Raw genomic sequence first — 113,283 nt, forward strand, 5'->3', positions numbered from 1 at the left:
TTCTTGTCGGTGAGCTTGAGCGCGTTCTGCAGCGCAGCGAGGACCACGACGGCGGTGCCGTGCTGGTCGTCGTGGAAGACCGGGATGTCGAGGCTGGCCTTCAGGCGTTCCTCTACCTCGAAGCAGATCGGCGCAGCGATGTCCTCGAGGTTGACGCCACCGAAGGTCGGGGCGAGCCGCTCGACGGTCTCGACGATCTCGTCGGCGCTGTGCACGTCGATGCAGATCGGGAAGGCGTCGACGCCGGCGAAGTTCTTGAACAGCAGCGCCTTGCCCTCCATCACCGGCATGGCGGCGGCGGGGCCGATGTCACCGAGGCCGAGCACGGCGGTCCCGTCGGACACGATGGCGACGGTGTTCTTGCGGATCGTCAGGTCGTGACTCAGCTCGGGGTCGTCGTGGATCGACATGCAGACCCGGGCGACACCGGGCGTGTAGGCCATCGAGAGGTCTTCGCGGTCGCGGATCGGCATCCGGGCCAGGACCTCGATCTTGCCGCCCTCGTGCATCTCGTAGGTGCGGTCCTTGCAGTGTGTGATCTCGACACCCTCGAGGCCGCGGATGGCGGCCTGGACCTGCTCTTGGTGCTCCTCGCTCGAGCAGTTGATCACCACGTCCTCGTCGAGGAACTCGCCCCGCACGTCGAAGCCCTCGAGCTGGGTGATGTTCCCGCCGGCATCGCCGATGGCCACGGCCAACCGTCCGAGCGAGCCGGGCGTGTTGTCGAGGCGCACGCGGATGTGCAGGGAGAATGCTGCGGTGGGGGTACCCATGGTGAACGAACCTTACGGGGTCGTCTCGGACACGACAGAACGGGAACGGGCCGGAACGCGAACCGACCGACCCCATCGATGGCCGGTCGGTCGTACGGTTCCCGGGACGCCGCGGCGTCCCCCAGACGAGATCAGATCTCGGACTGTGACATCTCCTCGAGGCACGCCCGGATCTCGGAGGCCTTGAAGCGGCGATGCCCGCCGAGCGTGCGGATGGCGTTGAGCTTTCCGGCGCGAGCCCAGCGGGTGACGGTCTTGGGATTCACCCGGAACAGGGCAGCGACCTCTGACGGCGTCAGGAGTGCTTCCGGGCTGTCGAGGTTCTCGTGTTCTGCCATGGTTGGGTGTCTTTCTCGGAGTCGGTTCGCCGAGCGGAGATCGCTGCGGGTCCCGTCAAAGGTACGAAACCTCCCCCAATCTGGACATAGCACGCGCGGGTCATTTCGCCCCGGTGGGATGACTAGTCCATCTGGGTCACAACGGGCGGTCTCGCCCGTCGTGGTCGCACCACGCATCGCGCACCAACGGGCCGGAATTCCCCGTGCCTCCTGGCGTGTCCGCTTGGCGGTACCGTCGACATCGGAGGTTTCATGACAGACGTTCTGGCACTGCTGCGCGAGGTTGACAGCGACGGGTTCGAACAGGTGGTCTTCGGCCACGACGCGGCCAGCGGCATGCGCGCGATCGTCGCCGTGCACTCGACCGTGCTCGGCCCGGCGCTGGGCGGCACCCGGTTCTGGCCCTATGCGTCGGAGGCCGAGGCCGTGACCGACGTGTGCCGGTTGGCACGCGGGATGACCTACAAGCATGCCGCCGCCGGTCTCGACCAGGGCGGCGGCAAGGCCGTGATCTGGGGTGACCCGCGCACCGACCGGACCGACGACCTCATCACCGCCTATGCCCGCTTCGTCGACCAGCTCGGCGGCCGCTACCTGACGGCGGAGGACGTCGGGACGACGCAGGCCGACATGGACCTCATCCAGCAGACGACGCCGTACGTCACCGGCGTCAGCCCTTCGCTCGGCGGCTCGGGCGACCCGTCGCCGGCGACGGCATGGGGTGTCCTGTGGGCCATCCGCGCCGCCGCAGAGAAGCGGTGGGGTTCACCCGACCTCGCCGGACGGCACGTGGTCGTCACCGGCGTCGGCAAGGTCGGCAGCGCGCTGGTCGGCCACCTGGTCGACGACGGCGCCACGGTGACGGTCGCCGACGTGCGCGACCAGGCCGTCCGTTCGGTCATCGAGGCCCACGGCAGCGATCGCGTGTCCGGGGTCGACGTGGCCGACGCGCACGCGACGGAGTGCGACGTGTTCGCACCATGCGCACTGGGCGCGGTCCTGTCGGAGACGACCGTCCCCGAGCTGCGGTGCGAGATCGTCGCCGGCTCGGCCAACAACCAACTGGCGACCGACGACGACGACAACCGGATCGCGCAGCGCGGGATCCTCTACGTGCCCGACTACGTGGTCAACGCCGGTGGCGTGATCAACATCGCCGAGGAGGCAGGTACGGGAGCCTCCGGCGGCTACGACCACGACCGAGCGTGGAAGCGGATCGAGGGCATCGCCGACACCGTGACGAACATCCTCTCGTTGGCCGAGGACGCCTCGATCACCCCGGCCGAGGCCGCCGACCGCTACGCCGAGGACCGACTCGAGCGAGCCGCGGCCCGCTAGCTGCCGTACTCGAAGCCGAGGTCGGGCGCGGTCACCAGGGCGACGAACGGGAGATCGTGCTCGGCGGCCATGGCCGCGACCGTCCCACCCCGGTCGACGACGGAGAGCAACAGGACCGGTGTGGCCCCGGCCTCGCGGATGACGTCGGCGGCTTCGAGCATCGACACGCCACGGGTCACCGCGTCCTCGACGACGACCACGCGGTCGCCCGGTTCGAGCGCCCCGGCGATGCGACCGCCCCCACCGTGGGGCTTGACCTCCTTGCGCACGCTGAACGAGCGCAGCGGCCGGCCACGGGTCGCGGCGATCGCCGCCACGCCGAAGGCCACGGCGTCGGCCCCCATCGTGAGTCCACCGATCGCGGTGACGTCGTCGGGGATGGCCGCCAGTGCGGCGTCGGCGACCAGGAGCATCCCCTCGGGGCTGCACGTGGTCTGCTTGGCGTCGCAGAACCATGAACTCGCCTGTCCCGACTTGAGGACGAAATCGCCTTCGCGGACCGCATGGGTCCGGATGTGATCGACGAGCGACATGGGACTACCTCCAGAGATGGTCAGAGCGTTTGACGAGCGCGAAGCCCACCGCAGCCACGAGGAGCGCAGCGAGCGTCGCCAATGCGTTCCGGGTCACCCAGCCACGCTGGACCGAGTCGTCGCGGAAGCTGCCGATCTCGACGAACTCGTCGTCGGTGAGCAGGCGTTCGACGTCGTCGGGGCCGATGCGGTCGTCGACCCAGACCAGCCGACCGGCCGCCTCCTGCACCCGCAGCTCGATCGTCTCGTCGTCGACATCGACGAACACCTCCCAGGCGGACACCGGATCGCCGTCCTCAGGCGTGTGGGTGACGCGCTCGGGGTCGCTCGCCACCCGGCCGTCGAAGCCGACATCAGCCAGCGCCTCGATGGCGACCGTGCTCGCGTCGTCGGCGTCGAGGAGGGGCCGAGGCGTGAACCACGATGCCGCGGCGGCACCCACGGCGCCGAAGATCAGCACCCACGAGACCACCCGCACCACAGCACGCACGGCGGCGACCGTACAGCGCACGTGGCCGACCACCGCGAACCGACCCACGTCTGCCTTCGGCCCGGACGGTGCCCGTCGCTACGCTCGGCCATCTCATGACACGCGTCCTCGCGGTGGCGAACCAGAAGGGTGGCGTCGCCAAGACGACCTCGGTGCACACCCTGGGCGCAGCGCTCGCCGAGCAGGGCCTCCGGGTCCTCCTCGTCGACCTCGACCCCCAGGCCTGTCTCACCTACTCGATGGGCGCCGACCCCGACTCGCTCGACCGGTCGCTCCACGACGTCCTCGTCCACGGGGCCGACGCGGCAGACGTCACCGTCGAGGTCGGGGGATGCACGCTGCTCCCCGCGACCATCGACCTCGCCGGCGCCGAGGTGCACCTGCTGTCGCGTACCGGTCGGGAGTATGCGCTGAAGCGGGCGATCGGCGACCTGACGGCGGCCCACGACATCACACTGATCGACTGCCCGCCGTCGCTGGGCATCCTGACGATCAACGGGCTCACCGCGGCCGACGAGGTCGTGATCCCGTTGCAGTGCGAGACGCTGAGTCACCGTGGGGTCGGCCAGTTGCTGGACACGATCGCCGACGTCCGCGACTACACGAACGAGTCGCTGCGGGTGCGGGGCGTCATCGCGACGATGTACGACGGCCGCACCAACCTGGCCCGCGAGGTCGTGGCCTCGATCCGCGAGACCTACGACCTCGAGGTGTTCGACCCGCCGATCCCCAAGTCGGTCCGCGTCGCCGAGGCTCCGGGGCTGAACCGGTCGGTGCTCGATCACGCCAGCCGTTCCAAGGCCGCGGTCGCCTACCGAGCCCTGGCGGCCCAGTTGGCGGCGACGTCGTGACCGAGCCCCGCCGCAACCTCGACCCGAAGGGCAAGCGGGCCCTGTTCGAGACACCGGTGACCGCGGCGGACGACGTCCTCCGCGCCGGCGAGCAGGCCGACGGTCGTGCTGCACTGTTCTCCACCGGGAGACCGAGGCCGGGCACCGCGCTCGTCGAGTGCTCGTCGTGCGCAACACGGACCCGGGTCACGCTCGGCGACATCGCCGTCCGGCTGGCGTCGTTCTCGGTGTATCTCCCGCTGCTGCACCCGCGTCACCCGCACCGGATCCGCTGCCCGCACTGCGCGAAGACGTCGTGGTGCCGGATCGGTTGGGGCGAGTAGCCGAGCCTTCAGCCCGCGTCCGCACCGCCGTCGAGGAGCCACTGGCGGTAGTCGACCCGCTGGGTGGCGTCGAGCGTCGACGCCAACTGCACCAACTCGAGCAACTTCGCCGAGTCGAAGGGCTTGGAGACGAACCCCAACGCGCCAAGCTCGATGGCATTGCGGTAGTGCCCGGCGCGGTCGGAGGCCAGGCCGGAGATGACGATGACCGCCGGCTTCGGCTCGTCGAGTTGTTCGAGGACGCCCCAGCCGTCGAGCTCGGGCATCATCACGTCGAGCAGCACGACGTCGGGCTCGACCACGGGGATGCGGTCCAGGGCTTCCAGACCGTTGTCGGCCGTCACCACGACGTAGCCCTCGGCCTGCAGTTCGAGCCGCAGCAGCAGCTGGATGTCGTGGTCGTCGTCGACGACGAGGACCGTCGTCACGCCGAGGAGCCGGAGGATCCCTCCGACGCCCTTCCGGCGTACCGCACCGTCCCGTCACCGGATTCGACGACGCCGATCTGCATCGCCCGATGCCCTGCGGTACGCAGCATGTCGAGGGTGGTGTGGATCTCGTCCTGGGGCACGACCACGACCATGCCGATGCCCATGTTGAACACCTTGGCCATCTCGTCGTCGCTGACGCTGCCCAGCCGCTGGATCTCGCCGAAGACCCGCGGGGCTTCCCACGTGTCGCGGTCGACGACGGCGTCGAGCTTCGGGGTGAGCACGCGCGGCAGGTTGCCGGGGATGCCCCCACCGGTGATGTGGGCGACGGCACGCACGTCGACCACCCGCAGGAGCGAGGCGATGGCCGGCGAGTAGATGACCGACGGTTCGAGCAGTTCGTCGGCGAGGGTGTGGTGGGCACCGTCCCAGGCGGGTTGGTCGAGCGACATCTCGGCGACGTCGAAGAAGACACGACGGGCGAGCGAGTAGCCGTTGGAGCGCAGGTTGGGCGACGGCAGCCCGATGAGCGCGTCGCCGGCCTGGACCGTCGTGCCGTCGAGGATCCGGTCACGCTCGGCGACGCCGACCGCGAAGCCCACCAGGTCGAACTCGCCGGGCTCCATCGCGCCGGGATGCTCGGCCATCTCGCCACCGATGAGCGCGCAGCCGGCATCGCGACAGCCCTTGGCCACACCCGAGACCAGTTGGTCGATGTGGTCGGGGTCGAGTTGCCCGACGGCGATGTAGTCGAGGAAGAAGAGCGGTTCGGCACCGGCGCAGGCGATGTCGTCGACGCACATGGCGACGAGGTCGATGCCGACCGAGTCGAAGCGACCGGCTGCGTGGGCGACCATGGCCTTGGTGCCGACGCCGTCGGTCGACGAGATCAGGACCGGGTGGTCGAAGCGGTGGGACGGGAACTGGAACAGGCCCCCGAAACCACCGATGTCACCGATGACCTCGGGCCGGAACGTCGAACGGACGTGCTCCTTGATGCGCTCGACGGCGGTCTCGCCGGCAGCGATGTCGACGCCGGCGGATTCGTAGGTCTCGCCCACAGGTTCGGTGCTCCCCATGTCAGGCGTCAAATCGGAGTTGGGCGCTGGCGGCGAATGCGGCGTCGGACCGTTCGGCCACGGTCTCCGCGATGCCGCTCGACGGGGCGGCCTTGCCGGCGACGTCCTCGAGCACACTCTTACCCAGGCTCACCGGGATGTCGACGGGGTAGTTGCCGGTGAAACATGCATCGCAGAATCCACTCTGGGGGGTGCCGGTGGCCGCGACCAACCGATCGAGGCTCAGGTAGGCGATCGAGTCGACCTTGAGATAGTCGCGGATCTCGTCGAGCTCCAGGTTCGCTGCGAGCAGTTCGCTGCGGACGCCGGTGTCGATGCCGTAGAAGCACGACCACATGACCGGCGGGGCCGAGATGCGCAGGTGGACCTCGGTCGCCCCCGCCTCACGCAGCATCTGGGTGAGCGTGCGCTGCGTGGTGCCCCGCACGATCGTGTCGTCGACCACGACGATCCGCTTGCCCACGAGGTTCTCGCGGAGCGGGTTGAGCTTCATGCGGACCGCGGCCTCGCGGGCCTGCTGGTTCGGCGCGATGAAGGTCCGGCCGATGTAGCGGTTCTTGACCAGACCGTGCCCGGACGGGATGCCCGACGCCAGAGCGAAGCCCTCCGCAGCGGGTACGCCCGACTCGGGGACGCCCATCACCATGTCGGCCTCGACCGGCGCCTGCTGAGCGAGTTGTTCGCCCATGCGGACCCGTGCCTGGTGGACGTTCTTGCCGTAGAGCGTGGTGTCGGGCCGTGCGAAGTACACGAACTCGAACAGGCACAGTCGGGGATCGACGTCGACCGAGGGGAACGCCCGCACCGAGCGGTAGCCGGTGGCGTCGATGACGACCATCTCGCCGGGCTCGAGCTCGCGGACGAAGTGGGCGCCGATGAGGTCGAGGGCCGACGACTCCGACGCGAGCACCCAACCGGTCTCGAGGCGGCCGAGGCACAGCGGACGGAAGCCGTGGGGATCGCGCACGCCGACCACGTGGGCCTCGTCCATGCAGACGATCGAGAAGGCGCCCTGCAGGTGCGGGAGCACCTCGAGCAGTGCGTGTTCGAGGTCGCGTTCGTCGCTGCGGTCGACGCCCGTGCGTTCGATCGAGCGCGCGAGCATCTCGACGACGAGGTCGCTGTCGGAGCTGCACTCGTCGGTGCCGGGCAGCATGCCGAGCTCGGCGGCGAGTTCGGCGGTGTTGACGAGGTTGCCGTTGTGGCCGAGCGAGATCTGGTGGCCGCCGGCCTCGCGGGTGACGGGCTGGGCGTTCTTCCACACGCTCGACCCTGTGGTCGAGTACCGCACGTGCCCGATGGCCAGGTGACCGGGGAGGCCGTTGAGGATCCGGTCATCGAACACCGAGGTCACCAGACCCGTGTCCTTGACCGTGATCATCTCGGTGCCGTCGGAGACCGACATGCCGGCCGCTTCCTGCCCACGATGCTGCAGGGCGAAGAGGCCGAGATAGGTGAGGTTGGCGACGGGCTGCCCCGGGGCGTAGATCCCGAAGACCCCGCAGGCCTCCTTGAGCTCGTCGTCGTCCGACGAGGTCGTGTCATCACCGGTGGAGGTCATGTCGTCCGCCACGCTACCGGTCGACGAACGGTGGACCGAACCCTCGCCGGTCCCGTGGTCACTCCCCCAGTTTGCGAGCGACCGCATCGGCGATCATCTCGAGCTGGTCGTCGCTGAAGATCTCGCCCTCGGCACGGAGCCGGATCCGGCGGCGGAGCGCCTTCAACTCGGCACCGAGCGTCTCGACGAGTTCGTCGGAGACGGACCCCACGCTGCGGATCTCCTCGCGGAGCAGGTCGATCACGTCCGGGTCGACCGTCGCGTAGCCGTCGGAGGTCGCTGCGGGCTGGGCCGGAGCGGGCACTGGGACGGTCTCGACGACGGGGCGGTCGAGCAGGTGCACGATGCCGTCCTGGATCTCGTGGAGGGCGTCGAGCACGGGCGACAGATCCACCGGTTCGCCCGGCACGGTCTCGTCCATCGGCTGCTGATCGGCGAGATCGTCGTGGAGCCGGTCGAGCCGCGCAGTCAGCGGCGTGAGATCGACGGACTCGCCGCCGGCGTCGACCACCTGGCGGAGGCGTTCGAACTCGGCGCTGACCTGGTCCCGCAACGTGGCGACCTGGTCGGCGATCTCCGGAGCGATGTCTGCGGGCGGAACGCCGGCGTCGTCGGCCAACACCAGGCCCTCGTCGAGTCGGACGATGATGTCCTCGACCCCGGTGCGCACGGCACGGAGCTCGGCCTCCACCTCGGGCGACATCGGCGCAGGCGTCGGCTCCGATGGCTCCGGTTCTGCGTCGAGTCGACCGATGATGTCCTCGACCCCGGAACGGACGGCACGGAATTCGGCCTCCACCTCGGGCGACATCGGCGCAGGCGTCGGCTCCGATGGCCGGGGCTCCGGGGCCGGGAGATCGACGACGAGCCCGTCGGCGAGCTCCTCGCGGAGCGCGGCGATGTCGGCGGCGAGCGAGGCGAGGTGGACGCCGTCGCCGGAGCCCACGCCTTGGTCGTCGACGACCTCGGCCTGTTCGAGCAGGTCGCGCACCGACGCTGTCAGGCCGGACACCTCGGACTGGAGGGCCTGCACGGCTTCGGGGTCGGTCGTGGTGGCGTCCCGGTCGACGAGCGCCTCGACCGTGGCCCGGACCTGGCGGACCTCGTCCCAGAGGGCTCCGACGACCTCGCCGGAGGCCAGGTCCTGCAGGGTCTCCTTGAGCTGCTCGAGCGTCCCGGTGACCGCACCGCTCTGCGTGGCCGAGGTCTCGAGCATCGCATCGACCTTGGAACGGAGGCCGGCGAGTTCGCCGAACGACTCGGTCGCGACCTTCCCAGCCCCGCCGAGCTCTGCCCGCAAGCCGCTGTCGAGGTCGGCGAGGGCGGAGTGCAGGGTGTCGAACCGGTTGCCGAGGGCGGTCGCGGTGTCGTTGCTGGCCACCACCGCCAGTCGATCCTCGATGCCCGCCAGACGGTCGTCGACCAGCGAAAGGGTCGGGTCCGGCGTCGAACCGACCTGGGAGACCGCGGCCTCGAGGGCTTCGAGCTGCTGGGCTGCCGCCTGCTCCGACGCGGTCAGACGCGAGAGGACCTGGTCGCTGAACTGATCGAGTGACTCGGTCAGGGTGCGGCCGAGGTTCTCCTGGGCCTCCAGGATGCTGCGCACCTCGGCGAGCGCGCGGCGCGACGACTCGTCGTTCGACTCGGTGTCGGTGAGCATGGTGTCGATCCGGGCGCCCACCCGTTCGAGGGTCTCCTCCGACGTCGAGAGACCTCGACGCAGCTCCGTGAGCGTCCGCTCGTTGGCCCGGCGGTACTCCTCGATGTCGGTCGCCTGCGACCGCGTGAGCTTGGTCACCAGGTCGGCGTACTCGTTCAGACGGTCCGTGAGCGCCGAGCGGTAGGTCGTGGTCGACGTCACCAGGGCTTCGATCCGCATGCCCATGGTGGACATCGAGCTGTGGATCATCTCGAGCCGGCTGGCAAGGGCGGGGTCGGACACACCGTCTCCGGCCCCGGCGTTGCGTTCCTCGTCGCTCATGTTTCCTCCGGTGTCGAGCGTCGTACGGCCGATCATCTTGTCGCATCGGCAGTCCACTTCGCGTGACGGCGACTGGTTACGCTCCTCACCGATGGCCCGAGACCGACGCAAGGGGCGAGTCGACGCCCTGCTCGAGCGTCTCCTCGGCGAACGACCCCGACTCCTCAAGTTCGTGAAGTACAGCGCCGCCTCTGCGTCCGGCGTGATCACGGGCCAGTCGACGCTGCTGTTCTGCCTGCTGGTGCTCGACCTCGGCGCCGTGACCTCGAACCTGCTGGCCGTCACGATCGGCTCGGTGCCCAACTATCTGATCAACCGGGCCTGGACCTTCAACAAGCAGGGTGCACACAGCTTCACCCGCGAGGTGTTGCCGTTCTGGTTCATGGCGCTGCTCGGCCTGCTGCTGTCGACGTTCACGGTGGCCTGGGCCGCCGATCGCTGGGACGACAACGTGCTGGCGATCAGCCTGGCCAACACCGCAGCCTTCGGCGTGTTGTGGGTCGCGAAGTACTTCGTCCTCGACAAGGTCCTCTTCGCGCCGATCGCCGCCGCTGTGGAAGCAGCCGAGTAGCTACTGGACCGTGCCGCTCCCCAGCGCATCGGGGAGCGCACGGCGCCAGGCATCGCGGAGGTCGGCGACATCGATGCCGACGACCTGACCGATGCGCAGGTGTGTCCCACCGGCGGCGCCGACGGTGCGACTCGGCACGCCGGCTTCGGACGCGGTCTCGTGGAAGGCGGTGACGTCGTCCGGGCCCACGGCACACAACACCGCCGACGGGGTCTCCGCGAACAACGCGACGTGATCGGGCAACCGGGGGGCGCCGTCGGCGGGCGGCGGGAGTTCGACGGTCGCGCCGACGCCGGACGACGCCGCCATCTCGGCCAGCGCCGGGCCGAAGCCACCGGCGAGATCGTGGACCGAGAGCAGTCGCCCGGCCCGCACCATGGCCCGGACGAAGTCGGCGACCTTCCGGTGGGCGTCGAGATCGAGCGCCGGCGGCGTTCCTCGCTTGTGACCCTGCGACCATGCCCAGGCACTGCCCGAGAGGCTGGTCGCCGGCAGACCGAGGAGCACCAACGTCGTGCTGGCGTGCAGCCCGATGCCGGGGGGACGCTGTTCGAGTGAGTCGATGAGACCGACCGTGCCCACGACCGGCGACGGGTCGATGTTGGTGCCGTTCGACTCGTTGTAGAGCGAGACGTTGCCGCCGATGACGGGCACCGACAGCGCGTTGCAGGCCTCGGCCATGCCGTCGATGGCCTCGGACAGCTGCCACATGACCTCGGGGTGTTCCGGGTTCCCGAAGTTGAGGCAGTTGACGAGACCGAGGGGTTCGGCACCGACGCAGGCGAGGTTCATGACCGACTCGGCGACGACGGCCGCGGTGCCGGCGCGTGGATCGAGCGCACACCACCGGTGGTTGCCGTCGGTCGTCAGACCGAGGCCTCGGCCCGTGGGTTCGCCGGTTCGGGGGTCCTTGAGTCGCAGCACGGTCGCATCGCCGCCGGGGCCCTCGACGGTGTTGAGGAACAGCTGGTGGTCGTACTGCGACCAGACCCACGACGTGTCGGCGACGAGCGCCTGGAGGCCGGCGGTGTGGTCGGCCGGCGCCGGCAGGGCGTCGGCCGAGTCGGCCAGCGCTTCGGCATGGTCGGTGGGCTCGGCCAGGGGCCGGTGGTAGACGGGCGCCGCGTCATCGAGCGAGTTGGCCGGGATGTCGGCGAGGACGTCGCCCTCGGGGCGGTCGAGGATGCGGAAGCGGCCGGTGCCGGTCACGACACCGATCACCGAGGCGGTGATCTCCCACTTGGCGCAGATGGCGACGAGTTCGTCGAGCTTCGCCGGTTCGACGATGGCGAGCATGCGCTCCTGGCTCTCGGAGATCATGATCTCGAACGGCTCCATGCCGTCCTCGCGCACGTGGACCTCGGACAGGTGCAGATCCATGCCCACACCGCCCTTCGACGAGGTCTCGCTCGCTGCCCCGGTGATGCCGGCGGCACCGAGGTCCTGGATCCCCACGACGAGCCCGGCCTCGAGGATCTCGAGACACGCCTCGATCAGGCGCTTCTCCTCGAACGGGTCACCGACCTGGACACTCGGACGCTTGTCGCCGTCGTCGGCCTCGTCGTCGAAGCTGGCCGACGCGAGGACGCTCGCGCCACCGATGCCGTCGCGGCCGGTCGAGGAGCCGAAGAGGACGGTGAGGTTGCCCGTGCCCGAGGCGCGGGCGAGTGCGAGGCGATCCTGCGGGAGGACACCGAGACAGAAGACGTTGACCAACGGGTTGCCCTGATAGGTCTCGTCGAAGACCGTCTCACCGCCGACCGTGGGGACACCGACCGAGTTGCCGTAGCCCGACACGCCGGAGACGACGCCTTCGGCGATCCACCGGCTGCGGGGGTCCGAGAGGGGACCGAAGCGCAGCGGATCCATCAGCGCGATCGGACGAGCTCCCATCGAGAAGACATCGCGCAGGATGCCGCCGACTCCCGTCGCCGCACCCTCGTAGGGCTCGATCGCCGAGGGATGGTTGTGGCTCTCGATGCGGAACGCGGCTGCGATGCCGCCACCCACGTCGACCACGCCGGCGCCCTCCCCCGGTCCGACCAGCACGTGCGGGGCCTCGGATGGCAGCCGCTTGAGGTGCACTCGTGACGACTTGTACGAGCAGTGTTCCGACCACATGACCGAGTACATGGCGAGCTCGAGCTGGTTGCCCGGCCGCCCGAGGATGCGAGCGATCTCGTCGGCTTCGTCGTCGGTCAGACCGAGCGCACGATGGACGGACGGATCGAGAGGGACTTCAGCTGCGGGGGGCGGAGCCATGGACCCGCACGCTAGGCGGGCGACAGGGGGAGTCCCCGCGTCGATCGCGCAGCAGTTCCACCGAGGCCACAAAGGAAACCTCCGGAATGAGATCTATCACGCACGCCGACATTGCCAGCGATGCAGGGGTGTGCTTTCCTTGAATTCGATGTCACCGAAACGGGAAATGACCGACGCTCACAAAGCCGCATTGGCCGAAGGGCGCCAGCAGGGGAAGGCCGTCCGCCTCTACCTCGACGCGCTCGACCAGCACCGTCCCAAGCGTGGCCGCAAGCGGACGCCGGACTCGATCCGCACCCAACTCGCCAAGATCAACGCCACCCTCGACGACGCCTCACCGGTGAAGCGACTGCAGTTGATCCAGGACCGGATGGACCTCGAGACCGAACTCGAGGCCATGGAGAACAAGCCCGACCTGAGCGGCCTCGAGGACGCGTTCGTGGCGGCAGCCAAGGCCTACAGCGAGCGGAAGTCGATCTCCTACGCCGCCTGGCGCGAGCTCGGTGTCGACGCTGCGGTGCTCAAGCGGGCCGGGATCGGCCGCGGCAACTGACCGGCGCTCAGGCGGGGACGCGGGCCGAGTCGAGCAGCGACTGCAACATCGGGATCCCGTCGGTCGACCCCAGCAGCTCGTGACTCGCTCGCTCGGGATGCGGCATCAGACCGACCACGTTGCGACCCTCGTTGCACACACCGGCGATGTCGTCGACGGAACCGTTCGGATTGTCGACATAGCGGACCACCACACGGTCCTCTGACCGGAGCATCGCGAGCGTCTCGGCATCGCAGGTGTAGTTGCCCTCGAAGTGGTTGATCGGGATCCGGAGTTCGTCCCCGACCGTGGTCGCCGACGTCAGCACCGATTTCGTGGTCTCGACCCGCAATGTCGTGGTCGTGCACAGGAACTTGAGGCCGGCGTTCTTCTGGAGCGCCCCCGGGAGGAGCCCTGCCTCGGTCAGGACCTGGAAGCCGTTGCAGATGCCCACGACCGGGCCACCGTCGGCGGCGAAGGAGCGCACGGCTTCCATGACCGGGGAGAACCGGGCGATCGCGCCGGGACGCAGGTAGTCGCCGTGCGCGAATCCACCGGGGACGATGACCGCGTCGACGTCCGACAACGAGTCGTCGCCGTGCCACAGCATCTCGGCGTCGCCGCCGAGGGCGTCGATGGCCTCGATCGCGTCCTGTTCGCAGTTCGATCCCGGGAACAGGATCACGCCGACCTTGGTCATGTCGTCGCTGCAGCGGCGATGGTGATGGCCGAGTCCTCGATCACGGGGTTGGTGAGGAAACGGCTGCAGACGTCATCGACCAGCGCGTGGGCGGCGGCATCGTCGGCGGCCTCGACGCTGAACCGGAACGACTTGCCGACCCGGACCCCCTCGATGCCCTCGAAACCCAGGGCGGGGAGCGATCGTTCGATGGTGGAACCCTCGGGGTCGGCGATGCCGGCTCGGGGGCTGGTCTCCACCTGGACGTCGAAGCGCATGACGGCCAATCTACGCGGCGCTCACGCGCCCCCGGGCCACTCGGCCAGGGTCTTTCCGGTGATCCGCTCGTAGCCCTCGCGGTAGCGAGCCGAGGTGGCGGCGATCACGTCGTCGGGAAGCGTGGGCGGCGGCGGGGTCTTGTCCCAGCCGTCGATCGCCGACAGCCAGTCACGCAGCGGCTGCTTGTCGAAGCTGGGCGGCGTGGCGCCCGGTTCCCAGTCGGCGGCCGGCCAGAAGCGAGACGAGTCGGGCGTGAGCACCTCGTCACAGATCGCCAGTTCGCCGTCGATCCAACCGAGCTCGAACTTGGTGTCGGCGATGATGATCCCCCGCTCGCGCGCCCAGTCGGCACCCTTCTGGTACGCAGCGAGCGCGATGTCGCGGGCCTTCTCAGCCACGTCCTTGCCCACCAGGTCGATGGCGGCGGCGAAGTCGATGTTCTCGTCGTGGTCGCCGATCTCGGCCTTGGTCGACGGCGTGAACACGGGCTCGGGCAGCTTGTCGCTCTCCCGGAGATCCGCAGGCATCTCGGCACCGTGCATGGTGCCGTCGGCCTTGTACTCCTTCCACGCAGACCCGGTGATGTAGCCACGCACGATGCACTCGATCGGCAACATGTCGGCCTTGTGGGTGAGCATCGAGCGGCCGACGAGATCGTCGTCGCGTGCGCCCTCGGGGAAGTCGGCCACGTCGGTCGAGATGAGGTGGTTGGGCGCCACGTCGGTCAACAGGTCGAACCAGTGCGCCGACATGGCGGTCAGGACGCGACCTTTGTCGGGGATCGTCTGGTCCATCACGACATCGAACGCCGAGATCCGGTCGGACGTGACCATCAGCAGCTTGTCGTCGCCGGCGTCGTAGATGCCGCGGACCTTGCCGGTGTTGAGGAGGGGGAGGTCGATGCTCATCGCCTTGAATTCTTGCGCGTCGCGCGCCGTCCACCGAACCCGAACCCCGATTCTCGACGTCATGGTCGTCGGGGGCCGACGCCCTCGACGTCGAGTTCGGTGATGCCTAGAGGATGTCGCCGGGGGTGTAGGCCGCGGCGTCGGGGAATCGTTCGGCGACGGCGGCGACCTGCTCGGCGAACGACGCGACCTGCGCCACGGCACGGCCGGCGACGGCCATGGGGTCGGCAATCGCCGCGGCCAGCGCCTCGCGGTCGATGGGCAGACGGTCGTCGGCGCCCAGACGGTCGACCAGGTCGTTGGTGGCCTGACCCTCTTCGCGCATGGCGAGCGCCACGGCGACGGCGTGTTCCTTGATGGCCTCGTGCGCCTCCTCGCGTCCGGCCCCGGCGCGCACCGACGCCATGAGGACCTTGGAGGTGGCGAGGAACGGCAGGTAGCGGTCGAGTTCGGCCTGGATGACCGCCGGGTAGGCACCGAAGCCCTGCAGCACCGTGAGGAATGTCTCGAACAGGCCGTCCATCGCCAGGAACGCATCAGGCAGCGCGACGCGGCGGACGACGGAGCACGACACGTCGCCCTCGTTCCACTGGTCGCCGGCCAACGACGTGACCATCGCCTGATGACCGGCGAGCACGTGCTTGAGGCCACAGACCCGCTCGCAGCTGCGCGAGTTCATCTTGTGGGGCATGGCCGACGAGCCGACCTGGCCCGGGAGGAAGCCCTCGGTCGCCAGCTCCTGGCCGGCCATCAGCCGGATCGTGGTGGCGAGCGACGACGGCCCGGAGGCGAGCTGCACGAGCGCACCGACGACCTCGAGGTCGAGCGAGCGCGGGTACACCTGCCCGACGTTGGTGAAGGTCCGCTCGAACCCCAGGTGCGCTGCGACGGCGGCCTCGACGGCGTCGACTGCGTCGCCCGAGCCGAGGAGGTCGAGCTGATCGGTCTGGGTCCCGACCGGGCCCTTGATCCCCCGCAACGGGTAGCGCCCCAGCAGCGAGTCGAGCCGGTCGAAGGCAACCAGGAGCTCCTCGCCGGCGACAGCGAACCGCTTGCCGAGCGTGGTCACCTGCGCCGCGACGTTGTGGCTGCGGGCGGCCATCGGCTGGTCGGCGTACTCGGTCGCCAGTCGGGCCAGGGCCGAGAGCGTGGCCACGGTCCGGTCGCGGGTCAGCTCCATGGCCGCCCGGATCTGGAGCTGCTCGACGTTCTCGGTCAGGTCGCGCGAGGTCATCCCGGCGTGGATCAGCTCGTGGCCGGCGAGCGCCGAGAACTCCTCGATGCGGGCCTTGACATCGTGCTTGGTGACGCGTTCGCGCGCTTCGATCGACGCCAAGTCGACCTTGTCGACCGCGGCCTCGTAGTCGGCGATCGCCTCCTCGGGCACGTCGAGGCCGGCGGCGACCTGCGCCTCGAGCACGGCGATCCAGAGTCGACGCTCGAGCACGACCTTGTGCTCCGGCGACCAGATCCGGACCATGTCCGCGCTGGCGTACCTGCTGGCCAGGACGTTGGGGACGACGTTGGCAGCCTGATCGGACACGTCGACAGTCTGGCAAGGCGGGGGGTCCGGCGGACATTTCTCTCAAGCGATCTCGTGATCGTGCCGAAGCAAGAGATCACGGGAGGACCGATGATTCCGAACTGCCAACGCCACCGATGGGACCAGTCAGAGGACGAGTGCCGCCAATGCGGTGACGCGTTCTGCGAGAACTGCCTCGTCTACGTGAACGGAGCCAACGCCCGGCCGCTGTGCATCAACTGCGCGCTGAAGCGATCCGGCGTCCGTGGCTCGAAGAAGGTGCGGCCCAGCCGGCGGGAACGCCGCGCCACCGCGAAGGCCACGAAGATGCACGAGCGAGCCCGAGCGGACGCAACCGCCGCAGCGGAGGCCGTCGCAGCCCAGGAGGCCGCGGCGACCGCCGTCGACCTCACCGAGGCGGGCCAGCGGGCCTGGGTGTCACTCAACGCCTCCCGTTGGGACGTCGGCGCGATCTGACCGGACTACTGAGCGGCGGCTCGAGCGTCGCGGTCTTCGACGATCTTGGCCGCGAGGTCGGCGTCGTCGATGCCCAGCATCTGGACCACCAGCAGCGCCGCGTTCAGCGAGCCGTTGACGGCCACGGTCGCGACCGGGATGCCCTTGGGCATCTGGACGGTGGCGAGCAACGCGTCGAGGCCGTCGGAGATCCCGCCCGAGAGCGGCACGCCCACGACCGGGAGCGTCGTGTGCGCCGCGACCACACCGGCGAGGTGTGCCGCCATGCCCGCACCACAGATGAACGCCGAGTAGCCCTCGTCGCGGGCGTTCGTCGCCAGCGCGGTGACCTCGGCCGGGTTGCGATGCGCCGAGAGCACTCGGACGTCGGCCTCGATGCCGAAGGCCTCGAGCGTGTCCTTCGCTGGCGTCATCTTGTCCATGTCACGGGGCGAGCCCATGAGGACGGCGACCTTGCGGGTGGTGGAAGGGGCCACGGTGTGTCTCCTGTGATTCGTTGGTTCGAAGGGATGATCGAAGGATGTGTCAGGTCGGGTCGGCGGCGATGTCGCTGCGATGGTGCATGCCGTCCCAGGTGATGCGCTCCACACCCTCGTAGGCCTTGGCCCGTGCGGCCTCGATGGTGGGAGCGGTACCGGTCACGTAGAGCACCCGGCCGCCGGAGGTGACGAGGTCGTCGCCCTCGGCTCGCACGCCGGCGAAGAACACCTGGACGCCGTCGAGGTCGCCGGCTGCGACATGGCCCCGGATCACGTCCCCGACCCGTGGGGTCGCGGGATACAGGGCCGACGCGCAGGCCACGGTCACGCAGGCATCGTCCGTGAAGGTCGGTTCGTGCTCGATCGACCCCGCAGCGGCCTCGGCCAACAGGCGGGCGAGATCACTGGTGATCCGGGGCAGGACGACCTGCGACTCGGGATCACCGAAGCGAGCGTTGTACTCGATCAGCTTGGGGCCGTCGTCGGTGAGCATGAGCCCGGCGTACAAGGTGCCGCGGTAGTCGATTCCCCGGCGTCGGAGTTCGGCGAGGGTCGGGGCCACGAAGTCGTCGAGCACGGCCTGCACCATGTCGTCGTCGACACTCGGCACCGGCGAATACGCACCCATGCCACCGGTGTTGGGGCCGGTGTCGTCGTCGCCGACGCGCTTGAAGTCCTGCGCCGGGGCGAGCGCGACGGCCTTGTGACCGTCACACACCGCGAGGATGCTCAGTTCGGGCCCGTCGAGGAACTCCTCGATGACGACGGTGTGCCCGGCCGAACCGAACGCATCGCCGGCGAGCTTGGCCCGCACGTCGTCCTCGGCCTCGACCAGGTCTGCGGTGACGAGCACACCCTTGCCGGCGGCGAGGCCGTCGGTCTTGACGACATAGGGACCGGGGAGGCTCCGGAGGAAGTCGAGCGCAGGTTCGACCTGGTCGAATGCGCCGTAGCGGGCCGTGGGGACGCCGGCCGCCGCGACGACCTCCTTCATCCACGCCTTCGAGCCCTCCATCTGGGCGCCGTCGGCTCCCGGACCGAAGACCGACTTGCCCTGGGCCCGGAGTCGATCGGCCAGACCGTCGACCAGCGGGGCCTCGGGTCCGATCACGAACAGGTCGGCATCGAGTTCTTCGGGCGGCGTGTCGACCGAGCCGGGGATCCCCGGACTTCCCGGCGTGATGACGACCTCGGCCGTTCGGCTCAGCACCGACACCAGGGCGTGCTCACGCCCACCCGATCCGACCACGACGACCTTCATCGGCCCGACCCTACGAAAATCTCGTCGCAGACTCCCACCCCGTGTGAGCGAGGAACGGGATTTCTCAGCTAGCGAGTTGGACGTACTGGTCGCGACTGGGTCCGACCCCGAGGAGGGAGATCGGGACGCCACACTGCGCCTCGAGGAACTCGACGTAGCGCTTCGCGTTGTCCGGTAGATGGTGGGGCTCGGTCGACGCGGTCACGTCGGTGTTCCAGCCCGGCAGCTCTTCGTAGATGGGCGTGCACTTGTGGATGATCGACTGGTTGTCGGGCATCCGGTCGATGCGCTTGCCGTCGAGCTCGTAGGCGACGCACACCTTGATGGTGTCGAAGGTGTCGAGCACGTCGAGTTTGGTGATGGCCAACTCGGACAGCGAGTTGAGGCGCACCGCGTGGCGCATCATCACCGCGTCGAACCAACCGGGACGACGACGACGCTTGGTGTTGACGCCGTACTCGTGGCCGATGTCGACGATCTTGTCGCCGACCTCGCCGAAGAGCTCGGTCGGGAAGGGACCGGAGCCGACACGGGTGAGGTACGCCTTGGCGACGCCGACCACGCGGTCGACGTGGCGCGGACCGATACCGGCGCCGACGGTGGCGCCGCCGGCGATCGGGTTCGACGAGGTCACGTACGGATAGGTGCCGTGGTCGAGGTCGAGGAAGGTGGCCTGCGCACCCTCGAAGAGGATGTGTTCGCCCCGCTCGAGACCCTCGTGGACGAGGTTGACGGTGTCGGCGACGTAGGGCTCGATCGCGTCGCGGAAGGTCCCGAGGTACGTCTCGGCGATCTCCTCCTCGTCGACGGGGAGCTGGTTGTAGACCTTGGCGAGCACGGGGTTCGTCTCGCGCAGGACCACGCGCAGCTTCTCGCGGAAGATCTTCTCGTCGTAGAGGTCCTGCACCCGGATGCCGACGCGCGACGCCTTGTCGGCGTACGCAGGCCCGATGCCCCGCTTGGTCGTGCCGAGCTTGTTGCGGCCGAGCCAGCGCTCGGTCATCCGGTCGAGGAGCTGGTGGTACGGGAAGATCAGATGGGCGTTGCCCGACAGTCGCAGCTTGTCGCAGTTGACGCCGCGGGACTCGAGCATCGCGATCTCGGCGAGCATGACCTTGGGATCGACGACGACACCGTTGCCGATGACCGGCGTGATGTGGTCGTAGAGCACGCCCGACGGGATGAGCTGGAGGGCGAACGACTCGCCGTCGACCACGATGGTGTGGCCGGCGTTGTGGCCGCCCTGGTAGCGCACCACCATCGACATCTCCTTGGCGAAGAGGTCGACGAAGCGCCCCTTGCCCTCATCACCCCATTGGGTGCCCACGACGATGGTGGCCGGCATCTGCGGCGCTCCTTGCTGGCTGCGATCTGAACGGCTCGACGGCCCGAGAACGTCGGGCCAGCTCCCCCTCGGAGAGCCGTTGTCACACGGTAGGCGAGACGCGGCCCGCACCACGACATCGAACGCGTGGAGTCAGACGAAGTACAGGTGCTGGGTGAAGATCACGACGCCCAACATCGACAGGCATCCCATGACCGGGAACAGGCGTTCGCGCCATCCCGGCCGGTCGGCGAGGTCGGCGATCACGAACAGGAAGGGGAACAGCGAGAGCGAGAGCCGGGGGACGCTGAGGTAGAACTCGGAGAACATCACGCTCGCCAACGTCGATCCCACGTAGGCGGCGTACCCCCACTCGCGCCGTAGTCCCAGCCACACCAGGACTCCGAGGCCGAGACCCACGAAGAGGACCTCGAGCTGCTGGGCGACGAGATAGCTCGCCGGGACGCCGGTGCGATCCCAGTCGGCCGTGGTCAAGAACGCGTCGACCGGGTTGGCGAACCCGCGACTCGAGATCCGCTCCTGGGCCTCGAAGTACGAGAAGTACGTACCGGTCCGTTCGCGCAGGTAGATCCCGTGCGCGGCGAGCGGGGCGACGGCGGCCACACCCATGGCGACGAGCACCGCCAGGCGGGAGCGCAGGCCCGCCAGTGACCAGCGACCCTGCATCACCTGCACCATGACGCCGAACGCGAGGAACGGGCCGACCGGGCGGAGCAGGCAGGCCGCGAACACCAGCGGGACGGCGTACCAGGGACGCTGTGTGCGGGCGAAGTAGAAGGCGGGGATGGCGACGGCGAGGAACAGCGCCTCGCTGTAGGGGGCGACGAGGAACACCGCCGACGGGAACAGGAGCATGGCCAGGACGGCCCGGTCGCCGGAGTGCCCGTCGTGCTCGGCCAGCTTGTGGAGGAAGAACGCTGCGGCGATCGTGCCGACGAAGGCGAGGGCCATCGCGGCCACCAGGGCTCCGACGCCGGGGATCCAGGCCACGACACGGATCGCGATCGGGTAGCCGGGGAGGAATCCGGGGCCGTTGCCCTGGGCGACGAAGTCGGCGTAGCCCCACTGCGCGATCGCGGTGTAGTGGATGGCATCCCAGCGATGCCAGAGGTCGAGATCGAAGTCGGGGCGGACGTTGTCGGGGACGAGCATCCAGACCGACAACCAGCCCATCGCCAGGAACACGACCCGGAACAGGGTCACGTCACGGACGACCTGGCGCAGCCGACGACGGTCCTCCACCGACACCTTGCGGACGGCCGGTTCGCTCGGACGCTCCGCGGTGGTCACGGGCCGGATCGTACCGACCATCGCCGCAGGTGGGCCCGAACGCGAAGATCCGGCCGCAACGGCGGCCGGATCTTCAGCAGTTCACGTCATCGCCGGCTCGTGCCGGCGAGGAGTCGACTTGCTCAGCCGTCGGCGAGCTGCCGGCGGCTGCCGCCGACGATGATCGCACCGAGGACCATGAAGGCGATGCCGACACCGGCCAGGTTGCGGGGCTCGCTGCCGGTCTTCGCCAGCGCCTGCGACCGGTTGACGGTGTTGTCGAGGACAACGGGTCCGGTGGTCGTGGTGGCGTCGGCGACCGTGGTGGTCGTGACGTTGTCGCTGATGACCTCGTCTTCAGGGGTCGTGGTCGACGGAGTCGTGGTCGACGGAGTCGTGGTCGACGGAGTCGTCGTGGACGGAGTCGTCGTGGACGGAGTCGTCGTGGACGGCGTCGTCGTGGACGGCGTCGTCGTGGACGGAGTCGTCGTGGACGGAGTCGTCGTGGACGGCGTCGTCGTGGACGGCGTCGTCGTGGACGGCGTCGTCGTGGACGGCGTCGTGGTCGACGAAGTCGTCTCGGTCGGCGTGCAGACGTGACTCAGGTTGAAGTCCGGGTCCGTGCCCGAGATGTTGGCGACGGCGTCGACGAGCGTGGCATCACCGGTCGTCTCGACGTACGCGTGCTGGGCATTGGGGTGAGCGATGAAGCCCGCACCCGGCGTCAGCGGACCGCGAGGGTCAACCTCGGTGTCGAACTGCACCCAGAGCTCCTCGAACTCGGCATCGCCCTGGAGGACGAAGTGCCAGCTGGTCGTGCCGTCGCCGTCCACCCAGTCGGCGCAGTCCTTCTCCTGGTTGCCGTACGTCGAGGCCAACGCGCCGTGATGTGAGTCCTTGAGGTGCGAGTCGAACAGCGTCTCGTCGAACTGTGGATCGGCACCGGCGCCCGGTGCGAACACCAGGAATGCGCCGAGGAGGATGCTGAGGCCGCCGACCCCGGCAACCAACTTCTGCCTGAGATGTCTGTTCATCGGTACTACCCGCTCCGCTCGTACTCCGCCGTGTGCTGTCTCGGCGCGCCTGATGGTCACTTCTCGACCCAACCGTACGTTCATCCCGCGAGAAACGGCACTTCGAACATTGCGCGCGCTGCCGACTCTTCGGGTTCACGATCGCAGATCTCGGCGCGTCGGGTGATCGAGCGCCGAAGCTGACACGTTCCGTGCGGCAACCCCCACGGAACGTGTTCAACGATTCATGAAGGCATGGCCACCAGCGGCCATGGCCGCGCACGTTCGACGGCCAGTGCGACGTCGAAGAGCAGGGCGTCTTCGTGATGACGACCGAGCACCTGCATGCCGACCGGGAGTCCGTCGACGGTACCGGCCGGGATCGACACCGCCGGGTTCCCGTAGATGTTGGAGATGATCGTCAGCGCACCCATCCCGATGAGGTCGGGGAACTGCTTGGACGCGAAGTCGAGCAGGCGACTCGGCGCGCTCGGGGCAAGACCCGCGGCGGTCCGGACCGTGCCGAGCAAGCCGCGGTAGACCCACTTGGCTGCCGTGTTCGACTGCGCCCACTCGATGAAGCTGTCGGTGGGGCTCGATGTGGTCCAGTCGGCGGGAAAGGCCGGGCCGGGGTTGGTGGCGGCGATGATGAAGTCGACGTCGTCGAACACCCGCGCCATCTCTTCGTTGGCCGCCACCCGCATCTTCTCGGCCGCTGCCGCAGTGTGCAGGTTGTAGACGCCGGTGGCCAGGCGCAACCCCATGGCGACCTCTTCGGTCATCTCGTCAGCACACGCGGGCCAGCGGTCGCCGAGATCCGCGAGCAGCGTGGCCAGGTTGCCCATCGCCCACTGCGCCGTCAGGTTCGGTGGCTCGACGGCGCGGTCGACGAGCACCATGCCCGTGTCGGCGATCAGGGCCTCCGCCTGCGAGCGGATCTGCGCCTCGACACCGGGCTCCAGCGTCACGCCGCCGAGCGCCGGGACGATGGTCACCCGCTTGCCCTTCAGGTCGTGGCTTCCCAGACCGGCCTCGAAGCTGGTGTGCTTCGGCAGGGTGGTCGGGTCGGCGCCGTCGGGTCCGGTGATCACGTCGTAGAACCGAGCGGCGTCACGGACCGAGCGGGCCAGGTTCCCCAGCACGACCGTATGCGGGCGCATGTAGGCGCCGGGGCTGCGCGGTGTCCGACCGAACGTGCCCTTCATCCCGAGCAGACCGGTGTAGCCGGCGGGGATCCGGATGGAGCCGCCGCCGTCGCCACCACTGGCGAGGCTGACGAGTCCGCCCGCCACCGCAGCGGCGGAGCCTCCCGACGATCCGCCCACGGTGCGACCGTGACGCCACGGGTTGTGCGCGACCCCGTTGAGCTTGGTGACGCTGACGTTGAGGCCACCGAACTCACTGGCCGTGGTGAGACCGACCGGTACGGCACCGCCTTCGTCGAGCAGTCGCTCGGTGGCGACGCTGGTGTGGGTCGCCACCCGGTCCTTGAAGACGAGCGAGGCCTCGGTGTGGGGCCAGCCGGCCACCGCCTCGAGTTCCTTGATCCCCGTCGGGACGCCGCCGAAGGGCCGGCTCACGTCGGCCGCCTCGGCTGCGGCGCGCGCACGCTCAGGATCGACGAACGAGAAGCAGTTGAGGTCGCTGGCCTCGATGGCCGCCAGCGTGGCGTCGAGCTCCTCGGCCGGGCTGCGCTCCCCCGAGCGGAAGGCGTCGACGAGCGAACATGCGTCGCCGGTCCAGGTGTCGTTCACGGATTCGGACATGCCGGGCATCTTGCCACCCGGCTCCGACGGGTCAGCCGATCGCCCTCAGTCGATGGCGCGCCGGGCGGCTCCGGGGCGGCCGGCGATGATGCCGTCGATGTCCATCGCCACCAGGGTCCGGTAGAAGTCCTCGTTCTCCTGCTCGGACGGCGTGTCCATCCAGACCCAGATCGCCAGCCCGTCGGCATGGGCACGAGCGATGCTCTCCTCGGTGAGGACCTCGACGCCGCTGTACACCGGCGGCACCTGGACCACCCGATGGTGCGCGGCCAGCGGCTCACCCTCGAGCAACCACGCCGTCATCTCGGCCACGCCGGGGCTGGTCGCGACGTCTGGGGCGGCCTCGTGGAACGCGGCGATCACGGCAGAGTCGAAGGAGACGACCACCGTCGAGTCGGTGCGACCCAGGTCATCGAGCGCTGCGGCGAGCGCCTCGGCATTGCGCACCCCGATGTCGCCTTCGCCCTTGATCTCGATGTCGAAGGGGATCTCGGGGAACCGCTCGCTCAGTTCCTCGAGCGTGACCAGCCGGAAGTCGTCCGGGGTGTAGCCCTCGGGCGGCGCGACGTCGCCGGTACGGATGCCGCGGAAGACGTACTCCTCCTCCGGGCGGTCCTGGCACGGCCAGCACTCGGGGCTGAACCAGTAGGCCTTGTCGAGTTCCTGCAACGTGGCGAGGTCGGTCTCGGCCACCACCAGCGACTCCGGCGTCGTCTTCGCCGTGTCGGCGTCGTGATGCACGACCACCACGTCGTCGGCCGTGGTCCAGATGTCGAACTCGAGCACGTCGGCACCGGCAGCCACCGACTCGGCGAAGGCGTACATGGTCGAGTGGGGGAAGTCCTGGTCGCCGCCGGCGTGGGGGATGTCGAGCACGCGGTCGCCCGCCAACAACTCGTCGACCGTCGGCGGAGCCAGCGGTACTGACGTCGTCGTGGCGTCTGCCGCGGTGGTGGACGTCGAGTCGGGAGCAGCGTCGTCGTCACCGGCACAACCGGCGAGGACGACGAGACCGACGACGAGGGAGACGAGGAGGCGGCGCATCGGCGCGAGCTTGCCCCACGGGGGTGTAGGGATTCCTGTCGTCGCGACGATGGAGGGGACAGTGAGCGACCGTTCCGCACCAGCCCACGACGACCAGCGCCGACGACTCGTCGAGTTGTTCGACTCGTCGATGCCCGACGTCTACGGCTACCTGGCGTCGCGCTGCGGGTCGGCCGCCGTGGCCGAAGACCTCACGTCGGAGACGTTCCTGGCCGCGACCGACGCGGTGCAGCGCGGCACCGTCACCGACCTGAGCGTCGCGTGGCTCATCGGCGTCGCCCGTCACAAGCTCGTCGACCACTGGCGGCGCCGAGAACGCGACGACCGGTTGCTCGCCGCCGTCGAGTCGGAGCCGACACCGGACGACGACCCGTGGGACGCCCGGATCGACCTCCTCGTCGCCCATCGCGTGCTCGACCGTCTCGGGGCGCACCACCGCAGCGCGCTCACCCTCCGCTACCTCGACGAACTCCCCGTGCGACAGGTCGCCGAGTGCCTCGGCAGGACCGAGGGAGCTACCGAGGTCCTGCTGGTCCGAGCCCGCAAGGCCTTCCGATCCATCCACGACGACCTGACTGGAGGGGAACGATGACGACGAACGACCCCTTCGAGGACCTCGCCTCACCGCCCGAGCGACAGGACCCCCGCCCACGCTTCGCCCGCGAACTGCGGGATCGACTCGTCGCGGCCCTCGATCTCGACCCCGATCCGCCACCCGTCGACCTTCCCGAGAGGAAGCACACCATGACCACCTCGACCTCGACCATCGCCTCGGCCGTCACCCCCTACCTGACCGCCCACGACGCTGCAGCGGCGCTCGACTGGTACTCCCGTGCCTTCGGTGCGGTCGAGCAGATGCGGGTCGTGACCGACGACGGCATCGTCGGACACGCCGAGTTCCACATCGGCGACGCCGTCTTCTACCTGTCCGACGAGCACCCGGCGATGGGTGTCGTCTCCCCACAGTCGCTCGGCGGGACGCCGTTCGCGATGCACCTGCAGGTCGGGGCGGTGGACGAACTCTTCGCCCGTGCCGTCGATTCCGGTGCCACTCCACTCGCCGAGCCCGAGGACCAGCCGCACGGTGCCCGTCACGGCACACTCGTCGACCCGTTCGGCCATCGGTGGATGCTCTCGCAACAAATCGAGACGGTGACCCTCGACGAATACGCCGCCCGCTCCGAGGGCACGGGCTACGAGGTCGTCGGCACCCAGCCCGGCGACACGGTCGTGGCTGCCGACGCTCCGGGCACTGGTGGGGGGATCTGGGCCGGGGTCTTCTACGCCGATGCCCTCGCCGGCATCCGGTTCCTGGTCGGCACCTTCGGCTTCGAGGAACAGATCGTGGTGACCGGTCCCGACGACACGACCGTGGTCCACAGCCAGCTGCGTTGGCCCGAGGGCGGGATCGTCCAGGCCGGCACCTACGACGCCGACAACGTCTTCACCCACCCGCCCGGAGACCAGTCGCTCTACGTCGTCACCGCCGATCCCCAGTCGGTGTGGGAGCGGTGCCAGGCGGCCGGGCTCACCGTCATCCGCCCCCCGGAGGCCCCGGACCACGACCCCGACGGCATGGGGTTCTCGGTGCGGGACCCCGAGGGGAACATCTGGAGCTTCGGGACCTATGGGCTTGGCGGCGACGGCTGAGCCGGACAACGGACGGCAGGATCAGCGGGAGCCGCAGACCTGCTCGGACGGGTTGTAGACGATCCACTTGTAGCCCGTCTGGACGGATGGCTTGCCCTGGCTGAGCGACTTCGACCGGACGTGCTCTGCGTCCTTCCAGGCGCACTCGATCTCGGTGTCGAGCGCCCCGATGGTGGGGTCGTAATCGGGGACGGGGTGGTCCCAGCGGCCGTTGCGGCCCGTCGAGCAGCTCGTGTTGGTGCCGCCGGGCGCATCGGGGTTGTAGTACGGGTTGCCACCCTTGGCGAGGCACTGTTCGATGGGATCGCCGCTGCCGCGGTGGACCGGCACCCGGTACGTCGCCTTGTGCTCCAGTCCGGGAGACCAGTACGGGTTGCCGGAGTAGTCGGCTTCGGGCTCCGGCTCGGGATCCACGACGTCGTCGGCGGAGCCGGCGGGGTCGGCGGAGTCGGCTGGGTCGAGCGCGTCACCGGAGTCGTCTGACGAACCGGCTTCGGGCTGTTCGGCGTCGGACGACCCCGAACCCGACTGGTTCGAGTCCGGCTGGCCGGTGTCGGTGCCCGACTGCGTGGACGACCTGTCGGACTGGTCCGAGTCCCCTCCGTCGGCGTTCGCTCCGTCGGACCCGGGCGTGGCGGTCGCACCCGTGGCGTCGACGTCGGTCACTGCCACGGTCGTGGTGGCGCCGTCCGCCGACACCTGGTCGTCGTCGCCTGCCGAACCGCAGGCAGCGAGGCCCACGAGGGCGGCGGCCAGGGTCAGGGTGCGGAGGGTGGTGGTTCGCATGTCTCGTACTCCTCGATTCACGACCCGCTGGGCCGAGTGGACGTTGTCGAGGGGTAGAGGTGGCCGACCCGGGAGACCGAACACTTTTCTCGGGAGATTTCTCTCACTCTCGGCAGCCCGTTCTGGGCTGCGATTCCGCGCGCTGGTGCGTGGAATCGCAACCCGGAGTGACGAACCCGCATCGCATCACTGCCGACAGCAGCGGGTGGGGCATGCGACGGCCGCCCCACAGATCGACGCCGCCGAGCGACCAACTCAGCAGGCGTTGACCAGCACGTAGTGCCCCGAGTCCTGCGTCTGGTTCGGGCCGCCCGCACCGGGAGGGTGGTCGACGGCGGTGACACGGATGTCGGCCGACACGGCGTTGTTGTCGCCGGTCACCGATCCCGAGTCGAACGGTCCGAACGAGCCGGTCCAGGTCGATCCGTTCCAGGTGAGCTGTCGAGTCCGCACGACCTCGCCCTGCACGTGCATCGTCGCCGTGACCGTCATCGGCGACGCGTCGGTCACCACTGCGGTCACCGTCACCACCTCGGGACCGCAGCCGCCCGACTCGTGGATCGTGTCGGGTGTGACCGTGACGGACCCGAACACCGGCACGTCGTTGTCCGGCGGCGGTGGCGGGGCCGAAGTGGTGGTGGTCGTCGTCTCGCTCGGCGCCGGCGGGACAGGGGCTGGACCCGGGCTCACGGTCTGGCTCGGCACGGACGACGCCGCGCCGATCGCCAGGCCATCGGGTTCGGATTCGGGTGTGGTCTCCGCAGGTTCCTCCGTGGTCGTCGTCGAGACACCCGTCGTGGCCGGATCGCGCTCGGGACGATCGGTCGTCGACGTCGTGGCGCCGGGTGTCGGGGCCGCGGCGACCTGGCGTCGTTCCTCCTGGCCGCCGGCGAAGACCAGCACGGTGATCACCAGTGCGATGACCGCCGCCACCGCCGCCCCGAGCAGAGGTCGGCGCGCACGCCGCTCGGTCGGGAACCCGTCGGGGTCGTGGCCGAACGCTCCGGCACCGGGAGCCGGAGCATCGCCGATCGAGGAGATGACTCGGGAGCGCAGGGCCGCCGGCGCCGGAGCGAGGGGGAGCGCGAGGCCGAGGACCAGAGGGTTGGCGCTCCTCCCCCGCTCGTCGCACACGCCGCACGCTCGGAGGTGACGCGCCACCCGCTTGCGCACGACGGACGAGAACGCGCCGTCCCACGAACCCAACAGTTCGGCGAGCGTCGCGCAGTCCGTCCGGCCGGTCCTCGCGACATGGAGCGCGGTGATGGCCGAACCCAGGTGCTCGCGCATCCGCGCCAGCACGACGTGGAGCTGCGAGTGGTCGACGCCCGCCGCGCTGGCGAGATCCCTCCCCTCGATCTGCTGCACCAGGCTGAGCTCGAGGAGCGCCTTGTCACGCGAGTTGAGGCTCGCGGCCGCGTCCCAGACGACGCGCGAGAGCGCGTCGCTGTCGGCACCCGCGTCGGGTTCGGCATCGGTGGAGGCAACGTCGGTCATGGTCTCGACCGGTCTCGCTCGAGCACGGCGCTTCCCCCGACGGATCGACTCGTGCCGAGCGATCGCCAGCAGCCACGGTCCGACGCGGTCCGGGTCCCGCAGCTGGTCGAGTCGGTCCCACGCGACCAGGAACGTGTCGTGAAGGGCGTCGCCCGCCTCGTGCGCGTCGCCGTCGAGGACCCGCGTGCACAGGCTGTGCACGCGATCCGACCAGCGGTCGTACAGGTCGGCGAACGCACTGTCATCACCGCTCCTGGCCCGCTCGACCAGAACCGCGTCTGTTGTCCCTGTCTCCACCCTGATCTCCCGCCGACGATCGGCGGCGACTGTACCCGGGGCGCGCGCGGCCGCCCGTGCCATCGGGTTCGGACTCGCGCACCATCCTCATCAGTGGTCAGAGGCGGCCGCGGTCCGCGACCGAACACTTTTCGCGGCGGGCAGCCGCCGGGGTCAGATCGGCGTGACCGCCATGTCGTTCGTCGTCCCACCCGCCGTCGGCGTGCAGGCGTACTGGCCCGCCGGAAGCGCGGCGAGCAGTCCGAGACACCGGCCGGCAGCGCGCTGACCGAACGCGTTGGGGTGCAGCGACTCCTGGGCATCGCCCTGGCTGTATCCGGTGTTCAGCCACCGGACCCACTCGTGCTGGGCCTCGTTCGGCGACGTCGTCACATGACTGCGCTGGGTCGAGCAGACCTCACGGCCCTGCATCGCATCCTGCATGTCGAGGAACTCGACGCCCTCGGCCGCAGCGACGGCGCGGAGGTTGTCGCTGATCTGGGGGACGAGCGAGTCGCGGGCCCAGTTCGCGTCGCTGTTCCAGAACGGACAGCCGCCGTCGTCCCAGCGACTCCAGCCGGACTCCGGGTAGCGGTTCTCCGACGCACGCGGGATCGGCGACGGGTACGAACGGAGCACGAGCCGGTAGGTCCCCGGCGCCTGCCCAGCTGCGCTCAGGGCGGAACGGATGTCGTCGATCGATTCGGACACGCCGGCCATCGCCGCGGGCATCCTCGCATCGACGTTGGGCTGCTCGTCCCCGGCGCAGGTGTTCTTCCACCACCACGGGCTCGTGAACCAGTCGGTCGTGCAGCTGATGATGATGTCGGAGAAGCCGAGGTCGTTGCCCCCGATCGACAGGACGACCATCTCGACGTCGTGGGTCGCAGCGACCGCCGCGAGTTGGTCGGCCTGCGGGGCATACCCGTTCTGCGACGTGCCACCGGCGCGGACGTTGGCGGTCACCGCACCGGAGCATGCGAGGTTGATCGAGGCGTCGACCGCGATGCCGGTGGTGTGGATGTCGGCGACGTCCGAGCGATGACAGCCGTTGGCGTCGGTCCCGTCGACGTAGACGCTGCCCACGTCGTACCCGGAGCCGGTCCACGCCCGATCGGTGCCACTGCGACTGCCGTCGTTGTTCGGGCTGTTGCCGTCCCAACGTCCGGCTTCACCGGAGATGTACGAGTCGCCCAGCGACACGATCGCCGTCGGCAACTCGACCGGCGGCGGGTTCTTCGGGGGTCGCTTCCGACCCTTCGCTGCGGTGGCCGGACCGGCCGTCGAGACGACGAGCGCCGCGACCGCGACCGTGGCGAGCAGGACCTTGCGCATGAAATCCCCCTGGAGTGGCTGCACTCGGAGTGAACCACATCCAGGGGGTGTCGGGGTCAGACCATCTGTGTGGTCTCGAGCACCAACCCGTCGTCGACGACGTCGAGTGCGGCGACGTCGCCGTCGGCCAACCGACCGTCGAGGATGGCGCCGGCAATGCGGTCGGCGACCTCGGTCTGGATGACCCGCTTGAGCGGCCGGGCTCCGTACGCCGGGTCGTAGCCCATCGCCGCGAGCTTCACCTTGGCGGCGTCGGAGACGTCGAGGGTGATGCGCTTGGCCGTGAGACGGCTGCGGATCGAGTCCAGCTGGATGTCGACGATCGGCGCCAGGTCGGCCTCGGTGAGTTCACGGAAGCGAACGATGTCGTCGATGCGGTTCACGAACTCGGGACGCAGGTGGTCACGCGGATCGCCCACCATGTTCGAGGTCATGATCAGCACGGTGTTCGAGAAGTCGACGGTGCGACCCTGGCCGTCGGTGAGGCGGCCGTCGTCGAGCACCTGCAACAAGATGTTGAACACGTCGTTGTGGGCCTTCTCGAGTTCGTCGAGGAGGACGACCGAGTACGGACGACGACGGACGGCCTCGGTGAGCTGGCCGCCCTCGTCGTAGCCGACGTATCCCGGAGGGGCACCGACCAGGCGCGACACGGAGTGCTTCTCCATGTACTCCGACATGTCGATGCGGACCATGGCCCGTTCGTCGTCGAAGAGGAAGTCGGCGAGCGTGCGGGCCAGTTCGGTCTTGCCAACGCCGGTGGGGCCGAGGAACAGGAACGAACCGATCGGACGGTTGGGGTCGGACAGGCCGGCGCGGCTGCGACGGATGGCGTTGGCGACCGCGGTGACGGCCTCGTCCTGGCCGATCACGCGTTGGTGCAACACGTCCTCCATCCGGACGAGCTTGGCCATCTCGCCCTCCATGAGGCGGGCGACGGGCACTCCCGTCCAGCGGCTGACGATCTCGGCGATGTCCTCCTCGTCGACCTCCTCCTTCAGCATCCGGGACTCCGACTGCAGCTCGGCCAAGGCCGCAGTGGCCTCGTCGATCTGGCGCTGCAGTTCGGGGATCCGCCCGTAGCGGATCTCGGCCGCCTTCTCGAGGTCGGCTTCGCGTTCGAGGCCCTCCTCGAGGGTCTGGAGTTCTTCCTTGAGGCCACGGATGGTGCCGATGGCCTGCTTCTCGCGGTCCCAGTGGACGAGCATCCCGTCGCGTTCCTCACGCAGGTTCGCGAGCTCCTCGTCGAGATCGTCGAGGCGGGCGACCGACTGGGTGTCGACCGACCCCTCGCCGGCGTCGCGAGCGAGCGCGACCCGCTCGATCTCGAGCTGACGGATACGTCGTTCGACCACGTCGATCTCGGTGGGCAGCGAGTCGATCTCGATGCGCAGCTTCGACGCGGCCTCGTCCATGAGGTCGATCGCCTTGTCGGGGAGGAAGCGCCCGGTGAGGTAACGATCGGAGAGCTGGGCTGCGGCGACGAGGGCAGCATCCTGGATGCGCACGCCGTGGTGGACCTCGTATCGCTCCTTGAGACCGCGGAGGATGGCGACGGAGTCCTCGACCGAGGGCTCGCCGACCATCACCTGCTGGAAGCGACGTTCGAGTGCGGGGTCCTTCTCGACATACTTGCGGTACTCGTCGAGCGTCGTGGCGCCGATCATGCGCAGCTCACCGCGAGCGAGCATCGGCTTGAGCATGTCGCCGGCGCCGGTCGAACCCTCGGAGGCACCGGCACCCACGACCGTGTGCATCTCGTCGATGAAGGTGATGACCTGGCCGTCGGAGTCGGTGATCTCCTTGAGCACGGCCTTGAGGCGCTCCTCGAACTCGCCGCGGTACTTGGCGCCGGCGACCATCGCGCTGACGTCGAGGCTGACGACGCGCTTGTCCTGGAGCGAGGTGGGGACGTCGCCGTCGGCGATCCTGCGGGCGAGTCCTTCGACGGCGGCCGTCTTGCCGACACCCGGCTCACCGATGAGGACCGGGTTGTTCTTGGTGCGGCGACTGAGGACCTGGATGACGCGACGGATCTCCTCGTCGCGACCGATGACCGGATCGAGCTTGCCGGCGCGTGCGGCGGCCGTGAGGTCGCGCCCGTAGCGCTCGAGCGCCTGGTACTGGTCCTCGGGGTTCTGGCTGGTGACCCGGTGGCTGCCCCGGACCTCGCGCAGAGCGTGCAGGAGGTCCTCCTTGGTCGAGCCCACGGCCTCGGCGAGGGCGAGGAGGAGGTGCTCGACCGACAGGTACTCGTCGCCGAGTTCGGTCCGGGCCTCGTCGGCCGCCGTCATCACCGACTGGAGGTCGCGTGACAGCCGTGCCTCGGATCCCCCGTAGGCCTTGGGGAGCTTGGCCACCGCCTCGTCGGCGTTGTTCTGCACGCTGCGCGAGTCGATGCCCACCTTCTCGAGGATGGGCAGCGTGATGCCCCCGTCGGTCTGGCGGACCAGGGACGCGAGGAGGTGATCGGGCGTGACCTCGGGGTTGTTGAGCGACTTGGCCTGCTCGACCGCAGCCGAGAACGCCTCTTGGGTCTTCAGAGTCCACTTGTTCGGGTCCAGAGCCATGACGACAGCCTATCCCCACTCAGGAAACTTGACTACAGGACACTCAACTTTGTCTGCCGAACGAACCGCTCGCCGGGCGCGGGACGGACGCCGACACTCACCACGGGTGTCGGCGTCCTCCGGCATCGGAGCAGCGCATCGCACGACGCCTCCCTGAGTCGTCGCTGACACTGCTCCTCTTCGGCGCTGGATCGACCCCCTGTCCGAGTCGACCGCAGTTCCAAACACCACGATAAGGAGTCGTCTCACCACTGTCAGTAGGCCATTCGGCTTCTCTTCTCCTCCGGTGGCTCGCCTGAGGTGGCTCGCTTCAGGTGAAGGCGCGGCGGAGCGTCTCGACATAGTCGTCGGCGACCGACCGGACCCTGGTGTCGTCGAGACGGGTGAAGGCGATCGCCGGATCGCCGTTGGGGTCGAACGGTGCCGAGTCGAGATGACGGAGCACCAGGGTGACGAGGGAGATGACGATGTCGGGATCGACGTCGGCCCGGAACTCACCGCGTTCGGCGGCGAGGTCCACGAGCGGGCGGAGCACCTGTTCGAAGTGCGCGTTGGCGACGCCGCGGACGGCGGCACGAGCGGCGTCGTCGATCTCGTTCGCCACGGCGAACGCCATCCGCCGCTCACGGGGGTGGTCGCGGAAGTAGTCGATCCACCGGTGCACGATCCGACCCATGAGGTCGAAGAACGGCATCCCCGCATCGAGGTCGGCGACGATCGCTCGTTCGATGCGGGTCGACCCCTCGTCGCAGACCATCGCGAACAGGTCGAGCTTGTCGTCGAAGTACTGGAACAACGAGCCCTTCGCGACGCCGGCGTCGCGGGCGATCACGTTGAGGCTCCCGGCCGAGAACCCGCGGCTGCCGAACTCGGTCATGGCGGCGTCGACGATCCGCTCCCGCTTGTCGTCGGGGAGGTTCGTCCACGTCGGCTTCGGCACGGGTGACGCCGGCTCTACCGCTCGGGGAGGTCGACCCGGCCGAACACGGTGACCTCCTGCCGGAGGGGGACCAGGTCTCGGCGGTACTGGCGGTGCGTCGACTCGACCGCGCGGTCGGCGGCGATGCGTGCCTCGGCGAGCTCGGCCTGCAGGCGTTCGACCTCGGCCTCGAGCGCCATCACCCGCTTGACGCCGGCGAGGTTCAATCCGTCGTCGGTGAGCTCGGAGACCCGGCGCAACATCTCGATGTCGGCATCGGAGTAGCGGCGGCTGCCGCCACTGGTCCGGGCCGGGTCGACGAGGCCCTTGCGTTCGTAGATGCGCAACGTCTGGGGGTGCACACCGGCCAGCTCGGCCGCGACCGAGATGACGTACACGGCTCGCTTCTCGGATCTCGACATTTACATCACACCCCCAGGTGGCTGCGCGGCGACTCCTCGGAGAGGTCGGCGAGCGCCTCGATCGCCTTGCGCTCGTCCTTGGACAGCTTGGCAGGAACCGCCACCTCGATGGTGACGAGGAGCGAACCCTTCGAGCCCTTCCGTTCGACGCCCCGTCCCGAGAGCCGGAAGACCTTGCCCGAGCGGGTGCCGGCCGGGACCTTGATCTTCACCGGTTCGCCGCCGAGCGTGGGAACCAGGATCTCGGCGCCGAGCGCGGCCTCGGGGAACGTCACGGGAACCGTGACGGTGAGGTCGTCGCCCGACCGACCGAAGATCGGGTGGGTGCCGACGTCGACAGTGACCTCGAGGTCGCCGGGCGGGCCGCCGTTGCGACCGGGGCCGCCCCGACCCTTGAGCCGGATCTTCTGGCCCGAGCGCACTCCGGCCGGGATGCGGACCTTGATCTCGCGGGGCCGGTGCTCGACACCGCTGCCCCGGCAGTTCGTGCAGGGATCGGTGATGGTCACACCACGTCCCTGACAGGTGGGGCAGGGCTGCGAGAACGAGAAGAAGCCCTGGTTGTCGTCGCGTACGCCCCGACCCCCGCAGTCGGTACAGACCAGCGGAGTCGAGCCCGGCTCGGAACCGTTGCCGGCGCAGCGGCTGCATGCCGCCTCCGACGTGAGGTGCACAGCCGTGGTCAGGCCGTTGACCGCGTCCTCGAAGCCGAGATGCAGCGATGCGGCGAGGTCGGCGCCCCGCTGCGGGCCGGCGCCGCGACTGCCCCGACCGCCACGACTGCCCTGGCCGCGGTTGAACAGCCCGCCGAAGATGTCGCCGAGGTCGCCCACGTCGCCGGTGTCGAATCGGAAACCGCCGGGGCCGCCCGCGCCGCCCATGCCACTCACCGGGTTGCGCCGGACCTCGTCGTACTCCTTGCGCTTGGCCTCGTCGCCGAGCACGTCGTACGCCGCCGACGCCTCCTTGAAGCGGTCCTCGGCGGCGTCGTCGCCAGGGTGCTTGTCGGGATGGTTCTCGCGCGCCAGCTTGCGGTACGCCTTGGTGATCTCGGCCTTGGTGGCGGACTCCGAGACGCCGAGCGTCTTGTAGTAGTCCTTCTCGAACCATTCACGTTGCGGTGCCATCGGTGTCCTTCACCTCCTCCTCCGAACAGAAAATCTCGTTCCTGGCTCACACCAGGTGTGATCCGGCGACGGGATTTTGGTGTCAGCCGGCGACCTTGACCATGGCCGGACGGATCACGCGGCCGTTCCACTGGTAGCCGGTCCGGAGGACCTCGGTGACGACGGGCTGGTCCCGTTCGTCGTCGGGGTCGCCCGGCTCGTGCACCACGGCTTCTGCGACGTTGGGATCGAACTCGGCGCCGACCGGGTCGACCCGCTCGAGGCCTTCCTTCTCGAGGAAGCCGTAGAGCTGCGCGGCCACGGCCTCCACATCAGCACGGTCGTGTTCATGTCCCTGGGCTCGGGCGGCGTCGATCGCGTCGAGCACCGGGAGCAGACGTTCGACGAAGCTGCCCTGGGTGCGGGCGACCTCGTCGGCGATCCGCTTCTGCGAGAGCTTGCGGAAGTTGTCGAAGTCGGCCGCGGCGCGTTGGTAGGCGTCGAGGAACTGGTCGCGCTCGGCGACCAGTGCGTCGAGTTGCCCGACCGTGATCTCGGCCGGGGCCTCGAGGTCGACCTCGATGTCGGGGAAGTCGACCTCTTCGGCCTCGGCGGCGGGCTCTGCAGAACCATCGTCGGACGGTTCTTCGGTGGGTTCGTCAGTGGGTTCGTCGCTCATCGGAGCCGGATCACTCGTCCTCGTCGACGATCTCGGCGTCGACGACCTCGTCGTCGTCGGCCGAGGTGGCGCCCGCACCTGCACCCGAACCCGGGTACTCGGCGTCGGACTGCGCCGCCGACTCGTAGAGCTTCTGGGTGAAGTCCTGCGAGCTGGTCATGAGGTTCTCGGTGGCCTGCTTGATCTCGGCCACGTCCTCACCCGACAGCGCGGTCTTGAGCGCCGCGAGGGTGTCCTCGACCTTGGTCTTGTCGTCGCCCTCGAGCTTGTCGCCCTGGTCCTTGAGCAACTTCTCGGTCTGGTACACGAGGTTCTCGCCCTGGTTGCGGGCCTCGGCCTCGTCGCGACGCTTGGTGTCCTCCTCGGCATGTGCCTCGGCGTCCTTGACCATGCGCTCGATGTCGTCCTTGGCGAGCGAGCTCTGACCGGTGATGGTCATCGACTGCTCCTTGTCGGTCGCCCGGTCCTTGGCCGACACGTGGACGATGCCGTTGGCGTCGATGTCGAAGGTGACCTCGATCTGGGGCACGCCACGGGGGGCCGGGGGCAGGTCGACGAGCTGGAACTTGCCGAGCGTCTTGTTGAACTGGCTCATCTCGCGCTCGCCCTGGAGGACGTGGATCTCGACCGACGGCTGCATGTCCTCGGCGGTCGTGAACACCTCGGTCCGCTTGGTGGGGATCGTGGTGTTGCGCTCGATGAGGCGGGTCATGACGCCACCCTTGGTCTCGATGCCGAGGGACAGCGGCGTGACGTCGAGCAGGAGGACGTCCTTGACGTCGCCCTTGAGCACGCCGGCCTGGACGGCGGCGCCGATGGCGACGACCTCGTCGGGGTTGACGCCCTTGTGGGGCTCGTTGCCGGTGAACTCGGTGACCATCTCGGTCACGGCGGGCATGCGTGTCGAGCCGCCCACGAGGATCACGTGGTCGAGGTCGCCCTTGTTCATGCCGGCGTCCTTGAGCGCCTGCTCGAACGGCTCCTTGCAACGCTCGAGGAGATCGGCGGTGAGCTCCTGGAACTTGGCTCGGGTGAGCTGCTCGTCGAGGTGGAGCGGACCGTCCTGCGTCGCGGTGATGAACGGCAGGTTGATCTGGGTCGACTGGACCTGGCTCAGCTCGATCTTGGCCTTCTCGGCCGCTTCCTTGAGGCGCTGGTTGGCCATGTTGTCCTTGGACAGGTCGACCGAGTGGGCCGCCTTGAACTGATCGACCAACCAGTCCATGACCCGCTGGTCCCAGTCGTCGCCACCGAGGTTGGTGTCGCCGTGGGTCGACTTGACCTCGAACACGCCGTCGCCGATCTCGAGGACCGACACGTCGAAGGTGCCGCCGCCCAGGTCGAACACGAGGATCGTCTGGTCGCCTTCACCCTCCTTGTCGAGGCCGTAGGCGAGCGCCGCGGCAGTGGGCTCGTTGATGATGCGGAGCACCTCGAGGCCGGCGATGGCGCCGGCTTCCTTGGTGGCGGTGCGCTGCGCGTCGTCGAAGTACGCGGGGACGGTGATGACCGCCTGGGTCACGGTGTCGCCCAGGTAGCTCTCGGCGTCTCGCTTCAGCTTCTGGAGCGTCCGGGCCGAGATCTCCTGCGGCGTGTAGTCCTTGCCGTCGATGTCGACGGTCCAGTCGCTGCCGACGTGGCGCTTGACCGAACGGATGGTGCGGTCCGGGTTGGTGATCGCCTGGCGCTTCGCGACCTCACCGACGAGGACCTCACCGCCCTTGGAGAAGGCGACGACGGACGGCGTGGTGCGTGCGCCCTCGCTGTTGGGGATGACGACAGGGTCGCCGGCCTCGAGGACCGCGACGACTGAGTTGGTGGTACCGAGGTCGATTCCGACGGCCTTGGGCATGGTTGTTGCCTCCAGTAGGAGCGGTGTGCAGATCGGGGGAAGAGTCCGAGACTGCCACGTCCACCCGGAGGTTTCCTGGCGCCTCGACAGAGGCCAGCATAAAACCTGAGTGTGTCATTGACAACTTTGGTCGCCGGGTTTCTTCCTGAGCGACGCCGGGTTTCTTCCCGAGCGACATCGCCCCGTCAACCGCCTGCGGCCACCGCCACGGTCGGGTCGGCACCCGGCTGCGGCTCGATCCGCAGCACCGCGATCACACGGTGGTCGTCGCGGCCGCTCACACGACGTGACGGGTCCGTGCCGTCGTCGAGCAACAGTTCGATGCCACCCTCGGCCAGTCCGTCGACCAACTCGGTGTAGCCGATGGTCCAACGGGCCGACCCCCGATGCTCGAGGCTGTCGATCGCCCAGCCCGCTCCCTGTTGGAGTGGCGTCGGGCAGAGGTTCCCGCGCCACCGCGGCCGCCAGGTCTCGAGGTCGATGCCTGCCGTGGCACCGAAGGACTGACCGATCCGCAGTGTGGTGTCGCTCTCCCTGCTGAAGAACGCCCCGTCGGCACAGTCGAGGCCGTAGTGGGCCGTGGCCCCGACGGGTTGCTGGTACGCCGGGAACAGGTCCTCGTTGGCGACGCTCGCCGAGAAGTGTCGTGGGATGAGACCGACCTTCTCCCACGGGAGGCCGAAGAACCCGGTGTAGCGATCGACCACCTCGAACTCGATGTGCACGGGCACCTCGAACGGCTCGGTCCGGGCGTCGCCGATCCCCCCGATCGGGTACACCGGCCACGAAGGCCTCGACGCGACGCGATCAGAGAACGCGTTCGACTGGCCGTCCTCGTCGGTGAGGACGATGTAGGCGTCGTACTGCGTGGCCGGACACAGGTCCCGGACCGCCAGCGCGAGGTGGGTCGGATCGGCCTCGTCCGGTGTGAGCGGTGCTGGGTTCAGCATCCCGCCTCGACACGGGGGGAGACCGCTGCCACCCGTGGACGTCGTGCTCGTGATGCGTTGACGCAGGTGGACGGTCCCACTGACCGGCCGATCGGCACGGACGTCGACCACGATGCTGCGTGCAGGATCGTCGGGGTTCGGTTCGACGCTCGACCGGCTGATCACGAGGGCGGGTCCGGCGTCGGCCGCCGACACGTCGGCGGCGGACTGCGGTCCGATGTCCCACGACGCCGTCCCTGCCGATGCTCGGCGGACTCGGAAGAGCCGGGTGCCCGTCGGCGCGCTGCCGTCCGGGCCGGCGTAGAACGCCATGAGCAACGCGTCGCACGGTTCCGTCGGACTCGGGCACCGGTCCTCGTCGAACACCTGCCGCGAGGTGAGGGGGGCACCGAGTTCGCCGTCGTACTCCCCACGGACGCCGAGGTCGAACGAGGCCAGCGGCTGGCGCACGGTGCAGATGTCGACGAACGCCTCGCGATCGCCGCCGACCGGCGGGACGCCGATCGCAGCGCCCGAACACCCGAGGTTCTGTCCTCCGGGCCCGGCGATCCACATGGACATCTCGTCGGGGACGACGGCATCGACACCGGGGAAGATCGGGCCGGCCGAGATCTCGTAGACCGTCGGATCCGGGACGACGACCGGGTACTCGTAGTGCGCGACCGCCGTCGGAGGGGTGGCGTCGGTCTCGACGTCGATGCACAGGTCGGCCGATGTGCCGTAGGGCGTCTCGTACCGCTGGACCGTGAGGTCGAAGTAACCGGTGAAGGGCTGCTGCATCCACGAGCGACCGACGCGCGGTCCGTGGGCGCGTTCCCATGCCTGCGGCGCCTCGTCACAACGCGAGACCTCCGGCATCGCCGGATCGCGAGGGATGAGCTTCGCCGACGCTCGCTCGTTCGACCGCACGTCGACCTGGATGCCGATTCGCTCCTGATCGATCTCGGAGACGAAGACGCCCCGCTCCGGGGAGTCCAATGCGTCGAGCAGGTCCACCAGGTCCGACGCCGACAGACGGAGGAGCGGAGCATCGGTACCTCCCTCCCCCTCGAGGGTCGCGATCGGCAGCGGGATCTCGTCCTGGACGCTGCGGGGGGTGGCGCCGTCCGCGATCACGAGGGCCTGGACGTCGATCGATGCCGCGAAGTCGTCGAGTCGGTCGAGCGCCGCACACGTCGGGTAGTAGGAGACCGGTCGAGCGCCGGCGGCGCCGAGCAGCGACGGAGGGATCGTGACCGGATCGCCCTCCGGCGCGAGTCCACGGAAGGGAACGGGGTCGCCGACGGGCGCTCCCGTCGGGTCGATCGCCTGTGCTGTCCCCCGTACCGAGGCCGGGAGCGAGGTGCCGAAGAGCAGCGACCGCTGACCGTCCTCGAGGTCGGGGGAATCGCCACACAGGACGTGGTGATCGTCGAAGACGAACGGACCGATGACGTCGACCGACGAACCGTCGTCGAGCGTCACCGTCGCCGGCTCGCCCTGGCACGGGTCGATCGAGGCCAGAGGCTCCTCGTCCTCGGGCGGGCCGTCGAACGACGGGATGTCGGACGGGGTCTCGTCGGCCGGATCGCCGTCAGTCGCTCCGGTGTCGACGCAGGGATCGACGAACGCCGAACGCTCGTCGGTCGACAGCTCGGGGATCTCGGCGAGGCGATCGGTCATCTGCTCGAGCCGGTCGGCCAGATCCGCCCGACACTGGTCGGGGTCCTCCGCAAGCGCGCAGGGATCGCCACCGGTGTCGTCGTCCTCGTCGACGACGATCTCGCCGTCGGACTGTCCGCCGATGCGCTCCAGCAGTGCTTCCAACAGTTCGTCGTCCACGCCAGGGGCGACACGATCGAGTTCGTCTCGACGCTCGCCCACCGCAGCGCGGCAGTCGTCGTCGCCGCAGGTGTCGACGGGGTCGGGGAGGCCGTCCGGCGCCGGCGGGACCTGCCGCGTCCCCTGGCCGACGACGACCGGCGCGAACGGCAAGCCGCTCGGTGGGGGTTCCTCGACGCCGTCGGGTGGCGGCTCGAGACCGTCCGGGCCAGGGTCGGCCGAGCCGGTCATCCCGGCGATGACCGACGCGTCGACCGGCGGACCGACGTAGACCGGATCGACGATCACCACGTCCTCGAGGTCGACCATGGGCGGAGGCACGACGCTCGTCGTGGTCGCCTCCGGTCCCGGCGACGGCGTCGCCGACTCGTCGTCGTCACCGAACACGGCGCCGGCAGCGACGCCGAGGACGACGGTGAGGACGAAGCCGGCGACTCCGACGAGGATGGTCTTGCGGTTCATCGTCCCGGCGCTCATCCGAAGAACCCGCAGTTGTGCAGCGTCACCGTCGTGTTCTTCGTGGTCGTCCCGCCGGGTCCGGTGGCTCGGACGGTCACGTTGATCGTCGCCGTGCCCGAACTGATCGTCGATTGACCGAACGATCCGAGGACGACCTGCCAGAAGTCGGACGACGTCTCGGACATGTTCTTCTGACCTTCGTTGCCCGCGACCGACCACGACATGGTCACCGAGTCGGCGTTGGTCGTCGTCGCCCGCACCAGCGAGGTCTTGGCGGTCGGTCCACCCTCGGCGCAGGCGTTGCCGTCGCCGCGGAGTTCGCTGATCGCCGAGGGACTCGGGGCCAGGAGGCTGAGCGCCGGCGCCGGCACCGTGGTGGTGGTCGTCGTCGTGGTGCTCTTCGGCTTGGTCGTCGTCGTGGCGTTCGGCTTGGTCGTCGCGGTGGTAGACGGCTTCGACGTCTGCGTCGTCTCCGACGTCGGTCGGGTGGTGGTCGTCTCGTCCGGTGCGGCGACCTCGGTGGTGTCGGGGTCGTCCTCGATCTCGTCGGGACCGGCGATCTGGAGGGCCTCGCCCTCGGCACACGGCATCGCCGGCAGGTCGCCGGTCTCGCCGTCGGGGACGACCTGCTCGGCCGCGATCCACACCGTCTCGCTCGGTTCGAGCGGCTTGCGCAGGGCCAGCCAACCATCGGCCGTGTCGTGGATGCCCACGGTCAAGATCCGGTCCCCGTCGTGGAGCTCGCCGAGCGCCTCGCCTCCGGGGCAGTCGAAGTAGATGGCCGAGGGGGTGATCCGCTCGTCGTCGGAGATGACGCCGTCGCCGTCGAGGTCGACGCCCGCGGGAGCGCCGACGGTGCCACCGACAGCATCGTCGGCGAACACGTTCTGTTGCACGGTCCAACCGACGCCGACCCCGACGGCGCCGAGGGCCACCGCCCCGGCGATCGCTGCGTTGCGGATCATGACCATTCTCCTTCCACCAGCGAGCACTCGCTGGTAGACGTCGTCTCTCGGTGAGGGTGCGGGCCATTCAGGCATCGACGGTCTTCCCCTCGGTCTCGTGCTCTGCCCATCGGTCGGCGTCGGGTCCGAGCTGCACGCGCATGGCGTCCAACCCTCGTGACCCGTGCGTCTTCACGGACCCGGGCGAGATCCGCAACGCTGCAGCCACGTCCTTCTCGGGGAAGCCCTCGAGGTAGCGCAACACGACGACCTCGCGCTGCCGCTTCGACAGCGCTCGGAGCGCGGTCGTCAGCGCCATACGTTCGGCGACGTCGGGTTCCACCCATGCCGCCTCGTCCCCTTCGCGATGCTCGATCCGCTTGTCCTTGCGGATGGCGTCGAGCGCGAGGTTCGACGCGACCCGCACGACCCAGCCCTCGCGCCAGTCGGCCGACCCGATCCTGCGCCAGTGCAGGTAGGCCCGCATCATCGCCTCGGCGGCGACGTCCTCCGATGCCGCCGCACTCGGGAGGAGTCGCCGCGCCGAGGCGAACGCCCGCGCGAAGAGGACGTCGAACGACTCCTCGAAGCCGGGGGGAGCACCAGTGCGAGATCGGGCCATCGGTCGTCATCACCCCCCAAACGGATCGGAGACCGGATCGGTTGACGTGGACGACGAGATCGCCGACCGGGTGCTGCGGCGCCGCAGACCGAGGATCATCGGCCCCACCGCGAGGGCCATCCCGACGAGCACGACGGCGCCTCGTTCGCCGGGTTCGGGGGCGCGGAGGGAAGCCATGGTCACGGATCACACCCCACCGCGACCCTCGGGGTATTGAGCACCTGTTGCTCAATTCGGGTCGGATGTCCCTTCGAGTCGCACGATCACGCCGGCCCGGGGATCACGGCTGTCGGGCGGGAGTTGTACCGTCGACCTCGTGACATCGGTGCTGGTTGGGCGGACCGCGGAGTCGGCGTGGCTCCGATCCACGTTGTCCGCGCCCGCATCGGCAGTGGTGATCACCGGGCCCGCAGGGGTGGGGAAGTCACGACTCGCCCGCGAGGTCTGCGACGACCTCGAGGCCGGGCACACCGTGCTCCGGGTGTTCGCGAGCGAGGCGGCCGGCGACGTGCCCTTCGGGGCGTTCGCCCACGTCGTACCGCCGCCCGAGTTCGGCTCGCCGGACCCCACGGCGATGCTCCGCACGGCGACCGAGCGCGTGCTCGAGCACTACGACGGCGACCCCGGTGTCCTCCTGGTCGACGATGCGCATCTCCTCGACCCGTCGTCGGTCGCGCTGCTCCATCACCTCGTGCACTCCTCGGCGCTGACCGTCGTGCTGACCGTCCGCTCCGGCGATCCCGCCCCACCCGATGTCGCCCGCCTGTGGGCCGACGATCGGGTCGACCTCCTCGAACTCGCCGACCTCGACGAGGCCGACACCGGGGCGCTGGTCACCGATCTCTGCGCTGGACCGGTCGACTCGACCACGGCGGACGAGATCTGGCGGGCGACACGGGGCAATCCGCTGTTCGTCCGGGAGTTGGTGACCGCGGCGCTGGCCGATCGACGCCTCCGTCTCGACGAAGGCCTCATCCGGCTCCAGGGCGAGCTGCGAGCACCGGACCGGCTGACCGAACTGGTCCACGCACAGCTGCTGGCCAATCACGCCGACGACTTCGACGCGCTCGAGTTCCTGGCCGTCACCGGACCGGTCGACCTCGATGCCTGCGCCGACGAGGTCGGCACCGACGCCGTCGACCGACTCGAGCGGGCCGGGGTCATCGCCGTGACGTTCTCCGGACCTGATGGCGGACAACCCGAACTCCGACTCGGCCATCCGCTGTACGAGGAGGCGTTGATCGAGACGATGTCGATCACCCGGCTCCGCTCGCTGCAGCGCCGCGCCGCCGAGTTGCTGAGCGGGTCGACCGGGCCGGCGTTCCGGTACCGCGAAGCCATGTTGCGGATCGAGTGCGGACTGCACGTCGACGGATCCGTCATCGAGCACGCCGCACACTACGCACTCGCCTGCTTCGACCGCGGGGCAGCCGAGCGGCTCGTCCGGTCGGCCGTCGAGACCGAGACCGATCCGTCGACCAGCATCGAGCTCGACCGCATCCTCGCCAAGCTGCTCCGCTGGACCGGACGTCACGACGAGGCCGAGGAGATCTTCCGGCGGACCGACGTGGCGACAGTCGACGACTCGCATGTCTTCGCCGAGCACCTGATCGCCCGATCGGAGAACCTGTTCCGGGGTCTTCTCGACGCCGACGCCGCCCATGCGCTCCTCGAGACCGCACAGGACGTTGCGCTCGAGGACGCCGACGCCGAGCGACTCGAGGCGTTCGATGCATCGCTCCTGCTGCTCGAGGCGCGGGTCACCGAGGCCGCTGCCGCAGCCGAGACGCTGATCGGTCGTGGGTCCGACCCCGCGGCGGCCGCGATGGCCGCGGTGGTGCTCGCCTACGCGCAGGGGCGAGCCGGGAAGTTCGCGCGAGCCGAGGACGCTGCCGACCTGGCCGAGGCGCTGGCGAAACGTCATCCCGGGGTGCTCGCCGACGACCCCACCGCTCCCTGGAGCGCTCGCTGTCTCGCGTTGGCCGACTCCGGCGCACTCGACCGCTGCGACGTCGGTCTCCGAGTCGGGCCGGCCGGCGGCGACTCGCTCGACCGCGTCCACTGGCAGGCCTGGCGGGAGTTGATCACCGCACGGGTCCAAGCCGCGCGCGGTCGAGTGTCGACGGCGGTGCTGCACGCCCGGAGCGCGGCGCTGAGCTTCCGGGATCACGAGGACCGAGCCCTCGAACGAGTGGCGTGGGCCGGTGTCGCCCGGATCGAGGGCCAGCGTGGCGTCGTCGCGACCGAGGCCATCGAGCGCGCCCACTCGATCGATCCCGGACCGTTCCGCCTCCTCGACTGCGAGATCGGGTGGTCGCACGCATGGGTCGCGATCGCGGAAGGTCGGATCACCGACGGCGTCGACCTCCTCCGCACGGCCGCCGGCGATGCCGAATCCACCGGCCAGTTCTCGATCGCGCTGGCGGTGACCCACGACATGCTCCGCGTCGAACCCGACGCCGACATCGCGACCGCCGTCGAGGCGTTGGCCGAGGTCGTCGGGGGTGACCTCGCGACGGCGCGCTCCGCCCACGCTCGGGCGGTGATCGACGGCGACATCCCCGCCTTCGAGCGTGCTGCCGAGGACTTCTCGACGGCCGGCGCGGCGTTGGTCGCAGCCGAGGTGTTGGCACAGGGTGCGGCGGTCGCACGCGCCGGCGGCGACCCGCGACGAGCGCGACTCCTGGCGACGCGGGCCATGGAGCATCACCGCCGATGTGAGGACGCCGCCACGCCAGCCCTCCGCTCGCTCCGCGAACCGATCGCGCTCACCCGGCGGGAGCGCGAGGTCGCCACCCAGGCGGCCAACGGGCTGACCGGCCCCGAGATCGCCGAGCGTCTCTTCCTCTCGGTGCGCACGGTCAACAACCATCTGCAGCGCGCCTACCAGAAGCTCGGCATCGAATCCCGCGCCGACCTGGCCGACGCGTTGCAGTTGGCGAAACGCCCGACGTGATCTCCCGTTGCGGCGATGCCGTGCAATGAGAGACTGCATCTCGATGGCACCGTTGGTCGAGATCCACGACCTCACCAAGACCTACTCCGGACGCAATGGCGAGGTGCGCGCGCTCGACGCGCTCACCGTCACCGTCGAGCCCGGACTGATCGGCCTGGTCGGCGCCAACGGTGCCGGGAAGTCGACGCTGTTCCGCATCCTGCTCGGGCTGAGCCGTCCCGACTCCGGAACGGTCCACGTCGCCGGGATCGACGTCGGCGCCGACCCGATCGGGGTCCGGTCCCGTCTGGGGTTCATGCCCGAGCACGACTGCCTCCCCACCGACCAGACCGCAGCCGACGTGGTGGCGACCCTCGGCGAACTCGCGGGACTGCCCGCACACGACGCCCGCCAGCGAGCCTCCGACGTGCTCGACCTGGTCGGTCTCGACGAGGCCCGGTTCCGTCCGATCGAGGGGTTCTCGACCGGCATGCGCCAGCGAGCCAAGCTCGCCCAGGCGCTGGTCGCCGATCCCGCGCTCGTCCTGCTCGACGAGCCGACGGCCGGCCTCGACCCGGCCGGCCGCCACGAGATGCTCGAGCTCGTCGCCCGTCTCGGACGCTTCGGCATCTCCGTGCTCATGGCCACGCACCTGCTCGACGACGTGCAGTCGACCTGCGACCAGGTGGTGATGATCGACGGCGGTCGACTCGTCGGCGCCGGCCGCACCGAGGATCTGCTGGAGACCAGCGGCGTCGTCCGCGTCGACGTCGGTGGCCACGGCGAGCGTCTCGTCGCTGCGCTCGGTGCCGGCGCCGTGCTGCTCCCGGACGGCTCGGTCGAAGTGCCCGTGACCGACGACTCGACGCTCGACGAGGTCGTCGCCGTCGTCGCCGAGGCCGGGCTGCCGCTCCACGCATTGTCGAGTCGGCGGGCGTCGCTCGACGGACTCTTCCTCGGGGACGACGGTCGATGAGCACCGTTCCCGGGCCGGCCTCCACGGGAGCGGTCTACGACCGCGGCTACCGGCCCTACGCCGGCGAACTCGGTGGACGCTCGGCGGCGCGCTTCGCGCTCTACCGGGCGTCGATGCGTCGCGCCGTCGGGCTCCGACGGTCGTGGAGACAGAAGTTCTTCCCCTGGCTCCTGCTCGCCGTTGCCTCGGTCCCGGCCATCGTGTGGGTCGGCGTCGCCTACATCACCCGCGACACGCCGGCCCAGGCCGTCGAGATCATCACCTACCGCGAATACCTCGGCGTCTCGACGGCGCTGTTGGTCTTCGTCGGTCTCGCCGCCCCCGACGTGTTGTGCCCCGATCGACGCAACCGGGCGCTCCCGCTGATCTTCTCGAGACCGCTGACCGGGACCGACTACGTGATCGCCAAGGTCGGCGCGATCGGCACCGTCGTCTTCCTCTTCAGCTTCCTCCCACAGGTCGTGCTCTACGTCGGGCAGATGCTCGTCAGCGACAGCGCGCTCGACTACGTGCGCGACAACCTCGACGTGCTCTGGCAGGTCCCGGTGGGCACCGTGGCCTTCGCGCTGTACTTCTCGTCGCTCTCGTGCGCCATCGCCTCGCTCACCACCCGGCGTCTCATCGCTGCGGCATCACTCCTGATCCTCCTGCTCGCCTCCTCCGCAGTCGCGGCCGGGCTGTCGGAGTCGACCGGGGCGCCCGACACCTCGAGCGGCTTCCAGATCGAGGACATCGAGTTCGGCGACGGCGCGGTGGGACCCGACATCGGCGGCGTCGACTTCGTTCCACGACAGACCGAGACCGGCGACTACTACGTCGTCGTCGAGAACCCCGACGGCAGCACGAGTCGCGCCGCGATCAGCTTCTTCGGAGAACCGAGTTCGCCGTGGGGTGCGGTCAACCTGCTCGCCGTTCCGCTGCACGTGCGCGACCTCATCTTCGAGGGCCAGGTCAGCGAGCCGTACCTCGCCGGTGTCGAGGGCAGCGGTCCGCTGGCGCTGGGGGTCTACGCGCTGGTGGTCGTCGGATCGCTCGGCCTGCTCGTGTGGCGCTACCGATGGCTCGAAGCATGAGCACGACGGAGACACCGGCCACGGCAGTCGACGGCGACCCGGCGTTCGTCGACGATCCGACCGTCGTCGTCGACGATGTCTCGGTCTGGTTCGGACAGAAGGTGGCACTGTCGGAGCTCTCGTGTTCCTTCGGCGCCGGCGTCACCGGTCTGCTGGGCCCCAACGGCGCAGGCAAGACGACCCTGATGCGAGCGGTCTGTGGCCTCATCGCCACCCGACAGGGAACGGTCGAGGTGCTCGGGGTCGATCCACGACGCGACCGCGACGTGCACGCTCGCGTCGCCATGGTCCCCGAAGAGGACGCGGTCCCCGGCGCCCTCAGCGCACGGGCGTTGGTCGAGTACCAGGCCCGGCTCTGTGGCGTGACCGACCGGTCGGCCATCGATGCCGCTCTGGCCACCGTCGACCTCGCCGACGTGGCCGATCGCTCGCTCGGCGGCTTCTCGAAAGGCATGCGCCAGCGAGGCAAGATCGCCGCCGCGCTCGTCACCGACCCTGCCGTGCTGGTCCTCGACGAACCCCTCAACGGCGCCGACCCCGTCCAGCGTGTCGCGCTCATCGAACTGTTCCACCGCCTCGGCGACGAGGGCCGGACCGTGATCGTGTCGAGCCACGTGCTCCACGAGGTCGAGCGCATGGCAACCCGTGTCGTGGTCGTCGTGCGCGGACGTCTCGCCGCCGCCGGTGACCGCCGGGCGATCCGCGACGCCATGGCCGACGTGCCGCGCCGGGTCCTGGTTCGCAGCGACGACGACCGCCGTCTGGCCGCCGACCTGATCGGGCTCGGCCCGGTGGTGTCGGTGACCGTGCAGCCCGCCACGTCCGGTGGCCCGGCTCCCGGCCTCACCGTGTCGACCACCAATGCCGGCGCGCTCGCCGTCGCGCTCCCGACGACGGCACGGGCACTCGGCATCCGTCTGCGCGAGGTCCTTCCGCTCGACGACTCGCTCGAGGCCATGTTCGAGGAGCTGACCCGATGACCGCCGCACCGTCGGTCCACGCAGGCGCCTGGACCCGCCGCTTGCCTGCCCTCGTCGCCTACGTCTTCCGCGCGTGCATGCCGCGCAAGCGACTGGCCGTCCTGCTCCTCCCCGCCTTCGTGATCGTGATGACGGGCGTGCTCAGCCAGACCGTGTCCGACGTCGCGGCCACCGAGTCGTTCGCTCGCATCGCCGACCAGATGATCTTCGGGCTCGCGCTGCCGCTGGGCGCGCTGGTCATCGGCGATGCCGTGCTCGGCGCCGAGGTGCGCAACGGGACCCTGGCGTTCTCGTGGCTCACCCCCACACGGTTCTGGGAACTCGCGTTCGCCCGTTGGCTCGGCGGGTGGATGCTGGCGCTGGTGACGCTCGTCCCGGCCGCGGCGCTGGCGACGGTCATCGCCGGGGTCACCGACCAGGCGGGTCCCATCGCTGTCGCTGCCGCCGCCGGCACCGCCGCCCACGTGGCCCTGTTCGTCTTCGTCGGCTGTGTGACCCGGCGGGCGGCGGTCTGGTCGCTCGCGATCGTGCTGCTCGGCGAACGCCTGCTCGGTGCGGCGCTCACCGGCATCGCGCAGCTGTCACCGACGTGGGAGGCCCGGGCCGTCTACGTCGCGTTGGCCGACGTCCCCGACGACCTGGTCCGCAGCGGAATTCCGTCGGGCTGGGGTGCCGTGGTGCGGCTCGCCGTCATCGCCGTCGTCCTCCTGGCGGGAACGACCTGGGGTCTCCGGCACCTCGAACTGACCGGCACGCGCGATTAGCGCCACCCGATCCCGACGGCAACGGCGACGATCGCCACCAACACGACGATCACCAGCAGGACCCACGGGTTGGGGCGTCCGTCGAGATCAGCCTGCACGGCGGGATCGAGCGCCGGTTCCGGCGCGGCCGTGGCGCCCATGCCGGAACCCGGTCCTGTCTCCGGCTCTGTCTCCGGCTCTGGCTCCGGCTCGGGCGGGACCTCGAGGGGAAACCCTCCGAGCGGCGTGAGCGGCGCTCGCTCGTAGGGAATCGGCGCAACGGGCAGACCCATGGCGCGTTGCGCGTCCTGGAGTTCCTGTCCGAGCGCGACCGCTGTCGCATACGGCGGGAGCAGCGCGTTGATGAACTCCGGTGGCGGGTCGGCGACCAGGTCGCGGACCGCGTCAGCGAGGGCGGCGATGTCCTCCCACACGGCGCTGGTCGCGTTCGGATCGGGCCCGGGGAGCGTCGGCTGATCGAAGCGAGATCGTGCGATCGTCGCGGCAGAGATGCAGCCGACGACGATCTCCTGCTCCTCGTGGATCCGCGCGAGTTGCCCACTCAGTTCGATGCCCCACTCCATCGCCTGGTTGACGGTCGCGCGGAGACCGTCCCAACTGCGCTCCGGCAAGGGCGCGACGAACTCGGGCTCCTCCCGATCGTCGCTCAACCGATGGCGGGATTGCTCGTGAGGTTCCAGATGATGGTGTCGAGGATCCGCTCTCGCATCTGGTCGTCGGCACCGACGAAGCGGAGCCCGTACTGCCGCAACGTCGCACCGCCTGGGGTCCGCCCGTAGAGCGACGACGTCTGCACGGTGGCCGCCTGCTCGATCGGCACGATGTGGTCGGGACCGGGGAGGTCGCACCGCACGACGACCTCGTCGCCGAGCGCCAGTTCCTGGGCGCAGATCAAGCCCACACCACCGGCCGACAGGTCGACGACCTTGCCCGCGACCGACCGCTGCTCTCCGCTGTCGAACGACGCGTCGAGCACGAGCGCCAAGCGGGTGTCGGTCCGGCGCGGCCGCCGATTGATGGTCACGGGCATCGCGAGTCCGAACGGTGCGTGGTCGTCGTCGCGCCGATCCGACACCACCGAGTCGAAGAAGTAGACGGCATCGTCAGGCCGGTCGAAGCGAGCAGTGACCAACTGGCCGACCGACAACGACAACATGCCGTCACGCCGAATCGGCAGGTCGATCCACAACGTCCGGCCGTCGACCTCGGTGAGATGGCACGTGTACCCACCCAACGAGTCGGTGAGATCCGAGACGCTCAGCGTCAGCCCTGGCTCCAGATACCGGTGACGAGCGGCGGTCTCCGACCGGCCCGCGCTCGGATCCTTGCCCGTGTCGACCTCCAACATCAGCCCTCCTCGGCGCCATGGTAGGACGACCAGCAGGCGTGTGCTCGCGCGCTGTCCAACTACGGTCGGTGCCGTGACGCACACCCTCGTCCTCCTCCGCCACGGCCAATCGGTGTGGAACCTCGAGAACCTCTTCACGGGCTGGTACGACGCCGGCCTCACCGAGGTCGGTGAGCGCGAGGCCCGAGCCGGCGGCGCGCTCCTCACCGACAAGGGCGTCCTGCCCGATGTCGTCCACACCTCGCTGCAGACCCGAGCCATCCGCACCGCCGAGCTGTCGCTCGCCGCCTGCGACCGTTCGTGGATCCCGGTCCGTCGTCACTGGCGGCTCAACGAGCGGCACTACGGCGACCTCACCGGCAAGAACAAGGCCGAGACCACCGCCGAGTTCGGCGAGGAACAGGTCCTCGTGTGGCGACGCAGCTACGACACGCCGCCGCCACCCATCGCCGCCGACAACGCGAGCAACCCCAACGACGATCCTCGCTACGCCGGCATCCCGGCCGAGCTGCGGCCCGACGCCGAATGCCTGAAGGACGTCGTCGACCGGATGCTCCCCTACTGGTTCGACGCGATCGTCCCCGACCTGGCCGTCGGTCAGACCGTGCTCGTCGCCGCCCACGGGAACTCGCTACGAGCCCTGGTCAAGCACCTCGACGGCATCAGCGACGACGACATCACCGGCCTCAACATCCCGACCGGCCAACCGCTCGTCTACGAGTTGGGCGACGACTTCCGTCCCATCGAGGCCAAGCCCATCGACGACCGCTACCTGGCCGACCCGGCCGAGATCGCCGCAGCGGCCGAAGCCGTCGCCAACCAAGCCAAAGGCTGACCCACCCCCGCCCTCCACCCACCCCCGTCCCACCCTCCACCCACCCCGTCCCGCCCTCCACTCCGGTTCTGGTAGGCAAACGACACCACCAGGTGACGCATGTGTTCACCAGAACGGGGGTTCGGGAGGGGATCGACATGGGTATCGAGGACGAGGCACGGACGGCGTACACCGCCTACTGCGAGACCCGGACGAAGATCGTGGCCGGCGATCTGCCGTGGTCGGCGCTCGAGGACCACTTCACCGACGACGCGGTCTTCATCGATCCGGCGTGGGGACGTGTCGAGGGCATCGACGCCCTGCGCGAGTTCTGGGTCGAGTCGATGATGGGCCTCGAAGGCTGGCGCTTCCCCGAGGCCTGGACCATGGTCGAAGGCAACCGCGTGGTCTCGATGTGGTGGCAGGAGATGGGCGACGACGCCGACGGGAAGCCGGTCAAGTGCCCCGGGATCTCGATCCTCTACTACGCGGGTGACGGCCGGTTCGCCTACGAGCACGACCTCATGAACATGGCCCACGTCATGGAGGGCGTCACCGCCTCCGGGTGGACGCCGACGGGTGAGTTCAACATGCCGCCGACGGACCCGAACCGCGACGTGTCTCTCCCCGACCATCTCGCACACCTCACGAAGGACCTCCTTTGACCGAGTACACCGTCACCCCCGTGGGCCACGTCGCCGGCGGTCGAACCGACCCCATCGACGACGACTGGGGGCCCGTCGAGGCGACGATCGCCCTCGACGCAGCACGGTTCACTCCCGACGTCGTCGCCGGCCTCGACGACTTCTCCCACATCGACGTCGTGTACCTCTTCCACCGGGTCGACGAAGCCAAGATCAACCTCGGCTCCCGTCATCCGCGCAACCGCGAGGACTGGCCGCTCGTCGGGATCTTCGCCCAGCGAGCCAAGGCCCGGCCCAATCGCATCGGGGTGTCGACCTGCGAACTGGTGGCGGTCGACGGTCTCGACGTCCATGTCCGAGGCCTCGATGCCATCGACGGCACACCGGTGCTCGACATCAAGCCGCACGTCGCCGAGTTCGGACCGCGCACACCGACCCGCCAGCCCGAGTGGATCGGCGAGTTGATGCAGGGCTACTGGTAGCCGCACCACCCGTTGGACGCGACGCACCCCCGGCCTGGTGGCCGGGGGTGCGTCGCTTTCGGGGGTTCGGGCGCCGTGTACCCATGGGGAGTTGGGGCGCCCGTGGACTAGACGGCGTCGACGCCCATCTCGCCGGTACGGATCCGGGTGAGACGGTCGACGGCGGTCATCCAGATCTTGCCGTCACCGATCTTGCCGGTCTGGGCGGCCGAGGCGATCGCCTCTGCCACCTTCTCGGCCTCGTCGGTACCGACCACGACCTCCACCTTCACCTTGGGGACGAAGTCGATCGTGTACTCGGCGCCTCGGTAGGTCTCGGTGTGGCCGCCCTGGCGGCCGAACCCCTTGACCTCGGAGACGGTGAGTCCCTGGACGCCGACGCCCTTGAGCGCCTCCTTCACGTCGTCGAGCTTGTGCGGTTTGATCACCGCGGTAACGAGATGCAACACGTTGGTTCTCCTTCAAGTACTTCGTGGGAGCGTGATCAGACCGGCACGGAGGTGCTGGACGAGGTGGACAGACCGGCAGACGAGCTGTTGCCGGAGTCGGGGGCGTAGCCCATGTGGCCGTGCTCCTCGACGTCGAGGCCGGCGATCTCTTCTTCCTCGGTGACCCGGAGGCCGACGGTGCCCTTGATGGCCTGGAAGAGGAGGAACGCTGCGCCGAAGACGAACACGAAGTGCACGCCGACGAACAGGGCCTGGGTGCTGAGCTGGTCGATGCCGCCGCCGTACAGGATGCCGGCGTCCTCACGACCGAGGAAGGCATCGTCGTACTTGGCGAACAGGGCGATCGAGAGGGTCCCCCAGGTGCCACAGACACCGTGGACCGAGATCGCACCGACCGGATCGTCGACGCCCATCTTGTCGAAGAAGGCGACCGAGAAGACCACGATCAGACCACCGACGGCGCCGATGACGATGGCGGCCCAGGTCTCGACCGTGCCAACCGGCGCCGTGATGGCGACGAGGCCAGCGAGCATGCCGTTCGCCGCCATGGTGACGTCGGGCTTGCCGTCCTTGAGCCAGTTCACGATCATCGCGATGACCGCACCCGCGCATGCGGCGAGCAGCGTCTTGACGGCGATCTGGGGGACCAGGTTGTCGGCGCCGAGCTCAGAGCCGGGGTTGAAGCCGAACCAGCCGATGAAGAGGATCATGGCGCCGACGACCACGAACGGGACGTTGTGGCCGGGGATGGCCCGGGCCTTGCCGTCCGGTCCGTACTTGCCGATGCGAGGTCCGAGGACCAGGGCACCGGCGAGGGCAGCCCAGCCGCCGGTGGCGTGCACGATCGTCGAGCCGGCGAAGTCCGAGAACGGGATGTCGAGCTGGGCCAACCAGCCACCACCCCAGGTCCAGCGCAGCACGGTCGGATAGATGACCGCCGTGATGACCAGGCTGTAGATGAAGTAGCTCTTGAACTTCGTCCGCTCCGCCATGGCGCCGGACACGATGGTCGCGGCGGCAGCGGCGAAGGCGGCCTGGAAGAAGAAGAACGTGGCGGGCGACAGGTTGAGGGCGGCCATGGCGGCCGGGTCCTCGATGCTGTCGATGCCGAAGCCGAAGCCGAACCAGCCGCCGAGCAGCTCGTCGCCGCCGAAGCCGATGCCATAGCCGACGAGGGCGAAGGCGAGGACGCCTGCCATGCCGTCCATGAGGTTCTTCATGAAGATGTTGGAGACGTTCTTCGAACGGGTGAGTCCGGCTTCGACGAGGGCGAAACCGGCCTGCATGAAGAAGACCAGGATCCCGCACACGAACACGAAGATGTTGTCGAACACCACCTGTGTCGCGGGGGCGTCGGCCTCCTGTGCGGCGGCGGGGTTGGCGAGGAGGAACACTGCTGCTCCGACCAGGCCCGCTCCGATGAGCAACTTGCGCTTCACGTGCTGACTCCTTCAGTTGACGGGGAATGACGAGTTGTCGGGGGATGACGGGTGCGGATGACGCACTTCTGACTCGGAACTGACGGTAAACACCGCCCGTTGCGACGCTGTTCGCTCGGCGTGACAGCAGCGGCAACGCTGTGTGACGCGAATGTTTCGCGATTCAGGCCGAGACGGCGGAGGGTTCGAGCAGGTAGCCGCGTGAGCGGACGGTTCGGATGGTGAGGCGCACCGGACGGAGTCGACGGCGCAGGCGGAGGACGTGGACGTCGAGCGCGTTGCGACCGGGGGCACCGTCGGGCCAGCCGGCCGCCGACAACGCGTCGCGACTCACCACGGCTCCGAAACGGCTGACCAGCGCACTGGTGAGACGGGCCTCGACGGGCGGAAGCGGGGCCCAACGCTCGCCGAAGCGGATCACCCCGTCCTCGTCGAGTTCGGGGACGAGTTCGAGTGTCTGCTCGAGTCGGAGCCGGAGGCCCTCGAGCCGCGCACGGACGTCGAGGTCGCCGGCGGAGACACGGACCCAGTCCTCGAGCGGATCGGCGGCGACGGGCGGGGCCGACTCCACGTCGACGAGGAGCAGTCGTGCACGACCGAGGCGTGCGAGCTCCTCGCGCTCGCGGCGCTCATCAGGCCACCGCAGCATCGTGACGTCGTCCATCGAAGGCGAACGGTAGGGATGCAACGTTTCCCGGCTGTTTCGCGACCGTGCCCATCAGTTTTCTTCTCGATCGCGTCCGATGACACTTTCCCCGACGCAGCGCGTGTCCCTTTCGTACACTCTGCCCATGGCTCGTACGAACGCATCTGCCCATCTCGCCAAGGTCCCGCTCTTCGCGGCCTGCTCCAAGAAGGAGTTGGCGCTCATCGCCAAGGCGACCGACGTGGTGAGCCTGCCCGACGGGCACGCCCTCACCACCCAGGACGAGACGTCACGCGAGGCGTTCGTGATCACGGCCGGCAAGGCCGTCGTCCGTCGCAACAAGCGCAAGGTCGCCGAGCTCGGTGCCGGCGCGGTCATCGGCGAGCTCGGGCTCCTCGACCGTGGACCTCGTACCGCGACGGTCGTCGCCGACGGACCGATCGAGGTGCTCGTCATCGGCCCTCGTGAGTTCTCGGCCCTGCTCGACGAGGTGCCGACGATCAACCACAAGCTCCTCAAGTCGCTCGCCGGCAAGGTCCGCGAGCTCGACAAGGCCGCCTTCGGTTGACATCCGTCAGCCGCTGAGCGGCTGACCCACACCTCCGGTCCCGGCGTTCAGGACCGGAGGCGAGCTGCGTTCTTGCCCAGGACGACCCAGAGGGCGACGCACGCCATCGCCGCGCCCGCAGCCAGCGGCACGGGCACCGAACCGTCGTCGTCGGCGTGCACCGCGAGATCGCCGGCAGCCATCTCGGCGGTCGTCGGGACCGGCGGCGCCGTGGTCGTCGTCGGTGCCGTGGTCGTGGTCGTCGACGGATCGACCGGCGGTGCCGTGGTCGTCGACGACGCCCGTTGCCGCGTGGTCGAGGGTGCGGTCGTCGCGGGAACCGTCGTCGGCGGCGGCGGCGTGACGGTCGTCGGGGGCGTGGTCGTCACCGAGGTCTTGGGGCCCAGCCCGGCAGCGGCGGCACCGAGGTCCAACAGTCCGGACCCGTACGTGCGCTTCGGCGACTTCGGCCGCGCGGTGGCGAGCAGGCGATCGACGGCCTGCTTCGGGGAGAGTCCGCGGGCCCGCAGGATCGCCAGCGCTCCGGAGACGTGTGGAGCGGCCATCGACGTACCGGCGAGGAGCCCGCAGTTGTTGCCCTTGTACGCCGACACCACGTCGTCAGCCGCCTTGCCGTTGCCCGCACCACCGGGGGCGGCGATCCCCCACTTGGCCGAGCCCACGTCGGTCGCGTAGCTCGCGATCGAGCCCCGGCGGTCGACTGCGGTCACGACCACGGCGTCGATGTCGCCGTAGCCCGAACCGAAGATGCCTCCGACGAGGCCGCCGTTGCCGGCCGCCAACACCGGGATCGACCCCTTGCCCCATGCGTACTCGATGGCGTCGACGAGATCGCCGCTGGCACCGGTCAGTCCGTTGAGATCGGTCCCCAGCGACAGGTTGATGACGTGGGCACCTCGGTCAGCTGCGGCACGGATCCCCTCCGCCACCCCGCTGATGGTCCCTTCGCCCTCTTCGTCGAGGACGCGGACCGGCAGGATCTTGGCGCCGGGTGCGACACCGACGGCCGCCGTCGCTCCTCCGGTCATCTCGCCGCAGTTGATCGAGGCCCCGGCGGCGGTGCCGGCGACGTGGGTGCCGTGTCCGTTGGGGTCACCCTTCGCGTCGCCGATGACGTCGATCTGTGGGAGGACACGCGAGCCGAACGCCGGGTGCGACGCATCGACGCCGGTGTCGACGACCGCGATGACCACGCCGGAGTCGGTGAGCGGCGCGCCGATCGACGCGATGTTCCACACCGCCCCGGCCGCCGAGGCAGCGGACACGACGCCGACCACGAGCGCGACGACCGCGCCGAACACTGCCAATCGCCGCGTTCGCGACGAACTCCCCGTACCGACCACGGCACCATGGTGCCCGTTCCGCACGACCGGCGCCACGCAGGGGCACCGCTACCGTCGTGCCATGCCGGACCCGCTGCCGCCGAACGCGACCGATCCGAGCGAGCCACGGATCCCCGCAGCGCTCCGCGTCGAACCTGACGACGGCCTCGATCCGCAGTTCCCGGACCTCGACGGCCTCGATCTCGACCACCGCGATCTGTCGTACCCCGATGCGCGGACCGTGACCGTGCTCCGCAGTCGGATGCGGGCGGGCTCGCTCGACGTCGGCGACGCGACCATCGACGCACAGGACGCGCAGTTCGTCGACATCGATCTCCGCGGCCGACGATTCGAAGGACTCACACGGGTCTCGTTCGTGCGCTGCCGCCTGACCGGTGCCGACTTCGGCGATGCTCGGCTGCGCGACGTCCGCTTCTCGGACTGCGCCCTCGACGTCGCCTCGATGCGGTCGGCGACCCTCGAGCGGGTCGCGTTCGTCGGCGGCCGCATCGACGAACTCGACCTGAGTGCGGCACGCGTGACCGACACAACCATCACCCAGGTCGGTCTGGCGAACGTGACCCTGGCCGGCGCTCGGCTCGAGCGAGTCGACGTCACCGGGGCCGATCTCGCGGCGGTCGCCGACCTCCGCGAGCTGCGCGGCACGATCATCAGTCCGACCCAGGCCGTGGCCCTGTCCGCTCGCCTGGCGCAGGTCGCCGGGATGCACGTGGCGGCCGACGACGACTGAGCGCCGGCTCCTTTCCCATCGATCCGGCGGCGGAAGTACCCTTCGAGCCGCCATGGACACGTCTGAAGCAAACACGGTCGACACCTCCACATCCGCCGCCGGCAAGCGAGGACGACTCAAGCCGCATCAGCTCGCGCTCGGGCTCGGCGGGCTCGTCGCCGGCGTCACCGTCGTCTCGGGGATCGCCGCCACGGTCTTCCAGTTCCACGACGACTCGGAGACGACGCGCGAGGTGTTCGAGAACATCCCGTCGGCGATGAAGCTCGCGTTCTACACCGTGCTGCCCATCGTCATCATGTACGGGGCGGTGCTGTTCAGCCAGCGCATGAAGAACTGGGAGCGCGGCGGCCCCGAGGCGCGCAAGACCACGAAGAAGAACTTCGCCCAGCGGATGAAGGACTTCCGAGCCGGCGTGTACATGCAGACCCTGCTGCGCGACCCCGCAGCCGGCGTCATGCACAGCCTCATGTACTTCCCGTTCCTGATCCTCCTGGCGGTCACGACGGTCCTCGAGATCAACCACCAGCTCCCCGAGTCGGCCAAGTTCCTCCACGGCGACATCTACAAGGCGTACACGTTCGTCGGCGACGCCGCCGGTGTCCTCTTCCTCATCGGCGTGTTCTGGGCGATCGGTCGCCGCTACATCCAGCAGCCCTACCGGATCCGGGTGAAGACCAAGGCCGAGCACGGCGCCGCGCTCTTCATCCTCGCCGCCATCGGCGTCACCGGCTTCCTCGCCGAGATGTTCCGCATCGGCATCGAGGGCCAGCCCGACTACGAGAAGTGGAGCTTCGTCGGCTACCCGCTCGGCGGGCTCGTCGAGAACCTCGACGCCATCCACGGCTGGCACCAGGCCATGTGGATCGCCCACGTCGTGGCCTTCCTCGCGTTCCTGGTGATGCTGCCCATCACCATGCTGCGCCACATGTTCACCAGCCCGCTGAACATGTACTACAAGGATCGCGACCGCCCGAAGGGCGCCATGAAGGCGATGCCCAACCTCATGGAGAGCGAGCTCGAGAGCTTCGGCGCCTCGACCGTCGAGGACTTCACGTGGAAGCAGCTCCTCGACCTCGACTCCTGCACCATGTGCGGACGTTGCACCTCGGTCTGCCCGGCCAACGCCACCGGCAAGCCGCTCGACCCCCGCGAGATCATCCTGAAGTCGGGCGAGGTCATGGCAGCCACCGGCACCCCGCAGGTCAGCCCGCCCATCGGCACCGTCCCGGAGATCACGATCCCGGCGAACAACTTCTTCGACCGCATCACCCCCGAGGAGATCTGGAGCTGCACCAGCTGCAAGGCGTGCGACGAGATCTGCCCGGTCAACATCGAGATCCTCGACAAGATCCTCGACATGCGTCGCTACCTGTCGCTCATGGAGTCGAACTTCCCGACCGAGTTGGGCAACGCCTACCAAGGCATGGAGAACAACTACAACCCATGGGGCATCTCCAACCAGACCCGCGGTGACTGGGCGGCGAAGGTCCCCGGCCTCGAGATCGTCGACCCCGGCGACACGTTCGACCACGAGTACCTCTACTGGGTCGGCTGCGCCGGTTCGTTCGACGACAAGAACCAGAAGGTCTCCGAGGCCATGGCCAAGCTGATGACCCGCGCCGGTCTCGACTTCGCCATCCTCGGCCCCAACGAAGCCTGCACCGGCGACTCGGCTCGTCGCTCCGGCAACGAGTACATCTTCCAGATGCTGGCGATGCAGAACATCGAGATGCTCAACACCATGGGCGTCAAGAAGATCGTCACCCAGTGCCCCCACTGCTTCAACACGCTGGGCAACGAGTACCCGCAGCTCGACGGCCACTACGAGGTCATCCACCACACACAGCTGCTCGAGAACCTCATCGACGAGGGCAAGCTCGACATGAGCCGAGCCCGCCTCGACGAGCGGGTCGTCTACCACGACTCGTGCTACCTGGGTCGCCACAACGACATCTACATGAGCCCGCGCAAGGTGATCGGAAGCCTCGGCGGCGTCGAGATCGTCGAAGCGCCCCGCAACGGCACCAAGGGCATGTGCTGTGGCGCCGGTGGCGCCCGCATGTGGATGGAGGAGTCGATCGGCACCAAGGTCAACGACGAGCGCTCTCGCGAGCTCATCGAGACCGGCGCGACACGCGTCGCCACCGCCTGCCCCTTCTGTTACGTCATGATGGACGACGGCGTGAAGGCCGCAGGCAAGGAAGAGGACGAGGTGAAGGTGGCCGACCTGGCCATGCACGTCCTCGAGGCGATCGAGGCCGGCGAAGCCGACGCCGACGCTCCGCTCACGATGACCGACTGAGAACAGCCCCCGGGGGCACCATGGCGAAACGCAAGAAGGACCGGTGGGACGGCACCGAACGCCGTGCTCCAGCCATGGTCCTCATCGTCGGTGAGGACAGCGGCGCCAACGAACTGCTGGTCCGGGTCCTGGGTTCCCACGGGTACCGGACCGTCGTGGCCACCTCGATCGACACCGCCACCGCCCGGGCGACCGACCAGCTCCCCCGTGTCGCGGTCATCGACCTCTCGAGCGGCGGGATCAGCGCGAGCCTCCAACTGCTCGACTGGTTCCGTAGCAACGACGACCCCCGGATCAGCCGGACGCGTGTGATCGTCGTCGCCCGGTCGGCATCCAACCGGAACTTCTCGTTCCAGTCCGGCGCGGACGACTACCTGCAACGCCCCTTCCACGCCGACGACCTGGTGGCCTCGATCGAGGGAGCCCTCGCGGTTCCCCACGCCGATCTCCCGGTGCGGCGCCGACGCCTCATGGACGGCACCGCCCCTCAGGCCTGAAGGACTACTGGAAATTCTTCCAGTACTGGCTGGGGGTCGGGCCGTTCTGGCCGTGGTACTTCGAACCGAGCTTGCCCGAGCCGTAGGGGTTCTCGGCCGGTGTCGTCATCCGCAGGAAGCTGATCTGGCCGATCTTCATGTGCGGGTACAGCGTGATCGGCAGGCTGGCCACGTTCGACAACTCGAGCGTGATCTGGCCGTCGAAGCCGGCATCGACGTAGCCGGCGGTCGAGTGGATCAAGAGCCCCAGGCGGCCGAGGCTCGACTTGCCCTCGAGTCGAGCAACGAGGTCGTCGGGTACGGCGATGCGCTCGAAGGTGGCGCCGAGCACGAACTCGCCCGGATGGAGGATGAACGGCGTGTCGTCGGGGACCTCGACCATCTCGGTGAGGTCGCTCAGGTCCTGCTTGACGTCGATGATCCCACGGGTGTGGTTCAAGAAGACCCGGAACCGCGGGTCGAGCGTGAGGTCGATCGACGAGGGCTGGATGAACGAGTCGTCCAGCGGGTCGACGACGATGCGCCCGGCAGCCAACTCTTCGCGGATCGTGCGGTCGGAGAGGATCACGGACGGCCAATGTACGCGCCCGCGGCGCGGCTATCCGTCGTCGGTGGAGGCGTAGCGGTACTTCTGGTGTGCGGCCTGTGTCGACACCCCGAGGGTCTCGCCGATCTCGGCCCACGTCGCGCCGCGTTCGCGCGCGTCGAGGACCAACTCGGTGACCAGGGCGTCGGCAGCGCGACGGAGGCGATTGGCTGCCTCGAGCGAGCGCTCGGCGTCGCCGTGGATCAACTCGCCGACACCCGACCTGGCAACCGCATCAGCAGCCAGATCGATCTCGACATCGGCCCGTTGTGCACGCGCGCCCTGGGGCGTCCCCGACGCGCGGCTCACGATGTGGAGCTCCCGTTCACATCAATGAGTGTGCCAGCACCGCCGCCATTTGTCTGGGACCGTCATCGCGCGGCGAGTTGGCCCAACGCATCGTCGGACAGCACGAACGAGTCCGATGCCAGGCCCGCCCCGGGCTCGACGAGCTCGGGATAGCTCACTCCGGTGAGCTGCACGTCGTAGATCTCGTGGACGTCGCCCTCGAAACGCAGGAACCCGACCACGGTGCCGGCTTCGATGTCGACCACCCAGACCCCACACACCCGTTCGCTGAAGTGCTCGGTGAGCGGGAGCCCGCCGAAGAGGTGCTCGCGCACCTGGGAGAGGCCCACGAACGCGTACTTCCCCGCGAACGCGATGCCGCGGGTGAAGCCCGGGAGGTGCGCGATGGTCTCGCGGTCGCCCGTCTCGGGATCGATCGTCGCGATCGAGCCGTGTCCCGACTCGAGGATCCAGAGCTTGCCCCGGTACCAGCGAGGTGAGTGGGGCATCGAGAGCCCGGCGCTGATGATCTCGCCGGTCGGGACGTCGATGACCACGCCGCCGTCAGCTTTGTGCTCGCGCCACCCGCCGGCGGTGTCGGTCGTCCCGAGCGCGGAGACGAACCGCACCTCGCCGTCGACGAGCGCCAGGCCGTTGAGGTGGCAGCGGTCCTCGGCCGCGAGTCCGGTGATGAACCCCGGCCGCCACCGGGGCACGAAGCTGTGCACGCCGTCGATGGTCGAGAGGCACGAGAAGCGGGTGTTCACGAACCACAACTCGCCGTTGCTGAACGCGAGATCGTGGACGCGGATGTCGCCGGTGATGTGGTGTGTGCGCGGCATGAAACACGCGTCGTGGCGCCCCGGCGGCTCCAGTCGGGGAACGACCGACGGCTGGTTCTGGTACACCCAGATCCCCTGCTTGGTCCCGAAGGCCAGCAGGTTGCGGTCGACCGCGATGCCCATCGGGCTCGGAAACGACCGGAAGTGGGTGTTCAGCCCTTCGCCGTCGTTGCGCACGACGATGATGTGCCCGGACTGGTAGGTCGAGACCAAGAGCGACGCTCCGAGCTGGCCGAGCAGTTCGGGAACCGTCTGGGTGTGGACGCTGCGTTGCGACCTGGCCGACGCGGACCGGCGATCGGAGGCGGCGCCCGGCGTGGCCGAGGCCGACGACGCCGGCGGTTCCACCGGCTTGATCCGCGGCGGGTCGGCGAACACCTCGTGCGCCCGGAGGGCGACCTCGCGCACCGGCTCCCACGCCGACTCGAGTTCCTCGGCGTTGCGGCGCCACTTGTCCGGATGCGGCGACTCGAGCGTGTGACGCGAGTCGGGAAGTTCACCTGACAGGTCGACGTCCCAATCGAGCCCGAGGTACTCGCACAGCTGCGCGATCTCGGCAGTCGGGTCGCTCACCAGTCGGTCGTAGCGGGACACACACCAGCGGCCGGGCTCGAGCGCCTCGAGGTCGTCGAGGATGGTCGTGGTCGTGGTCACCCACTGGTCGACGACGATCTCCGGAAGCGTGCGGCCGGCGAGGTCGCGCCACCCCGGCGTGAGCAACAGCGACCACGGGGGGCCGTCCCACTCCGGCAGGTCGGGATAGGTGACGAAGCGGCCCGACCGCCAGGCGTCGAGCATCGAGCTGATGGTCTCGCGCGGGTCGCGGTACAGGTAGACGAAGGTGGCGTCGGGGAACAGGTCGGCCAGGAAGGGGATCCGCAGGGCGTTCTTCGGGGTCTTCTCGAGCAGCCGGACCGGACGACCGTCGCGTGGGGCGGGCTGGCCCTTGCGGTCCTTCATGTTGTTGAGGAAGTTGCGGTGCAGATGGACGTAGGCCTCGGTGGTCGCGTCCTCGACCCGGAGGCGGTTGGACGACCAACCGCGCTCTGCCGGACGCAGCTCCGGCAACGACTCGATGATCTGGTGGCTCTCCCCACCGACGGTGAACAGCTTCGGAGCGCGGGCCAGGGTCTCGAAGAGGAGCGTGCTCCCCGATCGGGGCGAGGACACGACGATGATCGGGCGGTCGATCGGCGTGGTCGGACGCGTACCCGACGATCGGGTGCCGCGGACGGGGCGTGCGGTCGGCGCATCCGGCCGGCGAGCCGCCGGCGCCAGAGCACGACGGACCACGAGCTGTCGCACCATCTCGGCGAGATCGACACCGTTGTCGAGTCGGTGGCGGTCCTCGTCGCCGAGCAGCGCTCGGTCGAGGTCGTCGCGGAGCCGCTCGTAGACCGACTCGGCGTTCACGTCGTCGCCGTGCGCGGCCCACGCCGATCGCCAGCCGCGACGGAACCGGTCGAGCGACCGCTCCAGGTTGCCGACACGGAGCCCGATCCGGTCGGCTTCGTCCAGCAGTTCGTCGAGCTTGCGGTCGACCTCCCACGGGCTCATGACCGGCGCGGCGTTGACGGCCTCGTAGGTCACCCGCAGGTCGGCCCCGAGACGGTTCGGGACCAGACGCGGCGCGGGCGGCGCCTCCCCCATGGCGGCGTCGACCATCTCCCAGAAGCCGGGCGAACCGACGGTGTCGACCACGAGGTGGACGCGGGGGTGGTCGGCCGGGTTGACGACGCGGTGGGTCCGCCACGTGTCGAAGATCCAGGTCTGCCCCGCCGCGAGGTGGTTGACGGCATCGCCGCACTCGAATCGAACCGAGGGGTCGGTGACGATCGGGACGTGGATGCGGGTGCGGTCCCACCAATAGGCGTTGGTGTCGACGTGGGGCGTGACCTCGGCCTCGCGGTCGATGCGCATGAGCCGGGTCCGGCCCACGACGGTGCCGAGTCCGGCCAGGACCTGCCGGACGTAGGGAAGCGTCGCCAGATGGGACGTCGGCTGCATCGGACCGACCGTCGAGTCGTCGTCGGGATCGCCGTGTGCGGCCACCAACGGCAAGGCCGTGTTCCCTGGCGTCCCTTGCGGATGGGGCTGCCAACGAGCCGGATCGATCTGGTCGATCTCGGCCTGCAGTGCCGCCGCATCGAAGTCGAGCGGCAGGCGGATGAACGGCTGTGCGAGTCGCACGGATCTCCTGGGCCGGGGGGGGGTGGAGGCGGGATCGTACCCAGCCCATGACACCGGGTCGGAGCCGGGGTACTGTTCCCTCCGATCGACGGACGACAGACACAGACGAGAGCGGAACGATGACCAAGAAGCCCAGCGCCACGCGTACCCAGCGACGAGCAGCCGAGCGGACGCAGCGCCACAGCGCGCCGACCCGCGCAGCCATGGGCGGCGGTGCGGTCCTGGCCCTCGGTGCCGGACTCGTCACCGGCGCGGCCCCGGCCGGTGCGGCGACCTTCACCGTCGACACCAACAGCGACACCGTCGCCGCCGACGGCCTCACGTCGCTACGCGAGGCCATCGACGGCGCGTCGGACGGCGACACGATCACCTTCGACCCCTCGGTCACCGGCACCATCACGCTGTCGCTCGGTCAGATCACGATCGACGACGCCATCACCGTCGACGGCCCCGGCGAGGACACGCTCTCGATCAGTGGCAACGGCGCCAGCCGGATCTTCTACATCAACGCCGGCGGCACGGTGACGATCGACGGTCTCACCCTCGAAGACGGCCGGGAGGGCGGCAGCAGCGGTGGCGCCGTCCGTTCGGAGGAGACCGACCTCACCATCACCGACAGTCGTTTCGAGGACAACTACGCCAACGGCAGCGGTGGCGCCGTGTTCATCGACGGCGCCGACCTCACGGTGAGCGGATCGACGTTCTACGACAACGCAGCCGGACAGGGCGGCGGCGTCGCGGTCGTCAATGACGGCGGGACCTCGGTCACCGACACCATGTTCGACGACAACTTCGCCAACGGGAACGGCGGCGGCATGTACGTCGACGAGAGCACCGGCGCGACCTTCACCAACGTCACGTTCGTCGACAACTTCGGCGGTAGCGACGGTGGCGGGCTCTTCACCGGCGACAACAGCGCCGAGGTCCTCATCACCGGCTCCGAGTTCACCGACAACTTCGCCGGGAGCGACGGCGGCGGTGCCACGTTCGAGGACATGGGCGCCGACATCACCATCGAGAACACGACCGTCTCGGGCAACGCTGCGCCGGACGACCAGGCCGGCGGCCTGTTCTTCTACTACGCCGACGAAGACATCACGATCACCGTGCGCAACAGCACGATCACCGACAACGTCGCGAACACGGGCGGTGGCATCAACTTCTACTCGGACGACGGCGCCAACGGAGTCGGGACCCTGCGGATCATCGACACGACCGTGGACGGCAACGAGGCCTACTCCGACGGCGGCGGGGTGCGGCTCTACGCGGCCGGCGATCTCGAGATCATCGGGTCGACGATCTCGAACAACTCCGCGGACACCTCGGGCGGCGGCATCAACGTCGAGGACACGGACGGCGAGACGACCATCGTGAACTCGACCATCTCCGGGAACCAGGCCACCTACTACGGCGGCGGACTCAACCTCTCGTCCAGCGGCGACCTCTCGCTCCTGCACAGCACGATCACCGACAACTACTCCGGCGGCGACGGTGGCGGCGAGGGTGGCGGCTTGTACCTCCGTTTCACGGACGCGGTCATCGACCACACGATCATCTCGGGCAACGACACCGACCGGGACGGACCCGACATCGACATCAACGGCGACATCGACGTGTCGGTCTCCCACAGCATCATCGGCGAGGTGTCGGATCCGAACGGGCACCTCGATGACGTCACCAACAACGCGCTCGGCGTGACCGACCCCGGCCTGGCTCCCCTCGCCGACAACGGCGGCCCCACGTTCACCCACGCCATCCTCGATGGCTCCCCGGCTCTCGACACCGGCGACCCGGCCTTCGCTGCACCGCCGGCCACCGACCAGCGTGGCGAATCACGGGTGAGCGGTGACGGCATCGACAAGGGTGCTTACGAGCGCCAGGTCGCTCCTCCGGCCACCACGTCGACCACCTCGACGACCGAGCCCGACGACGGTGTCGGTGGCGTCGGCCAGAGCCCGCCGGCGACGCCCACGGTGGCGAACCCCACGTTCACGGGCTGAACCATTCCGCGCCCCGGCGCTACAGTCGGCGGCCCTTCGCGGGTGTAGTTCAATGGCAGAACATGAGCTTCCCAAGCTCACAACGCGGGTTCGATTCCCGTCACCCGCTCGCTGAAGACCCCCAATCGACCCGTGGAATCACGGGAGAGATGGGGGGTATGGGTCTCGCCATCTCGCTGACCCACCTGGGCCGCCCTCGGCCCCGATGCAACGGAACGATCGACGCGTTGGTGTACACCGGCGGGTCGTACGCGCCGATCGGCGCGTACGGGCACGGGCCCAGGGTGGCGGGTGCTCGGGGGTACCGTGCGGCGCCCGGGTCGATGGCGGGCCGACCACGGCCCGGCCGTCATTGCACGAGTTTGATGGCGACCAGTTCGCTCGGGTCGGCGACCTCGAGGGTGCCTTGTCCGCCGGTGGCGACGCCGCCGGGAATCAGACGGCCGCACACGACCTTCTTGTTCACCGACACGCAGGAACCTTCGTCGTCGCCGTCGCCGACGTAGGTGATCTCGAACACCGCGAGCCGAACGCAGTTGAGACGGACGTTCGTGCCGCTGCCGACGGTCTCGACGCACAGCGGCAGGGCCAACCGGCAACCGGCGGCGGCGTCGATGTCGGCGTCGGTGGCCCAGTCGCAGGAGTCATCGCCAGCCAGCAGTCGCTCGATGTGCCCCACTCGGGAGCCGGTGTCGACGTCCCACCAGCCGTCGTCGTCATCGGGATCTGACGGGATCTGGTACACGTTGTCCGAGTTCACCAGACCGTGCCACGGACTCACGCCACAGTTGCGGTCGCCGAACCCGTTGCCGTTGCTCCACAGCAGGAACTCGACGTTGAAGGCGTCGGTGTTGACCCGGTAGGGCGGATCGAGTGTGGCGTCGGGCACGAGGAGGTCGACGCCGTGGTCGGGGGCATCGGCGCAGAGCATGAACGGAGCACTGAATCCCCCGCGCAGCGGCTGGACCGTCGCTGCGGCGACGGCGTCCGCGGTGATCTCCTCCTGGTCGATCACGCCGCCGAAGGGGACATCGCTCGTGTCGGCGAGCTGGACGCGCACGCCGGAGGCGTTGACCGACGTCTCGTTGGTGCCGTCGCACGGTCCGATCACGTCGCTCTCGGCACGGGTGACCGCGTAGAACCGGTTGACGACATCGCAGACGACGCTCCCGCCATCGGCACCGTTGTCCTCCGCCACCGAGACCGCGACCGCCAGCACTTCCGCCGGAAGCGCGTTCCCCTGGCCGACGTCGCGCAGCGTCGACGTCGCCGCCAACGCGGCAGCGTCAGCCGCGTTCTGGCCGTTCCGGACCGACGTGTAGCCGGTGCTGGCACCGAGGACGAGCGAGGCAACGGCCAAGATGCCGGTGACGCTGATGGCGAAGAACACCGCCGTCATGCCACGGTCCCCTCGATCCGCGAGAGACCGCCGCTGCGCGTGCCTGTGGGCTGATCGCATGAGGGTGCTCCTAACCGGTCACGTTGAACGTGGCCGAGACATCGATGAACTCGTTGAAGATGCGGACGGTGGCAAGACCCCGGGGCTTCCAGTCCTTGGCAACGCTCGAGTAGTCCCAGTCGTGGTGGGAGTCGCTCAGCTCACAGTCGTCGCAGATCGCTGACACGACGGTGCCACCAGGGGTGACGAGGTGGACCGCGAGGGCATTGCACCGATCGACCTGGTTGATGTCGTAGTGGATCCGGATGTCGCTCTTGAGTTGACCGTTGTCCTTCGAACGGACTGGGTCGGGCGTGACCTGGATGTTGGTGATCGCGCACTCGGTCGCTGCTGTCGTCGGCGGCGTGGACGGTGGCGTCGTCGGTGGACCGGACGTCGGCGTGCTGACCGGAGGCGTGCCGGCAACCGGTACGCCGATGATCGCCATCGTGGCCACGCCCGAAGCCCGGCCTTCCTGGACGCCGATGAGATCGGCGATCGGCGTGATGAGTGACCAGGTCCAATCGACGGCGACCTCGATCCGGTCGACGTCGACGCGGGCCGAGACGCACTTGCCCGGGAGTTCGGTGCCGGACGGATCGACGCAGCGGACGTCGATGTCCTGGAGGCGGATCTGGCGGCTGGGGAGGTGCGACTCGATCTTCTCGACGATCGCGTCGTGATCCGCGCTTCCCGGTACGTCGGCGTAGAGATAGTCGATCACCCCGGTACGGGCGCCGTCTCGAGCGGCGTTCGTCGCCTGGTTGTCGTTGAGCGTCCACATGCCCAGATCGATGATCGCCATCATGAACATGAACAGGATGGGCAACGCGAACGCTGCCTCGACCACGGTCACGCCGTCATCTCTGCTGGAGCGCCTCACTTCTGCACCACGACCTCGTTCGATCCGGTCAGCGAGATCGACTCACCGACGACGCGCTCGACCAGCGGAGTGACCACGTCGAAGGTCGCGGACACGTCGACGCGTACCCGATCGCCCGCCGACACCGTGGTTCCGCCGCACCCGGTGACGGGCACGACGAGGTCGCCACTGCCGTTCTCGGTCAGCACCACGACCGAGAAGTCGGTCAGCGAAGCGAGTTCGGGATCCTCGTTGGTGACAGCGCCGACGATGTCGTCGTTGCCCGCACAGTCGACGTCGTTCGGAGAGATCCGCGCGTAGGCGGCGCCTTGCCCCGCCCCGTTCTCGAGCTGGATCTGCATGCGATACCCGCGTGACAGGTCCAGGGTCCCCATGACGATCAACATCATCGCCGGGGCGAGCAGGGCCAACTCGACGAGCGACGCGCCGCGGTCAGCGCGCCGAGCGCTGGCGACTCGTCGTCGCCGTCGCTGCGTGCGCGCCCATCTGCCCATGGGCGATCTATCGGCAGCAGAATGCCAGTTCTTTACGAGAAATGCCGGTCGGCATGCCGGAAACGCCGCGATCGCTGGCATTCCTGTCCAGGGGCACCGGATAGCCTGCCGGCGTGCACGCGTCCGATGCCCTCGACCGATCGATCGAGCGCACCGGATCGATCGCCTGCGTCGGCCTGGACCCTCGCCCCTCGCTGCTCCCGGCGTCGTTGCGACACTCCGTCACTGCATCCCACGGACCCGGGGCCGAGGGCGTCGCCGAGGCGTTCCGCATCTCCAACGAGGCGATCATCGACGCTGTTGCCGGTCACTGCGCCGTGATCAAGCCGCAAGCGGCCTGCTACGAGGCCTACGGCGTCCCAGGATGGCGGGCACTGGAGGCCACCGTCGCCCACGCCGAAGCCGCCGGCGTCCCGGTGATCCTCGACGCGAAGCGTGGCGACATCGGCTCGACGGCGGCCCACTACGGACAGATGGCCTTCGGCGGCGCCCCCGGCCTCGACGACGAACCGATCAGCGGCATGGACGCCACCTGGTTGACCGTGAATCCCTATCTGGGCGTCGACGGCATCGAACCCGTGCTCGGGGACTCGAACGCCGGACTGTTCGTGATCACCAAGACCTCGAATCCGTCGAGCGGCGAACTGCAGGACACGCCGAGCGGCGCCGGGACCGTGGCCGACACGGTCGCCGACCTCGTCCACGGCTGGGGCGCCACGCGCCTCGGCGACTGCGGCTTGTCCGACATCGGCGCGGTCGTCGGGGCCACGTACCCCGACCACGCCCGGGCCCTCCGCGAGCGCATGCCCGACACGTTCTTCCTCGTCCCCGGCTACGGCGCCCAGGGAGGCGACGCCGCCGGCGCAGTGGCCGGTCTGCGGAGCGACGGCCGGGGCATCGTCGTGTCGTCGAGCCGGGGCATCACCGGCGCGTGGCAGGCCACCGGCACCGATGACTGGGCTGGGGCCGCTCGTGCCGCGCTCGACGACATGAACCGAGCGCTCGACGCCGTTCGTCGATGACCGACCTGGCCGTACACTCCTCGCCATGACTCCCCCTGACGGCCCGTCTCCGGCCTGGGCCGTCGAGCCTTCCGGACCCTTGCGTGGCGAGGTCCGCGTCTCCGGCTCGAAGAACGCCGTCACCAAGCACATGGTCGCTGCGGTCATGGGCTCGTCGCCCTCGCTGATCCGCAACGTGCCCGACATCGGCGACGTCGAGATCACGACCGAGGTGCTGCGTTCCCTCGGTGTCGGGGTCGAGGTCGACGGCGACTCCATCTCGATCTCGCCCACCGAGGAGATCCGCTCCGACGTCCCGGTCCGCTACTCGGGCCTGAACCGGATCCCGATCCTGCTGCTGGGCCCGCTGCTCCACCTCCACCAGGAGGCGTTCGTGCCCGTGGCCGGTGGCGACAAGATCGGCGCCCGCCCGGTCGACTTCCACGTCGAGGCCCTCCGGGCCTTCGGCGCCGAGGTCATCGAGGACGACGAGGGCATCCACGCCACCGTCGTCGGACGGCTCCAGGGCACCAAGATCACCCTGCCGTACCCGTCGGTCGGCGCCACCGAGTCGATCCTGCTCACCGCGGCCATGGCCGAGGGGCGAACCGTCCTGCGCAACGCCGCGACCGAGCCCGAGATCATCGAGTTGGCGCTGTTCCTCCAACGCATGGGCGCCCGCCTCGAACTCCACCCGGGACGGCGCTTCGTCATCGAGGGAGTCGAACGCCTCCACGGCGCGACCACCACGTTGGCCGGCGACCGTCTCGAAGCGTTCTCGTACCTGGTGGCCGGTCTCGTGACCGGCGGCGAGGTCCGGGTCGCGGGCTGCCCCCAGGACCGCATGGTCACGGCGATCTCGACCCTCCAGCGCATGGGCGCCGAGTTCGAGATCAACGATCATTGGATCAGCGCCTCGAGCAACGGCCTGCGAGCCGTCGCCATCCACACCGACACCCACCCGGGGTTCATGACCGACTGGCAGTCACCGCTGTTCGTGCTCATGACCCAGGCCGTGGGCATGTCGGTCCTGCACGAGACGGTGTTCGAGGATCGGGTCCGGTACCCGGCATCCGTCGTCGCCGCGATGGGCGGCGAGATCGAACTCTTCGACACCTGCCTGGGCGGACCCGACTGCCGGTTCCACGACACCAACGCCGTGCACTCGGCCGTCGTCCGCGGGGTGTCCAAGCTCCGCGGGGCCGAGGTCGAGATCCCCGACGTGCGCGCCGGATTCTCGGGTGTCATCGCCGCCGCAGCGGCGGAGGGTTCGTCGGTGATCGGCGGGGTGCACCACCTCGAGCGCGGCTACAACCGCCCGTTCGAGACGTTCCAGTCGCTCGGCCTGAAGCTCGAGCGCGTCAACCGCTGAGGCGAACCCTCCGGGTTCGGAGCGAACGCTCCGCGTTCGCCCACTTCACGAGCTCAGCAGGCTGGCCAGCGCCCAGATCGCGCCGATGGCACCGACGACGGCGAATGCGATGCTCCGGCCGACGGGGGCAGCGTCGAGGTCGCCCTCGCGCACCTGCTCCGGTGGACGGACGACGGCCATGATCGAGCCGACGGTCATCGCTCCACCGATGGCGAGCACGAGGTAGGCGAGGAGATCCTCTCCGAGAAACACGACACGAGCGTACCGATCACGGCTCCAGGTCGGCATCGCTCACGTCGGCGGAGATCTCGTCGTAGACCGTGGTCTCCACGATGTCGCCGTGATCGATCCGGATGCTGGCCATCGCCCCCGTCGCCGGGTCGAAGCACAGCTCGGCCGACTCGCCGTACCCGCTGCGGGGATCGTTCCTCGTCCGTTCCATCCGCCAGCAGCCCTCGTCCTCGCCGAAGTCGACCAGGTACAGCGGGTCGTCGCCGGCGACGAGCGCCTCGAAGGTCGCGACCTCGTCGAGAACCACCTGAGCGAAGTCGGGGCCGGGTTGCCCGAGGGTGCAGGCCATCGGGCTGGCGTCGAGGGGCGCAGGGCAGGCGAGCACGCGGTCGTCGCGACGACCGCTCACCTCGTCGAAGCCGCGGACGAGCCGGTCCGGGGGTCGCTGCACGATCTCGGTCGGCGCGGCGAGTCTGGTCCCGTCGCCGGCGACGCGTTCGAAGGTCCCCGTCGATCGATGGGTCGCGGTGCGCGAGGTGCGCCACGCATCGACGAGTGCCGCGGTCGGATCGGGCGGCGACGGATGGTGCCGCTCGGTCGAGACCACCGCCACGACGAGCAACGCGACGAACGCTGCCGTGACCCCCGCAGCGGTGCGAGCGAGACGGTCCACGGGGCAAGTGTGGAACAATCCGCGTATGGGATTCCATCACCTCGCGTTCGCCGCCAAGGACATGGCCGCCACCCATGCGTTCTACGCCGACGTGCTCGGCTTCGAACTCGTGAAGGCCATCGCCGCCCCCACCGACAAGCCCGGCGGCTGGGCCAAGCACGTCTTCTACCGGACCGGCGACGGTGAGGGCGATGCGGGGATGATCGCGTTCTGGGAGATCCACGACGACCGGATGTCCGGCAACGACACCGCGATCTCCACCGGGCTGGGCTTCGAGCCGTGGGTCAACCATCTCGCGTTCGCCGCCAGCGACCTCGACGACATCGACTTCCGCAAGCGCCAGTGGCTCGGTGCGGGGATCGACGTGATGGAGATCGACCACGGGTTCTGCGTGAGCATCTACACCATGGACCCCAACGGGATCCTGGTCGAGTTCTGCACCGACACCGCTCCCTACACCCAGGCCGACCGCGACGCCGCGCTGGCGATCCTGCGCGACGAGGCTCCCGAGCTGGAGGAGCCGCCGATGCCCACGTTCCACTCGGCCGCCGAGTTCGCCGCCGCGCCGGCCTGAGCCCGCGTTGCCCGCGACCGACGGCGCCACCGAACCGACCGTCATCGGCTGGCGGGAGTGGGTCCGACTGCCCGACCTGGCACCCGACGACGCCATCAAGGCCAAGATCGACACCGGCGCCCGCACGTCGGCGATCCATGCGTGGGACATCGCCCACTTCCAACGCGATGGCGAGGCCTGGGTGCGGTTCTCGCTCCATCCCCGTCAGCGGGACGACGAGCACGTCGTGACCGCCGAGGCGCGCCTGGTCGAGCAGCGCGAGGTGCGGTCGTCGAACGGTGAGGTCGAGAACCGCTGTGTGGTCTCGACGACCCTCGTGCTCGGCGACGAGCAGTGGCCGATCGAGTTGACGCTCACGAAACGCGACCAGATGGGCTTCCGGATGCTGCTGGGCAGGACGGCGATGGCCGGACGCCTCCGGGTCGACCCCGGGGTGTCCTACCGGGGCGGCGGCAACCGGCACGGGCCTGCGCGTTAGGTTCCCGACCGATGCGCATCGCCCTGCTCTCCCGGAATTCCAACCTGTACTCCACGACGCGCCTGAAGGAAGCCGCCGAGGAACGAGGCCACGAGGTGCGGGTCATCGACTACCTGCGCTGCGTCATGGACATCACGTCGCACCGGCCCAACATCCGCTACGCCGGCTCGCCGCTCGAGGGCTTCGACGCCATCATCCCCCGCATCGGCGCGACCCACACGTTCTACGGCACCGCCGTCGTCCGCCAGTTCGAGATGATGAACGTGTTCCCCACCAACGAGAGCCAGGGCATCTCCCGTTCGCGCGACAAGCTCCGATCGCTCCAGCTGCTGTCCCGCAACGGCATCGGCCTGCCGGTCACGGGCTTCGCCCACTCGACCAAGGACATCGACGGCCTGATCGAGTTGGTGGGTGGCGCGCCGCTCATCGTGAAGCTGATCGAGGGGACCCAGGGCGTGGGCGTCGTGCTCGCCGAGACGAAGAAGGCGGCCGAGTCGGTCATCGCCGCGTTCCGTCAGCTCGACGCCAACATCCTCGTGCAGGAGTTCATCAAGGAGGCCGGGGGCGCCGACATCCGTGCGTTCGTGATCGGCGGACGGGTCGTCGCGTCGATGCGTCGCCAGGGTGCTCCGGGCGAGTTCCGGTCGAACCTGCACCAGGGCGGCACCGCCGACAAGATCAAGCTGACACCCGAGGAGCGGTCGACTGCGGTCCGGGCTGCGAAGACCATGGGCCTCAACGTCTGCGGCGTCGACATGCTGCGGTCGAACCACGGTCCCGTCGTGATGGAGGTCAACTCGTCACCGGGGCTCGAGGGCATCGAGGAGACCACCGGCGTCGACGTCGGCGCCAAGGTCATCGAGTTCATCGAGAAGAACGCCCGGCCCGGCCGGACCAAGACCACCGCCCGGGGCTGACCAGACCTCGGGCCTGACGGGCTCCCCGGTCAGGTCGCGTGCGGCTCACCCATCAGGCGCTCGGCCAGGAGCATCGGCAGGACCTCGGTCGCCGGCACCGGCGAGCCGAAGAGGTTCCCCTGCCCCAACCGGCATCCGAGCCGGCGCAGGGCGGCGAGCTCGTCAGGGTGTTCGATCCCCTCGGCGACGGCGGACGCGCCCAGCGTCGCGGCGAGGTCGACGATGCTGCGCGCGACCACGCTCTCGTGCTCGCGTAGGAGTGACACGAAGCTGCGGTCGATCTTGAGTTGGTCGACGGGCAGGGTCTGCAGCGTGCGCAGTGACGACTGCCCGGTGCCGAAGTCGTCGAGGGCGACGCCGATGCCGAGCGCGGCGAGCGAGCGGAGCCGGTCCTGTGCCATCTGCTCCCCCACGGTGAGCACGTCCTCGGTGATCTCCAGGTGGAGCAGCGTCGGTTCGGCCGAGTGGCGAGCGAGCGCGTCGCGCACGACGTCCTCGAAGTCGTCGTGGAGGAACTGTCGGGCCGAGACGTTGACCGAAAGGCCGAACCCGCCGACGCCGAGGTCGTGCCAGGACGCCAGATCGCGGAGGGCGACGTCGAGCACCTGTGCTCCCAGCGGCACGATCAGGCCGGTCTCCTCGGCGATGTCGAGGAAGTCACCAGGACCGAGCGGCCCGCGGGTCGGGTGCGACCAACGGACGAAGGCCTCGACGGCGACGATCCGTTCGGTGACGAGATCGATGATCGGCTGGTAGTGGACCTCGAGCTCTCGCTCACGGATGGCCGTGTCGAGATCGGCAGAGAGCCGCAGGCGGTCATGGACCACGTCGTGCATCGCTGACTCGTACTGCACGACCTGCTGCACACCAGCCTTGGCCCGGTACATGGCCATGTCGGCACGACGCAGGAGGTCGTCGGAGGAGGCCACCTCGCCCGCACACGTCGCGATGCCGGCGGAGGCGGCGATGCGGACGACCGTGTCGGTCCCGATCGTCATCGGCGCAGCGACGGCGTCGACGACGCGCTGCACCAGTTCGACGAGCGCTCGGTCGTCGGGGATGTCCTCGAGCAGGACCGCGAACTCGTCGCCACCGAGGCGGGCCGCGGTGTCGCCACCGCGCAGGCAGCCGGTGATCCGCTCCGCGACACTCCGCAGGGCCTGGTCGCCGGCGGCATGGCCGAAGTTGTCGTTGAGGGCCTTGAATCCGTCGAGGTCGAGATAGACGACCGCGGGCGCGTTGTCGGTCGGGTCGCGGCGGACGCGCATGGCTCGGTCGAGACGATCGCGGAACAGCGCCCGGTTCGCGAGTCCGGTCAACCCGTCGTGGAACGCCTGGTGACGGAGTTGCTGTTCGAGTTCGACCCGGCTCGAGATGTCGCGGACGGTCACGACGATGCCGCGTACGTCGCTGCTGTCGAGGAGGTTGGCACCGGTCATCTCGCCGTCGATCTCGGTCCCGTCCCCGCGGACGAAGCGGAGGGCAGCCGATGCCGCGTTGCGGGCGTCGAGGGACTGGACGTTGGCGAGGAACGTCGACACGTCGTCGGCCTGCTCCGGGACCACGAGGTCCCGCAGCGCCACGCCGACGACGTCCACCGACCATCGGCCGAGCACGGAGGTCACCGACGGGGCGGCGTACCGGATGGTGCCGGCGGCGTCGACGATGAAGATGGCATCGGAGGAGAACTGCACCAGCGTCTCGAAACGGGCCGACTCCCGTCGTTCGGTGATCTCGGCGTCGAGCGCGACCTGCCTGGCTGCCGCACCCGAGATCGCCGCCAACTCGCCGATGGCGGCCACCGCGTCCTCGGAGATCCACTGCGGCGATGCGACGACGAGCACGAGGCCGGAGTCGACACCGCACGTGAGCGCGACCGCTTCGCCCCGCGCCAGCTCGAGCGAACGCGGGCGCAGATCCGAGAGGTCGACGGCAGCGAGGATCCGGTGCAGGTCCGTCAACGCGCTCCCGGACAGCCCCACCGGATCGTGTGCGGGGACGACCGGGACCAACGCGCACCACGACAACGAGAACTCGGACCACGACTCGAGTTCGGCGCGGACCCTGGCCTCGATCGCCGGAACCGACCGGGCAGCGAGGATGTCATCGGCGACGGCGGTGGCGCTACGGCGAGGGCCGACGGATCGGGCGCGGACCCGGGTGACAACGACCGCGAGGGCTCCGAGGATCGAGGTGGCGGCCGTCGCGGCCGGCGGCATGCCGGCGAGGGCGCTGATCGCGGCGACGAGACAGGCGAGCACGGCGACCCATCGCCCCATGGAGTCGAACACGTGGACGGGAGCGCCGTCCTCCCCCGCGCGCGCGTCACGGTTGCTGGCAAGCTCACCCACCATGAGCCTGCGAGTCGAATCCGATGGACCCACCACAGTTGTGACGATAACACGACTCTCCGTGCGGAACGCCGTCGACTTTGCCACGGCGAGTGAGCTTTTTGCCGCGTTTCGTGCAATCGACGAGGACGACGACTGCCGAGTTGCCATCCTGACCGGCGAGGGCGGGACATTCTGCGCGGGCGCCGACCTGGGGGCCGTGGCCACCAGCAACGGCAACCGCGTCGACGTCATGGCGCCGGAAGCCACCGGCGAGCACGTGGTCGGACCGATGGGTCCGACGCGGATGCAGCTGTCGAAGCCGGTGATCGCCGCCGTCGAGGGCTACGCCGTCGCCGGCGGTCTCGAGCTCGCCCTGTGGTGCGACCTGCGGGTGGCGGCTCGCGACGCCACCTTCGGCGTGTTCTGCCGTCGATGGGGCGTTCCCCTGGTCGACGGGGGCACCGTGCGCCTGCCGAGGATCGTCGGTCAGGGCCGGGCGATGGACATGATCCTCACCGGTCGGCCCGTCGGCGCACCCGAAGCGCTCGACTGGGGTCTGGTCAACCGGATCAGCGAGCCCGGTGCAGCACTCGACGACGCCCTCGTCCTCGCCGAACAGATCGCGGCATTCCCCCAGGTCTGCGCCCGGTCGGACCGGCGATCGTCACTCGAGCAGTGGGCGTTGCCCGAACACGAGGCGCTCGCTCGGGAGACCGTGCTCGGCCTCGAGACCATCGCCTCCGGTGAGACGCTCGAAGGTGCGGCCCGGTTCGCCTCCGGCGAGGGTCGTCACGGGAGCTTCTGACCTCAGCCGCCGTTGGTCGACCAGTGCCAGGGCTCGCTCGGGAGGTTGAACAGCCCGTAGCTCGAGGCATTGGCGGCCAGCCACTGGAACCCGGAGCTCGATCGTGACGTGATCGTGCTCCCGTTCTGGGTGAAGTCGATGGCTCGACCCTGCTCGTGCAGCGATCGTCCGGGCACCGCGGTGGGAGGGCTGCAGCTGCTCGCCGGCCGGATCCAGATGTCGTAGTAGGTCGGACCGCAGTTGGCCCGACGCAGTTCGATCTGTCGTTCGGTGCTGCGGTATCCCCAGCCCGACAGGGCGATGCCGTCGGCCTTGGCCGCCGTGAGCAGCGCGTCGACGTCGTCGGCGATGTCGGCATGGACCGTGATGCCCTGCACCGTCCGCAGCGGCGGCGTGTTCCCCGACGGCGGTGGTGGCGGCGTGGTGGTCGGAGGCGAGGTGGTCGTCGGCGAGCCGGGCGGGGTCGTGGTCGTGGTTCCCGGCGTCTGGGCCGGTGGCGTCGAGCTGGTGGCCACGATCGGGTCGGGTTCGGGCGGCGGTGGGATCCGCTCGATGAGCGCCGCCTGCTCGGCGGCGATCTTGTCGGCCAACTCGGCATCGAGGTCGGCGAGGACCGCCGCCTCGGCCAGTCGGGAGTCGATGCGGTCCTGGAGGTCGGCGGCGAAGGAGCGCTGCCGTGCCTGTTCGTCGCGCAGCGAGACCAACGCCTCCTCGGCAGCGGCGACCGCGGCCTCGGCCTCCTCGGCAGCGACGGCGACCTCGGCGGCGCGCCGTTCGGCTTCTGCCTCTGCGGTCGACAGCAGGTCGAGGAGACGCCCGTCGCGCTTGGCGCGGGCGTCGAGATACGCCTTCTGGAGGATCGCGTCGGAGAGCGACGCCGCGCTCAGGCTCTCGACCAGATCGACGCTCGGCGGATGGATGAACGAGGCGACCGCCATCTCGCGGATGGCGTCCTCGAGGATCGCGACGTCTCGCCGGGCTGTGCGCAGGTCGGCCTCGGCCTCACGAACGGCGGCAGCGGCAGCGGCCGATGCGGCTTCGGCCTCGGCCACCAGGCCCTCCTGGGTGGCGAGTTGCGCGTCGATGCCGTCGAGCACCGCGCCGATCTCCGCGTCCGTGGCGCTCAGCACGTCGATCTCGTCGGCGACCTCACTCCGGCGCTCCTGCACCTCGCCCCGCTCGGCTTCGGTGTCGGACTGCGCGCCCGCGGCGACCGGGACCCACGAGGCCAGGCCGACGACGGCGATGGCGGCGATGGTTCGGGGGGTCAGCATGGTGGGCGCGGAACTCCAACAGTCGGGTCGCCGCCCACGACGTCGTCACCGTACCGCAACACTGCCACCATGGGTAGGGGAATCGACCGTTTGCGTGGCTGACTTGAGTCAGGACCGCCGGGTGATGTCACGATGGCCCGGTGACGAGCGCCGACCACAGCGACGCCGCGTGGGCCGACGCCAGGATCCGGACGTTCCACGGTCGACACGGTCGGGTGACTCCACGGATCCAGGGCATCCTCGCCGACCTCGGCCCCCGCCACGGCCTCGACACCCGCCAGGACCGGTCACGGCCGCTGGTGCTCGAGGTGGGTTCGGGCGACGGTGGCGCTGCGCTGGCGTTCTGCGCCGCGTTCCCCGACGTCGACCTCGTCGCCATCGACGTGCACACCCCCGGTGTCGTGCGACTGCTCGAGGCCTGTGCCGCCGGCGAGGCCCCGAACCTGTTCGTCGAGCGCGGTGACGGTCTCGACCTGCTCGACCACCGCATCGAGTCCGACGCTCTCGCGGGGATCCACCTGTTCTTCCCCGACCCCTGGCCCAAGGCGCGGCATCACAAGCGGCGTTTCGTCCGGCCCGATGTCCTCGACCTCGTGGCCGACCGCCTCGAACCCGGCGCTCCGTTCCTGCTCGCGACCGACGTCGCCGACTACGTCGAGTGGACGATCGAACACCTCGACGCGCACCCGTCGTTCGCCGGCGGCGTGGCCGACCGACCGACGTGGCGCCCGGTCACCCGCTATGAACGAGCCGGCCTCGACGCTGGACGCCACAGCGTCGACCTCCACTATCGAGCGCTCTGACGACCGCTTCTGGGCTGCGATTCCCCTCACCGGCGCGCGGATCCGCAACCCAGAATCGAGTTGGGCACGGCACGGCACCTCCCTCGATTCAGACCTGCGCCTCGATTCAGAGCTGCGCGCCTCGATTCAGAGCTGGGCCATGTTGTCGAAGCGGGTGAGGTGGTTGCGGAAGGCCAGGTTGACCTTGCCGACAGGGCCGTTGCGGTGCTTGGCGATGATGACCTCGGCCATGCCCCGGTCGGGCGAGTCGGTGTTGTACACCTCGTCGCGGTAGAGGAACATCACGACGTCGGCGTCCTGCTCGATCGACCCCGACTCACGCAGATCGGCCAGCATCGGCCGCTTGTCGGTGCGTGATTCGAGGGTTCGAGACAGCTGCGACAGGGCGACGACGGGGCATTCGAGCTCACGGGCGAGGATCTTGAGGCCACGAGACATTTCCGACACCTCGACCTGGCGGGACTCGGCCCGACTGCGGCCCTGCATGAGCTGCATGTAGTCGATGACCACCATGCCGAGATCGCCGAGCTGCGACTTGAGCCGCCGCGCCTTGGCCCGGATCTCCATGACCGTGGTGTTCGGGTTGTCGTCGAGGTACAGGCGAGCGTCGGCCAGCCGGCTCACCGCGAGGGCGATGCGGTCCCACTCGGCGTCCTGGAGGCGACCGTCGCGGACCTTGGTCGAGTCGATCTGGGCCTCGGCGCACAGCAGACGCTGGGTCAGCTCGATGTTGCCCATCTCCAGGCTGAAGAAGACGACGGGGCGCCGTGACTGGAACGCGGCGTTGGCGGTCAGGTTGAGGGCGAACGACGTCTTGCCCATGGCGGGGCGAGCGCCGATGACGTTGAGCGTCGACGGCTGGAGGCCCGACAGGATCCGGTCGAGGTCGACGAAGCCCGTCGGCAGACCGGTGATGGCGTCACCCCGCTCGACGAGCGCCTCGAGGCGGTCGAGCGTGTCGGACAGCAGGCCTTCGATCGGCACCAGCGTGTCGGTCACCCGACGCTGGCCGAGGTCGTAGACGAGGGATTCGGCCTGGTCGACGGCCTTGTCGACGTCGTCGGGCAGGTCGTAGCCGATCTCGGAGATCTCGCCGCCGATCCCGATCAACCGGCGCAGCAGGGCGTGGTCGGCGATGATCTTGGCGTATCGGGTGGCGTTGTTGACGGCCGGGGCCGTGGTGACGATGTCGGCGAGCAGCGACCGGCCGCCGATCGACTCGAGGACCCCGGCTCGGCCGAGTTCGTCGGCCACGGTCACCGGGTCGGCGGGCTCGCCGGCCGAGTCGAGGCTGAGGATCGCGTCGAAGACGTGGGCGTGGGCCGGCTTGTAGAAGTCGTCCGGACGCAGCATCGGCGCGGTGGCCGAGATGGCCTCCTTCGACAGCATCATGGCGCCGAGCAGGTTCTGCTCCGCGATCAGGTCGCTCGGAGGAACCCGCCCGCCGCCCCCGGAGGGGCGGTTCGGGCGCGTTGCATCAGAGTCGAAGGCAGGACTGGACATCGAGCGGGCCTCTAGGGATGGACTGGCGTGAACAGGAGTTGTGGATGTTCACCCTCGCGCCACCAGCCTGTGGGGCGCTAGGGGCGCAGTCTGGGGATACGCCTGTGGAAACTGTGGAGAACTGTGGGCAATTTGTCGTATTTCAACATCCGTTGGCGGCGAACCGATGACGGGACGGTGAATTCCGTCACAAAGTGACGGCTGGACCCACGATTCGCTACTCGTCGCCTTCGGCGATGACCTCGATGGTGATCGGGAACTGCACCTCGTGATGGACCTTGGCCATCACGTAGTGGGTGCCCGCGGCCTTGATCGGCTCGTCGATGGTGATGATCTTGCGATCGAGCTCGATGTCGGTCTGCGCCTTGACGGCGTTCACGATGTCGGACTCGGACACGGCACCGAAGAGTGCACCGCCGTCGTGGCCCTTGGCCGTGACGGTGATGGTCTTGGGCACGATCGCCGTGGCGATCTCCTGCGCGGCCTCGACGGCCTTGGTGTCGCGGGATTCCGCGGCCTGGCGCATGTGGGAGGCCTGGGCCTCGGCCGACGGGGTCGCACGCATCGCCAGACCCTTGGGGATCAGGTGGTTGCGGGCATGCCCGTCACTGACGTCGACGAGGTCGCCGCGCTTGCCGACCTGGTCGACATCGCTTCGGAGGATGACCTTCATGCGTCCACCTCTTCGGTCGTGGATTCGGTGACGTCGGACTGCGTGTCGTCACCAGACTCCACGGCATCCGTCGTCTCGTCGATCTCGTCCACCGGAGCGTCGTCGCGGTCGTCGCGACGATCGTCGTCGCGGCCACGACGGTCACCGTCACGGCCACGGCCGCCACCACGCTGCTGCGTGACGCGGTTGGTGTACGGGAGCAGCGCCATCTCGCGGGCGTTCTTGATCGCCATGGCGACCTCGGACTGCTGCTGGGTGCTGTTGCCGGTCACGCGACGGGCACGGATCTTGGCCCGGTCGGACTGGAAACGACGGAGGAGGTTGACGTCCTTGTAGTCGACGTAGGTGACCTTCTCCTGGGTCAGGATGCTGATCCGCTTCTTGGAGCGGCGAGCATTGTCCTTGTTCTTGTTCTGGCGGGGGCGGGCGGCCATCAGAAGGGCTCCTCGGCGTCGTCGTAGGCAGGGGGTTCGTTGCGGGCCGGAGGTGCGCCGGCGTTGCCGCCACCGCCACCAGCGGGTCCGTCGCGGCGGATCTTGGAGACCTGGGCGGTCGCCCAGCGGAGTGAGGGTGCGACCTCGTCGGCCACGATCTCGACCTTGGAGCGCTTCTCGCCCTCCTGGGTCTCCCACGAGCGCTGCTCGAGCTTGCCGTAGACGATCACGCGATCGCCCTTGGAGAGCGACTCGGCGACGTTGTCGGCCAGGTCGCGCCAGCAGGTGACATCGAAGAACGAGGTGTCCTCGACCTGCTCGCCGTTGCGGTCCTTGTAGCGGTTGTTCCACGCGATGCCGAAGCTCGCGAGGGCGGTGCCGCTGTTGAGGTACCGGAGTTCGGGGTCACGGGTGACGTTGCCGATCACCGTGACGGTGTTGTCGAATGCCATGGGTCTCTCCTCTACTCAGCCGCGGCCGAACCGATGAGCCCGCGCTTGGCGGCCTCGTGGTCCGGGAGGCGGATGACCTTGTGGCGGACGATCTCGTCCGCGAGTCGCAGCGTGCGCTCGACCTCGTCGAGCGCTCCGGGATCAGCCAGGACCTCGAAGACCACGTAGGAGCCCTCGGTCTTGTGGTTGATCTCGTAGGCGAACGTGCGGCGGCCCCAGAAGTCGGTGGAACCGACCGTGCCGACCTCGTTCAGACGCCCTTCGATCTGCGTGACCTGAGCGGTGGCGGCGGACTCGTCGAGTTCGCCGTCGATGATGACCATGAGTTCATAGGCGCGCATGCCTATCAACACCTTCCTTCGGATCCGGCGGGTGCCGGAGCCCCTGGACGGGGCAGGACGGATAGAAGTCGGTCAGCGTATCGGTGCAGTCCTGGCGGATTCACATCGAGCGCAATGGTGGGGCCGATGGGCATGGACACCAGTGTGCTCAGGGGGTCTGACAAGAACTCCCGGGACGGACCTCGATCGTCGAACCTTCGCCCAGTTCCGGGCGCTCGCCCTGGAACACCTCGATGGCATAGCGGTACGGGCCGGCGGCGGGGAATCGGGTACAGGCGTTGGCGTCGGGCTCGGTGCACGGGGTCATGTCGGTCCCCGAAACGAACGACCCGTCGGCGGCCCACCACGAGATCGACAGCGGCGTGACCGTGTCGACCATCACGAAGTTGGACTGCACGTCCTCGTCGAAGGAGAACAGCATCCCGTCGTGACCCTCGAGGTCGGTGACCCCCTTGAGACCCTGGGTGCGCTCGGCCGGTTCGTCGGCGTGGAGGAGGCACAGCTCGACCACGTCGCCCGTCGAGGTCACCAGGTCGACGACGATCGTGCCGAAGTCGGCGGCCAGGCCACTGACCCCACCCGCACCCTCGAGCACCGGGTCGGCCGGCGAGTCGGCGCTCTGGACGACACAGGCCGCGAACCCGGCGGCGAACACGCCGCCCACGATCCAGCGGAACCACCGCATGGCCCGCACGTCGTCGACGGCGGGCAACCACGAGGGCGCCCAGGTCGGACGGTCGAGCAGCGGATCGGACACGGCCATGCAGTCTGACAGCCACCGCCGACGACCACGCTCCTCACCCTTGGGATACCGTGATGTCGTCCGTCACTCGGCGTCGGGACCGCCCTTCCGCCCGAATGCCGGGAGAACGACGTGGCCACGACCGAACACGAACGCCTCGAGCTCTACGAGCTCGCCAAACACGAGGTCGGCGATCGCTTCGCCGAGTTGATGATGAAGTCCCTCCCGCAGGATCCCGACGAACTGGTGCGCACGGCAGGCCTCGCCGCCGTCGAACAACGCCTCGACAACAGCATCGTCGCAGTCAGGGCCGACCTCGCCACCGTCGAACAACGCCTCGACAACAGCATCGTCGCAGTCAGGGCCGACCTCGCCACCGTCGAACAACGCCTCGACGCGCGGATCTCCGTGCTCGGTTCGGATCTCCGGGTGGAGATGCGCGATCTGACGTCGGCGCAGACCCGCACCATGACGCTCGGACTCGTCGGTTCGGTGACGGCACTGGCCATCACGCAGATCGTCGCGAGCCTCATCACCCGCTGAGCGGGCGACGGCGACTCAGCTCAATCGCCGATCGACCCGTAGAGGCCGAGGGTCTCGGCCGTGTCGGTCGAGAGGTGGTAGCTCTCGGAGTCGTTCGGGAAGGCCCGGGTCCGGACGTCGGCGGCATAGGCCGACAACGCCTCGACTGATGCCGTCTTCACGTCGGCGTAGCGGCGCACGAACTTCGGGGTGATGCGGTCCTCGATGCCGAGGACGTCGTGGTAGACGAGCACCTGACCGTCGGTGCCGTTGCCGGCGCCGATGCCGATGGTGGGGACGTCCACCGACTTGGTGACCATGTTCGCGACCTTGTCGGGCACGCCCTCGAGCACGATGGCGAAGCAGCCGGCGGCGGCGAGCGCCTTGGCGTCGGCCACCAGTTCGAGCGCGGCGTCGTGCTCCTTGCCCTGGACCTTGAAACCGCCCATGGCGTGGACCGACTGCGGCGTGAGGCCGAGATGGCCCATGACCGGGATCTCGGCGTCGAGGATCGGTTCGATCATCGAGAGTCGCTTGCGTCCGCCCTCGAGCTTGACCGAATGGGCGCCGGCACGGATGAGGTCGGCAGCGTTGCGGACGGCCTCGTGCGGATCGGTGTGATACGCCATCCACGGCAGGTCGGCGACGATCATCGGCTTGGTGTTCTCGTGGTCGCTGGACTTGAGACCACGGGCGACAGCGCCGGTGTGGTGGGCGATGTCGGCCGTCGTCACCTGGAGGGTGTCGTCGTAGCCGAGCACGACCATGGCGAGGGAGTCGCCGACCAGGATCAGGTCGACGCCGGCCTCGTGGGCCATCCGGGCGCCCGGGGCGTCGTAGGCCGTCACCATCACGAGCGGGCTGGCCTTCTCCGCGTGCTTCTGAGCAGCGATGGCAGGCGCGTTCCAAGAGGTCGGGCGGGACTTGGACATGGATGTCTCCTTTGGCTCCGTCCAGCGGTGGGATACCTGCCGGCGGCACCTCCGAGCATAGGGGAATCGCGGCGCGATGCCCAGCCCTGTCGTCCGGACTACCCCCGCGCCACGCGACCCTTCAGGGCCCGGAAACACAGGGTCATGCTGATGGTGGCGACGCCGAGGACGGCGCCGACGGCCTTCAACAGCGCCTCGCCGTCCCATCCCTCGCTGAGGAGCGAGCGCAGCCCGTCGAGCAGATAGGTGACGGGGTTGTAGCCGGCCACCGTGTCGAGCCACGACGTCAACGCCTCGCGAGGCAGGAAGGCGGTAGTGAGGAAGGCGAAGGGGAAGAAGAGGATGAAGCTCGAGTTCACCGCCGCCGGGTTCCCGGTCTTGAGGGCGATGGCGTAGGGGAAGCCGGTGAAGGCCAGCCCCCACGAACCGGCGAGCAGCACGAAGACGACCATGCCGATGATCCCGGTGCCGAAGCTGACGCCGACCAGGAGCCCGAGGGCGAGCACCGGGATCGACAGGGCGCACACCAGGGTGAAGTCGGCGACCATCAGGCCGAGCAGCAGCGCCGGTCGGCTGATCGGCGTCAGCAGCAGGCGGTCGAAGTAGCCGTCCTGGATGTCGGTGACGAGTGCGGCGGCACGCGAGATGCCCGTGACGGCGAAGACGATCGCCACCGGGAGCTGGAACGCCTTGACGTCGAGACCCGGGATCGCACGCTCACCGAGCTCCTGGAGCGACCCGATGTTCACGACGAAGAAGAACAACGGGACCATGAGCGCCGGGATGATGGCCTCGGGCTCGCGGGGCAGCGCTCGGATGGCGCGGCCGGCGACACTGACGACGTCGCGGGCGAAGCCGGCTCGGCTGGCGCGGATCGTGCTCGCCGGCGCGACGGCGGCTCGAGAGGTGGCAGGAGCGGTCATGAGGCCTCCTCGGCCGGGTCGGTCGACGAGTCCTGGTCGACCTCGATGCGGTTGCCGGTCAGCTCGAGGAACACGTCGTCGAGAGTCGGCGTGCGCAGGGTGAGCTCCCGGACGTCGACCGCGCAGCCGCTGAGGGCCACGGCCACCGGGCTGATGACCGCGGCGCCGTCGTTCGCCGAGACGGTCAGTTCGTCGCCGTGCACCTCGACGCCGACCACCCCGTCGAGGTCAGCCAGGACTGTCCGGGCAGCGCTGGGGTCGCCGTCGACGCGCACGATGATCACGTCGTTGCCCACCGCCCGCTTGAGCGCGTCGGGCGCGTCCTCGGCGACGAGCTTCCCCTCGCTGATGATCCCGACGCGGTCGGCCAACTCGTCGGCCTCCTCGAGGTACTGGGTCGTGAGGAAGATGGTCATCCCCAGGTCGGTGTTGAGGCGACGGATCTCCTCCCAGACCGTTGCCCGGCTCACCGGGTCGAGGCCGGTGGTCGGCTCGTCGAGGAACAGGATGCGCGGGTTGTGGACCAACGCCGCGGCCAGGTCGAGGCGACGCTTCATGCCGCCGGAGTACTCCTTGATGCGCCGGTCGAGGGCGTCGCCGAGGTCGATGATCGAACCCAGTTCCTCGAAGCGCGTCTGGGCGTCCTTCTTGTCGAGGCCGTAGAGGCGGGCCTGGAGTCGCAACAGCTCCGAACCGGTCTGGGAGGGATCGAGCGCCGCCTCCTGGAGGGCCACGCCGATCTGGAGGCGGACCTCGCCCGGCTGGGTCGCCACGTCGTAGCCGGCCACCGTCGCCGATCCGCCCGTGGGCGCCAGCAGCGTGCACAGCACCCGGACCATGGTCGACTTGCCGGCGCCATTCGGGCCGAGGAAGCCATAGATCTCCCCGGAGGGGATGTCGAGGTCGACGCCGTCGACAGCCTTCGTGTCGCCGAAGTGACGCTCGATTCCCCTGGCGACGATCGCTGCGTCCATCGGGCCACGATACGGAACCGTCGGGGCACCGCGCCGGGAGTTCGGCGGTAGCGTCCGGCCATGGCCACGACCGGAACGTGTGAGAGCTGCGGCAGCGAGGAGGAGGTGACCACCGTCCGGCGGGTCTACGTCACCCCCGAAGCGTGGGACACCGAGGGCAAGGCCGAAGCCGAGCCCGGCACCGAGCAGTGGTGCTACGCCTGCCGCTCGCACTACCCCCACCAGGACGTCGCCAGCGCGTGACCCGTCTGGGCTAGTTGCCGCCGAGGAACTCGGTCGTCGTCGGCGCCACCGTCGTCGTCGTGTCGGGTTTGGTGGTCGACGTGGTCGAGGACGTGGACGACGTGGAGGTGGAGCCGGGAGCGCCCGTGGTCGTGGTCTCCTCCGACGCTTCGGTGGTGGTGGTCGAAGGCTTCCGACACGGTTCGGTGGTACCCGTCGACTCGGCGTCGGGATCGACGGGCTCGCACACGGGCAGCGTCGTCGTGGTCGTGGTCAGGTCGGCGTTCAGCACCGTGCCGCCGAACGGCGGCGGATCGGCGAAGCTGCCGTCGCCGTCGCTGGCCCGCTGCATGAAGAGCTTCCAGATGGTGGCGGGGAACGAACCACCGGTCACCTTGCGGCCTCGTACGTCGGTCATGAAGCGCGTGTTGCCGTCGGCGTCGAGGTCGGGATAGCCCATCCAGACCGCGGTCGTGAGGCGGGGCGAGTACCCGACGAACCAGGCGTCGCGGTAGTCGCCGCTGGTCCCGGTCTTGCCGGCCACCGGGTACCCGGGGTTGGCACCCGAACCGGTGCCGCCGAGGACGACCTGGCGCAGAATCCAGTTGAGTTGGTCGGCGTCGCCACGCCGCATGACCTGCTCGCCCTTGCCGCTGGCCTGGAAGAGCGTCTTGACCTCGCCGTCTCGGACCTGTTCGACCTTGGTGATGAAGACAGGCTCGACCGCCTCACCCCGACGGGCGAAGGTCGAGTACGCGTTGGCCATGTCGAGCACCGACACGTCGCCCGAGCCGAGCACCAGTGAGTTGACCGCCGGGAGCGGCGTCTTGACGCCGAGTCGCTCGGCCAGCGCCACCACGTTGGCCGGGCCGACCTCCAACATCAGCTGGGCGTAGACGGTGTTGGACGAGACCTTCGTGGCATCGACCAGGTCGACCAGGCTCTCGGTCCCGTCGGCGTAGTTGCCGACCTCCCAGTCCTCGCCGTTGTTGGCTCGGGGGAGGACGATGTCGTTCTCGTTGATGAACTTGGACCGGGCGGAGATGTCTTGCCCCAAGGCCTCGGCCAACACGATCGGCTTGAACGACGATCCGGGAGGACGGCCCGAACCGCCGGCGAGGGCGCCGAGTGCGAGGTTGACCTCCGAGGCGTCGAAGTCCTTGCCACCGACGAGCGCGACCACGCGCCCAACGTCGTCGACGCTGACGAGGGCGCCGGCCGGGTCGTCCTCCTGGTCGAGCACGTCGCGGTAGACCGATTCGTACGCCGCCTGCTGGAGGCCCATGTCGAGCGAGGTGTACACCCGCAGACCGCCACCGTTGACGACGTCGGCCCCGTACTCGTCGTAGAGGAGACGGCGGATGTACTCGACGTAGTACTCGCTGCCGAACTCGGAACCGACGACGTCGCCCAGCCCCTCGCGCACCGAGCGCTCGCGGACCTCGCTGCTGAGTTCCTTCGCCTTGGCGGCGTCGTATTCGTCGCGGGTGATCCAGCCCTGCTCGAGCATGCCGTCGAGCACCGAGTTGCGCCGGAAGACCGCTGTCTCGGGGTTCCGGGCCACGTCGGTCGACTCGGGCGAGCGGATGAGCGCCGCCAGGTAGGCGGCCTGCGAGAGGTCGACGTTGCGGATGGACACCCCGAAGTAGATGCGCGCCGCTGCCTCGGCCCCGTAGGCCCCGCGCCCGAAGTAGACGGTGTTCAGGTAGCGCTGGAGGATCTCGTTCTTCGAGAACTCGCGCTCCAACTTCACGGCGAGCACGGCTTCCTTCAGCTTGCGCGTGATGGTGCGCTCGGAGCTCAGGAAGGCGTTCTTGGCGTACTGCTGGGTGATGGTCGAGCCGCCCTGCTGGGCCGAGCTGCCCCGGACCTCCTGGTAGACGGCGCGAGCGATGCCGACGGGGTCGATGCCGGCGTGGGTGAAGAACTTGCGGTCCTCGGCGGCCAGGACGGCGTCGATGAAGGTCTGGGGGATCTCCTCGAGCGGGAGCGAGACCCGGTCCTCCTCGCCGGCCAGCTTGGCGATGGCGTTGTCGGGACCGCATCCCTGGGTGACGTCGTTGGCGCAGACGAAGGTCGACTGCAACAGCGGGTCCTCGTCAGGGAGTTCGACCTGGCCCAGGACGAATCCGGCCCCGGAGAGCAGTGCCACGAACACGAGCGCGACCAGGAACAGGCTGCGGCGGAAGCGCCACAGGATGCTGCGTCGTGCCTGCGGCTTCCGCCCCGCCTTCGTCGACGCCTTCTTCTTGGCCGTCGACTTCTTCGACGCCGTCTTCTTCGACGGTGCCTTCTTCTTGGGGCGGGACTTCGCTGCCGGCTTCGTGGATCGTGATGCCATGAGAGGGTGCGACCGCGGTGGTGCGGCGGCGGGGGATCCTACCGGTGACCGGAGAGGATCTCCGGGGCGGGATCCAGGAAAGCGCCACGACCACAGGGAGCGCGAAGGCGACCGCGACGGCGACACCGACGGCGTGGTCGGACAGCTCGACCCCGGACCAACCCCAGAGTGGGAGCACGCCGAAGGCCACGGCCCCACCGAGCAGGCAGCGGTGCATCACGTCGTCGGGGAGTTGCGGCATCGCCGGCGCCCGGGCCGTCCCCGCCAGCAGCAGGGCGATGATCGCTCCACCGGCGGCAGCGTGCACGGCCTCGCTGGCGGAACCGAAGACGACCAGCGCGCCCGTCAGGCCCGGGAGCGCGGCGACCAGGCCGAGCGGATGGCCGGCGGCGAGCGCCGCCACCCCGCCGGCGGCCAGGAGGAGCCCGGCCCCACGCGCATCGGGGAGGTCCTGGGCCAGGACGACCACGCCGGCACCGACGACCGCGAGCGGCAGTCGCCCCAGAACGCCGTCGACTCGCCGCACCGACGCGAGGGCGAGCGCAGCGACCACGCCGACCGCTGCGCCGGCGAGTCCGACCCGATCGGTCTCGTCGACCACGCGGGGCGCGTTGTCCACCGTCGCTCCGACGGCGAGGAGCAGGGCGGGCAGCACGACGACGGCCCCGGAGGGTCGCGGGTCGGCGCTCCACAGCGCCGCCGCCAGGGCGATTCCGACACCCGCCAACGAGACGAGCGCTGCGTTCTGGGGGTCGTCGACGACCACGCCGGCGGCAACAGCGACCGCAGCGACCGCTCCCACCGATGTCACGAGTCGCCCGTGACCGTCGCGGAGGCGCCCGACGGCGACGAGCAGCGCCAGCGCCACGATCGACCCGGCCAACCAGCGGTCGGGCAACTCGATGCCACGCATGCTGGCGGCGACACCGAAGGCGGAGAGACCGGTGATGGCGGTCGAGCGCCCGACCATGCGACGGGGCGACGACGCCACCACGAGGACGGCGACACCGACAGCGGCGACGGACACCGGTTGCGTCGCGACCAGGCGGCCCCACGTCGCCGGTTCGGATGCCGCGGCGAGCAGACCCCAGCCGACCGCGGTTGCGCCGGCCACGGTCGGGACCGACCCGGCAGCGACCCGACGCGCCAGGTCGCTCGACGCTCGAGACAGCACGACCAGGACCACCGCGCAGACCACCGGCCCGACGAGCACGACAGCGAGGAGCGCGGTCACGACGGCCACCCGGCGAGCACGACGGCCGCGATGCCCACGACGACGGCCACGATTCGCCGCACCGCGGCGAGGCGGGGTCGGTCGTCGGTGGTCAAGAGGGCGAAGGCAGCGACCGAGGCGAGTGCCGTCGCCGCGACCCGGTCGGCCAGCGCGCCACCCGGGCCCGCCCCCACGGCGATGGCCGCGGCCATCGCTCCGCCGGCCAGGGACACCACACAACGCTGGAGGTTCGAACGCTCGAGGTCGACCCGCGTCGCCACGATGACCGCCGCCGCTGCGCACCATGCCGAGGCGGCTGCCGCCGCCGGCCCGACGATGCCGGCACTGCCCAGGACGCTCTGGATGCCGGCGAGATCGTCGAAGGTCACGGTCGAGAAGCGGATGCCCACCGCAGCAGTGGCGAGCAGGAGTGTTGCGGCGCTCCACCGGCTCCGGGTCGCGATGCCGAGCAGCACGGCGGCCACCACCATCGACCCGGTCGAGGTGAGCGCGAGTCCGGCGGCACCGGCGGCTGCGCCGGTCTCGATGGCACCCGCCGACACGCCCGCCGCCCGGCTGGCAGCGGGGGCGGTCATCGGCCCCGTTGTCCTCGGACGGGGAAGGTCTGCACCATGTGGTTCCACCCACAGTCGGCGCAGACCTCGATCACGTAACAGGTGCATTCGGTGGTGGTGCGACGCACCTTGTCCATGTCTTCGCGGTCCTCGACCGCGTAGCCGGACTTCGGCAGGTGGGGGCCGAACGCATAGGTGACGAGGACCAGCAGGCAGTCCTCACAGATCGGACAGACCTCCGAGGTCTTGCGGGCGATGTGCTCGGCGGCTCGTCGGAGCTCGGGGTGGGCATCGCAGACCTCGTGCTGAGCGATGCGGCCCTTCTTGAACTCGTTGACCAAGGCCAGCCGGGCCATGCGGTAGTCGACGGCGCCCATGCTGGGGTCGGCGTCGGCACCACGGATCGAGGCGCCCGGTTCGAAGGACATCGCGCCCGAGGGTAGCGACTCCCCCGACGGGCCAGACGCGGCGTCCGTACCCCGGTGGGGAGCGGCAGGCAGACTGGGACCATGGCTTGGACCCCGTTCACCGTGGCCGCCCCGACGGGCGCCGCGCTCTCCGACGACGCCGTCACCTACGGACCCTGCATCCCCCGCGAGGACACCTTGCGGCTGTTGGGCGATGTGGCCGGCAAGCGGGTGCTCGACCTCGGTTGTGGCGCCGGCACCAATGCGGTCGCGCTCGCTCGGGCCGGGGCGAGGACCATCGCCGTCGACGAGTCGGCTGAACAGATCGGACACGCCCGAGCCGCGGTCGACGCCGCCGATCTGCGCGTCGAACTCCACCATGCATCGCTCGCCGAGCTCGCCTTCCTCCGTGCCGACACCATCGACGCCGCGATCAGCGTCGGCTCACTGGCCCACGTGGCCGACATGGGTCGGGTCTTTCGCCAGATCCACCGGGTGCTGCGGACCGAGCACACGTTCGTGCTCGCCCTCCCCCATCCGGCGTTCACCCAGCTCGATCCCGGCCAGGACGAGGGCCTCGCGGTCCGTCACTCGGCCTTCGACCTGCAGCCGTTCCCCGAGGACGACCCCCGGGCGGGCACCTTCAACCGCTCGACCAGCACGATCTTCGTCGAGCTCGGCCGGGCCGGGTTCCGCGTCGACACGCTGCTCGAGCCGGCCCCGACCGATCAGGGTGGGCCCCACTGGTCACCGGCCATGGCCAAGGTGCCGGCGACCCTCATCCTCCGAGCCCGCAAAGAGGGCATCTGAACCCGAACTCGACGCTCTGAGCGTCGGCCCCCGACGCTGACGACGTCGAGTTCGTGGGGTTCGTGGGGTCAGGCGTTGCGTTCGGCCCACCAGGCGAGGAGCCGGCGTTCGGCCTCCTCCGTGCCGAGGGGGCCCTCCTCCATCCGGGCCTCGAGCAGGAAGTTCATCGCCTCACCGACCGTGCGTGACGGCTCGATGCCCAACAGCTCCATGACCCGGGCACCGTCGACGTCGGGGCGGATCGAGTCCAGCTCCTCCTGCTCGCGGAGCCGTTCGATCCGCTCCTCGAGCCGGTCCATGCGGCGCGACAACATGTCGGCCTTGCGCTTGTTGCGGGTGGTGCAGTCGCAGCGCGTCAGCTCGTTGAGTCGGGGCAGCAGATCGCCGGCGTCGCGGACGTAGCGCCGGACGGCGGCGTCGCTCCAGGCGTCCTCGCCGTAGCCGTGGAAGCGGAGGTGGAGGAACACCAGCTTCGACACGTCGTCGATCATCTCGTTGGAGAACTTCAGCGCCTTCATGCGCTTGCGGGTCATGCGGGCGCCGACCACCTCGTGGTGGTGGAAGCTCACACCGTTGTCGCCGAACGCCCGCGTGGCCGGCTTGCCGACATCGTGGAAGAGCGCCGAGAGCCGCAGCACCAGTTCGGGCGAGGTGTTGTTGACGACGGCGATCGTGTGGGCGAGCACGTCCTTGTGGCGATGGATCGGATCCTGCTCGACCCGCATCTCGGGCAACTCGGGGAAGAACTGCTGCGCCAGACCGGTGTCGCACAGGAACCACAGCCCGGCCGAGCAGTCGGGGAGGACGATCAGGCGGCACAGCTCGTCGCGAATCCGCTCGGCCGACACGATCGACAGCCGCTCGGCCATCTGCTCGACCGCGGTCAACAGCTCGGGCTCCGGGGTCAGCTCGTAGCGGTTGAGGAAGCGAGCGGCGCGCAACATCCGCAACGGGTCGTCGCCGAAGGACTCCTCGGGCGACAACGGCGTCCGCAGCACCTTGTGGACGAGCAGGTCGGTCATGCCGTCGAAGGGGTCGACGAGCGTGGCGTCGGGGAGCGACAGCGCCATGGCGTTGACGGTGAAGTCCCGGCGCGAGAGGTCGGCGTCGATCTCGGTCGCGAACACGACCTCGGGCTTGCGCGAGTCGGGCGAGTAGGCCTCGGCCCGGTGGGTCGTGATCTCGTGGTCGACCCCGTCGATCCGGCAGCCGATGGTCCCGAACCGCTTCCCCTGGGTCCAGACCGCCTCGACACCGTCGAGCTTCTTGATGAGCGCCTCGATGGCGTCGGGCTCGGCGTCGGTGGTGAAGTCGAGATCGGTGGGGGTGATGGCTTCGCCCGACGGACCGGTGAGGAACAGGTCGCGGACGACACCGCCGACCAGGTAGAGCCGGTGGCCGGCGTCGGCGAAGGCTTCGGCGAGCGGGCGGATTCCGTCGAGGACGGGTTCGAACCGGTCGGGGATCACCGCAGCGACGCTACGGGGCTAGGACCCGCTGGACGAACCCGAGAAGTGCGCTGCGACCTCGACGTGGAAGCGGTCGAGTGTCTCGCGCCGCTGCTCGCCGGTCCCCAGCGTGAAGTCGGGAATGATGAGTTCGTCGACGCCGGCGTCGCGGTAGGCCGCCACGATCTCGACCAACTGCTCGGGGTTCCCGACCATCGTCCGCATGCCGATGTCGCGGCTGCGCATCTTGGCGATGAACGCCTCGTCGTCGGACAGGAACAGCAGCGCCTGCGTGGAGCGTCGGATCGTCGCGGGGTCGCGGTCGACCTCGGCACAGCGTTCGTCGAGCACGCCCGACTTCTGCGCGAAGAGCTCGGGATCGGACCAGACGTTCCACTCGTCGGCGTGGCGAGCCGCGATGCGCAACGTCCGCTGCTCACCTCCGCCCCCGATGAGGAGCGGGAGCGACCCGATCGGCTTGGGTTCCATCGGTGCGCCGGCCAGTTGGTAGTACTCACCGGCGAAGTCGAACCGCTGCTCGTCGCGGAGGCCGCGCACGACGGCGCACGCCTCCTCGAAGCGATCCATCCGGGCCTTGAGCGACCCCATGTCGATGCCGTATCGCTGGTGTTCGTTGACCTGCCAGCCCGCACCGAGCCCGAGGATCACGCGGCCGCCGCTGATCACGTCGGCGGTGGCGGCCTGGTTGGCCAACACGGCGGGGTGGCGATAGGTGTTGCCACACACCAGCGTGCCGATGCCGATGCGCGGGACCGCTGCGGCGAGCGCGGCGACGACGCTCCAGCACTCCAGCATCGGGCCATCGACGACGGCGTCGTCGTCGGGGTCGCCGTTGGGCATGAAGTGGTCGGCCACGTACACCCGATCCCAGCCCGAGAGCTCCGCGTGACGCGCCACCTCCACGATGCCGTCCCAGGCTTGGTTGGTACCGGGCCACACCGCGAATTCCATGGGTGTGATGCTAATGACGGGAACGCCCGTCCGGACCTCGCTACCGGAGGAGGTCGATGCGGAGCTCTTCCGGCTCCTCGGCGGCGGCGAGGGCGACGTCGTTGTCGATCACACCCGACCGCACCAGCCGCGACAGCGCCTGGTCCATCGTCTGCATGCCGTGATAGTCGCCGTCGGCGAGCAGCGCCCGCAGTTCGGCGTCGGCGCCGTCGGCGATGCAGTGCTCGATCTTGGCCGTGTGGACCATCGACTCGACGACTGCGACCTGTTCCCCGTCGACCGTCGGCAGCAGCCGCTGGGCCAGGGCGCCGGCGAGCGAACGTGCAAGCGCGGCCCGCATGATCGGGCGCTCGTCGACGGTGAAGAGTTCGAGGAAGGTGTTGACCGCGCTCTGGATCGATCGGCCGCCGATGGCCGCGAAGACCACTCGGCCGCGGGCGACGGCATCGATCACGGCCAGCGCGGTGTCGCGGTCGACGATGTCCGAGACGGCGACGACGTCGGCGTCCAACTTCGACGCCGTACGGACGCCGTCGGCGATCGAACGCACGTCGGCGCCGACCTCGAGTTGGCTCACGAGCCCGACCCCGTCGCGGTGGAGGACCTCGATCGGGTCCTCGACGGTGACGAGGTGACTCGCTCGGGTCTGGTTGGCATGGTCGACCAGGGCGGTGAGGGTGGTCGTCGCACCGTTGCCCACCGGACTCGCGACCAGCACCAGACCGCGTTCGGCACCGGCGAGCGACACGGCGGCATCAGGCAAGCCGAGGTCCTCGATGGTGCGGATCTCGTCCGGGACGGCGTGGAGGACCAAGGCCACCGAACCCCGCTGACGGAATGCGGCGAAGCGGAACCGACCGACACCGGCTTCGGAGTGCGCGCCCACGACCGACCCCAGGCGGATCAGTTCGTCCTGCTGGTTCGAGTCGAGCATCGCCTGGGCGAACATGGCGACGTCCTCCGTGGTGAGGGCCTCGTCGCCGTGGCGTTCGAGTTTCCCGCCGACGCGCAACACCGGGGTGCTCCCGGGCTTGCAGTGCAGGTCGGAGGCGCCGGCACCGACCATGGCGCGAAGGAGTTCCAGATGGTCCACGGACTCGTGATCGGCCGATTCGGGTGAATTCTTGAGGCCGGCCTGCCGGTGGTCAGAGGTGGTGGATCTGGCGGACCCGGTCGATGACCGAGGCGCCCGGGCCGGCGCTGGTCACGCCCTCGGGTCGGATCGTGACGCCCGACAGCGCTCCCAGGGTGGCGGCCGTCGACGACGTCACGGCGTCGAGGTCGTAGCCACCCTCGAGGAAGACGATGGAGCGCGAGGCGGGCACGAGCGTCAGCAGCCGAGCCGTGAGGTCGTGGTAGTCGCCCGACGTCAGGCCGAGGCCGGTCAACGGGTCGTTGCGGTGGGCGTCGAAGCCGGTCGAGACGAGCAGCCAGGTGGGGGCGTGGCGCTCGGCGATGGGCACCACGATCTGGTCGATGGCCCGGCGATAGGTGTCGCCCGCCGCTCCCTCGGGGACGGGGATGTTCACGGTCGTTCCCGGGGCGTCGGGCCCGCCGGTGTCGCCCGCCGGGCCGGTGCCGGGATACATGGGGTACTCGTGGATCGACACGTAGGTGACCCGCGGGTCGTTCCAGAACGCGTCCTGGGTGCCGTTGCCGTGGTGCGCGTCGATGTCGACGATGAGGACCCGCTCCCCTGCCTCGGCCAGGGCCGCCGCGGTCACCGCCACGTTGTTGACCAGACAGAACCCCATGGCGCGGGTGGGGGTGGCGTGGTGCCCGGGAGGGCGCACGGCCAGGAATGCCCCGTCGGCTTCGCCCGACCGCAGTCGGTCGACCGCATCGAGTCCGGCGCCTGCGGCCAGGCAGGCGACGTCCCACGACTTGCGGCTGGCGACGGTGTCCGGGTCGAGGCGTCCGCCGCCGGCGACGCAGAACTGCCGGAGCGCCTCGAGGAAGTCGCGGTCGTGGACCCTGGCCAGTTCGTCGACGGTGGCGGCTCGGGGCTCGACGATCACCAGGTCCTCGGCGACGGTCGAGGCGGTGACGCCGCGGTCCACTGCTCCCATGCGCTCGGGGCGCTCGGGATGCCCGGCCGACGTGTCGTGGTCGACGAACCGGTGGTCGGTGTACAGCAGCGTGGCCATCACACCCCAGTGTGCCGCCCAGAAACCGGACACGTAACGTTGGCCGTGCATGGCCGTCCCCACTCCCGCTCGCGCAGCGTGACCGCGACCGACGCCGTCTCTGCCAACGGCGTGCGCATCCGGGTCCGGGCCTGGCGCGGTCGCGACGACGTCGCCGAATGTCTGGCCGCACCGATCGGGGCGATCGTCCCTCCGGATCTCGTCCGCGACGCCGTGGAACGGGCGACCGAGTCCGGCTACACACGCGCCGTGACCCCGGCCCTCCCGCCGTACGAGTGGCGGCCGTACCTGGACGCCGGCTTCGACATCCGTGAGCGCCTCCACCTCCTGGGCCACCTCATGCTCGACCTGCCGGAGCGGCCCGACATCCGACTGCGCCGGGTCGGACGACGGGACATGGACCAGGTCCTGGCCATCGACCACGCGTCGTTCGAGCCGTTCTGGCGTCTCGATCCCGCCGGACTCGACGAGGCCGCCCACGCCACCCCCTCGTCGCGTTTCCGGTTGGTCCGCGACGGATCGGGCTATGCGCTCTTCGGGCGGGCCGGCATCCGGGGCTACGTGCAACGTCTGGCCGTGTCTCCGGACGCGCAGGGACAGGGCCGGGGCGCAGCACTGGTGATCGACGGGCTGCACTGGCTTCGCCGGTGGCGTACCACCGAAGCCCTGGTGAACACCCAGGTGACCAACGAACGAGCCGTCGAGCTCTACGAACGACTCGGCTTCCGGAAACGGCCCGGCGGACTGGCCGTGCTCGAGATCGACCTCACCGGCCCATGACTCCCCGGCTCATGACACGACACACGGCACGCATCCTCCTGGTCGTCGGCATCGTGGCGTCGCTCGCCGCGCCTGCCGGCGCTCGCCAGGTCGACGACGAGCCGGTGGCCGGCATCGAACTGACGGCGCGCACACCCTGGGTCAGCGAGACAGAACCGCTCGCGCTCGAGATCGCGACCACCGGCGACACCGCAGGCACGACGATGCGCATCCGCATCCACCCGCCGTTGGCCGACACCGCCGAGCTCGAACAGTCGCTGTCCGGCGACGTCGGCGGCATCACCCGCAGCGTCGACCTCGGACCCACCGACGAGATCACCGTGTCCGGCGACGGGACCCGGACGGTAACCCTCACGACCGAGGAGATCCGTGCACCCGGCGTGCACCCGGTCGTCGTCGAGTTGCGCTCCCCCGAGGGTGGCGTGATCGACCTGATCCGCACGCCGGTCATCCGTCTCGGCACCGAGGACGAGCCCCTCGTCGCTCCTCGGCTCTCCGTCGTCGTCGATGCTCTGCTGGAGCCGACCATCGACCCCGACGGTCGCCGTGCCGTCTCGGCGACCGAGCTCGACCGACTGGGCCGCCTCACCGCCTTCCTCGACGAGGTCGCGACGCTCGACCCCGCCCCCGCAGTCCGCTTGCTCGTCCTCCCCGACACGCTCGACGCGCTGGCGTTGACCACCGATCCCCGGGCACCGGAGCTGGTCGACCGCCTGCTCGCCGCGGCCACCGAGGACCCCGGGGTCATGCCGTACGTCGCGGTGTCGGCCGCAGCCCTCGAGACCGCGGGGCTCGGCGACGTGCTCGAGACCGTGATCGCCGCCGGGAGCTTCGCCCTCACCGATCGGGTCGGCGACGACGCCGACCCGACCCTGTGGGCCGACGACGAAGTCACGCCCGAAGCGGCGCGACGACTCGCGGACCTCGGCGTCGAGACGGTGCTGACATCGGCGGCCGCGGTCGGCGAACACGACGCCGGCTCGGAGGACGACCGACTGGTGGTCCCCGCCGGGCCTCGCCCTGTGCCGGCCCTGACCGACTCGGGTCTCACCGCCGTCGTGGCCGACGGGGCGACCGCCGCGCTCCTCGTGGGACCGGCGCTCGACCGGGTCGACGCCGGTCCGATCGCCGTCGCCGACCTGCTGCTCCGCGACGCCGGCCGCGGCTCGGACGTCGTCGTCCACCTCGACGACATCCCCGAGGCATCGACGCTGCAGACCCTGATGCCGCTGTTGGCCGACGACGCCTCGCCCGTGCCGATCGTGGCGGTGCCGGTCGGTGAGCCGACAACGGTCGGCGACGGCGCGGAACCGGAGGCGGTGACCCTGCCCGAGGCATCCGACGACCTCCGACCGATCGCCGACCGCTATCGCGCCGTCGACCGCGAGGTGGCCACCTTCGACGGGTTCGTCGACATCGCTGCGTCGCTCACGGCCGACCTCGGCCTCCAACAACTCACGAGCGTCGCTCGCGGGCTCGACGACGACGAACGTCTGGCGCTGCTCGCCGCCGCCGAGGCTGTCGTGGCCCAGGGCTTCGACGGGGTCACGCTCACCGGACAGACCGACCTGAACCTGACCTCTCGGAGAGGCACCCTCCCCGTCGCCATCGCGAACACGAACGACTACCCCGTCCGGTTGATGGTGCGGATCCGCAGCGACCGCCTCCGCTTCCCCGACGGCGAGGAGTTCGAGATCGTCGCCGAGCCCGACGTGACCCGCATCGACGTCCCGGTCGAGGCCCTCGCCACCGGGTCGGTCCCCACCTTCGTCGAGGTCCGCACGCCCGACGGCACGCTCCTCCTCGACGACCGCCAACTCAACGTGCGGTCGACGGCGGTGTCCGGCGTGGGGCTCGCACTCTCGCTCGGCGCCCTCGCCGTGCTGGCCGTCTGGTGGGTGCGAACCTGGCGCAAGAGCCGCGTTTCGGACGAGGACCCCCAAACCGCCTGAGACTGGCGTCATCAATGGGCCGTGTGTCCCTTGTAGCCCCTCCAGGGGTTCCGTACGCTGGGAAGATGGCGTGGAAGGGGAGAAACCGGAGGGATCGCCGCGACCGTGGCGTCGCTCTGGTCGAGTACGCCTTGGTTCTTGCGATCCTCGTGGTTGGCTCACTCGGCGCAATCCAGACGCTCGAAGGCAACGCTGCTGCAGAGGTGGACAACCAAGCCAACTGCCTGTCGACCCGTCCGCCGCCGAGTTCGTGTGCGCGAGCGCCGCTGCAGCCGACGACGACGACGATGGTCGGCCAGCCGACGACCACGACGCCACCAGCACCAACCGCCGACGTCACCGCGTTCTCGGCCGAGACCTACACGCCAGATGGCGATGCGTATTCGATCCATCTCGAGCTCGTCGTCCGCGACGACATGGACGTTGCGCTCACCGGCGAGACGGTCACCATCCAGTGGACGATCACCGCCGCATCACCCTCGAATCGTGTCGGCCAGTTCTTCTACGCCTCCTGCACGGTCGACGGCAGCGGACTGTGCGTCATTGACTTCAGCACCGTGTACCCAGAGATCACCGAGATCTCCGCCCAGGTGGTCTCGGTAGGGTCGCAGACCAGCTACATCCCGGATCCGTGCGGGGCATGCGCCGCAGAGATGTACACGCTTCCGTGACTTCGTCGGCGAGGCACCGGAGCGAGGCCGGCGCAACGCTGGTCGAGATGGCCATCGTCGCGATCCTGTTCTTCGTGGTGGTCTTCGCCATGACCGAGTACGGGCTCCTCTTCCGAGACAACCTCACGGCGACCGATGCAGTGGCCGATGCCGCTCGCATCGGCGGCGTGGTGGGCCCCGCTGTCTCCGAGCTCGGCGGGAACGCCGACTTCGAGATCGTCAAGGCCGTCCGAGACGGCCTGGCGTCGATGAACGACGAGGACATCGACTACGTGGTCGTGTTCCGCGCGAACGGAAGTAGCAATCCGGCCGAAGACCAGCTCCCCCTGTCGTGCAAGAACGGGAACCCCGTCAACGGCATCTGCAACGTCTACCCGACCGCATCGGCGTTCCGCGCGGCACAACAGGGCACGGCAAGCTACTTCGACTGTCCTCCCAGCAACGTCGGACCGTCGTGTGCATGGGACCCGGCGACCCGCAGCGACGGGTCGGACGGACGCCCCATCGACAACCTCGGTGTCTACGTGCGCATCGATCGAGACGGCTACACGGGCCTTTTCGGCAACGACTGGACGATCACACGAGCACAGACGACCCGTCTCGAACCAGGGACCCGCGGATGAGGCCCCACCGACGAGCCCGAGACAGCCGTGGTGTCGCGCTCCTTGAGGCTGCCCTGGTCCTGCCATTGCTCTTGTTCCTCGCGATCGGGATGATCGAGTCCGGCTTCGCGTGGCGCGACGCCAACGGCCTCGCACGGGCGACACAGTCCGCTGCTCGGATCGACGCCCGTGTCGCGGATGCGCGCAGCGCGGACTACGACGCCCTCCGCTCGCTCCAGTCCGGATTGTCCTCGATCTCGGCGTCCTCGATCGTCAAGGTGATCATCTACGACGCTTCGACGACGGCAAACCGGCCGCCGCAGGATTGTCTCGACCAGAACCGTCCCGACGACACCACGGTTCGTGGAGTCATGGGCCTGTGCAACGTGTACTCGGCCACGCAGGTGTCCACGGACGATCCCACGAAGTTCGCGACCATCAACTGTGCCGGCCAGTCGTGGGATCGGAACTGGTGCCCGTCGGATCGTGACCGGGACGGCGACGACGCTGATCGCGTCGGTGTCTGGGTCGAACTCCGCTACGACAAGGTGACGAAGGTGCTCCCCGTCGACCTCGCACTGACCCATGGAGCCGTGTTCCAACTCGAACCGTGCATCGCGGGAGATCCCTCATGCTGACGACCCGCTACCGACTCGCCGAGACGTCCCCCGAGCACGATGATCGCGGCCTCGCGCTCGTCTTCATGGCCCTGCTCCTCACCGCGCTGCTGGCAATCGCCGCTCTGGTCGTCGACCTCGGGTCGTGGCAGGTCGAAGCCAGCCAGATTCAACAGGCCGCCGATGCCGCTGCACTCGCCGGAGTCGTTCGACTGCCCGACGGAGACTCGGCCGCGATCAGTCGGGCTCGCGACATCGCTGCCGACAACGGCTTCGCCCACGACCCGGGTGGCACCGGTGTCACGGTCGAGGTCGAGGCGCTCGCCAACGAATCCCTGCGGGTGACCATCACCGACCCACGGGTACAACAGTTCTTCTCACAGGTCGTGCGCGGCCCCACGACGATCTCACGCACGAGCACATCGCAATATGTGCAGCCGGTGCCCCTCGGCAGTCCCCGCAACTACCTGGGGACGGGCACCCTCCTCGGTCTTCCGTGGACCGAGAACTTCGTGCTCGCCGTCTCCAACGACTGCACCCGGCGGGAGTTCGGCGACCGGATCGCAGCGCGCTACATGGCCTGGACGACGCAGACGACCTGCGCCGCCACCGACCGATTGACGAATCCGGAGTTCGTCCCCGACGGCTATCTGTTCGGCGTGACCGTCCCCGAGGAGATGGACGGCACCAGCGTTCACATCGAGATGTTCGACGCCCCTACCTGCATCGGCGGCCTTCTCGGCGAAGAGAACTTCGCGCCGTTCGACACCAACATCACGGTCCGTCGGGCCGATGACCTCGACCCATACCTCGGCACTCCGGTGGCGAGCCACACTGTCGAGGGCGGCGTAGGAACCGACGGCAACTGCGGAAGCGATCTCAGCCTCGACTGCCTCGACACTGCGCTGACCGACGGCGACGACCTCCGCGACTGCTGGGCCATCCTGGCCACCGTCACCGAGGCTGGCACGTACTACGTCCAGATCGATCCGGTCGCCCTCGCCGACGCCGACACCCGACACAACCACTTCGCACTGCGCGCTCGCTCCGGCGCCGTGTTCACGCCGTGCAATGGCGACCCCACCAATGTCAACTATGTGGTCGGCGTTCCCTGTCCCAACGTCTTCGGGTACGACCACCTGCCGGTCATCGCCCGGCTAGGTGGCGCTCAGTCCACGTTCTACCTCGCTGACATCGACGCCAAGCACAACAACAAGGTCATGCAGGTCTCGCTGTACGACGCCGCCGAGGGTGCGGAGAAAGTCGAGATCCTCGATCCGAACGGGGACCCGGCGTCGTTCTCCTGGGAGGTGTTGTGTGCGGACGGCACCGAGAACATCGGAGGCACGTGCCCGCAGGGCGACAACCCGCCCACCGGCGGGTGGGCGAGCGTCGCCAATACCACCGAACTCAACGTGAGCGGAGCGGGCACCCTGACGTTTCCGGGGAATACACAGGACGGGAAGTACTCCGACCGCATCATCCGGCTGTCGATCCAGTTGCCCGAGTCCATCCCCGCCGCCTACCCCGACGGCGCCAACTACCGCACATGGTGGAGCATCCGGTACACAAGGGGTGGCACCACCGGTACCGACCGGTCGACGTGGAGCGTCAAGCTCATCGGCAACCCGGTGCGGCTTTTGCCGAACGCCCCCACCACGACCGTCGCCGGCCCCTGAGACGTAACCCGACCCCGCCTCGGCAGGTCGGCTAGACACAGCGTGTCCAGACGGGCGCGCCCGTCCCGCGACCCTCAGGGGAGACAGTTCTCATGGCCGTCCGCATCGTCACCGACTCGTCCTGCGACCTCGACGCCGCCGATTGCGAGCGGCTGGGCATCGAAGTCGTCCCGCTGTCGATCCGCTTCGGCAGCGACGAGTTCGAGGATCGCAGCGAGCTCTCGGTCGAGGGCTTCTACGGGCTCATGGCCGAACGCGACGAGCTCCCCGAGACCGCCGCACCCTCGCCCGGCACGTTCGAGGCGGCGTTCCGGCGTCAGCACGAGGCCGGTGGCGGCGCTGTCGTCTGCATCAACCTGTCGTCGGACCTGTCGGCCACGATGGCCGCCGCCGAGCAGGCCGCGCGCCTCATCGGCGACGACTTCCCGATCCACGTCGTCGACTCGAAGTCGATCACGGCCGGCCTGGGGACCCAGGTGCTCCTCGCCGCCGAGGCCGCCGAAGGTGGCGCCTCAGCCGAAGACGTGGTGGCGCTGGTCGAGGAACTGCGGACCCGCACACGGGTCGTCGGCTGCCTCGACACCCTCGAGAACCTCAAGAAGGGCGGCCGCATCGGCGGTGCCCAGGCCATGCTCGGCTCGCTGTTGTCGATCAAGCCGATGATCGACATCTCGACCGGCGTCGTCGAGGAGGCCGGCAAGCACCGGACCCGCAAGAAGTCGCTCCAGGCGATGCGCGACATGATCGGCGACGCCGACAAGGTCGAGCACCTGGCGATCATGCACGGCATGGCCCCCGACATCGACGCGATGACCGACCTGGTCGACGGCATCGAGTACCGCCTCGGTCACATCGGGGCCGTGATCGGCACCCACGGCGGTCCCCGGGTCATCGGCGCCTGCTGGCTCGAGAAGGCCTGAGCGTCCCCGTGCCGCGTCCCGGACGCGGCGCTGCGCCGGAGTACCGTCGGGAGTCGTGTCGGAGCACCCCACCCGACCGACGCCGGTGACCCCAGAGCACGCGTCCGACGACCCGGCACCGGCGTCGGCCCCCAACGAACCGCGCCAGACGCGGCCCGAGCCCGTCGCGCCCGCCGACGCATCGCCAGCACCGGAGCGACCGGCCGGCGACCTGGGCGAGGGTTCACTGATCGCCGGTCGCTATCGCCTGGGGACCTCGGTTGCCCGGGGCGGCATGGCCACCGTGTGGCGCGCCGTCGACGAGGTGCTCGCCCGACCGGTCGCGGTCAAGATCCTCCACGCCCACCTGGCCGCCGATCCTGACTTCGTCGCCCGGTTCCGGCGCGAGGCCGTGGCCGCCGCGCGCGTCGGGCATCCGTCGATCGTGGCCATCTACGACACCTGCGGGGACCCCGAGGCCATCGTGATGGAGCTGGTCGACGGCCGGACCCTCCGCGACGAACTCAACACCCGGCGCTTCCTGCCACCGAGCGAGGCCGTCGAGATCGCCTCGGGGATCGCGCAGGCGCTCGAGGTCGCCCACAAGGCCGGTCTCGTCCACCGCGACGTGAAGCCGGCCAACGTGTTGCTGTCGAGCGACGGTCGCCTCAAGGTCGCCGACTTCGGCATCGCGAAGGCGGCGCGACCCGACGAGCACCCCGATCTCGCCGACCTCACGAGCGTGGGTTCGATGGTGGGCACGGCGAAGTACCTCGCCCCGGAGCAGGTGTCGGGCGGCGACGTCGACGCTCGCACCGACGTCTACGCCCTCGGCGCCGTCCTCTACGAGATGGTGTGTGGCCGCCCGCCCTTCCAGGGCGACAACGACCTCGCGACCGCCACCGCACGCCTGCACGGGCCCCCGGACCGGCCCCGCGCGGTCCTGCGCACCGTGCCCGAGCGCCTCGACGCCATCATCATGCGGGCGTTGTCGACACGGCCGGACGAGCGATACGAGTCCGCCGCCGCCATGTGGGCCGACCTCCAGGCCGCTCCGCTCGACGCCGACACCGCGTCCACCGGGCCCGTCGCCACGGCCGACGCCACCGCCGTCGTGGCCGCCAACACCACCTCGTTCGCCAAGACCGAGCGCTCGTGGCTGGTACCCGCTGCGCTCGTGAGCGTGATCGCCATCGCGCTCGGGCTCGCCTGGGCGCTGATCGGCGGCACCGAAGCGCGCCGCGACCTCTTCGACCTGGTCGATCGCGTCGCCCCTGGCGGCGGCGGGTCGGCCGAACCGCTCGACATCGTCGAAGCCCGGGACTTCGACCCCGTCGACCCGGACACGGGCTTCGGTGGCGACGGGGAGAACGGCGACGTCGCCGCCCGGGCGATCGACGACGACGAGACGACGTTCTGGAGCACGGAGAACTACGACACCCGTTCGCTCGGCGGACTCAAGGCCGGTGTGGGCATCACCTTCGACCTCGGTGAGTCCTTCGACCTCGACGAACTCCGCATCACGTCGCCCGACGCCAACTGGTCGGGCACCGTCCACGTGTCGGATTCACCCCACGACACCTTCGCTGCCTGGGGCGATCCGGTGGCCACGATCGAATCGGCCGAGTCGGGCACGACGACGGTCTCCCTCGACGACTCCCAGGGCTCCTACGTCTTGTTGTGGATCACCGACCTCGGCGATGGTCCTCCCCGGGTGTCCTTCGACCTCCAGGAACTCGTGGTCACCGGACGGTGATCGCCCGTCGGCGTGGGAGCCGGTCGGTACGCTCGGGCCATCGCTGGCGAACCGACTGACGAGGCTCTGGTCACCGCGGCGCAGGGCGGCGATCGCGAGGCGATGGACACCCTGCTCCGTCGGCACCAGGACCGGCTCTGGGCGGTCTGTCGACGTCTGGCCGGCAACGACGCCGACGCCGCCGACGCCCTCCAGGAAGCCATGGTCCTCATCGTGCGGCGCCTCGACACCTTCGACGGGCGGGCCCGCTTCACCACCTGGGCCCACCGCGTCGCCACCAATGCCTGTCTCGACGAACTGCGACGACGGGGCCGACGGCCGGTGCTCGGACTCCCCGACGACGACCCGGACCTCGGCGACGGCGCCATGATCGTCGACCGGGCCGCGCCCGTCGACCACGAGATCGCCGAGCGACTCAGCGTCGACGATGCGCTCGCCCAACTCCCCGACGAGTTCCGCCTCCCCGTCGTGCTCCGCGACCTCGGCGGCCACGACTACGCGGAGATCGCCGCCATCCTCGACATCCCGGCGGGCACCGTCCGCTCGCGCATCGCACGGGCCCGAGGCCGGCTGGCGCAGCTGCTCGACCTCGGTGACGAGCCCGGGGAAGCCGAGAGCGATCCGGGGAACCAGCCGCCGTCCGATCGACGTCCAAGTAGCCAGCCATGACCGACCCGACCCCCGAACTGCGCCCCGAGGAGACCGAAGCGCTCCGCGAGCGCCTCGCCGCTCCCCCTCCCCCGTCCGGCGTGCTCGACGCCGCTCGGGCGGCGGCGATGGACGCGTTCGACGAGATCCACGAGGGCGAAGCACCGACCGGCGTCCGCGACATCCGGTCCGCCCGCTCGACGTCCTGGTACCAGCGGATCCCCCTCGGCGCCGCAGCGGCGGTTCTCGCGTTGGTCGCCGTGGTCGGGGTCGCCACCCAGATCGATCTCGGCGGCGACGACGACATGGCGGCCTCGAGTGCCGACGAGACCTCGATGGAGGACTCCGGCGGCCTCGACGACGAGGCCAGTCGAGACGCCGCCGGTGCGCTCGAGAGCGACTCTGCGCCCCTGGCGCCGGAGTCCGACCTGGCGACCGCCTCCTACGACGACATCGACACCCTGATCGAGTCGTACCGTGGTCGCTTCGGGACCAACGCTGCGGAGGACGGCGTCGAGCCCACAGCGTCGACGACGACTCGCGCCAGTTCCGGTGCAACGGCCGACGACGACGAGTCGTTCGCGACCTGTGACGCCGCCAACGGCGTCGGTGTGTCGCCGTTGGACGTCGTGACCTTCGAGTACGTGAACGTGCAGATCGCCGGCGACGACACCGCAGTGATCGTCGTCCTCTACGAGTCGGAAGAGACCCGGGTCCGGATCGCCGTGCTCGACGAGGCGTCCTGCACCTTGCTCGACGACCGGGTCCTGTAGTCCGCACGCCAGGCATTGCCCCGTGCGCCGGCGGCGAGCGCGGCGAGCGCGGCCGACACGTAGGCGCCGGTCTTGATCGACTCGACCCCGTTCGTGTCGAGGTGGCCGGCCAACAGCACGGCGACAGCACCCCAGGTGGCGAGGATCGCTGCCATGGTCCGCGATCGGTGGCGGCCGATCGACACCACGATCTCGGCGACGATGAACGCCAGCAACGGACCAGCCGCGATGGGGAGCGCCTCGTCGAACTCGTACTCACCGAGGAACAGCGCTCCGACCGAAGCGACGAGCGCGCCGACGGTCATCGCAACGAGGACACGGAGATTGACCACGGACACACGCTACGTGCCGCGCCGCCGCGGGCCGCAGCGGCTCAGCGTCTGGCCCGGCGGCGGTCCTGGGTAGGGTGACGGACCATGGCCAAGACGTCGCCCGCCACGCCCGCACCGGCGAATCCCGCCGATGCCGAACCGGACGCGAACAAGGACTGGCCGGCGCAGGCCACCGACGCGATCGTCACCCAGGTCGGCAACATCCGCGACAAGACCACCGGGCCCGTGCTCAAGGCGGCCCGCTATGCGATCTTCGCGGCGTTTGCGATCTCCCTGGGAACGGTGGCGCTGATCATCCTGGTGATCGGCCTCGTCCGCCTGCTCGACAACTACCTGCCGAACTCCGTGTTCGGCGAGACCCACACCTGGGCTGCGCACTCGATCCTCGGCGCCGTGTTGTTCGTGATCGGGTTCGTGTTGTTCATGTTGAAGGCACGGGCGAAGCCCAAGGCCTGAGGCCCGTTTCCTCCCCTCGATCCTGGGAATGATTCTCGCTCCGTCCGGGTTGTACGGACGGACCATCGAACGAAGAAAGCAGTCGACAACGCCATGACCGCCATCCACGACGTGATCATCGTCGGATCGGGCCCTGCAGGGCTGACCGCCGCGATCTACACCGCTCGGGCGAGCCTGGATCCGCTGGTGATCGAGGGCGAGCCCTCGTCGACCACCGACCAGCCCGGCGGCCAGCTGATGCTGACGACCGAGGTCGAGAACTTCCCCGGCTTCCCGACCGGCGTCATGGGTCCCGACCTCATGGTCGGCATGCGCGAGCAGGCCCTGCGATTCGGTGCCGACATCCGGACCGAGAAGGTCTCGAAGGTCGACTTCTCGGCGCGGCCCTTCGGTGTCTGGGTCGGCGATCCCGACGCTCCCGAGCCGACCTACCGCGGCCGCACCGTGATCGTGTCGACCGGCGCGCAGTCCCTGATGCTGAACCTCCCCCGCGAGAACGAGCTCATCGGACACGGCGTGTCGACCTGCGCGACCTGCGACGGGTTCTTCTTCCGCGATCAGCACATCGCCGTGATCGGCGGCGGCGACTCGGCCGTCGAGGAAGCCACGTTCCTCACGAAGTTCGCCTCGAAGGTGACCATCATCCACCGCCGGGGCGAGCTGCGAGCGTCGAAGATCATGGCGGACCGCGCCGAGAAGAACCCGAAGATCTCGTTCCTGTGGAACACGGTCGTCGAGGAGTACCTGGGCGACACCAAACTCGACGGGATCAAGGTCCGCAACGTCGAGACCGACGAGGTCTCGGTCATGGACGACGTGACCGGCCTGTTCATCGCCATCGGACACCGCCCGAACACCGACCTGTTCAAGGGGCAGTTGGCCATGGAGGACAACGGCTACCTGATCACCGGCGCCCAGGGTCGCGAGAAGATGTCCTACACCGACGTCGAGGGCGTGTTCGCCTGCGGCGACGTCCAGGACCACACCTATCGCCAGGCCATCACGGCCGCCGGCTCCGGTTGTCAGGCCGCCATCGACGCCGAACGCTGGCTCGAGGACCAGGGCGACATCGACGAACAGCGCACCGAGACGAATTGGTGAAGCTGGCTCCGTTGTCGCCAGCTTGCGTACGACGCAGACGCGTTGCGCTGCTCGTCCCCCGCCTCGCTGGCGCTTCGGCTCAGCGGCTCTCGGAAATACTCCACCCCTCAGCCCGGTTATAGAAGTCGTATCCCCAATCCGAAGGAACTGATCACATGGCTGCAACCGCCGTCACCGACGCCACGTTCGACGAGACCATCGGCTCGGCCGAAGAGGCCGTCATCGTCGACTTCTGGGCCGAGTGGTGTGGCCCGTGCAAGCAGATCGCGCCGATCCTCGACGAGATCGCGACCGAGCAGGCCGGCAAGGTCAAGGTCGTCAAGCTCAACGTCGACGAGAACCAGGACACCGCCCGCCGCTTCGACGTCATGTCGATCCCGACGCTCATCGTCTTCAAGGACGGCCAGCCGGCCAAGAAGATGATCGGCGCCAAGGGCAAGGGTGCGCTGCTCGAGGACCTCGCCGAGTTCCTGTAGCCCGTCTCGGCGTCGTTCTCGACGCCCGCACATCCGCTCGGATCGGCCCGGTGGCACCAGCCACCGGGCCGTTTCGCGTCCCGGCCCCCATCCGTTCCGCGACTGGGGGCAGGCGCGCCGAAGATCCACCCTCGCAGGAGGGTGGATCTTCGAACGTCTCGTTCCGAGCGGGGAACGATTGGATTGACGCGTCGTTGGCCGGTGTCCCGACCAGCGCTCCGTCAGATCAGGCGTCGGCGAGTTCCTTGCCGGCCAGGGTGAGACCGAAGCCGAGGAGCAGGAGCATGAGGGCTCCGGCTGCCACGGTCATCGAGCTCGCACCGGTGAAGGCGAGGGTGCCGGTCGACGTCGGCTGTGCCGCCGGCGTCACGATGACGTTGTCGAGCACCTCGGGGCACTCGTCGGCAACGCCGTCGCCGTCCGTGTCGGTGGCCTTGGAGCCATCGTCACAGACCTCGTCGGCGTCGACCTCTTCACAGTCGTCACCGAGCGGGCCGATGTCGTCGCAAGGATCGCAGTCCTCGCCCAGTTCGCCGATGTCGTCGCAAGGATCGCAGTCCTCGCCGAGCGGGCCGATGTCGTCACAGGGCTCGCACTCTTCGCCGAGCGGGCCGATGTCGTCACAGGGCTCGCACTCTTCGCCGAGCGGGCCGATGTCGTCACAGGGCTCGCAGTCCTCGCCGAGCGGGCCGATGTCATCACAGGGCTCGCAGTCCTCGCCGAGCGGACCGATGTCATCACAGGGCTCGCACTCTTCACCGAGCGGACCGATGTCATCACAGGGCTCGCAGTCCTCGCCCAGCGGACCGAAGTCGTCGCACGGCTCACAGTCATCAGCGGGATCGCCGATGTCATCACACGGCAAGCACTCCTCGCCCAGCGGGCCGTACTCGTCGCACGGCTCACAGTCATCGGCCGGAATGCCGATGTCATCACAGGGCAAGCAGTCGGCATCGACCTCGCCGATGTCATCACACGGGTCACAGTCGGCACCGAGGGGGCCGATGTCATCACACGGCTCACACTCCGCACCGAAGTCACCGATGTCGTCGCAGGGCTCGCAGTCCTCGCCGAGCGGACCGATGTCATCACACGGCTCACACTCTTCACCGAGCGGACCGATGTCATCACACGGCTCGCAGTCCTCACCGAGCGGACCGATGTCATCACACGGCTCACACTCTTCACCGAGCGGGCCGATGTCATCACACGGCTCACACTCTTCACCGAGCGGACCGATGTCATCACACGGCTCACAGTCCTCACCGAGCGGGCCGATGTCATCACACGGCTCACACTCTTCACCGAGCGGGCCGATGTCATCACACGGCTCGCAGTCCTCACCGAGCGGGCCGATGTCATCACACGGCTCGCACTCCTCGCCCAGCGGGCCGTACTCGTCGCACGGCTCACAGTCATCGGCGGGGTAGCCGATGTCGTCACAGGGCAAGCACTCCTCACCGAGCGGACCGATGTCGTCGCAGGGGGCGCAGTCCTCACCGAGCGGGCCGACGGCGTCGCAGGGCTCACAGTCTTCGCCGAAGTCACCGATGTCGTCGCAGGGCTCGCAGTCCGGGCCGAGGTCACCGATGCCGTCGCAGGGATCGCAGTCGAGGTCGGGCTCGTCGATGACGATCGTCTGTTCGGCATTGCTGCCGCCGGTACCGCCGTTGTTCTTCCAGCGACCCATGTCGTCGACATTGAGGGTGACGGGGAAGTCGGCGGCGGTCACCGCGAACGTCCCCGACTCCATGCCGGCGTTGGTCGGCGTGAACTCGATCTCGGGATCCACGACGCTCGGAGCGCCGCCGTCGAGCGTCTTCGTCAGGACGATGTAGCCGAAGGCCTCGGTGCCGTCGGGGTTCGGCGTGGTGCTGGTGCCGATGAACTTGGGGGCACCGTCGATGTGGTTGGGCGAGATGTACTGGCCCCAACCGCTGTTGGTCCAGGTCCTCGCCGTCCAGTTGATGCTCAGCTGGCCGTCGACGCACGTGGCCTCGCCGGTGATGACCGGGTGATGCGCGCCAGCCGGTGCGGCCGACATCACGATCAGGCCGAAGAGCAGGATGCCGATGGCACCCAGGGTGGCGGCGGCCTTGCGGCCGACACCGGTCGCTGTACACCACAGCGACGAGGCGCTGCTCGAGGCATCGATGCCTCGGATGCGCATGTTCGATTGGTTCTTCACTTCGATCTCCGCTCGGAATCGTCCGGGCCCAGCCCGGTGACAGGAACGGATCGGTCTCGCCACTCGCTCCCCGGGGTGTCAGGCGACCGTCTCGTCCATGCTCGGACAGACATCCCGGATCATCACGTTCCGCGACGACATCTCGTGCCGTCTCCGACGAGTGTTCCCCACGTCCGGCCGCCGGACCTAGGCCCAACGACCCAGATTTGTGTCCGATGGCACGGCACATTGCCGGATTCTCGCCTTTTGCCGAGGTTTCTCGGCCCCTTCCTCACGTAGCGTGGTGGCCAATCGACGCTTCGCGGTCGTTGGTCGGTCGTTTTCCTGCGTTGCGTAGCGGATCGGCTCGAAGGATCACGTTCCGTGATGAATCGCCCCGGAATGACGGATCGAGCCCTGTCCGTTTCGTACGGATCGCGCCGATACGCGGAGATCGGCGCCGCTACGCCGGCCGTCGGTCGGCGGCATGCTCATCAGTTGTCCACAGCCAATCCCCAGCTGTGGACACTCGATGTGGACTACACCCTGTTCGTGCACTTCAGGCTGACGCCTCGAGG

General features: G+C 69.2%; 111 protein-coding genes, 1 tRNA gene and 1 pseudogene (1 of these 113 only partly in view). 45 read left to right on the forward strand and 68 right to left on the reverse strand.

Annotated elements, in window-relative coordinates:
* Positions 1-773, reverse strand: the 5' portion of a protein-coding gene (locus tag AB8619_RS17695) for an NAD-dependent malic enzyme (RefSeq protein ID WP_436793947.1). Its footprint begins 634 nt before the window's first position; 773 of the gene's 1,407 nt are visible here — the first part of the coding sequence; its start codon is at positions 771-773; the stop codon falls past the left edge of the window.
* 131 nt (positions 774-904) lie between these two features.
* On the reverse strand, positions 905-1,111 hold the full coding sequence (locus AB8619_RS17700; RefSeq protein ID WP_436793948.1) for a BldC family transcriptional regulator: 207 nt from the start codon (positions 1,109-1,111) through the stop codon (positions 905-907).
* Between the two features lie 252 nt (positions 1,112-1,363).
* Here AB8619_RS17700 and AB8619_RS17705 point away from each other — a divergent pair, with 252 nt between their 5' ends.
* Complete coding sequence (locus AB8619_RS17705) at positions 1,364-2,449, forward strand: Glu/Leu/Phe/Val dehydrogenase dimerization domain-containing protein (RefSeq protein WP_436793949.1); 1,086 nt, start codon at positions 1,364-1,366, stop codon at positions 2,447-2,449.
* Here AB8619_RS17705 and pyrE read toward each other — a convergent pair.
* On the reverse strand, positions 2,446-2,982 hold the full coding sequence (gene pyrE, locus AB8619_RS17710; protein ID WP_436793950.1) for an orotate phosphoribosyltransferase: 537 nt from the start codon (positions 2,980-2,982) through the stop codon (positions 2,446-2,448). The two genes, AB8619_RS17705 and pyrE, sit on opposite strands and share 4 nt — an antisense overlap.
* Before the next feature lie 4 nt (positions 2,983-2,986).
* Positions 2,987-3,472 carry a hypothetical protein gene (locus tag AB8619_RS17715; protein ID WP_436793951.1) on the reverse strand — a complete coding sequence of 162 codons (486 nt, stop codon included), beginning with the start codon at positions 3,470-3,472 and terminating at the stop codon, positions 2,987-2,989.
* Positions 3,473-3,567: 95 nt separating this feature from the next.
* Between AB8619_RS17715 and AB8619_RS17720 the strand changes: the two genes are divergently transcribed.
* Both AB8619_RS17720 and AB8619_RS17725 read left to right on the forward strand, forming a co-directional pair.
* On the forward strand, positions 3,568-4,323 hold the full coding sequence (locus AB8619_RS17720) for a ParA family protein (protein ID WP_436793952.1): 756 nt from the start codon (positions 3,568-3,570) through the stop codon (positions 4,321-4,323).
* Positions 4,320-4,646 carry a hypothetical protein gene (locus AB8619_RS17725; RefSeq protein ID WP_436793953.1) on the forward strand — a complete coding sequence of 109 codons (327 nt, stop codon included), beginning with the start codon at positions 4,320-4,322 and terminating at the stop codon, positions 4,644-4,646. The genes AB8619_RS17720 and AB8619_RS17725 overlap by 4 nt, the downstream gene beginning before the upstream one ends.
* Positions 4,647-4,654: 8 nt before the next feature.
* Here AB8619_RS17725 and AB8619_RS17730 read toward each other — a convergent pair whose 3' ends face one another.
* From AB8619_RS17730 to AB8619_RS17745, 4 genes are read right to left on the reverse strand one after another with little or no spacing between them, the layout of a single operon-like run.
* On the reverse strand, positions 4,655-5,074 hold the full coding sequence (locus AB8619_RS17730; RefSeq protein WP_436793954.1) for a response regulator: 420 nt from the start codon (positions 5,072-5,074) through the stop codon (positions 4,655-4,657).
* Entirely contained in the window at positions 5,071-6,138 is a 1,068-nt protein-coding gene (gene purM / locus AB8619_RS17735; RefSeq protein ID WP_436796407.1) for a phosphoribosylformylglycinamidine cyclo-ligase, read from the reverse strand. The genes AB8619_RS17730 and purM overlap by 4 nt, the downstream gene beginning before the upstream one ends.
* Positions 6,139-6,157: 19 nt before the next feature.
* Positions 6,158-7,717, reverse strand: coding sequence for an amidophosphoribosyltransferase (gene purF, locus AB8619_RS17740; protein WP_436793955.1), 1,560 nt, complete (start codon positions 7,715-7,717; stop codon positions 6,158-6,160).
* A gap of 58 nt (positions 7,718-7,775) precedes the next feature.
* On the reverse strand, positions 7,776-9,734 hold the full coding sequence (locus AB8619_RS17745; protein WP_436793956.1) for a hypothetical protein: 1,959 nt from the start codon (positions 9,732-9,734) through the stop codon (positions 7,776-7,778).
* A 55-nt stretch (positions 9,735-9,789) separates the two neighbouring features.
* On the opposite strand from AB8619_RS17745, the gene AB8619_RS17750 reads away from it, so the two are divergent.
* Entirely contained in the window at positions 9,790-10,269 is a 480-nt protein-coding gene (locus tag AB8619_RS17750) for a GtrA family protein (RefSeq protein ID WP_436793957.1), read from the forward strand.
* Here the strand turns inward: AB8619_RS17750 and purL are convergent, their stop codons facing one another.
* Complete coding sequence (purL, locus tag AB8619_RS17755; RefSeq protein ID WP_436793958.1) at positions 10,270-12,531, reverse strand: phosphoribosylformylglycinamidine synthase subunit PurL; 2,262 nt, start codon at positions 12,529-12,531, stop codon at positions 10,270-10,272. It lies immediately after the preceding gene.
* A gap of 166 nt (positions 12,532-12,697) precedes the next feature.
* Here purL and AB8619_RS17760 point away from each other — a divergent pair, with 166 nt between their 5' ends.
* Complete coding sequence (locus tag AB8619_RS17760; protein WP_436793959.1) at positions 12,698-13,084, forward strand: hypothetical protein; 387 nt, start codon at positions 12,698-12,700, stop codon at positions 13,082-13,084.
* A 7-nt stretch (positions 13,085-13,091) separates the two neighbouring features.
* Here the strand turns inward: AB8619_RS17760 and purQ are convergent, their stop codons facing one another.
* The 4 genes from purQ to purB all read right to left on the reverse strand — a co-directional run bounded on the left by purQ (position 13,092) and on the right by purB (position 16,409).
* Positions 13,092-13,763 (reverse strand): phosphoribosylformylglycinamidine synthase subunit PurQ, encoded by a 672-nt coding sequence (gene purQ, locus AB8619_RS17765; RefSeq protein WP_436793960.1) that lies wholly within the window; start codon positions 13,761-13,763, stop codon positions 13,092-13,094.
* Positions 13,760-14,020: a phosphoribosylformylglycinamidine synthase subunit PurS gene (gene purS / locus AB8619_RS17770; RefSeq protein WP_436793961.1), complete on the reverse strand. Its 261-nt coding sequence runs from the start codon at positions 14,018-14,020 to the stop codon at positions 13,760-13,762. Before purS ends, purQ begins: the two co-directional genes overlap by 4 nt.
* 21 nt (positions 14,021-14,041) lie before the next feature.
* Positions 14,042-14,929 carry a phosphoribosylaminoimidazolesuccinocarboxamide synthase gene (locus AB8619_RS17775; RefSeq protein ID WP_436793962.1) on the reverse strand — a complete coding sequence of 296 codons (888 nt, stop codon included), beginning with the start codon at positions 14,927-14,929 and terminating at the stop codon, positions 14,042-14,044.
* Positions 14,930-15,035: 106 nt separating this feature from the next.
* A complete protein-coding gene (gene purB, locus AB8619_RS17780; RefSeq protein WP_436796408.1) occupies positions 15,036-16,409 on the reverse strand; it encodes an adenylosuccinate lyase in 1,374 nt (457 codons plus the stop codon).
* Between the two features lie 246 nt (positions 16,410-16,655).
* Here purB and AB8619_RS17785 point away from each other — a divergent pair, with 246 nt between their 5' ends.
* On the forward strand, positions 16,656-16,928 hold the full coding sequence (locus AB8619_RS17785) for a hypothetical protein (RefSeq protein WP_436793963.1): 273 nt from the start codon (positions 16,656-16,658) through the stop codon (positions 16,926-16,928).
* 5 nt (positions 16,929-16,933) lie between these two features.
* On the opposite strand, the gene purE is transcribed toward AB8619_RS17785, so the two are convergent.
* From purE to AB8619_RS17820, 7 genes are all read right to left on the reverse strand, one after another.
* Complete coding sequence (gene purE, locus AB8619_RS17790) at positions 16,934-17,404, reverse strand: 5-(carboxyamino)imidazole ribonucleotide mutase (RefSeq protein WP_436793964.1); 471 nt, start codon at positions 17,402-17,404, stop codon at positions 16,934-16,936.
* A gap of 49 nt (positions 17,405-17,453) precedes the next feature.
* Positions 17,454-18,668, reverse strand: coding sequence for a phosphoribosylamine--glycine ligase (purD, locus tag AB8619_RS17795; RefSeq protein ID WP_436793965.1), 1,215 nt, complete (start codon positions 18,666-18,668; stop codon positions 17,454-17,456).
* 64 nt (positions 18,669-18,732) lie between these two features.
* Positions 18,733-20,013, reverse strand: coding sequence for an adenylosuccinate synthase (locus tag AB8619_RS17800; RefSeq protein WP_436793966.1), 1,281 nt, complete (start codon positions 20,011-20,013; stop codon positions 18,733-18,735).
* Positions 20,014-20,145: 132 nt separating this feature from the next.
* Positions 20,146-21,303: a mannosyltransferase family protein gene (locus tag AB8619_RS17805; protein ID WP_436793967.1), complete on the reverse strand. Its 1,158-nt coding sequence runs from the start codon at positions 21,301-21,303 to the stop codon at positions 20,146-20,148.
* Between the two features lie 122 nt (positions 21,304-21,425).
* Complete coding sequence (locus AB8619_RS17810; protein ID WP_436793968.1) at positions 21,426-22,316, reverse strand: hypothetical protein; 891 nt, start codon at positions 22,314-22,316, stop codon at positions 21,426-21,428.
* 224 nt (positions 22,317-22,540) lie between these two features.
* A complete protein-coding gene (locus AB8619_RS17815; protein ID WP_436793969.1) occupies positions 22,541-24,061 on the reverse strand; it encodes an amidase in 1,521 nt (506 codons plus the stop codon).
* A 45-nt stretch (positions 24,062-24,106) separates the two neighbouring features.
* Entirely contained in the window at positions 24,107-25,105 is a 999-nt protein-coding gene (locus tag AB8619_RS17820; protein WP_436793970.1) for a glycerophosphodiester phosphodiesterase family protein, read from the reverse strand.
* A 49-nt stretch (positions 25,106-25,154) separates the two neighbouring features.
* Between AB8619_RS17820 and AB8619_RS17825 the strand changes: the two genes are divergently transcribed.
* Positions 25,155-25,697: an RNA polymerase sigma factor gene (locus tag AB8619_RS17825; RefSeq protein ID WP_436793971.1), complete on the forward strand. Its 543-nt coding sequence runs from the start codon at positions 25,155-25,157 to the stop codon at positions 25,695-25,697.
* Positions 25,694-26,755, forward strand: a complete 1,062-nt coding sequence (locus AB8619_RS17830) for a VOC family protein (protein ID WP_436793972.1) — start codon at positions 25,694-25,696, stop codon at positions 26,753-26,755. Before AB8619_RS17825 ends, AB8619_RS17830 begins: the two co-directional genes overlap by 4 nt.
* A 21-nt stretch (positions 26,756-26,776) precedes the next feature.
* On the opposite strand, the gene AB8619_RS17835 is transcribed toward AB8619_RS17830, so the two are convergent.
* The 13 genes from AB8619_RS17835 to AB8619_RS17895 form a co-directional block, all read right to left on the reverse strand.
* Positions 26,777-27,541: a hypothetical protein gene (locus AB8619_RS17835; RefSeq protein ID WP_436793973.1), complete on the reverse strand. Its 765-nt coding sequence runs from the start codon at positions 27,539-27,541 to the stop codon at positions 26,777-26,779.
* Positions 27,542-27,796: 255 nt separating this feature from the next.
* A complete protein-coding gene (locus AB8619_RS17840; protein ID WP_436793974.1) occupies positions 27,797-29,335 on the reverse strand; it encodes an RNA polymerase sigma factor in 1,539 nt (512 codons plus the stop codon).
* 153 nt (positions 29,336-29,488) lie between these two features.
* Positions 29,489-30,649, reverse strand: a complete 1,161-nt coding sequence (locus AB8619_RS17845) for a GDSL-type esterase/lipase family protein (protein ID WP_436793975.1) — start codon at positions 30,647-30,649, stop codon at positions 29,489-29,491.
* 56 nt (positions 30,650-30,705) lie between these two features.
* Entirely contained in the window at positions 30,706-33,213 is a 2,508-nt protein-coding gene (locus AB8619_RS17850) for an ATP-dependent Clp protease ATP-binding subunit (RefSeq protein WP_436796409.1), read from the reverse strand.
* 316 nt (positions 33,214-33,529) lie between these two features.
* Positions 33,530-34,159 (reverse strand): TetR/AcrR family transcriptional regulator, encoded by a 630-nt coding sequence (locus tag AB8619_RS17855; RefSeq protein ID WP_436793976.1) that lies wholly within the window; start codon positions 34,157-34,159, stop codon positions 33,530-33,532.
* Positions 34,160-34,173: 14 nt separating this feature from the next.
* Positions 34,174-34,560: a heat shock protein transcriptional repressor HspR gene (locus AB8619_RS17860; protein WP_436793977.1), complete on the reverse strand. Its 387-nt coding sequence runs from the start codon at positions 34,558-34,560 to the stop codon at positions 34,174-34,176.
* A 5-nt stretch (positions 34,561-34,565) separates the two neighbouring features.
* Positions 34,566-35,687 carry a molecular chaperone DnaJ gene (gene dnaJ, locus AB8619_RS17865; protein WP_436793978.1) on the reverse strand — a complete coding sequence of 374 codons (1,122 nt, stop codon included), beginning with the start codon at positions 35,685-35,687 and terminating at the stop codon, positions 34,566-34,568.
* 82 nt (positions 35,688-35,769) lie between these two features.
* A complete protein-coding gene (locus tag AB8619_RS17870) occupies positions 35,770-36,345 on the reverse strand; it encodes a nucleotide exchange factor GrpE (protein WP_436793979.1) in 576 nt (191 codons plus the stop codon).
* Positions 36,346-36,355: 10 nt separating this feature from the next.
* Positions 36,356-38,197 (reverse strand): molecular chaperone DnaK, encoded by a 1,842-nt coding sequence (dnaK, locus tag AB8619_RS17875; RefSeq protein ID WP_436793980.1) that lies wholly within the window; start codon positions 38,195-38,197, stop codon positions 36,356-36,358.
* Between the two features lie 185 nt (positions 38,198-38,382).
* Positions 38,383-41,445, reverse strand: coding sequence for a hypothetical protein (locus AB8619_RS17880; RefSeq protein WP_436793981.1), 3,063 nt, complete (start codon positions 41,443-41,445; stop codon positions 38,383-38,385).
* Entirely contained in the window at positions 41,442-42,392 is a 951-nt protein-coding gene (locus AB8619_RS17885) for a hypothetical protein (RefSeq protein ID WP_436793982.1), read from the reverse strand. Before AB8619_RS17885 ends, AB8619_RS17880 begins: the two co-directional genes overlap by 4 nt.
* 67 nt (positions 42,393-42,459) lie before the next feature.
* Positions 42,460-42,993 (reverse strand): RNA polymerase sigma factor, encoded by a 534-nt coding sequence (locus AB8619_RS17890; RefSeq protein WP_436793983.1) that lies wholly within the window; start codon positions 42,991-42,993, stop codon positions 42,460-42,462.
* 9 nt (positions 42,994-43,002) lie between these two features.
* Positions 43,003-43,170, reverse strand: coding sequence for a hypothetical protein (locus AB8619_RS17895; protein WP_436793984.1), 168 nt, complete (start codon positions 43,168-43,170; stop codon positions 43,003-43,005).
* A gap of 139 nt (positions 43,171-43,309) precedes the next feature.
* On the opposite strand from AB8619_RS17895, the gene AB8619_RS17900 reads away from it, so the two are divergent.
* Genes AB8619_RS17900 through AB8619_RS17920 form a run of 5 tightly spaced genes read left to right on the forward strand, consistent with a single transcriptional unit; the run spans position 43,310 to position 49,721 of the window.
* Complete coding sequence (locus AB8619_RS17900) at positions 43,310-45,949, forward strand: LuxR C-terminal-related transcriptional regulator (RefSeq protein ID WP_436793985.1); 2,640 nt, start codon at positions 43,310-43,312, stop codon at positions 45,947-45,949.
* Between the two features lie 43 nt (positions 45,950-45,992).
* Positions 45,993-46,904: an ABC transporter ATP-binding protein gene (locus AB8619_RS17905; protein WP_436793986.1), complete on the forward strand. Its 912-nt coding sequence runs from the start codon at positions 45,993-45,995 to the stop codon at positions 46,902-46,904.
* Positions 46,901-47,977, forward strand: a complete 1,077-nt coding sequence (locus AB8619_RS17910) for a hypothetical protein (RefSeq protein ID WP_436793987.1) — start codon at positions 46,901-46,903, stop codon at positions 47,975-47,977. Before AB8619_RS17905 ends, AB8619_RS17910 begins: the two co-directional genes overlap by 4 nt.
* Positions 47,974-48,957, forward strand: a complete 984-nt coding sequence (locus tag AB8619_RS17915) for an ABC transporter ATP-binding protein (RefSeq protein WP_436793988.1) — start codon at positions 47,974-47,976, stop codon at positions 48,955-48,957. The genes AB8619_RS17910 and AB8619_RS17915 overlap by 4 nt, the downstream gene beginning before the upstream one ends.
* Positions 48,954-49,721: a hypothetical protein gene (locus AB8619_RS17920; RefSeq protein ID WP_436793989.1), complete on the forward strand. Its 768-nt coding sequence runs from the start codon at positions 48,954-48,956 to the stop codon at positions 49,719-49,721. Before AB8619_RS17915 ends, AB8619_RS17920 begins: the two co-directional genes overlap by 4 nt.
* On the opposite strand, the gene AB8619_RS17925 is transcribed toward AB8619_RS17920, so the two are convergent.
* Positions 49,718-50,371: a hypothetical protein gene (locus AB8619_RS17925; protein ID WP_436793990.1), complete on the reverse strand. Its 654-nt coding sequence runs from the start codon at positions 50,369-50,371 to the stop codon at positions 49,718-49,720. The two genes, AB8619_RS17920 and AB8619_RS17925, sit on opposite strands and share 4 nt — an antisense overlap.
* Positions 50,368-51,069: a flagellar brake protein gene (locus AB8619_RS17930; RefSeq protein WP_436793991.1), complete on the reverse strand. Its 702-nt coding sequence runs from the start codon at positions 51,067-51,069 to the stop codon at positions 50,368-50,370. Before AB8619_RS17930 ends, AB8619_RS17925 begins: the two co-directional genes overlap by 4 nt.
* Positions 51,070-51,142: 73 nt before the next feature.
* Between AB8619_RS17930 and AB8619_RS17935 the strand changes: the two genes are divergently transcribed.
* The 3 genes from AB8619_RS17935 (at position 51,143) to AB8619_RS17945 (ending at position 53,009) form a co-directional block, all read left to right on the forward strand.
* Complete coding sequence (locus AB8619_RS17935; RefSeq protein ID WP_436793992.1) at positions 51,143-51,904, forward strand: phosphoglyceromutase; 762 nt, start codon at positions 51,143-51,145, stop codon at positions 51,902-51,904.
* A 137-nt stretch (positions 51,905-52,041) separates the two neighbouring features.
* Entirely contained in the window at positions 52,042-52,548 is a 507-nt protein-coding gene (locus tag AB8619_RS17940; RefSeq protein ID WP_436793993.1) for a nuclear transport factor 2 family protein, read from the forward strand.
* Positions 52,545-53,009 (forward strand): SAM-dependent methyltransferase, encoded by a 465-nt coding sequence (locus AB8619_RS17945; RefSeq protein WP_436793994.1) that lies wholly within the window; start codon positions 52,545-52,547, stop codon positions 53,007-53,009. Before AB8619_RS17940 ends, AB8619_RS17945 begins: the two co-directional genes overlap by 4 nt.
* Before the next feature lie 107 nt (positions 53,010-53,116).
* On the opposite strand, the gene AB8619_RS17950 is transcribed toward AB8619_RS17945, so the two are convergent.
* From AB8619_RS17950 to AB8619_RS17960, 3 genes are all read right to left on the reverse strand, one after another.
* On the reverse strand, positions 53,117-53,455 hold the full coding sequence (locus AB8619_RS17950; RefSeq protein WP_436796410.1) for a P-II family nitrogen regulator: 339 nt from the start codon (positions 53,453-53,455) through the stop codon (positions 53,117-53,119).
* 38 nt (positions 53,456-53,493) lie between these two features.
* A complete protein-coding gene (locus AB8619_RS17955; protein WP_436793995.1) occupies positions 53,494-54,897 on the reverse strand; it encodes an ammonium transporter in 1,404 nt (467 codons plus the stop codon).
* A gap of 163 nt (positions 54,898-55,060) precedes the next feature.
* Entirely contained in the window at positions 55,061-55,561 is a 501-nt protein-coding gene (locus tag AB8619_RS17960) for a helix-turn-helix domain-containing protein (RefSeq protein ID WP_436793996.1), read from the reverse strand.
* A 127-nt stretch (positions 55,562-55,688) separates the two neighbouring features.
* Here AB8619_RS17960 and AB8619_RS17965 point away from each other — a divergent pair, with 127 nt between their 5' ends.
* On the forward strand, positions 55,689-56,111 hold the full coding sequence (locus AB8619_RS17965) for a cyclic nucleotide-binding domain-containing protein (RefSeq protein WP_436793997.1): 423 nt from the start codon (positions 55,689-55,691) through the stop codon (positions 56,109-56,111).
* A 47-nt stretch (positions 56,112-56,158) separates the two neighbouring features.
* On the opposite strand, the gene AB8619_RS17970 is transcribed toward AB8619_RS17965, so the two are convergent.
* Positions 56,159-57,412, reverse strand: coding sequence for a S8 family peptidase (locus tag AB8619_RS17970; RefSeq protein WP_436793998.1), 1,254 nt, complete (start codon positions 57,410-57,412; stop codon positions 56,159-56,161).
* A gap of 103 nt (positions 57,413-57,515) precedes the next feature.
* Here AB8619_RS17970 and AB8619_RS17975 point away from each other — a divergent pair, with 103 nt between their 5' ends.
* From AB8619_RS17975 to AB8619_RS17985, 3 genes are read left to right on the forward strand one after another with little or no spacing between them, the layout of a single operon-like run.
* Positions 57,516-58,184, forward strand: coding sequence for a pentapeptide repeat-containing protein (locus AB8619_RS17975; RefSeq protein WP_436793999.1), 669 nt, complete (start codon positions 57,516-57,518; stop codon positions 58,182-58,184).
* A gap of 52 nt (positions 58,185-58,236) precedes the next feature.
* A complete protein-coding gene (locus tag AB8619_RS17980; RefSeq protein ID WP_436794000.1) occupies positions 58,237-60,486 on the forward strand; it encodes a heterodisulfide reductase-related iron-sulfur binding cluster in 2,250 nt (749 codons plus the stop codon).
* A 20-nt stretch (positions 60,487-60,506) separates the two neighbouring features.
* Complete coding sequence (locus tag AB8619_RS17985) at positions 60,507-60,983, forward strand: response regulator (protein ID WP_436794001.1); 477 nt, start codon at positions 60,507-60,509, stop codon at positions 60,981-60,983.
* Between the two features lie 4 nt (positions 60,984-60,987).
* On the opposite strand, the gene dcd is transcribed toward AB8619_RS17985, so the two are convergent.
* From dcd to AB8619_RS18000, 3 genes are all read right to left on the reverse strand, one after another.
* A complete protein-coding gene (gene dcd / locus AB8619_RS17990; protein WP_436794002.1) occupies positions 60,988-61,551 on the reverse strand; it encodes a dCTP deaminase in 564 nt (187 codons plus the stop codon).
* Between the two features lie 30 nt (positions 61,552-61,581).
* The gene (locus AB8619_RS17995; protein ID WP_436794003.1) at positions 61,582-61,878 is read right to left on the reverse strand and encodes a hypothetical protein; all 297 of its coding nucleotides are present in this window, start codon (positions 61,876-61,878) and stop codon (positions 61,582-61,584) included.
* A 62-nt stretch (positions 61,879-61,940) separates the two neighbouring features.
* A complete protein-coding gene (locus AB8619_RS18000; RefSeq protein WP_436794004.1) occupies positions 61,941-64,889 on the reverse strand; it encodes a TIGR03032 family protein in 2,949 nt (982 codons plus the stop codon).
* Positions 64,890-65,008: 119 nt separating this feature from the next.
* On the opposite strand from AB8619_RS18000, the gene AB8619_RS18005 reads away from it, so the two are divergent.
* Together AB8619_RS18005 and AB8619_RS18010 are read left to right on the forward strand one after the other, a co-directional pair.
* Entirely contained in the window at positions 65,009-66,889 is a 1,881-nt protein-coding gene (locus tag AB8619_RS18005) for a right-handed parallel beta-helix repeat-containing protein (RefSeq protein ID WP_436794005.1), read from the forward strand.
* A gap of 38 nt (positions 66,890-66,927) precedes the next feature.
* A tRNA-Gly gene (locus tag AB8619_RS18010) sits at positions 66,928-66,998 on the forward strand.
* 240 nt (positions 66,999-67,238) lie between these two features.
* Here AB8619_RS18010 and AB8619_RS18015 read toward each other — a convergent pair.
* The 3 genes from AB8619_RS18015 to AB8619_RS18025 form a co-directional block, all read right to left on the reverse strand.
* Positions 67,239-68,288 carry a hypothetical protein gene (locus AB8619_RS18015; protein WP_436794006.1) on the reverse strand — a complete coding sequence of 350 codons (1,050 nt, stop codon included), beginning with the start codon at positions 68,286-68,288 and terminating at the stop codon, positions 67,239-67,241.
* Between the two features lie 70 nt (positions 68,289-68,358).
* The gene (locus AB8619_RS18020) at positions 68,359-69,183 is read right to left on the reverse strand and encodes a TadE family protein (protein ID WP_436794007.1); all 825 of its coding nucleotides are present in this window, start codon (positions 69,181-69,183) and stop codon (positions 68,359-68,361) included.
* 23 nt (positions 69,184-69,206) lie between these two features.
* Positions 69,207-69,704 (reverse strand): TadE/TadG family type IV pilus assembly protein, encoded by a 498-nt coding sequence (locus AB8619_RS18025; RefSeq protein WP_436794008.1) that lies wholly within the window; start codon positions 69,702-69,704, stop codon positions 69,207-69,209.
* A 113-nt stretch (positions 69,705-69,817) separates the two neighbouring features.
* Between AB8619_RS18025 and pyrF the strand changes: the two genes are divergently transcribed.
* Both pyrF and murA read left to right on the forward strand, forming a co-directional pair.
* Complete coding sequence (pyrF, locus tag AB8619_RS18030) at positions 69,818-70,726, forward strand: orotidine-5'-phosphate decarboxylase (RefSeq protein ID WP_436794009.1); 909 nt, start codon at positions 69,818-69,820, stop codon at positions 70,724-70,726.
* Positions 70,727-70,751: 25 nt separating this feature from the next.
* Positions 70,752-72,077 (forward strand): UDP-N-acetylglucosamine 1-carboxyvinyltransferase, encoded by a 1,326-nt coding sequence (gene murA, locus AB8619_RS18035; RefSeq protein ID WP_436794010.1) that lies wholly within the window; start codon positions 70,752-70,754, stop codon positions 72,075-72,077.
* 45 nt (positions 72,078-72,122) lie between these two features.
* Here the strand turns inward: murA and AB8619_RS18040 are convergent, their stop codons facing one another.
* Together AB8619_RS18040 and AB8619_RS18045 are read right to left on the reverse strand one after the other, a co-directional pair.
* Positions 72,123-72,329 carry a hypothetical protein gene (locus AB8619_RS18040; RefSeq protein WP_436794011.1) on the reverse strand — a complete coding sequence of 69 codons (207 nt, stop codon included), beginning with the start codon at positions 72,327-72,329 and terminating at the stop codon, positions 72,123-72,125.
* A gap of 16 nt (positions 72,330-72,345) precedes the next feature.
* Entirely contained in the window at positions 72,346-72,981 is a 636-nt protein-coding gene (locus tag AB8619_RS18045) for a hypothetical protein (RefSeq protein WP_436794012.1), read from the reverse strand.
* A gap of 25 nt (positions 72,982-73,006) precedes the next feature.
* On the opposite strand from AB8619_RS18045, the gene AB8619_RS18050 reads away from it, so the two are divergent.
* Genes AB8619_RS18050 through rimK form a run of 3 tightly spaced genes read left to right on the forward strand, consistent with a single transcriptional unit; the run spans position 73,007 to position 74,950 of the window.
* Positions 73,007-73,555, forward strand: coding sequence for a VOC family protein (locus AB8619_RS18050; protein ID WP_436794013.1), 549 nt, complete (start codon positions 73,007-73,009; stop codon positions 73,553-73,555).
* A 7-nt stretch (positions 73,556-73,562) separates the two neighbouring features.
* Positions 73,563-74,033 (forward strand): ATP-dependent zinc protease family protein, encoded by a 471-nt coding sequence (locus AB8619_RS18055; RefSeq protein WP_436794014.1) that lies wholly within the window; start codon positions 73,563-73,565, stop codon positions 74,031-74,033.
* A gap of 11 nt (positions 74,034-74,044) precedes the next feature.
* Complete coding sequence (rimK, locus tag AB8619_RS18060; RefSeq protein WP_436794015.1) at positions 74,045-74,950, forward strand: 30S ribosomal protein S6--L-glutamate ligase; 906 nt, start codon at positions 74,045-74,047, stop codon at positions 74,948-74,950.
* A 29-nt stretch (positions 74,951-74,979) separates the two neighbouring features.
* Here the strand turns inward: rimK and AB8619_RS18065 are convergent, their stop codons facing one another.
* Positions 74,980-77,304, reverse strand: coding sequence for a putative bifunctional diguanylate cyclase/phosphodiesterase (locus tag AB8619_RS18065; protein WP_436794016.1), 2,325 nt, complete (start codon positions 77,302-77,304; stop codon positions 74,980-74,982).
* Here AB8619_RS18065 and AB8619_RS18070 point away from each other — a divergent pair.
* Positions 77,303-78,088, forward strand: coding sequence for a crotonase/enoyl-CoA hydratase family protein (locus AB8619_RS18070; RefSeq protein ID WP_436794017.1), 786 nt, complete (start codon positions 77,303-77,305; stop codon positions 78,086-78,088). The genes AB8619_RS18065 and AB8619_RS18070 overlap by 2 nt on opposite strands.
* A 2-nt stretch (positions 78,089-78,090) precedes the next feature.
* Here AB8619_RS18070 and AB8619_RS18075 read toward each other — a convergent pair whose 3' ends face one another.
* Complete coding sequence (locus AB8619_RS18075; RefSeq protein WP_436794018.1) at positions 78,091-79,362, reverse strand: D-alanyl-D-alanine carboxypeptidase family protein; 1,272 nt, start codon at positions 79,360-79,362, stop codon at positions 78,091-78,093.
* Positions 79,363-79,502: 140 nt separating this feature from the next.
* Between AB8619_RS18075 and AB8619_RS18080 the strand changes: the two genes are divergently transcribed.
* Positions 79,503-80,165 (forward strand): tRNA (guanine(46)-N(7))-methyltransferase TrmB, encoded by a 663-nt coding sequence (locus AB8619_RS18080; RefSeq protein WP_436794019.1) that lies wholly within the window; start codon positions 79,503-79,505, stop codon positions 80,163-80,165.
* A gap of 126 nt (positions 80,166-80,291) precedes the next feature.
* Here AB8619_RS18080 and dnaB read toward each other — a convergent pair whose 3' ends face one another.
* The 6 genes and pseudogenes from dnaB to AB8619_RS18110 all read right to left on the reverse strand — a co-directional run bounded on the left by dnaB (position 80,292) and on the right by AB8619_RS18110 (position 84,325).
* Positions 80,292-81,668, reverse strand: coding sequence for a replicative DNA helicase (gene dnaB, locus AB8619_RS18085; protein ID WP_436794020.1), 1,377 nt, complete (start codon positions 81,666-81,668; stop codon positions 80,292-80,294).
* A 217-nt stretch (positions 81,669-81,885) separates the two neighbouring features.
* Complete coding sequence (rplI, locus tag AB8619_RS18090) at positions 81,886-82,341, reverse strand: 50S ribosomal protein L9 (RefSeq protein ID WP_436794021.1); 456 nt, start codon at positions 82,339-82,341, stop codon at positions 81,886-81,888.
* 176 nt (positions 82,342-82,517) lie between these two features.
* Positions 82,518-82,775 (reverse strand): annotated as a pseudogene (gene rpsR / locus AB8619_RS18095) (30S ribosomal protein S18); the annotation flags it as partial.
* Complete coding sequence (ssb, locus tag AB8619_RS18100; RefSeq protein WP_436794022.1) at positions 82,775-83,227, reverse strand: single-stranded DNA-binding protein; 453 nt, start codon at positions 83,225-83,227, stop codon at positions 82,775-82,777. The gene ssb and the pseudogene rpsR, both read right to left, overlap by 1 nt.
* An 11-nt stretch (positions 83,228-83,238) precedes the next feature.
* Positions 83,239-83,568, reverse strand: a complete 330-nt coding sequence (gene rpsF / locus AB8619_RS18105) for a 30S ribosomal protein S6 (RefSeq protein WP_436794023.1) — start codon at positions 83,566-83,568, stop codon at positions 83,239-83,241.
* Between the two features lie 148 nt (positions 83,569-83,716).
* Complete coding sequence (locus AB8619_RS18110; protein ID WP_436794024.1) at positions 83,717-84,325, reverse strand: DUF192 domain-containing protein; 609 nt, start codon at positions 84,323-84,325, stop codon at positions 83,717-83,719.
* Between the two features lie 117 nt (positions 84,326-84,442).
* Between AB8619_RS18110 and AB8619_RS18115 the strand changes: the two genes are divergently transcribed.
* Positions 84,443-84,853 (forward strand): hypothetical protein, encoded by a 411-nt coding sequence (locus tag AB8619_RS18115; RefSeq protein ID WP_436794025.1) that lies wholly within the window; start codon positions 84,443-84,445, stop codon positions 84,851-84,853.
* 20 nt (positions 84,854-84,873) lie between these two features.
* Here the strand turns inward: AB8619_RS18115 and panB are convergent, their stop codons facing one another.
* The 3 genes from panB to AB8619_RS18130 all read right to left on the reverse strand — a co-directional run bounded on the left by panB (position 84,874) and on the right by AB8619_RS18130 (position 87,661).
* Positions 84,874-85,764: a 3-methyl-2-oxobutanoate hydroxymethyltransferase gene (gene panB / locus AB8619_RS18120; RefSeq protein WP_436794026.1), complete on the reverse strand. Its 891-nt coding sequence runs from the start codon at positions 85,762-85,764 to the stop codon at positions 84,874-84,876.
* A gap of 98 nt (positions 85,765-85,862) precedes the next feature.
* The gene (locus AB8619_RS18125; RefSeq protein WP_436794027.1) at positions 85,863-86,687 is read right to left on the reverse strand and encodes an ABC transporter permease; all 825 of its coding nucleotides are present in this window, start codon (positions 86,685-86,687) and stop codon (positions 85,863-85,865) included.
* Complete coding sequence (locus AB8619_RS18130; protein WP_436794028.1) at positions 86,684-87,661, reverse strand: ATP-binding cassette domain-containing protein; 978 nt, start codon at positions 87,659-87,661, stop codon at positions 86,684-86,686. Before AB8619_RS18130 ends, AB8619_RS18125 begins: the two co-directional genes overlap by 4 nt.
* A 60-nt stretch (positions 87,662-87,721) precedes the next feature.
* Between AB8619_RS18130 and AB8619_RS18135 the strand changes: the two genes are divergently transcribed.
* The gene (locus AB8619_RS18135) at positions 87,722-87,904 is read left to right on the forward strand and encodes a hypothetical protein (RefSeq protein WP_436794029.1); all 183 of its coding nucleotides are present in this window, start codon (positions 87,722-87,724) and stop codon (positions 87,902-87,904) included.
* Positions 87,905-87,914: 10 nt separating this feature from the next.
* On the opposite strand, the gene AB8619_RS18140 is transcribed toward AB8619_RS18135, so the two are convergent.
* From AB8619_RS18140 to AB8619_RS18155, 4 genes are read right to left on the reverse strand one after another with little or no spacing between them, the layout of a single operon-like run.
* Positions 87,915-90,041 carry a transglycosylase domain-containing protein gene (locus tag AB8619_RS18140; protein ID WP_436796411.1) on the reverse strand — a complete coding sequence of 709 codons (2,127 nt, stop codon included), beginning with the start codon at positions 90,039-90,041 and terminating at the stop codon, positions 87,915-87,917.
* Complete coding sequence (locus AB8619_RS18145; RefSeq protein ID WP_436794030.1) at positions 89,983-91,458, reverse strand: hypothetical protein; 1,476 nt, start codon at positions 91,456-91,458, stop codon at positions 89,983-89,985. The genes AB8619_RS18140 and AB8619_RS18145 overlap by 59 nt, the downstream gene beginning before the upstream one ends.
* Positions 91,455-92,033, reverse strand: a complete 579-nt coding sequence (locus AB8619_RS18150) for a hypothetical protein (RefSeq protein ID WP_436794031.1) — start codon at positions 92,031-92,033, stop codon at positions 91,455-91,457. The genes AB8619_RS18145 and AB8619_RS18150 overlap by 4 nt, the downstream gene beginning before the upstream one ends.
* The gene (locus AB8619_RS18155) at positions 92,030-92,440 is read right to left on the reverse strand and encodes a DUF5318 family protein (protein ID WP_436794032.1); all 411 of its coding nucleotides are present in this window, start codon (positions 92,438-92,440) and stop codon (positions 92,030-92,032) included. The genes AB8619_RS18150 and AB8619_RS18155 overlap by 4 nt, the downstream gene beginning before the upstream one ends.
* Positions 92,441-92,521: 81 nt before the next feature.
* On the opposite strand from AB8619_RS18155, the gene AB8619_RS18160 reads away from it, so the two are divergent.
* Positions 92,522-93,229, forward strand: a complete 708-nt coding sequence (locus tag AB8619_RS18160; protein WP_436794033.1) for a class I SAM-dependent methyltransferase — start codon at positions 92,522-92,524, stop codon at positions 93,227-93,229.
* Between the two features lie 68 nt (positions 93,230-93,297).
* On the opposite strand, the gene AB8619_RS18165 is transcribed toward AB8619_RS18160, so the two are convergent.
* Genes AB8619_RS18165 through AB8619_RS18180 form a run of 4 tightly spaced genes read right to left on the reverse strand, consistent with a single transcriptional unit; the run spans position 93,298 to position 97,796 of the window.
* Entirely contained in the window at positions 93,298-94,698 is a 1,401-nt protein-coding gene (locus AB8619_RS18165; RefSeq protein WP_436794034.1) for a CCA tRNA nucleotidyltransferase, read from the reverse strand.
* Between the two features lie 18 nt (positions 94,699-94,716).
* Entirely contained in the window at positions 94,717-95,664 is a 948-nt protein-coding gene (locus tag AB8619_RS18170) for a TIGR03560 family F420-dependent LLM class oxidoreductase (protein ID WP_436796412.1), read from the reverse strand.
* 25 nt (positions 95,665-95,689) lie between these two features.
* Complete coding sequence (locus AB8619_RS18175; protein ID WP_436794035.1) at positions 95,690-96,742, reverse strand: type IV pilus twitching motility protein PilT; 1,053 nt, start codon at positions 96,740-96,742, stop codon at positions 95,690-95,692.
* 52 nt (positions 96,743-96,794) lie between these two features.
* The gene (locus tag AB8619_RS18180) at positions 96,795-97,796 is read right to left on the reverse strand and encodes a histone deacetylase family protein (RefSeq protein WP_436794036.1); all 1,002 of its coding nucleotides are present in this window, start codon (positions 97,794-97,796) and stop codon (positions 96,795-96,797) included.
* 78 nt (positions 97,797-97,874) lie between these two features.
* Here AB8619_RS18180 and AB8619_RS18185 point away from each other — a divergent pair, with 78 nt between their 5' ends.
* The 10 genes from AB8619_RS18185 to AB8619_RS18230 all read left to right on the forward strand — a co-directional run bounded on the left by AB8619_RS18185 (position 97,875) and on the right by AB8619_RS18230 (position 108,173).
* Positions 97,875-98,576 (forward strand): GNAT family N-acetyltransferase, encoded by a 702-nt coding sequence (locus tag AB8619_RS18185; RefSeq protein WP_436794037.1) that lies wholly within the window; start codon positions 97,875-97,877, stop codon positions 98,574-98,576.
* Positions 98,577-98,587: 11 nt separating this feature from the next.
* Complete coding sequence (locus tag AB8619_RS18190) at positions 98,588-100,528, forward strand: DUF6049 family protein (protein WP_436794038.1); 1,941 nt, start codon at positions 98,588-98,590, stop codon at positions 100,526-100,528.
* Between the two features lie 65 nt (positions 100,529-100,593).
* Positions 100,594-101,199 carry a hypothetical protein gene (locus AB8619_RS18195; protein WP_436794039.1) on the forward strand — a complete coding sequence of 202 codons (606 nt, stop codon included), beginning with the start codon at positions 100,594-100,596 and terminating at the stop codon, positions 101,197-101,199.
* On the forward strand, positions 101,169-101,822 hold the full coding sequence (locus AB8619_RS18200; RefSeq protein WP_436794040.1) for a TadE/TadG family type IV pilus assembly protein: 654 nt from the start codon (positions 101,169-101,171) through the stop codon (positions 101,820-101,822). The genes AB8619_RS18195 and AB8619_RS18200 overlap by 31 nt, the downstream gene beginning before the upstream one ends.
* Positions 101,819-102,439 carry a TadE/TadG family type IV pilus assembly protein gene (locus AB8619_RS18205; protein ID WP_436794041.1) on the forward strand — a complete coding sequence of 207 codons (621 nt, stop codon included), beginning with the start codon at positions 101,819-101,821 and terminating at the stop codon, positions 102,437-102,439. The genes AB8619_RS18200 and AB8619_RS18205 overlap by 4 nt, the downstream gene beginning before the upstream one ends.
* A complete protein-coding gene (locus tag AB8619_RS18210) occupies positions 102,433-104,097 on the forward strand; it encodes a pilus assembly protein TadG-related protein (protein ID WP_436794042.1) in 1,665 nt (554 codons plus the stop codon). Before AB8619_RS18205 ends, AB8619_RS18210 begins: the two co-directional genes overlap by 7 nt.
* A gap of 92 nt (positions 104,098-104,189) precedes the next feature.
* A complete protein-coding gene (locus tag AB8619_RS18215; protein ID WP_436794043.1) occupies positions 104,190-105,017 on the forward strand; it encodes a DegV family protein in 828 nt (275 codons plus the stop codon).
* 55 nt (positions 105,018-105,072) lie between these two features.
* Positions 105,073-106,752, forward strand: coding sequence for a protein kinase domain-containing protein (locus tag AB8619_RS18220; protein WP_436794044.1), 1,680 nt, complete (start codon positions 105,073-105,075; stop codon positions 106,750-106,752).
* Between the two features lie 12 nt (positions 106,753-106,764).
* A complete protein-coding gene (locus tag AB8619_RS18225; RefSeq protein ID WP_436794045.1) occupies positions 106,765-107,421 on the forward strand; it encodes an RNA polymerase sigma factor in 657 nt (218 codons plus the stop codon).
* On the forward strand, positions 107,418-108,173 hold the full coding sequence (locus AB8619_RS18230) for a hypothetical protein (protein WP_436794046.1): 756 nt from the start codon (positions 107,418-107,420) through the stop codon (positions 108,171-108,173). Before AB8619_RS18225 ends, AB8619_RS18230 begins: the two co-directional genes overlap by 4 nt.
* Here AB8619_RS18230 and AB8619_RS18235 read toward each other — a convergent pair.
* On the reverse strand, positions 108,092-108,505 hold the full coding sequence (locus AB8619_RS18235; protein ID WP_436794047.1) for a hypothetical protein: 414 nt from the start codon (positions 108,503-108,505) through the stop codon (positions 108,092-108,094). The two genes, AB8619_RS18230 and AB8619_RS18235, sit on opposite strands and share 82 nt — an antisense overlap.
* Positions 108,506-108,589: 84 nt before the next feature.
* On the opposite strand from AB8619_RS18235, the gene AB8619_RS18240 reads away from it, so the two are divergent.
* From AB8619_RS18240 to trxA, 3 genes are all read left to right on the forward strand, one after another.
* On the forward strand, positions 108,590-108,961 hold the full coding sequence (locus tag AB8619_RS18240) for a hypothetical protein (protein ID WP_436794048.1): 372 nt from the start codon (positions 108,590-108,592) through the stop codon (positions 108,959-108,961).
* Between the two features lie 93 nt (positions 108,962-109,054).
* Positions 109,055-110,062 (forward strand): thioredoxin-disulfide reductase, encoded by a 1,008-nt coding sequence (trxB, locus tag AB8619_RS18245; protein WP_436794049.1) that lies wholly within the window; start codon positions 109,055-109,057, stop codon positions 110,060-110,062.
* Positions 110,063-110,217: 155 nt separating this feature from the next.
* A complete protein-coding gene (gene trxA / locus AB8619_RS18250) occupies positions 110,218-110,538 on the forward strand; it encodes a thioredoxin (RefSeq protein ID WP_436794050.1) in 321 nt (106 codons plus the stop codon).
* A gap of 226 nt (positions 110,539-110,764) precedes the next feature.
* On the opposite strand, the gene AB8619_RS18255 is transcribed toward trxA, so the two are convergent.
* A complete protein-coding gene (locus AB8619_RS18255; protein WP_436794051.1) occupies positions 110,765-112,726 on the reverse strand; it encodes a hypothetical protein in 1,962 nt (653 codons plus the stop codon).
* Positions 112,727-113,283: the final 557 nt, after the last annotated feature.

This window comes from Actinospongiicola halichondriae, from assembly GCF_049103745.1.
Classification (GTDB): Bacteria; Actinomycetota; Acidimicrobiia; order Acidimicrobiales; family Salinilacustritrichaceae; genus Salinilacustrithrix; species Salinilacustrithrix halichondriae.

Bases quoted from the DNA above. Each gene is read 5' to 3' on its own strand.
- AB8619_RS17825 (WP_436793971.1), top strand. From the start codon at position 25,155: ATGGAGGGGACAGTGAGCGACCGTTCCGCACCAGCCCACGACGACCAG.
- AB8619_RS17845 (WP_436793975.1), bottom strand. From the start codon at position 30,649: ATGCGCAAGGTCCTGCTCGCCACGGTCGCGGTCGCGGCGCTCGTCGTC.
- AB8619_RS17890 (WP_436793983.1), bottom strand. From the start codon at position 42,993: ATGGCCCGATCTCGCACTGGTGCTCCCCCCGGCTTCGAGGAGTCGTTC.
- pyrE (WP_436793950.1), bottom strand. From the start codon at position 2,982: ATGTCGCTCGTCGATCACATCCGGACCCATGCGGTCCGCGAAGGCGAT.
- AB8619_RS18070 (WP_436794017.1), top strand. From the start codon at position 77,303: ATGAGCCTGCGAGTCGAATCCGATGGACCCACCACAGTTGTGACGATA.
- AB8619_RS18015 (WP_436794006.1), bottom strand. From the start codon at position 68,288: ATGACGGCGGTGTTCTTCGCCATCAGCGTCACCGGCATCTTGGCCGTT.
- AB8619_RS17870 (WP_436793979.1), bottom strand. From the start codon at position 36,345: ATGAGCGACGAACCCACTGACGAACCCACCGAAGAACCGTCCGACGAT.
- purQ (WP_436793960.1), bottom strand. From the start codon at position 13,763: ATGACCAAGGTCGGCGTGATCCTGTTCCCGGGATCGAACTGCGAACAG.
- AB8619_RS18025 (WP_436794008.1), bottom strand. From the start codon at position 69,704: ATGGGCAGATGGGCGCGCACGCAGCGACGGCGACGACGAGTCGCCAGC.
- AB8619_RS18005 (WP_436794005.1), top strand. From the start codon at position 65,009: ATGACCAAGAAGCCCAGCGCCACGCGTACCCAGCGACGAGCAGCCGAG.
- AB8619_RS17750 (WP_436793957.1), top strand. From the start codon at position 9,790: ATGGCCCGAGACCGACGCAAGGGGCGAGTCGACGCCCTGCTCGAGCGT.
- AB8619_RS18230 (WP_436794046.1), top strand. From the start codon at position 107,418: ATGACCGACCCGACCCCCGAACTGCGCCCCGAGGAGACCGAAGCGCTC.
- AB8619_RS18065 (WP_436794016.1), bottom strand. From the start codon at position 77,304: ATGGTGGGTGAGCTTGCCAGCAACCGTGACGCGCGCGCGGGGGAGGAC.
- rpsF (WP_436794023.1), bottom strand. From the start codon at position 83,568: ATGCGCGCCTATGAACTCATGGTCATCATCGACGGCGAACTCGACGAG.
- rimK (WP_436794015.1), top strand. From the start codon at position 74,045: ATGCGCATCGCCCTGCTCTCCCGGAATTCCAACCTGTACTCCACGACG.
- purD (WP_436793965.1), bottom strand. From the start codon at position 18,668: ATGAAGGTCGTCGTGGTCGGATCGGGTGGGCGTGAGCACGCCCTGGTG.
- AB8619_RS17940 (WP_436793993.1), top strand. From the start codon at position 52,042: ATGGGTATCGAGGACGAGGCACGGACGGCGTACACCGCCTACTGCGAG.
- AB8619_RS18190 (WP_436794038.1), top strand. From the start codon at position 98,588: ATGACACGACACACGGCACGCATCCTCCTGGTCGTCGGCATCGTGGCG.
- AB8619_RS18240 (WP_436794048.1), top strand. From the start codon at position 108,590: ATGGCCAAGACGTCGCCCGCCACGCCCGCACCGGCGAATCCCGCCGAT.
- rplI (WP_436794021.1), bottom strand. From the start codon at position 82,341: ATGAAGGTCATCCTCCGAAGCGATGTCGACCAGGTCGGCAAGCGCGGC.
- AB8619_RS17910 (WP_436793987.1), top strand. From the start codon at position 46,901: ATGAGCACCGTTCCCGGGCCGGCCTCCACGGGAGCGGTCTACGACCGC.
- AB8619_RS18125 (WP_436794027.1), bottom strand. From the start codon at position 86,687: ATGACCGCTCCTGCCACCTCTCGAGCCGCCGTCGCGCCGGCGAGCACG.
- AB8619_RS17815 (WP_436793969.1), bottom strand. From the start codon at position 24,061: ATGTCCGAATCCGTGAACGACACCTGGACCGGCGACGCATGTTCGCTC.
- AB8619_RS18160 (WP_436794033.1), top strand. From the start codon at position 92,522: ATGGCTTGGACCCCGTTCACCGTGGCCGCCCCGACGGGCGCCGCGCTC.
- dnaB (WP_436794020.1), bottom strand. From the start codon at position 81,668: ATGTCCAGTCCTGCCTTCGACTCTGATGCAACGCGCCCGAACCGCCCC.
- AB8619_RS18050 (WP_436794013.1), top strand. From the start codon at position 73,007: ATGGGATTCCATCACCTCGCGTTCGCCGCCAAGGACATGGCCGCCACC.
- AB8619_RS17885 (WP_436793982.1), bottom strand. From the start codon at position 42,392: ATGATCCGCAACGCAGCGATCGCCGGGGCGGTGGCCCTCGGCGCCGTC.
- AB8619_RS17980 (WP_436794000.1), top strand. From the start codon at position 58,237: ATGGACACGTCTGAAGCAAACACGGTCGACACCTCCACATCCGCCGCC.
- ssb (WP_436794022.1), bottom strand. From the start codon at position 83,227: ATGGCATTCGACAACACCGTCACGGTGATCGGCAACGTCACCCGTGAC.
- AB8619_RS17810 (WP_436793968.1), bottom strand. From the start codon at position 22,316: ATGAACAGACATCTCAGGCAGAAGTTGGTTGCCGGGGTCGGCGGCCTC.
- AB8619_RS18210 (WP_436794042.1), top strand. From the start codon at position 102,433: ATGCTGACGACCCGCTACCGACTCGCCGAGACGTCCCCCGAGCACGAT.
- dnaJ (WP_436793978.1), bottom strand. From the start codon at position 35,687: ATGGCACCGCAACGTGAATGGTTCGAGAAGGACTACTACAAGACGCTC.
- AB8619_RS17975 (WP_436793999.1), top strand. From the start codon at position 57,516: ATGCCGGACCCGCTGCCGCCGAACGCGACCGATCCGAGCGAGCCACGG.
- trxB (WP_436794049.1), top strand. From the start codon at position 109,055: ATGACCGCCATCCACGACGTGATCATCGTCGGATCGGGCCCTGCAGGG.
- AB8619_RS18075 (WP_436794018.1), bottom strand. From the start codon at position 79,362: ATGCTGACCCCCCGAACCATCGCCGCCATCGCCGTCGTCGGCCTGGCC.
- AB8619_RS17700 (WP_436793948.1), bottom strand. From the start codon at position 1,111: ATGGCAGAACACGAGAACCTCGACAGCCCGGAAGCACTCCTGACGCCG.
- AB8619_RS17760 (WP_436793959.1), top strand. From the start codon at position 12,698: ATGACCGACGCTCACAAAGCCGCATTGGCCGAAGGGCGCCAGCAGGGG.
- AB8619_RS17960 (WP_436793996.1), bottom strand. From the start codon at position 55,561: ATGGACGACGTCACGATGCTGCGGTGGCCTGATGAGCGCCGCGAGCGC.
- AB8619_RS18180 (WP_436794036.1), bottom strand. From the start codon at position 97,796: ATGGCCACGCTGCTGTACACCGACCACCGGTTCGTCGACCACGACACG.
- AB8619_RS17915 (WP_436793988.1), top strand. From the start codon at position 47,974: ATGAGCACGACGGAGACACCGGCCACGGCAGTCGACGGCGACCCGGCG.
- AB8619_RS17720 (WP_436793952.1), top strand. From the start codon at position 3,568: ATGACACGCGTCCTCGCGGTGGCGAACCAGAAGGGTGGCGTCGCCAAG.
- AB8619_RS17835 (WP_436793973.1), bottom strand. From the start codon at position 27,541: ATGCGAACCACCACCCTCCGCACCCTGACCCTGGCCGCCGCCCTCGTG.
- purB (WP_436796408.1), bottom strand. From the start codon at position 16,409: ATGGTCCGGATCTGGTCGCCGGAGCACAAGGTCGTGCTCGAGCGTCGA.
- AB8619_RS17745 (WP_436793956.1), bottom strand. From the start codon at position 9,734: ATGATCGGCCGTACGACGCTCGACACCGGAGGAAACATGAGCGACGAG.
- AB8619_RS18150 (WP_436794031.1), bottom strand. From the start codon at position 92,033: ATGACCGCCCCCGCTGCCAGCCGGGCGGCGGGCGTGTCGGCGGGTGCC.
- AB8619_RS18200 (WP_436794040.1), top strand. From the start codon at position 101,169: ATGCGCCGCAGAGATGTACACGCTTCCGTGACTTCGTCGGCGAGGCAC.
- AB8619_RS18215 (WP_436794043.1), top strand. From the start codon at position 104,190: ATGGCCGTCCGCATCGTCACCGACTCGTCCTGCGACCTCGACGCCGCC.
- AB8619_RS17880 (WP_436793981.1), bottom strand. From the start codon at position 41,445: ATGAGCGCCGGGACGATGAACCGCAAGACCATCCTCGTCGGAGTCGCC.
- panB (WP_436794026.1), bottom strand. From the start codon at position 85,764: ATGTCCAAGTCCCGCCCGACCTCTTGGAACGCGCCTGCCATCGCTGCT.
- dnaK (WP_436793980.1), bottom strand. From the start codon at position 38,197: ATGCCCAAGGCCGTCGGAATCGACCTCGGTACCACCAACTCAGTCGTC.
- AB8619_RS18205 (WP_436794041.1), top strand. From the start codon at position 101,819: ATGAGGCCCCACCGACGAGCCCGAGACAGCCGTGGTGTCGCGCTCCTT.
- AB8619_RS17800 (WP_436793966.1), bottom strand. From the start codon at position 20,013: ATGCCGGCCACCATCGTCGTGGGCACCCAATGGGGTGATGAGGGCAAG.
- AB8619_RS17820 (WP_436793970.1), bottom strand. From the start codon at position 25,105: ATGCGCCGCCTCCTCGTCTCCCTCGTCGTCGGTCTCGTCGTCCTCGCC.
- AB8619_RS17705 (WP_436793949.1), top strand. From the start codon at position 1,364: ATGACAGACGTTCTGGCACTGCTGCGCGAGGTTGACAGCGACGGGTTC.
- AB8619_RS17830 (WP_436793972.1), top strand. From the start codon at position 25,694: ATGACGACGAACGACCCCTTCGAGGACCTCGCCTCACCGCCCGAGCGA.
- purL (WP_436793958.1), bottom strand. From the start codon at position 12,531: ATGGCTCCGCCCCCCGCAGCTGAAGTCCCTCTCGATCCGTCCGTCCAT.
- murA (WP_436794010.1), top strand. From the start codon at position 70,752: ATGACTCCCCCTGACGGCCCGTCTCCGGCCTGGGCCGTCGAGCCTTCC.
- AB8619_RS18130 (WP_436794028.1), bottom strand. From the start codon at position 87,661: ATGGACGCAGCGATCGTCGCCAGGGGAATCGAGCGTCACTTCGGCGAC.
- AB8619_RS17775 (WP_436793962.1), bottom strand. From the start codon at position 14,929: ATGAGCATCGACCTCCCCCTCCTCAACACCGGCAAGGTCCGCGGCATC.
- trxA (WP_436794050.1), top strand. From the start codon at position 110,218: ATGGCTGCAACCGCCGTCACCGACGCCACGTTCGACGAGACCATCGGC.
- AB8619_RS18195 (WP_436794039.1), top strand. From the start codon at position 100,594: ATGGCGTGGAAGGGGAGAAACCGGAGGGATCGCCGCGACCGTGGCGTC.
- purS (WP_436793961.1), bottom strand. From the start codon at position 14,020: ATGCGCTTCGACGTCCAGGTGGAGACCAGCCCCCGAGCCGGCATCGCC.
- AB8619_RS17920 (WP_436793989.1), top strand. From the start codon at position 48,954: ATGACCGCCGCACCGTCGGTCCACGCAGGCGCCTGGACCCGCCGCTTG.
- AB8619_RS17895 (WP_436793984.1), bottom strand. From the start codon at position 43,170: ATGGCTTCCCTCCGCGCCCCCGAACCCGGCGAACGAGGCGCCGTCGTG.
- AB8619_RS17930 (WP_436793991.1), bottom strand. From the start codon at position 51,069: ATGTTGGAGGTCGACACGGGCAAGGATCCGAGCGCGGGCCGGTCGGAG.
- purF (WP_436793955.1), bottom strand. From the start codon at position 7,717: ATGACCTCCACCGGTGATGACACGACCTCGTCGGACGACGACGAGCTC.
- AB8619_RS18135 (WP_436794029.1), top strand. From the start codon at position 87,722: ATGGCCACGACCGGAACGTGTGAGAGCTGCGGCAGCGAGGAGGAGGTG.
- AB8619_RS17965 (WP_436793997.1), top strand. From the start codon at position 55,689: ATGGCTCGTACGAACGCATCTGCCCATCTCGCCAAGGTCCCGCTCTTC.
- AB8619_RS18155 (WP_436794032.1), bottom strand. From the start codon at position 92,440: ATGTCCTTCGAACCGGGCGCCTCGATCCGTGGTGCCGACGCCGACCCC.
- AB8619_RS17860 (WP_436793977.1), bottom strand. From the start codon at position 34,560: ATGTCGAGATCCGAGAAGCGAGCCGTGTACGTCATCTCGGTCGCGGCC.
- AB8619_RS17905 (WP_436793986.1), top strand. From the start codon at position 45,993: ATGGCACCGTTGGTCGAGATCCACGACCTCACCAAGACCTACTCCGGA.
- AB8619_RS17985 (WP_436794001.1), top strand. From the start codon at position 60,507: ATGGCGAAACGCAAGAAGGACCGGTGGGACGGCACCGAACGCCGTGCT.